111 protein-coding genes, 1 tRNA gene and 1 pseudogene (1 of these 113 only partly in view) are annotated in these 114,147 nt (G+C 55.1%); 62 read left to right on the top strand and 51 right to left on the bottom strand.

All coding sequences use genetic code 11. The annotated features are described in order from the left end of the window. Positions 1-85: 85 nt before the first annotated feature. From GOW31_RS08670 to GOW31_RS08725, 13 genes are all read right to left on the bottom strand, one after another. On the bottom strand, positions 86-700 hold the full coding sequence (locus GOW31_RS08670) for a hypothetical protein (RefSeq protein ID WP_171169339.1): 615 nt from the start codon (positions 698-700) through the stop codon (positions 86-88). Further along, positions 690-2,387, bottom strand: a complete 1,698-nt coding sequence (locus GOW31_RS08675) for an amidohydrolase (RefSeq protein WP_171169341.1) — start codon at positions 2,385-2,387, stop codon at positions 690-692. The genes GOW31_RS08670 and GOW31_RS08675 overlap by 11 nt, the downstream gene beginning before the upstream one ends. Before the next feature lie 498 nt (positions 2,388-2,885). After that, positions 2,886-3,350 carry a glutathione S-transferase family protein gene (locus GOW31_RS21990; RefSeq protein ID WP_371813734.1) on the bottom strand — a complete coding sequence of 155 codons (465 nt, stop codon included), beginning with the start codon at positions 3,348-3,350 and terminating at the stop codon, positions 2,886-2,888. A 143-nt stretch (positions 3,351-3,493) separates the two neighbouring features. Continuing rightward, positions 3,494-3,901, bottom strand: a complete 408-nt coding sequence (locus GOW31_RS21995; RefSeq protein ID WP_254441674.1) for a hypothetical protein — start codon at positions 3,899-3,901, stop codon at positions 3,494-3,496. Positions 3,902-3,911: 10 nt separating this feature from the next. Continuing rightward, positions 3,912-4,478, bottom strand: a complete 567-nt coding sequence (locus GOW31_RS08685) for a hemerythrin domain-containing protein (RefSeq protein ID WP_171169343.1) — start codon at positions 4,476-4,478, stop codon at positions 3,912-3,914. 258 nt (positions 4,479-4,736) lie between these two features. Further along, positions 4,737-5,789 (bottom strand): glycosyltransferase family 4 protein, encoded by a 1,053-nt coding sequence (locus tag GOW31_RS08690; protein ID WP_171116962.1) that lies wholly within the window; start codon positions 5,787-5,789, stop codon positions 4,737-4,739. Continuing rightward, positions 5,786-7,300, bottom strand: coding sequence for an ABC transporter permease (locus tag GOW31_RS08695; RefSeq protein ID WP_171169344.1), 1,515 nt, complete (start codon positions 7,298-7,300; stop codon positions 5,786-5,788). Before GOW31_RS08695 ends, GOW31_RS08690 begins: the two co-directional genes overlap by 4 nt. Before the next feature lie 18 nt (positions 7,301-7,318). After that, a complete protein-coding gene (locus tag GOW31_RS08700; protein ID WP_171169346.1) occupies positions 7,319-8,065 on the bottom strand; it encodes an ABC transporter ATP-binding protein in 747 nt (248 codons plus the stop codon). A 15-nt stretch (positions 8,066-8,080) separates the two neighbouring features. Further along, on the bottom strand, positions 8,081-9,076 hold the full coding sequence (locus GOW31_RS08705) for an ABC transporter substrate-binding protein (protein WP_171169348.1): 996 nt from the start codon (positions 9,074-9,076) through the stop codon (positions 8,081-8,083). Further along, positions 9,073-9,978 (bottom strand): lysylphosphatidylglycerol synthase transmembrane domain-containing protein, encoded by a 906-nt coding sequence (locus GOW31_RS08710; RefSeq protein ID WP_171169350.1) that lies wholly within the window; start codon positions 9,976-9,978, stop codon positions 9,073-9,075. Before GOW31_RS08710 ends, GOW31_RS08705 begins: the two co-directional genes overlap by 4 nt. Beyond that, positions 9,975-10,994, bottom strand: coding sequence for a sulfatase-like hydrolase/transferase (locus GOW31_RS22000; RefSeq protein ID WP_253285426.1), 1,020 nt, complete (start codon positions 10,992-10,994; stop codon positions 9,975-9,977). Before GOW31_RS22000 ends, GOW31_RS08710 begins: the two co-directional genes overlap by 4 nt. A gap of 590 nt (positions 10,995-11,584) precedes the next feature. Further along, entirely contained in the window at positions 11,585-12,307 is a 723-nt protein-coding gene (locus GOW31_RS08720) for a CDP-alcohol phosphatidyltransferase family protein (RefSeq protein ID WP_171169817.1), read from the bottom strand. A 76-nt stretch (positions 12,308-12,383) separates the two neighbouring features. Continuing rightward, the gene (locus GOW31_RS08725; RefSeq protein ID WP_253284218.1) at positions 12,384-13,154 is read right to left on the bottom strand and encodes an endonuclease/exonuclease/phosphatase family protein; all 771 of its coding nucleotides are present in this window, start codon (positions 13,152-13,154) and stop codon (positions 12,384-12,386) included. A 46-nt stretch (positions 13,155-13,200) separates the two neighbouring features. Here GOW31_RS08725 and GOW31_RS08730 point away from each other — a divergent pair, with 46 nt between their 5' ends. From GOW31_RS08730 to GOW31_RS08765, 8 genes are all read left to right on the top strand, one after another. Continuing rightward, positions 13,201-13,833, top strand: coding sequence for a YceI family protein (locus GOW31_RS08730; protein WP_171169355.1), 633 nt, complete (start codon positions 13,201-13,203; stop codon positions 13,831-13,833). 680 nt (positions 13,834-14,513) lie between these two features. After that, positions 14,514-15,881, top strand: coding sequence for an alpha/beta fold hydrolase (locus tag GOW31_RS08735; RefSeq protein WP_171169356.1), 1,368 nt, complete (start codon positions 14,514-14,516; stop codon positions 15,879-15,881). Between the two features lie 335 nt (positions 15,882-16,216). Further along, positions 16,217-17,104, top strand: coding sequence for a LysR family transcriptional regulator (locus GOW31_RS08740; RefSeq protein WP_171117706.1), 888 nt, complete (start codon positions 16,217-16,219; stop codon positions 17,102-17,104). A 107-nt stretch (positions 17,105-17,211) separates the two neighbouring features. Beyond that, complete coding sequence (wrbA, locus tag GOW31_RS08745; RefSeq protein ID WP_171169357.1) at positions 17,212-17,835, top strand: NAD(P)H:quinone oxidoreductase; 624 nt, start codon at positions 17,212-17,214, stop codon at positions 17,833-17,835. After that, positions 17,835-18,473, top strand: coding sequence for a DsbA family protein (locus GOW31_RS08750; RefSeq protein WP_171169358.1), 639 nt, complete (start codon positions 17,835-17,837; stop codon positions 18,471-18,473). Before wrbA ends, GOW31_RS08750 begins: the two co-directional genes overlap by 1 nt. A 12-nt stretch (positions 18,474-18,485) precedes the next feature. Next, positions 18,486-18,635 (top strand): hypothetical protein, encoded by a 150-nt coding sequence (locus GOW31_RS08755; RefSeq protein WP_171117713.1) that lies wholly within the window; start codon positions 18,486-18,488, stop codon positions 18,633-18,635. A gap of 24 nt (positions 18,636-18,659) precedes the next feature. Then, the gene (locus tag GOW31_RS08760) at positions 18,660-19,559 is read left to right on the top strand and encodes an EamA family transporter (RefSeq protein WP_171117715.1); all 900 of its coding nucleotides are present in this window, start codon (positions 18,660-18,662) and stop codon (positions 19,557-19,559) included. Between the two features lie 53 nt (positions 19,560-19,612). After that, entirely contained in the window at positions 19,613-20,278 is a 666-nt protein-coding gene (locus GOW31_RS08765; RefSeq protein ID WP_171169359.1) for an EamA family transporter, read from the top strand. 171 nt (positions 20,279-20,449) lie between these two features. Here GOW31_RS08765 and GOW31_RS08770 read toward each other — a convergent pair whose 3' ends face one another. Then, positions 20,450-22,948 (bottom strand): hypothetical protein, encoded by a 2,499-nt coding sequence (locus tag GOW31_RS08770; protein ID WP_171169360.1) that lies wholly within the window; start codon positions 22,946-22,948, stop codon positions 20,450-20,452. A gap of 409 nt (positions 22,949-23,357) precedes the next feature. On the opposite strand from GOW31_RS08770, the gene GOW31_RS08775 reads away from it, so the two are divergent. Then, positions 23,358-23,597, top strand: a complete 240-nt coding sequence (locus tag GOW31_RS08775; protein WP_171169361.1) for a hypothetical protein — start codon at positions 23,358-23,360, stop codon at positions 23,595-23,597. 1,147 nt (positions 23,598-24,744) lie between these two features. On the opposite strand, the gene GOW31_RS08780 is transcribed toward GOW31_RS08775, so the two are convergent. From GOW31_RS08780 to GOW31_RS08790, 4 genes are all read right to left on the bottom strand, one after another. Next, positions 24,745-26,076: an MFS transporter gene (locus tag GOW31_RS08780; RefSeq protein ID WP_171169362.1), complete on the bottom strand. Its 1,332-nt coding sequence runs from the start codon at positions 26,074-26,076 to the stop codon at positions 24,745-24,747. Positions 26,077-26,197: 121 nt separating this feature from the next. After that, positions 26,198-26,506 (bottom strand): CorA family divalent cation transporter, encoded by a 309-nt coding sequence (locus GOW31_RS22005; RefSeq protein ID WP_254441675.1) that lies wholly within the window; start codon positions 26,504-26,506, stop codon positions 26,198-26,200. A 20-nt stretch (positions 26,507-26,526) separates the two neighbouring features. Then, positions 26,527-27,165, bottom strand: a complete 639-nt coding sequence (locus GOW31_RS08785; RefSeq protein WP_254441676.1) for a CorA family divalent cation transporter — start codon at positions 27,163-27,165, stop codon at positions 26,527-26,529. A gap of 568 nt (positions 27,166-27,733) precedes the next feature. Beyond that, positions 27,734-28,585, bottom strand: a complete 852-nt coding sequence (locus GOW31_RS08790) for a LysR family transcriptional regulator (RefSeq protein ID WP_171169364.1) — start codon at positions 28,583-28,585, stop codon at positions 27,734-27,736. 257 nt (positions 28,586-28,842) lie between these two features. Here GOW31_RS08790 and GOW31_RS08795 point away from each other — a divergent pair, with 257 nt between their 5' ends. Together GOW31_RS08795 and GOW31_RS08800 are read left to right on the top strand one after the other, a co-directional pair. After that, positions 28,843-29,091 (top strand): hypothetical protein, encoded by a 249-nt coding sequence (locus GOW31_RS08795; RefSeq protein WP_171169366.1) that lies wholly within the window; start codon positions 28,843-28,845, stop codon positions 29,089-29,091. 18 nt (positions 29,092-29,109) lie between these two features. Next, complete coding sequence (locus GOW31_RS08800; protein WP_171169368.1) at positions 29,110-29,475, top strand: hypothetical protein; 366 nt, start codon at positions 29,110-29,112, stop codon at positions 29,473-29,475. Positions 29,476-29,522: 47 nt separating this feature from the next. On the opposite strand, the gene GOW31_RS08805 is transcribed toward GOW31_RS08800, so the two are convergent. From GOW31_RS08805 to GOW31_RS08820, 4 genes are read right to left on the bottom strand one after another with little or no spacing between them, the layout of a single operon-like run. Beyond that, positions 29,523-30,557 carry a succinylglutamate desuccinylase/aspartoacylase family protein gene (locus GOW31_RS08805; RefSeq protein ID WP_171117733.1) on the bottom strand — a complete coding sequence of 345 codons (1,035 nt, stop codon included), beginning with the start codon at positions 30,555-30,557 and terminating at the stop codon, positions 29,523-29,525. Between the two features lie 5 nt (positions 30,558-30,562). Then, complete coding sequence (gene rimK, locus GOW31_RS08810; RefSeq protein WP_171169370.1) at positions 30,563-31,468, bottom strand: 30S ribosomal protein S6--L-glutamate ligase; 906 nt, start codon at positions 31,466-31,468, stop codon at positions 30,563-30,565. Positions 31,469-31,481: 13 nt separating this feature from the next. Further along, positions 31,482-31,964 carry a RimK/LysX family protein gene (locus GOW31_RS08815; RefSeq protein ID WP_171169372.1) on the bottom strand — a complete coding sequence of 161 codons (483 nt, stop codon included), beginning with the start codon at positions 31,962-31,964 and terminating at the stop codon, positions 31,482-31,484. 5 nt (positions 31,965-31,969) lie between these two features. Continuing rightward, positions 31,970-32,248, bottom strand: a complete 279-nt coding sequence (locus GOW31_RS08820) for a hypothetical protein (protein ID WP_171169374.1) — start codon at positions 32,246-32,248, stop codon at positions 31,970-31,972. A gap of 94 nt (positions 32,249-32,342) precedes the next feature. Here GOW31_RS08820 and mgtE point away from each other — a divergent pair, with 94 nt between their 5' ends. From mgtE to GOW31_RS08835, 3 genes are read left to right on the top strand one after another with little or no spacing between them, the layout of a single operon-like run. Next, positions 32,343-33,707: a magnesium transporter gene (mgtE, locus tag GOW31_RS08825; RefSeq protein ID WP_171169376.1), complete on the top strand. Its 1,365-nt coding sequence runs from the start codon at positions 32,343-32,345 to the stop codon at positions 33,705-33,707. Positions 33,708-33,765: 58 nt separating this feature from the next. Then, positions 33,766-34,215, top strand: a complete 450-nt coding sequence (locus GOW31_RS08830) for a CBS domain-containing protein (protein WP_171117742.1) — start codon at positions 33,766-33,768, stop codon at positions 34,213-34,215. 21 nt (positions 34,216-34,236) lie between these two features. After that, positions 34,237-34,725 (top strand): NUDIX hydrolase, encoded by a 489-nt coding sequence (locus GOW31_RS08835; protein ID WP_171117744.1) that lies wholly within the window; start codon positions 34,237-34,239, stop codon positions 34,723-34,725. A gap of 103 nt (positions 34,726-34,828) precedes the next feature. Here the strand turns inward: GOW31_RS08835 and GOW31_RS08840 are convergent, their stop codons facing one another. Together GOW31_RS08840 and GOW31_RS08845 are read right to left on the bottom strand one after the other, a co-directional pair. Continuing rightward, positions 34,829-35,608 carry a methyltransferase domain-containing protein gene (locus GOW31_RS08840; RefSeq protein WP_171169378.1) on the bottom strand — a complete coding sequence of 260 codons (780 nt, stop codon included), beginning with the start codon at positions 35,606-35,608 and terminating at the stop codon, positions 34,829-34,831. A 220-nt stretch (positions 35,609-35,828) separates the two neighbouring features. Beyond that, positions 35,829-36,401 (bottom strand): carboxymuconolactone decarboxylase family protein, encoded by a 573-nt coding sequence (locus GOW31_RS08845; protein WP_171169380.1) that lies wholly within the window; start codon positions 36,399-36,401, stop codon positions 35,829-35,831. A gap of 230 nt (positions 36,402-36,631) precedes the next feature. On the opposite strand from GOW31_RS08845, the gene GOW31_RS08850 reads away from it, so the two are divergent. After that, positions 36,632-37,315: an IS6 family transposase gene (locus GOW31_RS08850; RefSeq protein ID WP_171169382.1), complete on the top strand. Its 684-nt coding sequence runs from the start codon at positions 36,632-36,634 to the stop codon at positions 37,313-37,315. A 180-nt stretch (positions 37,316-37,495) separates the two neighbouring features. On the opposite strand, the gene GOW31_RS22255 is transcribed toward GOW31_RS08850, so the two are convergent. Continuing rightward, complete coding sequence (locus GOW31_RS22255) at positions 37,496-38,164, bottom strand: GntR family transcriptional regulator (protein WP_171169384.1); 669 nt, start codon at positions 38,162-38,164, stop codon at positions 37,496-37,498. Between the two features lie 322 nt (positions 38,165-38,486). Between GOW31_RS22255 and GOW31_RS08860 the strand changes: the two genes are divergently transcribed. From GOW31_RS08860 to GOW31_RS08890, 7 genes are all read left to right on the top strand, one after another. Continuing rightward, positions 38,487-39,461, top strand: a complete 975-nt coding sequence (locus GOW31_RS08860; protein ID WP_171169386.1) for a TRAP transporter substrate-binding protein — start codon at positions 38,487-38,489, stop codon at positions 39,459-39,461. 76 nt (positions 39,462-39,537) lie between these two features. After that, positions 39,538-40,071, top strand: coding sequence for a TRAP transporter small permease (locus tag GOW31_RS08865; protein ID WP_171117756.1), 534 nt, complete (start codon positions 39,538-39,540; stop codon positions 40,069-40,071). Between the two features lie 2 nt (positions 40,072-40,073). Then, complete coding sequence (locus GOW31_RS08870; protein ID WP_058272447.1) at positions 40,074-41,360, top strand: TRAP transporter large permease; 1,287 nt, start codon at positions 40,074-40,076, stop codon at positions 41,358-41,360. A gap of 19 nt (positions 41,361-41,379) precedes the next feature. Continuing rightward, complete coding sequence (locus GOW31_RS08875; protein ID WP_171117758.1) at positions 41,380-41,799, top strand: heme-binding protein; 420 nt, start codon at positions 41,380-41,382, stop codon at positions 41,797-41,799. 25 nt (positions 41,800-41,824) lie between these two features. Continuing rightward, positions 41,825-42,697, top strand: coding sequence for an NAD(P)-dependent oxidoreductase (locus GOW31_RS08880; protein ID WP_171117760.1), 873 nt, complete (start codon positions 41,825-41,827; stop codon positions 42,695-42,697). Between the two features lie 54 nt (positions 42,698-42,751). Beyond that, positions 42,752-43,495, top strand: coding sequence for an SDR family NAD(P)-dependent oxidoreductase (locus GOW31_RS08885; RefSeq protein WP_171169388.1), 744 nt, complete (start codon positions 42,752-42,754; stop codon positions 43,493-43,495). A 72-nt stretch (positions 43,496-43,567) separates the two neighbouring features. After that, the gene (locus tag GOW31_RS08890; protein WP_171169390.1) at positions 43,568-44,044 is read left to right on the top strand and encodes a PfkB family carbohydrate kinase; all 477 of its coding nucleotides are present in this window, start codon (positions 43,568-43,570) and stop codon (positions 44,042-44,044) included. Between the two features lie 112 nt (positions 44,045-44,156). Here the strand turns inward: GOW31_RS08890 and GOW31_RS08895 are convergent, their stop codons facing one another. The 4 genes from GOW31_RS08895 to GOW31_RS08910 are packed head-to-tail and all read right to left on the bottom strand — an operon-like array spanning position 44,157 to position 47,201. Further along, positions 44,157-44,396: a YciI family protein gene (locus tag GOW31_RS08895; RefSeq protein ID WP_171169392.1), complete on the bottom strand. Its 240-nt coding sequence runs from the start codon at positions 44,394-44,396 to the stop codon at positions 44,157-44,159. Positions 44,397-44,449: 53 nt separating this feature from the next. After that, positions 44,450-45,298 carry an MBL fold metallo-hydrolase gene (locus GOW31_RS08900; RefSeq protein ID WP_171169394.1) on the bottom strand — a complete coding sequence of 283 codons (849 nt, stop codon included), beginning with the start codon at positions 45,296-45,298 and terminating at the stop codon, positions 44,450-44,452. Further along, positions 45,298-46,722, bottom strand: coding sequence for a sulfatase-like hydrolase/transferase (locus GOW31_RS08905; RefSeq protein ID WP_171169396.1), 1,425 nt, complete (start codon positions 46,720-46,722; stop codon positions 45,298-45,300). Before GOW31_RS08905 ends, GOW31_RS08900 begins: the two co-directional genes overlap by 1 nt. Then, complete coding sequence (locus GOW31_RS08910; protein ID WP_171169398.1) at positions 46,719-47,201, bottom strand: MarR family winged helix-turn-helix transcriptional regulator; 483 nt, start codon at positions 47,199-47,201, stop codon at positions 46,719-46,721. The genes GOW31_RS08905 and GOW31_RS08910 overlap by 4 nt, the downstream gene beginning before the upstream one ends. A 119-nt stretch (positions 47,202-47,320) precedes the next feature. Between GOW31_RS08910 and GOW31_RS08915 the strand changes: the two genes are divergently transcribed. The 4 genes from GOW31_RS08915 (at position 47,321) to GOW31_RS08930 (ending at position 52,004) form a co-directional block, all read left to right on the top strand. Then, positions 47,321-48,271, top strand: coding sequence for a tripartite tricarboxylate transporter substrate binding protein (locus GOW31_RS08915; protein WP_171169400.1), 951 nt, complete (start codon positions 47,321-47,323; stop codon positions 48,269-48,271). 72 nt (positions 48,272-48,343) lie between these two features. Continuing rightward, complete coding sequence (locus GOW31_RS08920) at positions 48,344-48,895, top strand: hypothetical protein (protein ID WP_171169402.1); 552 nt, start codon at positions 48,344-48,346, stop codon at positions 48,893-48,895. Then, the gene (locus GOW31_RS08925) at positions 48,895-50,478 is read left to right on the top strand and encodes a tripartite tricarboxylate transporter permease (RefSeq protein ID WP_171169404.1); all 1,584 of its coding nucleotides are present in this window, start codon (positions 48,895-48,897) and stop codon (positions 50,476-50,478) included. Before GOW31_RS08920 ends, GOW31_RS08925 begins: the two co-directional genes overlap by 1 nt. 2 nt (positions 50,479-50,480) lie before the next feature. Beyond that, positions 50,481-52,004, top strand: coding sequence for a sulfatase-like hydrolase/transferase (locus GOW31_RS08930; protein ID WP_171169406.1), 1,524 nt, complete (start codon positions 50,481-50,483; stop codon positions 52,002-52,004). 201 nt (positions 52,005-52,205) lie between these two features. Here GOW31_RS08930 and GOW31_RS08935 read toward each other — a convergent pair whose 3' ends face one another. Continuing rightward, entirely contained in the window at positions 52,206-53,072 is an 867-nt protein-coding gene (locus tag GOW31_RS08935) for an NAD(P)-dependent oxidoreductase (RefSeq protein ID WP_171169408.1), read from the bottom strand. 102 nt (positions 53,073-53,174) lie between these two features. On the opposite strand from GOW31_RS08935, the gene GOW31_RS08940 reads away from it, so the two are divergent. Further along, on the top strand, positions 53,175-54,092 hold the full coding sequence (locus tag GOW31_RS08940) for a LysR family transcriptional regulator (RefSeq protein ID WP_171169410.1): 918 nt from the start codon (positions 53,175-53,177) through the stop codon (positions 54,090-54,092). Positions 54,093-54,320: 228 nt separating this feature from the next. Next, on the top strand, positions 54,321-56,063 hold the full coding sequence (locus GOW31_RS08945) for an adenylate/guanylate cyclase domain-containing protein (RefSeq protein WP_171169412.1): 1,743 nt from the start codon (positions 54,321-54,323) through the stop codon (positions 56,061-56,063). A gap of 149 nt (positions 56,064-56,212) precedes the next feature. Here the strand turns inward: GOW31_RS08945 and GOW31_RS08950 are convergent, their stop codons facing one another. Then, positions 56,213-56,998: a hypothetical protein gene (locus tag GOW31_RS08950; RefSeq protein ID WP_171169414.1), complete on the bottom strand. Its 786-nt coding sequence runs from the start codon at positions 56,996-56,998 to the stop codon at positions 56,213-56,215. A gap of 289 nt (positions 56,999-57,287) precedes the next feature. On the opposite strand from GOW31_RS08950, the gene GOW31_RS08955 reads away from it, so the two are divergent. Beyond that, positions 57,288-58,232: an aminotransferase class IV gene (locus GOW31_RS08955; RefSeq protein ID WP_171169416.1), complete on the top strand. Its 945-nt coding sequence runs from the start codon at positions 57,288-57,290 to the stop codon at positions 58,230-58,232. Positions 58,233-58,504: 272 nt separating this feature from the next. On the opposite strand, the gene GOW31_RS08960 is transcribed toward GOW31_RS08955, so the two are convergent. Further along, a complete protein-coding gene (locus GOW31_RS08960) occupies positions 58,505-60,421 on the bottom strand; it encodes an adenylate/guanylate cyclase domain-containing protein (RefSeq protein WP_171169418.1) in 1,917 nt (638 codons plus the stop codon). A gap of 352 nt (positions 60,422-60,773) precedes the next feature. Between GOW31_RS08960 and GOW31_RS08965 the strand changes: the two genes are divergently transcribed. The 3 genes from GOW31_RS08965 to GOW31_RS08975 all read left to right on the top strand — a co-directional run bounded on the left by GOW31_RS08965 (position 60,774) and on the right by GOW31_RS08975 (position 64,778). After that, complete coding sequence (locus tag GOW31_RS08965; RefSeq protein WP_171169420.1) at positions 60,774-61,700, top strand: adenylate/guanylate cyclase domain-containing protein; 927 nt, start codon at positions 60,774-60,776, stop codon at positions 61,698-61,700. A 530-nt stretch (positions 61,701-62,230) separates the two neighbouring features. Next, positions 62,231-62,941, top strand: a complete 711-nt coding sequence (locus GOW31_RS08970) for a TniB family NTP-binding protein (protein ID WP_371813740.1) — start codon at positions 62,231-62,233, stop codon at positions 62,939-62,941. A 7-nt stretch (positions 62,942-62,948) separates the two neighbouring features. Then, the gene (locus tag GOW31_RS08975) at positions 62,949-64,778 is read left to right on the top strand and encodes a TniQ family protein (RefSeq protein WP_171169422.1); all 1,830 of its coding nucleotides are present in this window, start codon (positions 62,949-62,951) and stop codon (positions 64,776-64,778) included. Positions 64,779-65,459: 681 nt separating this feature from the next. On the opposite strand, the gene GOW31_RS08980 is transcribed toward GOW31_RS08975, so the two are convergent. Then, complete coding sequence (locus GOW31_RS08980) at positions 65,460-66,743, bottom strand: cytochrome-c peroxidase (protein ID WP_171169424.1); 1,284 nt, start codon at positions 66,741-66,743, stop codon at positions 65,460-65,462. 3 nt (positions 66,744-66,746) lie between these two features. Here GOW31_RS08980 and GOW31_RS08985 point away from each other — a divergent pair, with 3 nt between their 5' ends. Then, the gene (locus GOW31_RS08985) at positions 66,747-67,217 is read left to right on the top strand and encodes a tetratricopeptide repeat protein (RefSeq protein ID WP_171169427.1); all 471 of its coding nucleotides are present in this window, start codon (positions 66,747-66,749) and stop codon (positions 67,215-67,217) included. A gap of 30 nt (positions 67,218-67,247) precedes the next feature. Here the strand turns inward: GOW31_RS08985 and dctP are convergent, their stop codons facing one another. The 6 genes from dctP to GOW31_RS09015 are packed head-to-tail and all read right to left on the bottom strand — an operon-like array spanning position 67,248 to position 72,824. After that, positions 67,248-68,309, bottom strand: coding sequence for a TRAP transporter substrate-binding protein DctP (dctP, locus tag GOW31_RS08990; RefSeq protein WP_171169429.1), 1,062 nt, complete (start codon positions 68,307-68,309; stop codon positions 67,248-67,250). Between the two features lie 24 nt (positions 68,310-68,333). Further along, the gene (locus GOW31_RS08995; protein ID WP_152460165.1) at positions 68,334-69,623 is read right to left on the bottom strand and encodes a TRAP transporter large permease; all 1,290 of its coding nucleotides are present in this window, start codon (positions 69,621-69,623) and stop codon (positions 68,334-68,336) included. Then, complete coding sequence (locus GOW31_RS09000) at positions 69,624-70,211, bottom strand: TRAP transporter small permease subunit (RefSeq protein WP_171119101.1); 588 nt, start codon at positions 70,209-70,211, stop codon at positions 69,624-69,626. 53 nt (positions 70,212-70,264) lie between these two features. Continuing rightward, entirely contained in the window at positions 70,265-70,780 is a 516-nt protein-coding gene (locus tag GOW31_RS09005) for a flavin reductase family protein (RefSeq protein WP_371813737.1), read from the bottom strand. Continuing rightward, complete coding sequence (locus tag GOW31_RS09010; RefSeq protein ID WP_171169433.1) at positions 70,780-71,670, bottom strand: aldo/keto reductase family oxidoreductase; 891 nt, start codon at positions 71,668-71,670, stop codon at positions 70,780-70,782. The genes GOW31_RS09005 and GOW31_RS09010 overlap by 1 nt, the downstream gene beginning before the upstream one ends. Beyond that, the gene (locus GOW31_RS09015; protein WP_171169435.1) at positions 71,670-72,824 is read right to left on the bottom strand and encodes an LLM class flavin-dependent oxidoreductase; all 1,155 of its coding nucleotides are present in this window, start codon (positions 72,822-72,824) and stop codon (positions 71,670-71,672) included. Before GOW31_RS09015 ends, GOW31_RS09010 begins: the two co-directional genes overlap by 1 nt. A 105-nt stretch (positions 72,825-72,929) precedes the next feature. Between GOW31_RS09015 and GOW31_RS09020 the strand changes: the two genes are divergently transcribed. The 3 genes from GOW31_RS09020 (at position 72,930) to GOW31_RS09030 (ending at position 76,176) form a co-directional block, all read left to right on the top strand. Next, positions 72,930-73,640: a GntR family transcriptional regulator gene (locus GOW31_RS09020; protein ID WP_171169437.1), complete on the top strand. Its 711-nt coding sequence runs from the start codon at positions 72,930-72,932 to the stop codon at positions 73,638-73,640. A 12-nt stretch (positions 73,641-73,652) separates the two neighbouring features. Next, positions 73,653-74,750, top strand: a complete 1,098-nt coding sequence (locus tag GOW31_RS09025; protein ID WP_171169439.1) for a Gfo/Idh/MocA family protein — start codon at positions 73,653-73,655, stop codon at positions 74,748-74,750. 355 nt (positions 74,751-75,105) lie between these two features. Then, on the top strand, positions 75,106-76,176 hold the full coding sequence (locus GOW31_RS09030; RefSeq protein WP_171169441.1) for a hypothetical protein: 1,071 nt from the start codon (positions 75,106-75,108) through the stop codon (positions 76,174-76,176). Between the two features lie 117 nt (positions 76,177-76,293). On the opposite strand, the pseudogene GOW31_RS22260 reads toward GOW31_RS09030, so the two are convergent. After that, a pseudogene (locus tag GOW31_RS22260) lies at positions 76,294-76,910 on the bottom strand (hypothetical protein). 224 nt (positions 76,911-77,134) lie between these two features. Between GOW31_RS22260 and GOW31_RS09035 the strand changes: the two are divergent. From GOW31_RS09035 to GOW31_RS09075, 9 genes are all read left to right on the top strand, one after another. After that, entirely contained in the window at positions 77,135-78,244 is a 1,110-nt protein-coding gene (locus GOW31_RS09035; RefSeq protein ID WP_254441677.1) for a GlxA family transcriptional regulator, read from the top strand. Positions 78,245-78,326: 82 nt separating this feature from the next. Further along, a complete protein-coding gene (locus tag GOW31_RS09040; RefSeq protein ID WP_171169443.1) occupies positions 78,327-79,466 on the top strand; it encodes an SRPBCC family protein in 1,140 nt (379 codons plus the stop codon). Further along, a complete protein-coding gene (gene betC, locus GOW31_RS09045; protein WP_171169445.1) occupies positions 79,463-80,992 on the top strand; it encodes a choline-sulfatase in 1,530 nt (509 codons plus the stop codon). The genes GOW31_RS09040 and betC overlap by 4 nt, the downstream gene beginning before the upstream one ends. Beyond that, positions 80,992-81,789: an SDR family NAD(P)-dependent oxidoreductase gene (locus GOW31_RS09050; protein WP_152460175.1), complete on the top strand. Its 798-nt coding sequence runs from the start codon at positions 80,992-80,994 to the stop codon at positions 81,787-81,789. The genes betC and GOW31_RS09050 overlap by 1 nt, the downstream gene beginning before the upstream one ends. A gap of 148 nt (positions 81,790-81,937) precedes the next feature. Then, the gene (locus tag GOW31_RS09055) at positions 81,938-82,870 is read left to right on the top strand and encodes a 3-keto-5-aminohexanoate cleavage protein (RefSeq protein WP_171169447.1); all 933 of its coding nucleotides are present in this window, start codon (positions 81,938-81,940) and stop codon (positions 82,868-82,870) included. Between the two features lie 15 nt (positions 82,871-82,885). Further along, the gene (locus GOW31_RS09060) at positions 82,886-84,304 is read left to right on the top strand and encodes an aminobutyraldehyde dehydrogenase (RefSeq protein WP_171169449.1); all 1,419 of its coding nucleotides are present in this window, start codon (positions 82,886-82,888) and stop codon (positions 84,302-84,304) included. Beyond that, positions 84,304-85,038, top strand: coding sequence for an SDR family NAD(P)-dependent oxidoreductase (locus tag GOW31_RS09065; RefSeq protein WP_171169450.1), 735 nt, complete (start codon positions 84,304-84,306; stop codon positions 85,036-85,038). Before GOW31_RS09060 ends, GOW31_RS09065 begins: the two co-directional genes overlap by 1 nt. Further along, positions 85,038-85,982, top strand: a complete 945-nt coding sequence (locus GOW31_RS09070) for a 3-hydroxyacyl-CoA dehydrogenase NAD-binding domain-containing protein (protein WP_152460179.1) — start codon at positions 85,038-85,040, stop codon at positions 85,980-85,982. Before GOW31_RS09065 ends, GOW31_RS09070 begins: the two co-directional genes overlap by 1 nt. Before the next feature lie 165 nt (positions 85,983-86,147). Then, positions 86,148-86,312 (top strand): hypothetical protein, encoded by a 165-nt coding sequence (locus GOW31_RS09075; RefSeq protein ID WP_171169452.1) that lies wholly within the window; start codon positions 86,148-86,150, stop codon positions 86,310-86,312. Positions 86,313-86,654: 342 nt separating this feature from the next. On the opposite strand, the gene GOW31_RS09080 is transcribed toward GOW31_RS09075, so the two are convergent. The 6 genes from GOW31_RS09080 to GOW31_RS09105 form a co-directional block, all read right to left on the bottom strand. Further along, a complete protein-coding gene (locus tag GOW31_RS09080; RefSeq protein ID WP_171169823.1) occupies positions 86,655-87,710 on the bottom strand; it encodes a GSU2403 family nucleotidyltransferase fold protein in 1,056 nt (351 codons plus the stop codon). 87 nt (positions 87,711-87,797) lie between these two features. Beyond that, positions 87,798-88,046: an ATP-binding protein gene (locus tag GOW31_RS09085; protein ID WP_253282614.1), complete on the bottom strand. Its 249-nt coding sequence runs from the start codon at positions 88,044-88,046 to the stop codon at positions 87,798-87,800. Then, positions 88,016-88,279 carry an N-6 DNA methylase gene (locus GOW31_RS09090; protein ID WP_253282603.1) on the bottom strand — a complete coding sequence of 88 codons (264 nt, stop codon included), beginning with the start codon at positions 88,277-88,279 and terminating at the stop codon, positions 88,016-88,018. The genes GOW31_RS09085 and GOW31_RS09090 overlap by 31 nt, the downstream gene beginning before the upstream one ends. A gap of 158 nt (positions 88,280-88,437) precedes the next feature. Next, positions 88,438-88,514, bottom strand: a tRNA-Pro gene (locus GOW31_RS09095). Between the two features lie 139 nt (positions 88,515-88,653). Continuing rightward, complete coding sequence (locus tag GOW31_RS09100) at positions 88,654-88,878, bottom strand: hypothetical protein (RefSeq protein WP_171169453.1); 225 nt, start codon at positions 88,876-88,878, stop codon at positions 88,654-88,656. A 27-nt stretch (positions 88,879-88,905) separates the two neighbouring features. Next, positions 88,906-90,021: a class I SAM-dependent RNA methyltransferase gene (locus GOW31_RS09105; protein ID WP_171169454.1), complete on the bottom strand. Its 1,116-nt coding sequence runs from the start codon at positions 90,019-90,021 to the stop codon at positions 88,906-88,908. A 297-nt stretch (positions 90,022-90,318) separates the two neighbouring features. Here GOW31_RS09105 and GOW31_RS09110 point away from each other — a divergent pair, with 297 nt between their 5' ends. The 6 genes from GOW31_RS09110 to nqrF are packed head-to-tail and all read left to right on the top strand — an operon-like array spanning position 90,319 to position 96,191. Next, complete coding sequence (locus tag GOW31_RS09110; RefSeq protein ID WP_171169455.1) at positions 90,319-91,662, top strand: Na(+)-translocating NADH-quinone reductase subunit A; 1,344 nt, start codon at positions 90,319-90,321, stop codon at positions 91,660-91,662. Positions 91,663-91,667: 5 nt separating this feature from the next. Beyond that, positions 91,668-92,876, top strand: coding sequence for an NADH:ubiquinone reductase (Na(+)-transporting) subunit B (locus tag GOW31_RS09115; protein ID WP_171169456.1), 1,209 nt, complete (start codon positions 91,668-91,670; stop codon positions 92,874-92,876). Then, entirely contained in the window at positions 92,869-93,696 is an 828-nt protein-coding gene (locus GOW31_RS09120; RefSeq protein ID WP_171169457.1) for a Na(+)-translocating NADH-quinone reductase subunit C, read from the top strand. Before GOW31_RS09115 ends, GOW31_RS09120 begins: the two co-directional genes overlap by 8 nt. After that, positions 93,696-94,349, top strand: a complete 654-nt coding sequence (locus GOW31_RS09125) for an NADH:ubiquinone reductase (Na(+)-transporting) subunit D (RefSeq protein ID WP_152460184.1) — start codon at positions 93,696-93,698, stop codon at positions 94,347-94,349. The genes GOW31_RS09120 and GOW31_RS09125 overlap by 1 nt, the downstream gene beginning before the upstream one ends. Continuing rightward, complete coding sequence (gene nqrE / locus GOW31_RS09130) at positions 94,349-94,957, top strand: NADH:ubiquinone reductase (Na(+)-transporting) subunit E (protein ID WP_152460185.1); 609 nt, start codon at positions 94,349-94,351, stop codon at positions 94,955-94,957. Before GOW31_RS09125 ends, nqrE begins: the two co-directional genes overlap by 1 nt. Before the next feature lie 10 nt (positions 94,958-94,967). Further along, positions 94,968-96,191, top strand: a complete 1,224-nt coding sequence (gene nqrF / locus GOW31_RS09135) for an NADH:ubiquinone reductase (Na(+)-transporting) subunit F (RefSeq protein WP_171169459.1) — start codon at positions 94,968-94,970, stop codon at positions 96,189-96,191. Between the two features lie 59 nt (positions 96,192-96,250). On the opposite strand, the gene GOW31_RS09140 is transcribed toward nqrF, so the two are convergent. Then, on the bottom strand, positions 96,251-97,264 hold the full coding sequence (locus GOW31_RS09140) for an NAD-dependent epimerase/dehydratase family protein (RefSeq protein WP_171169461.1): 1,014 nt from the start codon (positions 97,262-97,264) through the stop codon (positions 96,251-96,253). Positions 97,265-97,499: 235 nt separating this feature from the next. Here GOW31_RS09140 and GOW31_RS09145 point away from each other — a divergent pair, with 235 nt between their 5' ends. Then, a complete protein-coding gene (locus tag GOW31_RS09145) occupies positions 97,500-98,213 on the top strand; it encodes a metallophosphoesterase family protein (protein WP_253283826.1) in 714 nt (237 codons plus the stop codon). 11 nt (positions 98,214-98,224) lie between these two features. Here GOW31_RS09145 and GOW31_RS09150 read toward each other — a convergent pair whose 3' ends face one another. Beyond that, positions 98,225-98,749 carry a CBS domain-containing protein gene (locus GOW31_RS09150; protein ID WP_171169465.1) on the bottom strand — a complete coding sequence of 175 codons (525 nt, stop codon included), beginning with the start codon at positions 98,747-98,749 and terminating at the stop codon, positions 98,225-98,227. A 123-nt stretch (positions 98,750-98,872) separates the two neighbouring features. Here GOW31_RS09150 and GOW31_RS09155 point away from each other — a divergent pair, with 123 nt between their 5' ends. The 7 genes from GOW31_RS09155 (at position 98,873) to GOW31_RS09185 (ending at position 106,326) form a co-directional block, all read left to right on the top strand. Beyond that, complete coding sequence (locus GOW31_RS09155; protein ID WP_152460190.1) at positions 98,873-99,058, top strand: hypothetical protein; 186 nt, start codon at positions 98,873-98,875, stop codon at positions 99,056-99,058. A 66-nt stretch (positions 99,059-99,124) separates the two neighbouring features. Next, positions 99,125-100,150 (top strand): FAD:protein FMN transferase, encoded by a 1,026-nt coding sequence (locus tag GOW31_RS09160; RefSeq protein ID WP_253283539.1) that lies wholly within the window; start codon positions 99,125-99,127, stop codon positions 100,148-100,150. A gap of 15 nt (positions 100,151-100,165) precedes the next feature. Next, positions 100,166-100,402 carry a (Na+)-NQR maturation NqrM gene (gene nqrM / locus GOW31_RS09165; protein WP_152460192.1) on the top strand — a complete coding sequence of 79 codons (237 nt, stop codon included), beginning with the start codon at positions 100,166-100,168 and terminating at the stop codon, positions 100,400-100,402. A gap of 71 nt (positions 100,403-100,473) precedes the next feature. After that, positions 100,474-102,144 (top strand): sulfatase-like hydrolase/transferase, encoded by a 1,671-nt coding sequence (locus tag GOW31_RS09170; RefSeq protein ID WP_171169469.1) that lies wholly within the window; start codon positions 100,474-100,476, stop codon positions 102,142-102,144. Positions 102,145-102,334: 190 nt separating this feature from the next. Next, on the top strand, positions 102,335-103,852 hold the full coding sequence (gene gpmI, locus GOW31_RS09175; protein WP_171169471.1) for a 2,3-bisphosphoglycerate-independent phosphoglycerate mutase: 1,518 nt from the start codon (positions 102,335-102,337) through the stop codon (positions 103,850-103,852). Next, on the top strand, positions 103,849-104,979 hold the full coding sequence (locus tag GOW31_RS09180; RefSeq protein WP_171169473.1) for a murein hydrolase activator EnvC: 1,131 nt from the start codon (positions 103,849-103,851) through the stop codon (positions 104,977-104,979). Before gpmI ends, GOW31_RS09180 begins: the two co-directional genes overlap by 4 nt. Before the next feature lie 6 nt (positions 104,980-104,985). Then, the gene (locus GOW31_RS09185) at positions 104,986-106,326 is read left to right on the top strand and encodes a S41 family peptidase (RefSeq protein ID WP_171169475.1); all 1,341 of its coding nucleotides are present in this window, start codon (positions 104,986-104,988) and stop codon (positions 106,324-106,326) included. Between the two features lie 42 nt (positions 106,327-106,368). Here the strand turns inward: GOW31_RS09185 and GOW31_RS09190 are convergent, their stop codons facing one another. From GOW31_RS09190 to GOW31_RS09200, 3 genes are all read right to left on the bottom strand, one after another. After that, on the bottom strand, positions 106,369-107,895 hold the full coding sequence (locus tag GOW31_RS09190) for an MFS transporter (RefSeq protein WP_171169477.1): 1,527 nt from the start codon (positions 107,893-107,895) through the stop codon (positions 106,369-106,371). A gap of 78 nt (positions 107,896-107,973) precedes the next feature. Beyond that, positions 107,974-108,333, bottom strand: a complete 360-nt coding sequence (locus GOW31_RS09195) for a hypothetical protein (RefSeq protein WP_171169480.1) — start codon at positions 108,331-108,333, stop codon at positions 107,974-107,976. An 11-nt stretch (positions 108,334-108,344) separates the two neighbouring features. Further along, positions 108,345-109,106, bottom strand: a complete 762-nt coding sequence (locus GOW31_RS09200) for a DUF6478 family protein (RefSeq protein ID WP_171169482.1) — start codon at positions 109,104-109,106, stop codon at positions 108,345-108,347. Between the two features lie 252 nt (positions 109,107-109,358). Between GOW31_RS09200 and GOW31_RS09205 the strand changes: the two genes are divergently transcribed. The 3 genes in view from GOW31_RS09205 to accD are tightly spaced (at most 60 nt apart) and all read left to right on the top strand, a layout consistent with a single transcriptional unit that may run on beyond the window. After that, positions 109,359-112,466 (top strand): ABC transporter transmembrane domain-containing protein, encoded by a 3,108-nt coding sequence (locus GOW31_RS09205; protein WP_171169484.1) that lies wholly within the window; start codon positions 109,359-109,361, stop codon positions 112,464-112,466. Continuing rightward, positions 112,459-113,343, top strand: a complete 885-nt coding sequence (locus tag GOW31_RS09210; RefSeq protein WP_171169486.1) for a CPBP family intramembrane glutamic endopeptidase — start codon at positions 112,459-112,461, stop codon at positions 113,341-113,343. The genes GOW31_RS09205 and GOW31_RS09210 overlap by 8 nt, the downstream gene beginning before the upstream one ends. Positions 113,344-113,403: 60 nt before the next feature. Next, a protein-coding gene (gene accD, locus GOW31_RS09215; protein WP_152460202.1) for an acetyl-CoA carboxylase, carboxyltransferase subunit beta crosses the window boundary here: on the top strand, positions 113,404-114,147 show its 5' portion. Its footprint extends 186 nt past the window's final position; only the first 744 of its 930 coding nucleotides appear in the window; the start codon lies at positions 113,404-113,406; its stop codon lies beyond the right edge, outside the window.

Genomic DNA, 114,147 nt, shown 5'->3' on the forward strand with positions numbered 1-114,147 from the left:
TCAGCCAATAAAGGTCGCTCATGTCATCGCTCCGTTTTTGGAGCCGTGAATCACGCCGCTCAGCGAAAATCAATGCATCCTGACCCTAGTCCAAGCCGAGCTCTGCCTTCTGCTGCGGTTCTGCCATCGCTACGGCCAATGCACCAAAGGGGTCGCCGGGGCATTGGCTCCCGCAGTTTGACGTAATCAGGCCTTTCTCAATGGCTACGTCCAGCGTCATCTCGCCCGCAAGAAGAGTGTCAAGCACTCGGCGCGTCGTATAAATGAGGAGGGCGTCGCCAACTGCGCCAGTGGACATTCGTGCAGTTTCTCGCGGCGGTGTGCGCGACACTGTCATTCCGTCGCCACCGGATTTGAGATCAAGCCATGTGAACTCTCTCATCAGGAAGAGATGTGCGTTACTCATGTCTCTGGTCGAGTTCGACGCGGCTTTCATTCGGTGCTGCAACGCCCGGATAGTAAACTCAGTCTTTTGTGCACGCCAGGCATGCAATGAAAGGCCCACAGACTTTTCCCACTGCTCTCCCACAAGTATCCCGTTTTCGTCGGCCTCCAAGATGGCCGTGTTGGCTTTCTGAGCTTCGGGGTTCTTGTGGAGAAAAAAGGTGAACATTAAATCGCTGGCACACGCCTGCGCAGAGACGCTGCTTGCGAGCAGCAACCCAAGTGCGGATACGCAGCGAACCAACTTATCCTTCATAGACCTTGTTCCCATCCATCCAAGTTTCACTGACCTTGATGTCGGAAATGGTCGTCGGGTCGACCGCGCGAGGATCCTCCTCAAGTATGATCATATCCGCGAGCTTGCCTTCTTCCAGGCTACCGATCACATCCTCCGAATTGCATTGCCAGGCAGCATTGGCCGTAACTGCCCGGATGGCCGATTCCACCGACACCCGTTCTTGCGGAGCCAGGATCGTCTCGGGTTCCTTCCACAGGTCGCGGGCGACTGCGACTCGGATCTTGTGCAAGGTCCCGAGCGGCGAGACCGGCGCGTCGGTATGGATCGTATAGGTGAGACCTGCGTTTTCCGCTGCCGCACAACGGTCCAGCAACTCGACCTTGCGGGGGCCGAAAACATTGTCACGCATGGCGTGGCCCCAGTAGTGGACGTGGTTGATCAGGAAACTGGGATGAACGCCCAGTTCGGCCATGCGCGCAAACTGGTCGTCGTGGATGATCGAAGCATGCTCTATTCGAGTCCGCTTGTTCTTCATGTCGAGACCGTTGCGGGTCGTGTACTCTACCGAGTTTAGTATGGAATCGATGGCGGCATCGCCATTTCCGTGAATGGCAAGCTGCCAGCCCGCTCTCGCGACCTCGTTGACGCGCAGCATCAGATCCTCCGGTTCCACATAGTGAAGACCGAGAGAAAGTTCGGAAAAATACGGAGCCCGCTGGCGGCCGGTCAGGCCTTGATTGGAGCCATCGGAAACGATCTTCCATCCTGAAGCCCGGACGAAATCGTTCCCCCAGTTGGGATCGATGTCGCCGAGCTTGATCGCCCCCAGATCAAAAATGAAGGACCGGACCCGCGCTTTCATTGCGCCACCGTCATATTGGCCGCGAATGGCCTCCAACTCCGAGAGACCAGTCACTACCCCCGCCGCCATATCCGTCATGGTTGAAATACCGTGGGGTGCAACCATTTCACCGACACGCGACACAGCCGGTCCAAAACCCGTGCCCATGGTGTTTGCGATGTCCTCGTTCATGAACAGGATCGGCAGGAAGGCTGCTTGGCCGAAAAGAACACCGTTGAGCGAGCCGTCGTCATACCGGCCGAACTCGGTTCCGGCTGGCGGTTCGGAGTCGTTGGTGTAACCGACCAGATTCATGGCAATGGAGTTTACATATGCGATGTGACCCGATGCGTTTAGGATAAAGACCGGTCTGTCCGGCGCGAGTTCATCCAACTCCCGCGTTGTCAGGTCACGGCTGGGTTCCAGGAGACTCGGGTCGAACTGTCGACCGACCAGCCAGGCTTCAGGCCCCGGTAAATCCGAGATCGCTTGCCTCAATCCGGCAACGGCTTCATCGAATGTCGCGAAAACAAATGGGCCGATGTCGACGGCGTCGGAGAGCGCGGCAAGCAGCGTCAGATGCAGGTGAGGCTCTATGAAGCCGGGCAGTAGCGTGCGGCCATCAAGATCAATGGTTTCGGCCCCACTGCCTGCAAGCGCTGCCATGTCGTCGTTCGAGCCGACACCGAGCACGCGATTGCCGCGAACGGCAAGCGCCGTGTGCTGCGAAAAGGCTGCATCTACAGGAAGCACTATGCCGCCACGATACACGATTGTACGCTCCGTCTGTGCTCGTACATAAGCCGGCATGGACAGCGCCACAGAACTGACAGCACTTAACTTGATGAAATTGCGGCGTTTCATGGGCTTTCTCCTGGGATCAATGCCGTACCGGCCAAAGGAATTTTGTCCTTTGCTACGACTTAATGTTGATCTGCCCTTTGGTTGAGTCAGGCAATGCAGAACAAGATGTTCGTCGTAGACACGTGCAATTCTAATCATGATGCGCTTTCGACAATTCGGCAAACGAAACGTTCCGCACTCGCAAAAAAATAGGCATCATTCGAACTACTGCTGCTGCAAACAAGCTCGCAGTCTTTCGAGCCGCGTGACGAAGACATGAATGATGCGGCCGCGGCGATTTTGATGTTGCGAGTGCACTCAACGAGAATTTCGAATTCACAAGTTGAGCTCAGAGCACACGTCTTCTGCGGCGAGCATGATTGGCCGGTGGCAGCCCAAACCGGACATTTGCAACTAAACATTTACAGGTTACGAAATGCGGAGGAAAAATGCTCCCGTCGTCCAAAACAGAAACGTTTGGTTTCGAAGTTAGGCCTCCCAAATACAATTTGACGAGGCCTACAGTGTTGCGAGGTCAGGGTGGCGATAGGCCTCTGGGTACGACATTGGCTTGAAAGGCCCATTGGGCACAACATTCCAACTGCGTCCGAAATAGCCCTGGCGGCAGTGTAAAAGAGAACCTGCCTCGGCAATTCCAGGCAACGCGTATACACGGCACAGCCACCGCCACAAGTACGGGTAATCTAGGATTCTCGCACCATTAAGCTTCATTCGCACATAGTAGACGGGATCGTGACGATAGAGAGTTGGGAACAGGCGAAGATCTACTTCTGAAAAGTGGTTGCCTGTCAAATAGGGCCTGCCATCTGGGAGATGTTCCTCCAAATATTCGAGTGTCTCAAAATAGGCGTCAAAGGCTGTTTTAAAGAACGTTTGATCAGAGGAAAACCCGGCCTTGTAGGCACCATTGTTAATCGCTGTATAAATCCGTTCGTTCAGGTCGTGAATTTGGTGAATCGGCACTTCGTCTGGGTAAAGCCTAACGCGTTCAGCTGCCGGGATTGTGCTGCAAGAGAATCCTCTGATGCGTCCAGCATTCGGACAATTTCAGCGCTTTCGTTGTTAACTATGCGCCCTACAATTTTGTCATACAGGATTGGAAGGGATTACTCTTCAGAGCCTTCGGCACGATAGATCTCTTTGGCAAGGCGCAGTCCTTTGCCGGTGCCGGTCTCACTCGTGCATTCTGGCAAAGTCTCACTTGTGAGCGATGCAATCCGATCAGGCGCAAACTCCCATAGGTTTGGCGCCTCTGGATCGTCGTCGCCGGTGCGGTTTGGAAATGCAACGTCCATCGTGATGCTGTTTCGAAGGCCCAACACATTTCGCGCTAGCGTCACTCTGTGACACCACGGACAATTCAGTGCTACGAATAGGTGATAGCGAACAGGTTCTGCTGGAAACACTGGATCGCCAATAGCGTGGCGAAAGCCGCTGATACCGCGCACGAATTCACCCCGTGCACGGCGCTTGTTGATATCAGTTTGGTCTACTTCGGTAGACGTGTCGGCCATAACTTCAGCATCACCCTCTGAGCCGGTGATGCAAGATGATTGGCACGGCCAATTCTTCTTCATCGCTGAGATGCCGTTTAAGGAACGCTTCAATCGTGTTGCTCGTCGCATGGAGCTGTCCGGCTTCGTCGTAAGCTTGCTCCTCATCAAGTGCGGATAGCTTGATCACACGGTTCGCAGTGCCGGTGAAGTCACTCAGCACCTTATCCAGATCGAAGTGATCCTGTTCTAGCAACTCAAGCCCCGCATCAAAACGAGGGTCCGCAGCAGATAGTGCAGGGAAATAGCTGCGATCTTCCCAGCCGTGATGGCCATGCAGGTTTCCAACCAGGTTGCCGCCATAGTACGACAGCCGCCCAACGTAGTCGTCCAACCCTATCTCGTTGCTCAAAACCCCTTCTGTATCCAAGCGAATACGTTCCGCAACACGGCGGAACATCTCATGCGCGCCGAGCCAATGCTCGGTTTTCTCTTTGAAACCTGGATGGGCTTCCCAACTGTCGCGGGGGTATTGGTCCAAGAGAAACCGCATTTCTTGAGGCATGTCGTCTTGGCGAATGGTATATGTATCGAGCATCGGTTGTCTCCTTTCAGGCCAAAGATGGGAGGTCGGGCAAGTGCTCGCCACTAGCGAGAACGCACAGTCACTATGCGTCAGCGAACCCCTGCGAAGTCGGTCCAACACAAACCAGCGATCTTGCGCTTCTAGGCTTCGATGCCTTGCTGGATGAAATCTTTCAGGTCGTTACGGCTAAGCACGTCTTTTGCCGTTGATCTGACCGCTAAGACTGTGTGGCCAAAAAACAAATCTTGGTGAAGCCCTTGCTAAAAAGCTCTATGATTTGGTTTTCTCGGCGAGTGATTTGATTACGCAGGCGAATGTTCCCGCGGTTTCACGCCACGTTGGTAGAGACTGTGACTTCAAGTCTGACAGTCTTCCCAAGCGTGCTCGCGTTCCTTGGTCTTTGAGAAGCAAACGCAGAGTAGCTCCAAAGGCCAGAGCGTCCTCGGGTGGCAACAGAATCCCCGCGTCACCGACTGTTTCAGGGACAGCACCCACGTCGCAGGAAACGATTGGAAGTCCGAACATCATTGCTTCGCTAAGAACCATTCCGTAGCCTTCGTACCGGGTCGCAAGCGCGAAAAGTGTCGCCGAGTTGAACAAGTCGTTCAACGGGGCTCGGTCCAACTCTCCCGTGAAGGTCACGCGCTCAGTTAGACCGAGGGCCTTGGCCTGACAGTAAAGCTCAACCGCAGTGTTATCGTCGTGCTCCTTGCCAACGATAACAGCCTGCCATTCCAAGTCCCTGATTGTCTCAAGCGCACCTAGAAGAGTGTCATGCCCTTTGCGGCGGGCCAACAGGCCAACTGACAAAATCAAAGGCGGACGCTTCGGCTGTTTACAGACAACCGGACGATCAAAACCTGGGGGTGCGACAGTTATTAGATCCGGTTTTGCAGCCAATTGGTTGACCAGCACGCGCGCAGTTTCTGGACTTGGAACGACAATATGTGCTGCGTGCTGAAGAGCTGCGGCTTCGTTTTTGAGCAGAAAATTAGCCCGTTCCGTCGGCAACCCAGTTTCTAGTCCAAGGGGGTGGTGTATCATTGCTATTATAGGGGCGCTCACCTGCGCCAAACCCTCTGGATCGATGGAGCCAAAAACCAATCCATCAAGGATAATCGGGCGTTTTCCGGGTACGGCGCGCAGGGCGTTCAGTGCCACTGCCATATCGTCCTGCGTTGGGTCGGGAAATCGACCCGGTAGTTTCAGGTGTTCGGTCTTGCAACCGATCTCGTTAAGAACCCGCAATACGGTGGCTTCGTAGATGAATCCGCCGGTGCGCCGGTCTTTGTCACCAGGGATTGCAAAAACAGCTTCTGTCATACCACTTGCTCGCTCGCATAAACGCGCAGAACCCGCTTTTCGCACCATGCAACTCCAGCGTATGCTGTGACTGCCGCAAGACACAAAAGGACAACGCAGGACCACAGCATATTGTAGTTTGATGTACTCGCGGTCAGTGCCATTAACACGCCTATGCCGCGCCCGGTTGCCAGCCACTCAGCTGTAGTGACAGCCAATAGCGCGGCTGGCACTGCCATGCGGGCAGACGCGAATAAAGCGGGCAACATGGCCGGGATTTGGGCGCATCGGAGTAGTTTCAAACGACCGGCACCATAGCTTTCAAAAAGATCCACGATTTGCTTCGGAGCCTGCCGCAATCCCTGCAGGCAGGCAACAAGAGTTGGGAAGAAAACCATCACAGCGACAATTGCAACGGTCCCGGTAAAGCCGCGCCCAAATGCCAGAACCAGCAAGGGCGCAGTTGTGATGATCGGCACGGCGCGTAATGTAATGGCGGTCGGCATAATCGCCCGCTCCACTGGTGGCCAAAGCGTTAAAATCACGGCCAGTCCCGCACCAAGCGCCAAACCGGCGAGATATCCGGGTATCGCATAAGCCAGGGTTTCGCCAAGCGCAGTTAGTAATGTGTTCAGGTTCGTTGTGTTGGAAACGAAGGTCCAAATATCTGCTGGTCGCTTCGCGAAGAACGAATTCAGGTTAAATAAATCCATGAGTCCCTGCCACAGAACCAAAACCATGGCAGACAGAAAAACGATACCAAGTATTTGAGTAGAGAGCGCGCGCTTTTGACCAACTCTGGGCGTCGATTGCAGGATTGTCGGTGCATGTGGTGTCAGTTTGTTTTTGAGCAGGCCAACGCATGCATACCCGAGCATAGCCAGTGATGCGGAAATAGCCGCCAGCGCCCAGGTCGCATCCGTTTGAAGACCGCGCATGGCCCTCAAGGTCAAAACACCTAATCCTCGCTCGGCGCCCGTGAATTCTCCAATCATCGCACCCAGAAAGGCAGCTGGCGCCGCGATCTGCAATCCCACAAACAGGTAAGGCAAACTGGCTCTGAATCGCACAACGAATAGGGTCGACATGCGGCCCCGACCGTAAACGGCCATCAAATCTGTCCAGCTTTTCGAGATCGCCCGAAGACCCACAACCAAGGCCAGGAATGTGGTGTAGTAAACAGCCAGTGCCGCCAAAGCGATCTGTGGGCCAGCTCCGGGCCCGAACAGGACCCGTAAAATCGGGCCGCTCGCGATCAGCGGAATGCAGAACACTAGAAGCGCGAGCGCCGATACTACCCATTCTGACTTCGGGACCAAGATCACGAAACAGGCCAGGGCCACCGCCGCAAGGTTTCCCCAAAAGAACCCGAGCGCGGCATTCCTTAAGGTTTCGGTCGCTGCCCTGAAAAGTAGCCCAGAATGATCATTGATATACTCCGCGATATCAAATGGTCCACTGATCAACACGCTGTTTGGCTGAACGTGCGCCAAGCCTTCCCAGATTAGAAGCATAAGCAAGACGCCCAGCATGATACGTCCCGGTTCCACCTACTCAGCCTCCTCCAACGCGGTCAGTACTTGCGTCACAAAAGCGCGAAAGTCTGGTGAAGTTGCAGTGGAAACTGTGCAGTCCCGGTTAATTTCGACCTGTATATCGGCCAAGATACGCGCAGGCCGAGGTGACAGCACGATCACGCGATCCGATAGCAAAACCGCCTCTTCCACGGAATGCGTAACGAGAAGTGTTGTCGTTTGGCGCTCACGCCACAACGGCGGGAGTTCTTGATTCAATCGACGTCGCGTGATCGCATCGACGGCCCCAAAAGGTTCGTCCAACAGCAGGACCTCTGGCTCTGAAATAAGGCTGCGCGCGATTGCGGCGCGTTGGCGCATACCACCTGACAGTTCTGCAGGCCGATGCTCGGCAAACCCGTCCAGCCCGACAAGATTTATCAGGTCATCTACGCGATCCACCGGTTTGCGAGCGAGTTCCGCACCCAATGCGATGTTGGATCTTACGGTTCGCCATGGCAGCAGCGATGCGTCTTGAAACGCCATGGCAAGCCCCCCGCGACGGGCGACCTGTTTTGGTGTTTCACTGCCAATCGTGATGTGCCCCGTGTCGGGTGTTTCCAACCCGGCTATCATTCGCAGAACGGTTGATTTCCCGCAGCCGGATGGTCCAACCAACGCCGTCGTCTTACCGGATCGAAAGTCAACCGAAAGCTCTGACACCGCCTCTGTGCGATCAAAACTCTTCCGGATGTTGGTGCAGGAGATTCCGGGCGTGGTCACGCGTCAGCCCTCGGGTCAGCCATACACCTCTTCCAGCAGCGACCTGTCCCAAAGGTCAGGAGTAACGTTTCGACCCAACAGCGCGAGCGTTTCGACATTGGCCGCCACAGTCTCGTCGGTGAACCAACCGAACCCGAACTCGGCCGTCAGGTTTGAGAACATCAGCGGCACTTGGCGCGCGGCCTGCAGCTTTTGCGCGGCGAGATCCAGACCTGCATCAGGGAACATCTCCAGCGTCAACTGGGCGGCGGCGTCGGTGTCTTTGTGATAATCATTCCACCCCATGACTTCGCCTTTCAGTAAAGACACAAGCTCTGCGCGCCTTTGAGCAAGAGAGTCTTCGGTGGCGATATAGGTTTGAGAATGAACGGCATACCCGTAGTCAGCCATGAGCATTGTGGTGTTGTCGACGCCCCGCACAGTCATGGCGACGGGCAAATCTGTTTCCCAGCAAAGCAGGCAATCCACCTGGCCACTGACTAACGGTGCCGGGTCATATTGAGTGGGGATAATTTCAATTTGGTCGATGTCTATCCCGTTCAACGTGCATAAGGCTTGCAAGACGGGCGTATTCGCGACGGCCATACCGATCTTTTTGCCGACCAGATCCGCGGGTTCGTTTACCGGGTTGGCCGCAAGCGATGCAATCGCGAACGGATTCTTTTGCATTGCAACAGCGATAATTTTGAACGGCGCGCCCTGCGCCACAGCGGCGGCGGTATAGTCCGCAGCTGATATCCCAACCAAAGCAGTTCCTGAAACCACGGGCGGCTCGACAGGCGCGTTTGGACCGCCTTGGGCGAGTGAGACATCCAAACCCAGATCGGACCAATACCCTTTGTTTTTCGCAATGTAACTTCCGCCAAACTGCACTGAATGCAGCCACGACAGCTGGAAATTCAAAGGTTGTAAGTTAGCTGCTAGTGCCGGCAACCCATATCCAGAAGCGGCAAAACCGGCTGCTCCGGTTTGAAGAAAAAAACGGCGTGTAAGGTGGGCGGGCTGTTTCATAGCGAATTTCTTCTCCCTGTCGTTAGTTGCAGTTCAAGCGATCTTGGCCACAGCAGAATTGCAACTGCTGGCAGCGCGGCGATCAGGATAACGGCGCCATAAGTGACACCCGAAGCAATGCCCGCACTGGATGACTGCCCGATTATTGGAAATAAGGCGGCAGCGGCTCCTTCCCTCCAACCCCAACCACCAATCGACATAGGGATCAGCATGGCGGTCAACACCAGAGGAATAATGATAAGCAAGCCGCCTGATGGTATGACAACCCCTACAGCCCTTGCTGACGCGTAGAATCCCAGTATCAGACATGCGGAGCTGACTAAGCCGAGCAAAACAAAGGCCGTTCGACGTTGTAACCTGATCAAAAAAACAACGAACCTCCCAATTGATGGAAGGGCAAGTGATATAAGGCTCACCACGACTAGAGCGGATAGCAACACAGCAAGAACTGTCATGCTCAGTTCAGGATGATCGAAGCCTGCGGGCCACATTAGCGCAGCACAGACGCCCAGAAAAAAGACTGCCATGATCGCGATTTGCCCCAACAGCCGTTCCGCGAACACAGATTGAGCTGAGCGTTTGAGGTCTGCTTTCTTCCCCGCCCGAACCGCACGGGTCAGATCCCCCGGAACGCCGCCGGGCAGAACCATATTCACCAGCTGCGCGATATAGTATTCGCGCAGGGCGAAAGAGTAATCAAACCGAATATCCAACGTGCGCGCTGTAAGTTGCCATCGGAATGCCATCGAGAAGGTTGCGGCAGTTGTTGCAAGGATCGAAAGCCCTACCCATTCCAGGCTAAGCATCCGCAGATGATCAGCGACACGCGCCAAATCCGTCCACCAAAGCAACGCGATAATCAACGTGATCGATACGACCAACCTGACCCAATACCGGTTCATTGCGTCACCATTGCGGTTGAGGTCTTGTCAGAAAAGGCCGCGATAAAGTTGTCCCTAAAACTGTCCATTCGGCGAACAGGGACGTCGGATGCGGGGACAAGCCCTTCGGTCCAACGCCAATGCTCGATGTGATCCAAGACTTGCGGGGGTCCGATTATATGAACAGCTACATCCTTGCTGTCACTGCCTGATACAAATCCAGCGGCTTGATGGTCCCCTGCGACAATGACCAGTGGTGCATCGTCGGCCAGTTGAAGAACATGAGAAAAGACGACTTGCAAAACGTAGTCTACCGATCTGCGATACGCGTCCCGCACGGCATCCCGGTCTTTCCACAACACTTCAGGTGTCGGTCCCCGTAAGGCCATCTCATTGAAGACGGTGCCGTCGCCTACGTCCTTCCACGGGATTACATCTGCGATTGGCGTCCAAGGGGCATGTGAAGAGATCAGGGCGATCTGGACAAAATCAGGTCTCGGGTCCGGCGGCAAGAGATCGGGATACGCAGCCAAGGTGAATTGGTCGGGCATCGTGACCCAGCGAAAACTCTCGCCCGCATAGGGGATTGTGGCCTTGTCAAAAACAAGCTCAAACCCCATCGCTCGGCTCTCGGGCCAGTCCTTTGTGATTGCAGGCATGACAGCGGCTGTCCGATACCCCGCCGCTTGCGCGATATGAGATAGCCATTTGCGCCCACTGTCGATCATCGCTTGATAGCGCCCGTTATCGGCGGTCCACAAGCCGGACCCCAGGGTCCCATGTGCCAACCAGCTTTGTCCGCCTGCCGTTGGCGAGGTCAGCCAACCGCTTTTCATGGCAAGGCCCGAACCCGCGATTTCCGCCTGAGCAGACCGCAGCGTTGCAAGATGCGTTGGCGCGTACAGCGGGTTGTCGAAGCTCGCGCGACCGTAGCTTTCAATCCAGATCAAAAGCACATCCCGCCCATCAAGCTTGTTCAACAATCCGGTCTGATTGGCATAGGTATCTGAACCTGCGGCCTTACGAAACTCAGCCAAATCTCTGGTTGTTCTCTGTATTTCCTCTACGCGATTTACTGCTAAGCGAGCGGTCCAGGTGGTCCCCGGCGGGCTGTTTCCCAATTTCCAGAAACTGAGGTGATGACCCGCATCCGCGACAGCCCATCCAGTGCAGCCGACGCCGATCAAAGCTGCTGCCAATCCTGTTTTTGCATTTTGTCCAAGTGACGCCCAAGCGGCAAAGCCCTGGACTATAAAAACGTAAAGCAGGGCCAGCAACAAAATGGTCGATGACACTGCAAAAACAAATACAACCAAACCAAGGCTATCGTGGGCGAATGAGAACCCTGCAGCGATCAAGGGCATATCAACGACCGGATTAAAAGGCCTGTCAAAAGCGCTAAACATTGCATAGTCGGCGAGCTTCAAAACAGCGACAGCCAACAAAGCCAGCGCGACCGCGTGTACGATGATCAAGCGCCGACCCAGCACCATCATCAGAAATAGTATGACAGGCAGCTCGAGAGGCCAGCGCAACACCGCACCCCACCCAAAAGCGCTTGGATGGTTTGGCAGCGCGAGAACAGAAAAAACAGCCAACGCACCCAAAGCTAAGAAAAGTGCTTGCCTCATTCAGCACGCCCAAGAAGCCAATTGATGTCCACAAAGAAGGACCATGCGAGCAGTATCGCAGCCATAAAAGATATCGGCAAATACGCTGTTGTTGGCGTCAAGGGAAACAGGAGCGTGACCAACGCACCGATTTGTATAACGCAAATTGCTTTTCGACGGAACGACTCGGGGAGTTCAGCCTGCAATGCGGGCAAAAATAGACTTGCTGCGCAGAAGGTGTATCGCATGAAACCAAGAACCAGAATTTCCAGGCCTGTTGTCCCTGATACCAAAAGCCACACAGAGAGGACCGCGCCCAACAACGCGTCCGTTTCCATATCAAACCTCGCGCCAAATCGGGATGTCAGTTTTGATCGCCGCGCCAACCAGCCGTCTACGCCATCCAATGCGAATGCTACTGTTGCCACCACAAATACCAGCCAAGGGTTCACGGTTGGCGCGACCACAGTGCCAGCCAAAAACGCGACCATTGCAGCGCGGATTAGGGTTACAAGGTTACACAGACCCAACACTTCATAAGGATAGGTTCGACGCAACCCCGGGATCAGCAATCCGACGACTACCCCAAAGACGACCAAAGGGGGCAATGCGGAACCAAACGCCAGTAATGAGCATACTGCCATTGCAAGAGCAATGACCGCGCTGGCTATGCACAGGTTGGCAACAGGTGGTTCCACCTCCACAGGCCTTGTCGCGTTGTAAAAATCACCGCCAAACATAAACGTCACCCAATTGATCCTAAGAACAATTTAGCCCGCCAACGAACTTCGGGTAGCCTTGTGGGCAACCAACCGCTCACGTCCTTTTCCCAAGCTTAACAACGCCCGTCAAAGGCAAGTGATCCGAAGCCTGCACCAGAACCTCTGATTTTAGTGCGTGAACCTCTGAAATCGCGTCTGGAAAATCCGTCAAGATCCTGTCCAGGGGTAAAAAAGGCGCTCGGCTCGGGAAACTGGCTCGAGCAGGCCCTTGAAAGGCCGTTCCAGTAATCCGTTGATGGAACATCAAACCGCCCCAAGGCCGCCATTCATTGAAGTCGCCTAGCATGAGTGTTTGCATAGTTGGGCGACGATGTAAGTACTGCCCAATGGTACGCATTTGGATGATGCGCAACGGTTGCGACAAAGAGAGATGCATCGTCATTATGCGCAACGGATAACCGTCAACCAGCGTTTCGAACACTATGGCGCCCCGGTGGCAATGACCTGGTAGATCAATCACATCTGCATGGGTGCGCTGAAACCTCTCGCCCAGAAACAGGATGCTTCCCAGAAATCCATCGCTCTGACTTCCCCAACGCAATGCGGGGGCGTCTTGTGTGTATCTGAGCCCCGTAAGCTCGGAGATGTTCTGCACGTCTACGATCCGAGCGTGCGGTCGACATTCCTCATCCGCTTCTTGCAACGCCAGAATGTCCAAACCCAAAGGCGTCAGTTCCGTCCCGATTGCGTTGGCCACACGGTTTGGATCGACCTGTCCATCTGGTCCCTTTGCGCGATGAATGTTCCATGTTGCGCAGCGAATTGTGGAGTTGCTCATGTTTTTACGGCCTTTGTCCGTTTGCAACCTATATTATTAATAACCTTGGCTACCACTCGGAGGTCTTCGTACTATGGCTTTTACGCGTTTAAAAACCGATCTCGGCCGCTTTGGCACTACAACGCGAACGATTGTAACCTCGGCTGCACTAAGTGCATATGCAATGGCGGCCAACGCCGATATGGCGCGGTATGAACTCGATCCAATGCACACGGCCATCTATTTCACAATTGATCACATCGGCTACGCAAAAACACTTGGTGTGTTCACAGAAGTGTCGGGCAACTTCTTTTACGACACTGAAACGCAAGAGTTGCGCGACGTAGAGGTTATAATCCAAGCGGCGTCCGTGAACACGTTCAACGACGCGCGTGACGGTCATGTTCGAAACCGAGACTTCCTGGATGTCTCGACGTATCCCGAAATCAAGTTTGTTGCGAACGGTGGCACAGCTTCGGACGACACCAGCGGAACTGTGACCGGAGAATTGACGATCTTGGATCAAACTCTTCCCGTAACGCTGAATGTTACGCTAAACAAAGTCGCAGAATATCCGTTTGGCCATAAACGCGAGGTTTTAGGACTGTCGCTCGACACCGCCATTTTGCGCAGTGAGTTTGGGATGGACTACGGAGTCGCGAATGGGCTTGTTGGCGATGAAGTGACGATTAACATTGAGACGGAAGCAATCAAAAGCGACAAATGATTTTGGTAAACGAATGTGTTGCCAGCCAACAAATCGATCTTGCGGGCAGTAAACTGCCTGGCTTCGAAGGGCAGTCCACGTATTTTTTTTGATTTTTCCTTCGAATCCTAGTCACTAAACGACTGCCGCCCATTTTCAGTTTTGAGTCTGAATTTACCTCATGTTGATAGCGGTGAACCATAAATGACGTATTACATAGCTGAAAGCATGCGGACTAAACGCGCCCTACAGTGGTGAAGATTTCTGAGCAAATCGCAACAATAGTGCTTGGTGGTTGCGCAAGCATTGACGCTGATCAGGTTTTGTAGGGCCACGACAGCGATGAGTGCGGGATAGGCTGGGTGTAGACACGGTATTGGGACAAACCGGTTGATGTAAGAAAGGGACGTGCACCTATCTGCGCAAAGTCAAGTTTCTGCTCGAAGCCGTCATTGGTGCAATCCCGATAAGTGTCTGCTTTGCGGACAAACCCGCAGTTCTCCACGAAAACGGATAGGCATACCTTTTGAATAATCGCCTCCACACGTCTTCCGACAATTCGAGACCTTAGCTACCGATCTTTCCACCGCACGTTCACAGGTATTAGGCAAGTTGCCGGTTCTAACAATCTATGAAAGTGGTAGTGTCTTCGAGCCAACTTGCGAGAAGTAACTATGAGCCAACGTCGACTTGCTGCAATCATGTCTCTGGATGTCGTCGGCTTCAGTCGGATGATGCAGGGCGGCTCCAAGCTACTTCTCAAAACACTGAACACCTTGTACCGCGATTTGGTTACGCCGATCGTTGAACAAAAATCTGGCAGGGTGGTCAAGCTGTTGGGCGATGGAGCATTGATTGAATTTCCGTCAGCAGGGAACGCTTTAGAAGCGGCAATTGCGATTCAAACCGAGTTAAGAGAGCCAGACCATCCCTATCTGGTTCCGGAACGTATTCAGCTTAGAGCGGGTTTGCATGTCGGCGACGTTACCGTCGATGGCGAAGATATCTTCGGAGACGGCGTTAACATCGCTGCGCGGCTCCAATCGGCAGCTGAACCCGGGGGCATTCTGGCCTCAAAGGTACTTTGTGATCTTGCCGGAGCGGATTACGCCAAACGATTACGCCGAGAAGGGCTGCATACGTTCAAAGGCATTGAACAGCCGATCGAAGTGCTGTCGTTCAACTTCACCGATGAACATGTGTCCAAATCGCGCGCTAACTTCGCCAAAACACAGGAAATTCGTTACTGCAAAACTGACGACAACATTAGTCTGGCCTGGAGCTCAGTTGGAGACGGTCCTCCGGTCGTAAAGGCGCCAAGTTGGATTGGACACTTGGAACTTGACTGGCGCAATCCCGGGAAAGCTCCAATTTACACTTCCATCGCTCAAAGACATCGCTTGGTCCGTTTTGACGCCAGGCTCAACGGTCTATCCGACTGGGACGCCGAAACTTGTACGTTCGAACGGTTCGTTGATGACTTGGAAACTGTTTTCGACGCAGCGGATATAAGGCGCGCGCCGATCCTTGCGATATCGCAGGGGTCCGCAGTGGCAGCCGCCTTCGCAGCGCGCCGACCTGACCGCGTGTCTGCGATCGTAATGATAGGTGGGTTCCCTGTTGGTCGGGCAAAAAGAACATCGCAAAAAGATGTGGAACGCGCCAACGCAATTAAGCAAATGATGACTGCCGGGTGGGACGATGATTATCCGTCTCTGCGTGATTTGATGGCGCAAATCATCGTGCCGGGCGCGAGCCAAGAAGAACGGCGGCAATATGCCGAAGACATGCGTAAGATGATTTCACCCGAAAACATGGGGCGGTATCGCGGCGTGATTGATAACATCGATATCTCACCGATATTGTCCAAGGTCGAGGTGCCGTGCCTTGTTTGTCACGGGAACAGTGACAGGATGCAACCGGTCGAACAAGGACGATTGTTTGCAAAGGGATTACCCAACGCGAAATTCATCGCCTACGAAAGCTCGAACCATACCATCCCGGACAACGACCCGGAATGGCCACGTTTTGAGAGGGATGCCCTGGCTTTCTTGGCTGAACACAGCTGAATTATTGCTCCAAGTGCCTTCGGGTTTGGCGCTATATCTCTCAAAACAAATGCTACAAGAGTACCTCGCCAGAGTAATGGAACACAGAGTTGCGATAAGTGCAGTCAGGCTATCCTACGCACAATACGCCGAAGGTGAGCCGGTGGTCTTTGTTCATGGTTCGAATGCGGATCATCGGTTTGGCGGGTTTTGCAGATATGGTATCCTCTAAGAGGGAGGCGAATTGACAGCCGAGCAGTCTTGCGGCCTGTTCGCACGAGATCCGCATTCATGGTATTCCTCGACTTGATCGCTCGCACAAGGCAGCGTTTCAGTTGGACTGGTCGAAAGCAACAATGGACAAGCTCTCTGTCATGAACGCCTTCCGCCGCATTGTCGAGCGAGGCAGCTTTGCGCGTGCAGCGGAGGATCTCGGGGTTTCTCCCGCTCTTCTAAGCCGCGAGATAAAGCTTTTGGAGGAGAGCCTTGGCACGGTATTGCTCACCCGCACAACGCGTTCAATGTCACTCACCGATGCTGGCCAACTCTTCTACGAGGAAGCATCAGGTATCCTTGATGCCGTGTCCCAGGTCGAGACGCGCATCCGTGACGGCGCCGGGGCGATACGCGGCCATCTCAAGGTGAACGCCTCCAGTTCCTTCGGTCAGACCGTCATTGCGCCGATCCTGCCGGGGTTTTTCGACGCCTATCCCGATCTGCGCCTAACGCTTTCGATGGATGACCGGGTGATCGACATGGTGGAGGGAGGCTTCGATGTGTCGATCCGGATCCGGGCGGCGATGCCGGATTCCGCGCTTGTGGCCCGCAAGCTGGGGACGATGCGGCAACAGGTCTTTGCCGCGCCGTCCTATTTGGACAGCGTCGGTGCTCCAGAAACGCCGCTGGACGTTGCCGATCACCGTGTCATCGGCTTTTTGCTGGCCGATCACCTCATCGCCTGGACCCTTCACGGTCCATCCGAAACGGTGACCGTGGACCTTGATCCGCCCATCCGCGTCGGCAACAGCCTTGTCCTGCGCGATCTGCTGATTGCCGGCCAGGGAATCGGCACCTTGCCGGATTTCGTGTCAAAGGATGCGGTCGCGCGCGGCGAGCTGGTCCGCGTACTGCCCGATTGGGAACTGCCAGCGCCTGAAATCTACGCATTGACGGCCTCGCGCCTCGGCATGGATGCGAAAGTGACGGCGTTTCTCGATCACTTGCGCGCCGCGCTGCACCCCTGACATTCTTCAATCCACGTAAAGAGTGAATTGAGAGCGGTCCGGTTATTCCGGGCCGCCTCATCGCCGATCTTCTCAGGTGACGAAACCCGAAACACTGAGAGGATCCCATGACCCGTGTTCTTGTTCTCTACTATTCCAGCTATGGCCATGTCCGCGCGCTTGCCGAGGCCGAGGCCGAAGGCGCGCGCTCGGTGCCCGGCACCCATGTCGATCTGCGGCGCGTGCCCGAAACCGTCCCCGAGGAGATCCGGCAGAAGGCCGGGTTCGCGGCCGACGAGACCCCGGTTGCGTCTCCCGCCGATCTGGAAAGCTACGACGCCATCATCTTCGGCACCCCAACGCTGTTCGGGATGATGGCCGGGCAGATGAAGTCTTTTCTCGACCAAGCGGGCGGCCTCTGGGCGCGGAACGCGCTGGTCGGCAAGGTCGCGGCCGTCTTTGCCTCTACCGGCTCGCAGCATGGCGGGCACGAGGCGACGCTGCTCTCGACCCAGATCCCGTTGCAGCATTTCGGAATGCTGATCGCGGGCATGCCCTATACCTTTGCTGGTCAGAAGGCGGGCGAGGAAATCGTGGGCGGCGCGCCCTATGGCGCGGGCACCATCGCCGGAGCCGACGGGTCGCGTGCACCATCCGGGACCGATCTTGCCGGGGCGCGCTTCCAGGGCGCGCATGTCGCCCGGATCGCCGTGCGCCTTGCCGGGGCGGATTGGCAAGAGGAGGCCGCGTGATGCCGTCCCTTACAATAGATTTCTTTCACGACGTCGTCTGCTGCTGGTGCTTCAACATCTCGTCGCGGATGCGCGGGCTTGCGGAGGAGTTCGATCTCGATATCCGGCACCGGACCTTCGTCCTGCAGGCCAGCCGCGCCGAGATGGCCGCACGCTGGGGCGCACCCGAAGACGCCCGCGAGACCATCCTTGGCCACTGGGACGCCTGCCGCCAGGTCGGCGACCGGCCGGAGCTTGTCGATATCGACGCCATGCGGGCAGCGCCCTTCGACTATCCCCACGGTATGATCGCCGCCCTCGGCTGCAAGGCCGCCGAACGCATTGGCGGGCAAGCCGCACATTGGGACATGTTCGACTGCCTGCAACGAGCTCATCTGGGCGAAGCCCGCGATATTGCCGACCCCGAAACCGTTCTGGCAGTGGCACGGGATCTCGGGTTCGAGGCGACTGTCTTTGGCGATGCGTTCGACGATCCACACACGGCCCGGGTCGTCGAAGCCGATAGGCAACTGGCCCGCGCTCTTCAGGTCCACTCCATTCCCACGCTCATCGTGCGCGAAACAGGCGCGCGCCTCGTCAACGGACCGCGGGAAGACCTTGCCACACAGCTCCGCGCCGCCCTCCGCCTTGTCGCCTGAAAGGAGACCCTCATGACCTCTTTCGCCCGTCTTTCGCGCAGCCGGATCCACCGCCGCAGGTTGTGCGAATTGGCACAGGATCTCTCGCCGCACATGCGGCGCGATATCGGCCTTGATGCCTGCGCCAGACCACCCCGGCTGCCCCATCACCTGCTCTGGTGAGCCCCGAACAAGGAGATACGATCCATGTCACGCACCAGCGACATTCTTCTCACGGCGCTCGCCCCGGCGATCTGGGGCAGCACCTATATTGTCACCACCGAGGCGCTGCCGGTGGGCTATCCCGTGACCCTTGCCGCGCTGCGCGCGCTGCCCGCTGGCCTGCTCCTGCTTGCCCTCACGCGCTGCCTGCCGCCACGCGCATGGCTTGGCCGCGCCTTCCTGCTCGGCAGCTTCAACTTCGCCCTGTTCTGGGTGCTTCTGTTCGTGGCCGCCTATCGGCTGCCGGGCGGAGTCGCGGCGACGCTCGGATCGCTGCAGGCGATGATGGTCATTCTCATGGCGCGCGGCTGGCTCGGCACACCGATCCGGGCTGGCGCGGTCGCCGCGGCGGCAACCGGCATATTGGGCGTCGCACTGCTGTTGATCGGACCCGAGGCCGCACTCGATCCCATCGGTGTCGCCGCGGGTCTGGGCGGTGCCGCCTCCATGGCGGCGGGTACCGTGCTCAGCCGCAAGTGGCAGCCGCCCGTCTCGGCGCTGAGCTTCACCGCGTGGCAGCTGACCGCCGGGGGGCTTGTCCTTTTGCCGTTCGCACTGATCATCGAACCGCCCTTGCCGCCGCTGACGGCGACGAACCTGGCCGGGCTGGTCTGGCTTGGCCTCATCGGCGCGGCAGCCACCTATGCGCTCTGGTTCCGGGGTGTCGCCCGGATCGAGCCCGGTGCCGTCGCCATGTTGGGCATGATGAGCCCCGTTACTGCGGTTTTCCTGGGCTGGGTGGTGCTTGGGCAGTCGCTCTTACCCCTGCAGGGCTTGGGCGCGGTCATCGTCCTTGCCTCCGTCTGGGCGGGGCAGCGCGCGAACCGGACCAGCGCCCGTGCTACATTCGCGCGGCACAGGCCGGTGCTTGCAAGAAATGTCTGACCAGGTGTCAATAAGGACGGTCCCAATGCCCAAGCTTACCCTCACCCCCGATCTTGCGTGCGAGATATGGCTCGCCGGGGCTGTTTTACCTCGCGATCATCATGACGGGCTTTGGTGCCGAACTTGGCCTGCGCGCGCCCCTGATCGATCTCAGCGATGCCGCTCTGGCCATTCTGCTCTACCGGATCTTTCGCGCCATAGCGCCGGGCCTGGCGCTTTCGGCCATGGTCTTCCGGCTGATCCAGACCGTGTTGATCGTTGTCAGTCTCATGGGGCTCATGACCGGGTGGCTGGTTTTGGTCCGCGCGGATATTCTGGCCGATGCGCCCGCGCTCGCCTTTCTTTTGATGATAGCCTCCAATGCCTGCCGCGGGCTGTATTTGGTTCTTCTGAAGAAATGGCGCATGCACCCTAAGCCAGATGAAGGTTTATTCGTGATATTCGTTGTTGGCATTGTCGTCCTGCTGCCGTTCATTGTGATACATGAAGCTGGTACATCTCAGCCATTGGACCACTCTTGGCAGGTCTGGGGATCGATCCTGTTCATTGGTGTTGGCATGGGTGCTATCTACCTCCACCTGATAAATTTTGGTACAAACGAAGTCGGTGTTTCGACAGCTTCTCTATTTGCCTATCTCGTGCCGATATTTGTTGCGGTCGAAGCCGTGGCTGCAAAGGGCATGGACATTCAGACCTATCAAGGCGTTGGTGGTGCGTAGATTGTCAGTGGTGTTTTGATCGCAACCCGTTTGCACCATCGGCAAACGGCTGCGGACCATCCGCCTCATTGATACATGCGTTGCCAGAGGCACGGGGCCTGGCTTCTTATCTGGCTTAACGATTCGAAAGAAGTGCTTTTGCGGCACCTGGCAGACCGAAAAGGGCCAAGCTCAATCCGGCAACCCAGCTTCCCGAAGATCTTCAACGAACCTGTCAATATCGCGTTGTTGCAGGTTTTCGAATGCCAGACGGACGCGGGAACAGGTCATGTCGGGGCGTTTTTCTTGGCTCTGACGAATCATTCGTCTCGCGGCGCCTATGGCTTTCTGCCGAATCAGTATTGCCGCCAGTACATAGCGACCGAACGGATCAACCGATTTTCCCTCCAATGCTGTTCTCGCACAACTTTCGGCCTGGCCAAAACTGTCGAGAACATAAAGGCAAAAGGCTTTAGCCAACAATTTCACCTTGAAATAAGGACCCGATGGCCCAAACCGGGTAGCGGTCTCGAAATGCGATAACGCGAGCTTTGCCTGCCCGTTTGCGAGATGCGCATACCCAAGAACCAAATGAGCGTTTGCCGCGCTTGGATTAAGACTGACCGCGAGCTGAGCCTCTGCAATCGCGGTATCGTGTTTGTTGAACTGAGTGTAGGCACGGGCAAGACTTGCGTGCGCAAAACTACTTTGTTCATCCAATGCCACGGCCCGCTCTGCGTGATATAGCGCGCGTTCCTTCGCCTCTTCCCGATCATCGACCTGGACGAAGAACAGTTTCCGAAGCTCGGCGTTCGCAATCACCGCGTGCGCAAGTGCATAGTCTGGTGCGATGTCGATAGTTCTGGTTAGAATATCCTTTGCCTTCTGTGTATCTTCATCTGTGAATTTGAAGAGATGCCATAGCGCTTTTTGAACCCTGTCCCAAACGTTGACCTCACCACGTTTCAACCGGGCTTGTTCGCGCAAGTCGAACCGTAACTCCCAATCTATGTGCCCGACAACGGCTGACGCGATCTCCTCCTGCAAGGAAAAGACATCTTCTGTCTTGTGATCCAGGCGATCAGCCCAAAGATCATGCCCGGTCGATGTATCTACCAGATGGGCAGTCACGCGAACGCGCTGATCGTCATAACGCACGGAACCCTCTACCAAATAGTGGGCCCCGAGACGTTGTGCGATCTCTTCTCCAACCAAAGAAGCATCCTTGAGGAGCTGGGTGGAGGTTGGTGAGACGACTGACAGCCAATCCACTTTGGCAAGTTCGGTTACAAGTTCATGGTTGATGCCAGCCACAAACCCGTTGGTGTCGCTTTGCCCACTAAGGCAGTCGAAAGGTAGCACTGCGATTACTGGTTTTTGCGGCGCTGGAAGCTGAGTGATCATCTGATCAAACAGACGGTCTTTTTCGGGTGGAGGCTCGGTTCTTGGTGCAAGCGTTTCGGCCTTAGATTGAGAATCAGACATAGCTCCCCGTGTCGCTGGAAAACGGAACACTGGACCGTGTCTGGGCCATTCAACATTGTTGAGTGTCATGTAGTCTTTGAGATTGTGAGCTGCATACAAGAATGCGTGGCTGCGTGCGCCGACGTTGAGGTTCTTGTGTGCAAAATTCAGGCCCACGGCGACACGGGCCAGCAAGTATTGGCTTTCCATAAAGCTTAGCCGATGGCTTTCGTGGCGCTCGACCCAACTCATAGCGCCTCGCCGAAGAGTTCTGACGAACTCGACGAGGCCGACGTCATCCTGCCAAAGCCCCAATGTGTGGTGTTTCGAATGAAAGAGGCCTAAGTCATCTAGGATGGCATCCCATTGGGCAGGTATGCAGTTTCCGCGCCGCGCCAGAAGGTACGCCATCTCGAAATACGCATGATCGTAAAACAAGAATTGCTTGTCTTCATACATGGCCAAATCGATCAGAAAATAATCAGGATCGCGGGACTGGTGCGATCGAACCAGTACATTGTAGCCATGGAGGTCCCCATGCACCCGTCCCTTTGCCGCTCTTACGCTCAACCGGCCCGGCAGGTTCTTTTCAAAGGCAAAGGCCAGCGGGTTTGGGTACCAATGCCCTTCAAACATAAGACAACGCTCGTGCGGGTCATGTCCGCAAACATCCAAAAGAAAGTGATGTAGCCGGCCTGGCTCAGGATCCAACCTGTAGCCGAGCCATCCAGCAAGCAGATCCTGAGGCGAGTGCAAGCCAGGCGCCATCTTGTAATCGATATTCCAGTCATCAAGCAGGCTTCTCGACAGCCGCTCTAGAACGTTCAAGGCCGGCTCATAGCCGCAATCGTTCCAGGGAAGTGAGTATTCAAGTCCTTGCGCCACAACGGTGGACAGGATCGCAATCTTACCCTCGTGTTCCAAAGAGTGGACGACGCGCGCCAGGTGCTTTGATCCAAACGCGGGAACCGCTTCAAACGCTTCCAGATGCCTTTGGTTTTCGGCCTTTTCATTCCATTCCGGATCGGGCAGGGCGTCGAACTTAAGTATGGCCTGGCCGCTGAACGTGTCGCATGTAATGTCGACAATATAAACTAGGGCTCCGGACTTACCGGCACTTAGCTGCCGGTGAAAATAAATCTCATCCTTTACCAACCAGCGGTCAGTTATCAGCGGCAGAAGCTCAATGTACGCTTCAGGCCATCCGAGATCATCGATGGCGTGCATTAACGACACTCCGCAGAAGTTCGGCTAAGGACTGTGCAAATCTGTAAGGCGGCAACGTTTGGTGACATGATACACAAACAATTGCGTGAACCAAGGCGTTTAAGTTGACCGGTCAGAGTATTCCGCGCGGCGGCTTGATCTGCCTAAAGAAGACCCAACGGCCTGCAACATGCATGAAGGACAGCTTTACGAGTGGAAACATGAATCAGCTGTTGAACGCGATTATTAACTGCATCGGGCCGCGAGAGTAGGCTTTGCAAAAAGTAGGGCTTTAGTACGCTTTCCTTCCTTTGAGCCGCGCCGCGAACTCAAACCCAAAGCGTTTTGGGTATAATGCTCGAAAACGGTGTTCTGTATAGTTAACCAGATAACTCTGATAATCGAAGCCGACCTTCGAAACGCCAACTGGGTGGAAGCTCTGTGGCAAACTTTGTTCCCACCGATCAGACCACGCGCCGTTTTGGTGGTGCATCTGCCGATCATCATGTATCTGGTTGTAGAGACAGACGGATACCTAGCGGACGGAACCAAACTTGTGGACGGAATTGATAAGATCGACGGGGCTACCGAGGCGGTAGCGCTGTTTTTATTGTCAATTGCGTTCATCCGGCTCATTTCGCCGGAGCGCTTGGCAACCACCCCCGACTGAAAGACGTGGTGGCTAACGCTTCGAGTTGCTCGCATGCGGAACTTGGCGAAGCAGATGAATTGGACCAAGGCGATCCAATTGAGCTTGGAAAGCAGACTGCCGCGATTGCACGGAAGAATCCGTAGGTTCAAGTAGTTGGAGGGTGTTACGGAACCGATATACGCCAGCTGAAACCGATGGTCAGCGAATTGGCGCAACCAACTTGGTTCAAATTGCTCGTTTATGCTGAAATCTGAGGCAATACTATGATTTCTTCCTACAACCTGTCAAATGGCGGTCCAAAGTTGCTGTCCGCGCGGATGTTTATTGCTGCATTGCGGATTCCCAGGAGCGGACTGTGATAGGCGGCTGTTGATAGTATTACTGCTCGAAACGAAGCAAAGACTCGATTTCACATCCAGAATGGTTTTCAGGGGGCCGGGTCAATGAATTGTCCTAGTCATCTTGGATTCAGAAACCAAATTCCGTTGCGCGGCTACCTACGGGTGGCCGATTGACGGTTTGTTGGGGTTATCTTTCCATTCTTTGATCTTGAGAGCTCTTCCTAAGCCTTTCGCCAACGCATCGAGGTACGGACCTGAAAACATAACTTGAACTTTCTGTTCTGTGTCCTGGTTGATACTTCCGCCTGTGTCGTCAACGAGCGGGTTCGTATCGGTAAGGCCGTTGTCTCAAGCCGCGCGGACAGACTGGAAATGCGCCTCGCCATCTAGGAAGAAGCCATCGCTGGCTTTTGTGAAGGAAACAGTTTTCCACTCGTCTCGCCGGCCCCGGCGCCCTAATCCTTCATGGTCTCGAGCGGAGAAGAGTTTGTGATATACTTGATAACTTCGTTGCTGACAGTCGGCAATTTATTGGAGCTCCTCCCATGTTGCGCCGTGTCCAATAGTAAGAGGTTAGCAATGAGGTTGAATGAAGGTCGAAACTCCGGCGATCCCGTGAAAATAGCGTCACAATTCAACTCGTCTTTGATAGAGGCCGGTGTCCCACTCTGGCGCGCAAATATCCGTCATCCACGCCGTGGTTCGGGCAAATTCGCTCTTGTCGCTCCGGCGCTTCCAGCGGTTATTGAGCGTCTTGGGCGGACGGAATTACTCTCACGCTGGCAGTGGACCAGCATCGCGCGTGGCGAAAAAATTTGCAACGATCAGGGCAGACTGTTTTCGGAACTTGAATTTGGAGCCAATTTACCTTTCACATCGGGATGGGCGCCCAGCTCGCTCTCAGCGTCAGCAAGCGAAATTGCTTCATCTTCACCGGCAGCAAGGACGGCAGTTTCAGGCGTAACCACCCTTGCGGGAGCGCTGACTCTAAATGCAGTCTTCTCGCCCTCGGGAACTGCGGACTTAGTGAGAATTCGCCAAATCGTAAATAGTATCATCAGGCAATGCGCTGCGACGGTTGTAAGAAACAAACCCCGCGGCCCGAGTGCTGTCATGGCGAAACCAGCGATCAACGGCCCTACAATTGAACCTAAGCCGAAGACCATCAAAAGGCCGCCTGAGACTTGGATGGACGTTCCAGGTGGTGCATGGTCGTTCGCGTGCGCAACAATGATTGGATACATCGCAAAAATTGCAGCGCCGAACATCCCGACCAAAGCAAGGTTCATGACGCGCGACTCCGGCGCAAGAAGGACAAAAGCCAGATCCGAAGCAAGAGCTACGACCGCTGTAAAAAGTAAGACTTTACGCCGGTCCATTCGATCACTTGCAAATCCAATTGGAATTTGTGCAAAAGCTCCGGCCAAAACCGGAATACTCGCGAACAAAGCTATTGCAGTAAGTGATAGCCCAACGCGATCCGCATACACCGCAGCAAGAGTCCCAAATGCTGCATTTGAAATGCCAACAAGAAAGACCGCAGCGACCGCAACTGGTGAGTTTCGCCACAACGCCGGTAGATCGAGACGCACAGATGTCAGGGGTGCTGGCGATGCCGAGGTTGACAGGGCAGTTGGTATAAGCGCCAAACAATAGACCATCGCGCCTACGGCAAAGAAAATGAAACCCGTTGCATCTCCCAGTGAGATAGCCATCTGACCGGCTGTCACCGCACCCAGGTTAACCATCGTGTAGACACCAAAGACTGTACCACGCGTATTGGGTTCAACCTTGTCGTTGAGCCAAGATTCGACGATCATTGCTGCGCCAGCAAAACAAAATCCTGATACTGCGCGCGACGGTATCCAAGCCCACGTTTCCACTACAACGGCCTGGAAAAGGATCGTTACGGCAGCGAGAGCACACATTACGCCGAAGGTTCGAATATGCCCTACTGCCCCAACAAGCCTTGGTGCAACAAGGCATCCTGCTACATAGCCAACTGCCCACCCCGTTCCTAAAAGGCCGAGAGAGCTGGCGGAAAAACCTTCGAAGGATCCACGAACGGGAAGTATCAGACCGTGGACACCACCTGCAAATAGAAGAAGCCCTGATCCAAGAAGTAGCGCTGATATCGGTAAGAGCTGTCGGAACATCGGCTCCAGCCTAATGTCAAATTGGGAAATGAGAAGCTATTTTGCTCGCAAACGCGATTTGGCGAAGGTGATCAAGGCTTTCTGTCCAGCAGTTTGGTCAACCTTTGGCAATCTGCTTTCGCTACAACCACTTCGAGAGTTTGAATACGACGTAAAGTGCAATTCCGATGGCAACCGACGCCAGTGTCAGCGCCCAAAACGCAAAGGGCGCACTCAAGCCGGGCATTCCAGCAATATTCACGCCAAACAGTCCAGTCAGAAATCCGAGTGGCAGAAAGATCGCGGCCACGACAGACAAGAGATAGCCGTTTCGAGCAAGCGCATTCGCGTGTTCGGCGTCCATTTGCTCCTGAAGGGCTGTCAAGCGGTCCCGGCTTGCATCCAGTTCCTCAAGCGTACGGCGAGTGCGGTTCGCGGTTTCATTGACCAATACGGATGCGTCGCTGTGAATTAGCTACTTTTCAATGAGGACAAAGCATCGAGCGCATCGCGTTGCGGGTTGATATAGCGCCGAAGTTTGATCACCGTTTGCCGCAAACGCGCAATGCTCTCTGGTTTGATTTCATTTCCTGAAAGCCCAACCTCTTCGAGAGAGTCTGTCTCGTCTTCAAGTTCAAGGGAAACAGCCTCAATCCGCTTTGTGAGCCCCGAAGCAAGTTCTGCCAAAAATGCACCAACACTTTCCGGCCCCGTACCGCTTTCGGCTTTTAGGCGAAGACTATCTGCTACCCAGACTTTGCGCACACGGGCAGATACGATGGTTCTTTCCGTGGCCCAGAGCCTTAGAGAAACCATATCCTCCGGAGACGCGTCAGGGTTCAGGTTAACGCCGCGCAGGTTCAGGATGATGCCATCCTCGTGCAGATCACATCGTGGTCGCGTTTCGGATTGAAGCAATGCTTGCGCGGCTATGTTTGGCAGTTGTTCGGATGCCCATTGCCTTAAGCCGCTGTCGGCGAGGTCGAAATGACTCCAGCGGTAACCGTTTTGCTGCCTTGCAAAGGGTTCTAGCCACTCTGAAGAGACGGGGACTGCTTGGCCAGCTACTATATCAAACGCGCAGATGGGAGTGACTGTTTGGGTGTTCATTGGCAATCCTTCTTTATGTGGGTTGGAAAGTTAAGACCACTGATGCTGGCCGCAACACGGATTGCCTTTTTAGAGTGTGCAGCTTTACTCCTATGCAATACCTTTCCGCACTAGGGTCTGGGCAATCAATCCAGACCATCCCGGCTTCGCCGCGCAGAAATGTGGCAAGGGTCATGCTGTTGCTGCGCATCTAAATGATTGGCTTTGTGGTAGGAAAGGCAAAGCGCAATGGCGACCTCGATACTCTCGCCGGTCTCATAGTCAAAACAGTGTTCCGGTCCGCAGAGTTCCAGAATCTCCCCGAGTTGGATCAGTTTCGATACCGTGGCGCCGCAGTGATCACAGAACCCGTTTGCAAGAGCAGCCTTGAGTTCCGGTAGTTCCACAGTTTTTTGAAAGTTGCACTTTCACTTACTCACATGCTTCCAAAACCCCACGTAACGCAATCAGCGATATCTCGGCGATGTCAGACTTCAAGGCTCGGCGATGAGATTAAGGGGGCTTGTGGTCTGGGTTCAGCCCTTCCTTTGAGCTGAGATTTTGGTTTCGGAATTAATCTAACTCGTATTCAACAAACGGAGGCCGCAAGGCTGCGAAGCTGTTTTGCGGCTTGACCCGGCAACCCATCAACGTCGCTCTCATCAAACACCGCATAGGCTGCGTATGCGAAGCGCGGCGCAGCCTCTATCAATGCGAGCCAGCCTTCTTCAAGCTCTGGCATAATCACACGCTTGGGAAAGTACCCGGCTGCAGGAACTGACTTCAGATACTGAAGGCCCAGGGTTCCGATGCCAAGCTGAAGGCGCGGCGTGTCAAGCTCAGGAAAGTTCAACAAATGGTCTGCTCGGAACTCAGGGCCCCAATCAATAAAGACATAGTTGACGCTGTGAACGGTTGGAAGGGCCAACGGGCCGCTGGTGACAAGAACAAACTCATCTTCAAAGAGTTGTAATGCAGAGAGGCTCGACACGCTTCGCGGCCGATACATGATTGCAAGGTCCAGTTGTCCTTCTTCAATCTCGCGCGTCAGTGTTTCGGAAGAAGCGGCTGATGCTCTGATTGCAACATCGGGTAGCGATGTCATTAGATCTGGCAAGGCATTTATGAGATATCCGTCCCAAAGGCTCGGCGCCGCGCCGATTTCCAACGCTGCTGCCATGGTGGCGGGAAGACCAGCGTCCAGCTTTGCCTGTGTCCAGGTGCGCACCAGAACCTGAGCGTGTTTGAGGAAATGCCGCCCTGCAATGGTCAGTGTTGCGCCTGACTTACCACGTTGGAACACCGGCTGACCAAGCTGTTGCTCAAGCGTTCGAATTCGCATGCTGACTGTTGATTGCGTGACATGAACTTTGTTCGCAGCATCGAAAAAGGTGCCCGATTCAACAACCGCGAGGAAAGTTCGAGCAAGTTCAATATCCATAGCCAACCTATTTGAATATCCGATATTATCGGCGAGAAAAATTCGTTATTCAACAAGATACGTGTGTGCCATACTCTCTATGTAGCGCGAAAGTGCCCCCACCAGATCGGAACGCCAATCAACAATTCTCGTTTGTAGTGGAGATCCCGAGCTGAGGAACCGTTGCAATCTGAATCCTGTGAATTTGCCACCCACACCGGAGCGCTGCACCTACCCCACAATGGGCAAGAAGCCCATTTTCTCATGGAGAAAACAAAATGAGTCGAGTTTCTGTTGTTGCTCTTCTCTCTTCGCTGTTTGCTGTTCCGGCATTCGCTATGCCCGCTGATCTTGACATGGACGGTGATGGCCTGGCGTCTCTGGCAGAGCTTCAGACCAAGTATCCTGAAGTCTCGGATGATCTCTTCCTGGAGATCGATGCGAATGCAGATGGTTTCATCAATGACGACGAATTGGTTGCCGCCGTTGACGCAGAACTTCTCCCTGGTCCCACAGGTGATCAGTAAGCAAAGGTTGTCACGGCTATGAGGAAGCCAATCCCGCCCCACAAATGGCTGCTTGCCGCGATGGGTATTTGGTTGGTTTTGTCCCCCTTTGTCCTGTTTCGGGAGGAAACACTGTTGCAGGGCATGGCTGAACTTGAAGCAGTCGCCTTCATGGCAACTGGCATTGTTGTTCTGGTCATGTCCGGCGCTGACGGCCGGAGCCACCTTCTCGCACGGGTGGCTCCGGTTTCAGCTCTGGGGTTCCTATTGATCGCGGCTCCAACGTCGCTGAACTTCACCGGCCATATTGTGGCGACGGCCAATGCATGGCTAACGGGATCAGCGCTGATCGCGCTCGTCGTATGGGAGGTAATGGCGAGCCGCGGATTGCTTGCAATCTCGTAACCTGGCGCGGGGCGGGCAACTGCCCCGCGTTTTTACATTCAGACTATCTAAATGATCTCGTCTTCATCGAACATTGGATCGCCGTCGAGCTGATTGGCGATCATGTCGATCCGCATTTCAACATCCGCGCTCGTCGTTTTGGCGATATGAAACAAGGCGTCGCCCTCGTGCACAAATGGCAAATTAGTGCGTCCTACAATGATGCCGTCCGCTTCTCCAAGAACGTCCATTCTGATTTCCCCAAACGGGTCCGAAATCCGGCCGAGCAAGTCGCCAACCTCTACATATTCGCCCGCCGCCTTGAATGTTCTTAGCAATCCACCGGCCGGAGCGCGTACCCAGGAACTCATTCTTGCATGAACGGGCGCCTCACGCACAGACGCGATCCCGCGCTTGGCAACCATGCCCATCGCGTTCATTACCCGAAGAATACCGGCGAGCCCCGCCCGCGCCGAAAGCTCGTCAAATCGAAGCCCTTCGCCACCTTCAAACAGCAATACATCGACGCCGCGCTCTTGGGCTGCCTTTCGCAGCGACCCGTCGCGCAGCTTTGAAATCATGACGACCGGTGCACCGAACGCATCGGCGTATCTGATCGTTGCATCCGAGGCCGGAGAAACTCGTATTTGAGGCAGGTTGGTGCGATGAATAGCGGCAGAATGAAGATCGATACCGAGATCGGAACGCTCAACAATTTCGGTCATGAAGATATGTGCGAGGCGGCCCGCCAATGATCCGCCCTCGCTACCGGGAAAAGACCGGTTCAGGTCGCGCCTGTCCGGAAGGTATCTCGATTGGGTCATGAAGCCGAACGCGTTCACTATAGGCACAACCAGCAACGTGCCCGCGATCTTGTCGAGTTGAGGGGCCCGTAGCAATCGCCGTGCGATTTCGACGCCAATCACTTCATCGCCATGAACCGCCGCGCTGACAAACAGGACCGGCCCTGGGCGGCGGCCATGAACCACATGCACTGACATGCTGACCGGCGTATGATCGGACATCACGCTCACCGGCAGGTCCAGCGTAGTCCGCGTGCCTGCCGGGACGGTGAAACCGCCGATTTCAAATGGCTCGCGCATGGCTGTTATCCGCGCCCTCTGGTCTTAGTGTTTCCCTTGGCGGCGTTCTTTTCCAGAAACTCGATGATCTTGCCTGCAACATCAATGCCAGTTGCCTTTTCCACCCCCTCAAGTCCGGGTGAGGAATTCACCTCCATGACAACCGCCCCATGATTGGCGCGCAGCATATCTACGCCACAGACATTCAGCCCCATCGTCTTAGCTGCACGCACAGCGACAGAGCGTTCCTCGGGTGAGATCTTGATAGGCTGGGCGCTCCCGCCCCGGTGCAGGTTGGATCGGAACTCTCCTTCGGCCCCCTTCCGCTGCATCGCCGCGATAACGCGGCCACCAACCACAAGCGCACGAATATCTGTACCGCCCGCTTCCTTGATGAACTCCTGTACCATGATGTTAACTTTCGCGCCGCGAAATGCCTCGACCACGGATTTTGCCGAGCGGTTTGAGTCGGCAAGAACCACCCCGATGCCCTGCGTACCTTCCAGAAGCTTGACCACCAGAGGAGCGTCCCCCGCGAGTTTGAGAACTTCGTCGGTTTGCTTTGGATCATGAGCGAACGTGGTGACAGGCAGGCCAATGCCGTCCCGCGCCATGAGTTGCATGGAGCGCAGCTTGTCGCGCGATCTGCCAATCGCCACTGACTCGTTGAGTGGAAAGACCCCCATGATCTCGAACTGTCGCAGCACGGCCAATCCATAGAATGTGACCGATGCTCCGATCCGGGGGATCACCGCGTCGTAGTGTCCGAGGTTTTTGCCGTCACAGTAAACCTCCGGTCGACGCGACGCTATGTTCATGTAGCAGCGCAGCGTGTTCACGACATCAAGTTCATGCCCCCGCTGTTCGGCGGCTTCCTTGAGGCGCTTGTGCGAGTAAAGATCAGGGTTCCGGGCCAGCATCACAATTTTCATTCTCGGCTTCCCTCTATGTCTTTGATGTTAGCTTTTTTCTTGGTATTGCTAGGTGTTTTGGTGCTTTCAGTAGATATGAATGACCCGGATCGACAAGGATACCGCGCCTGCGAATGGCTGTGCGGCCGAGAATCAAGTCAAATTCCATCTTCGCGCGGTTGGCCAGAGAGACGTCGATCTGCCAGCGATGCCGTCCAAGTAAAAGCTGCGTTCTCACGATCAGTCGACGTTCGGGGACACCACCTGTGTTCTTGATCTCGCGTTCGTCGACAACCCTAGTTCGAACCCGGTTTGGTGAACGGCGGTTTTGGACTGGTATCATGAACTCGACCCATCGCTCGCCGTCAATTTCAAACACTGTCTGGTCCACAGCATGGAGTGCTGCGGTTCTTGCACCGGTGTCTATCTTGGCCGGGATATTCTCTATTCCGAATTCGGGCAGGCTTATGCGTTCACGCCAACCTATGATTTCCGGGTTTGCTGCACGCTTTGCCATGGCGTCTAAGTCACGCAATCATCATTGGCGCGCCGGTAGTTCACAAATGAATTCGCGCTCATGACGACGTAAAATGTGTCCATATCGATTAACACGTATCCAAGTTCAAATAGCGCTGCCGACAGTGCGTGGATGTCAGATTCATATAAACGTCTTCGCCCAGCAATCCGGCGCAGGAGCTTATCCGCGATTCGATAACGTCCATTTGGCTTACCGCCGAAGTCCTGATCGTACAGTTCGGCCAAGCGTTTTGCGGTGAATGATATCCAGTCACTTTCATTCATAGCTGTATCTAATATGGCAAATTTTATTTGTCTATAGGTAAAATTTTTCTGCTATAACGCTTGCACTGGCAAAACCTCCAACGATGGAGCGAAAATGAGCGACACAGAAATTATCCCGAAGGAACTGGAAGCGCAGTTGCAGCAAGCCCTGGCAGAGCGTGACGGGGCTGAGCTCGCAAAACTGCTTGATCCGCTTCCGTTGAGCGATGCCCTGCGTGAACTGCTCAATCTGCCAGTAGAGCAGCGGAGTGCCGCACTATCTTTGCTGCCACCGGAACTGGCTGCCGAACTTGTCGAAGAGGCTCCGAACGCGATGGCGGTCGACCTTGTCGAGCGCATGGAGTCTGAGCAGGCCGCAGAGGTCATCGAAGAGCTGGATTCCGATGTTCAGGCTGATGTCATAGGAGAGCTTGAAGACGCAGATGCGGAAGCGATCCTTACCCGGATGGATCCTGAGGACGCCGCAGATGTTCGTCGGCTGGTGGAATATGAGGATGATGTTGCAGGAGGCCTCATGGTTGCCGAAGCCTTCACGTTTTCCGAGACCGATACAGTGGGAAGAGTGCTCAGGCGCTTCGCCAATGAAGAGTATGACCTTGAACGCTATCGGGGTCAGCATCCCTATGTGCTGGATTCAAATGGTGCCCCAATTGGAGTGGTCTCATTACGCAGTCTCGTGTCCACTCGTCGAAGCGCGCGTTTGACCGATATCATGGCGCCTCCAATTGCCGTCCCGGCCAACATGCCGCTGGAGAAATTAGAAGACTTGTTCGATGAACACCCGTTTCTTGGATTACCGGTCGTGGAGGCGGACGGGCATCTGGTGGGCGTCGTCTCGCGGTCTGCCGTCGATGAAGCCCTTCTGGAACGTGCGGAATCGGCCAGCTTGAAACGCCAGGGTGTTTTCGGTGATGAACTTCGGTCGATGCCACTGCCGCTTCGGGCGAGGCGACGGCTTCAATGGCTCTCGGCCAACATTGTTCTCAATGTGATCGCCGCCAGTGTGATAGCCGCCTATGAACAAACCCTCGCGGCCGTTATCGCGCTGGCTGTGTTTCTGCCGATGGTGTCCGACATGAGCGGCTGCTCGGGCAATCAGGCCGTCGCCGTCAGCATGCGCGAGTTGTCCCTCGGCCTTGTCCGGCCCATCGACGCCATGCGTGTCTGGTTCAAAGAAGTGTCGGTCGGGTTGATCAATGGGTTCGTTCTGGGGCTTCTAATTGGCGTCGTTGCCTGGATGTGGAAAGGCAATCCGTTTCTGGGGCTGGTGATTGGTGGAGCACTTGGGCTCAACACCGTCGTCGCCGTGTCCATTGGCGGTGTTCTACCATTGCTGTTGAAGCGCATCGGTCAGGACCCCGCCGTCGCCAGCGGCCCTTTATTGACGACTATAACCGACATGGCGGGGTTCTTCCTCGTATTGAGCCTTGCAACCGCAATGATGCCACTTCTGGTTTGACGTTTTCCCGCACCCGAACCATCAGTTCGGCCGGGTGCCTTCTCACGAGGAAAAAAGAATGACGATCTCAAGCATTGTCGAAACACAGAATCTGAAAAGACGCCCGTTCTGCGACGCCGACACAACGGTGTTCGAAGCGGCTGTGACCATTGCGCTATTGGAGGTGAACGCGCTTGCGGTCCTTGAGGATGGGAAGTTGGTCGGGATCATCACGGATCACGACGTGCTGCTGTGCCTCGCGGATTCAGGCTCGGCCTTCTACGAACAAACAGTGGATGACTGGATGACAGAGAAACCAATTACATGTGCAACTGGCTCGAAGCTTTCAACCGCTCTCAATCTGATGGCGAAACACGACATTCGAAACTTAGTCGTCACCCAACGCGGCGAGCCTTATTCCGTCGTGAGCAGCAAAGAGATACTGGCAAGGATTCATGAGGAAGACGAATTGGAACTGAAAGTATTGCGCGACAGAGAACGCAATAAACCCGGTCGATTTGTTGTTTGAGACGTAATGGCAACTGCATAAATGAGCAAAACCAGAAGGGCCGCCGATACGACAGGTAAGCTGTATGCGCAGGCTGCAGCGCTGCCTTTGAGACTGTCAAACGCTTCTAAGGTAGAGGTGTTGATGGTGACGTCCCGAGATACAGGACGTTGGGTTCCACCAAAGGGATGGACGAACAAGAGAAAAAGTCCTTGGTCATCCGCGAAGATCGAAGCCTGGGAGGAAGCAGGCGCAATAGGCGCTATTTCCAAAACACCGGTCGGGACATACGACTACAACAAAATCCTCAATGACGGCACCGCAATAACTTGCCGCGTGACACTCTACCCGATGGTTGTGCAGAAACTCAGCAAGAAGTGGAAGGAAAAACACGAGCGAACAAGGTGCTGGTTCTCACCCGAGCAAGCGGCAAAGAGTGTGTGTGAACCGGAGTTGGGAGCAATGATTTCGAGCATTGATGCTCGGCCAGACTGGTTGCGAAAAATGTTGAAGAAATACCCCAGTGTCTAGTGTGCACATATCTGCTCGCCCCAGAACTGTTACACCGTGTTGGACCAATCTGGAAAAGACTGACAATGGTATCATCGAAATGCCGGGCAATGGGGCCAGACGGTCAACCCTTTTTGTGCACCACGACGATAAATTGGGTCATCGAAAAGAAGAAGCGTCCGACTTTTGCAAGGCTATGCTGTTCGTCAAACCACGATTGCGCAACAGCGGGTTCAACATGGTCATTTGCGACAGCGTATTGCTTCATGAGGTGCATCATCATGATTGCGAGGCCATCAGGCTTTAGCTGGTAATCTGTCATTGTGAACGGCAAGACATCTTCCACAAAGTTGCCGCGAGCCTTTATCAGTGCGGGCAGTCTTTCCGGGAGGGAACCACTCACAAAGTGTTGGTTCCAAGAAGTCAGCATTTTTTGCATTCTGCGGGGCTCATCGCTGAACCAGATTAAGCTACCAAAGTGCAGATCACTGATGACAAGGCGCCCGCCGGGTTTGACGCACCGCAGCGTGTCATCCAGTGCACCGTCTATATCGTCGATGTACTCAAAGACCTGTACCGAGACGGCCTTGTCAGCACTCTCATCCTCAATGGGCAAGCTATTTGCGGCACCAGCACGAAACTCCAGGTTTGCGTAGTCACTGCATCGTTCTCTTGCGGCTGCTGTCATATCCTCGCTTGGGTCGATCCCGATGACATAGCCATCCGAGCCAACTGCGCGAGCCAACTCCGCTGTTAACATCCCGTTGCCACAACCGACATCCAAAATAGTCTCACCGGGAGCCGGGCGCAGCGCATCAAATGAAGCCTGTCTTCGCCGTGTCAATTCGGCTCCCTGATAGGTGATTTCAAGTAATCTCGTTGTTTCAGCGTCAAATTTAAGCAACTCGCTCCCCTTACAAAGACCACAAGTCTCCAAACCTTATCAGAAAATGGGCTACCTACGAAAAGCAGACGGATCATTGAGGCTTGAACATGGATCTACCAAAATAACTGAAGGTGCCGACTGGTATCGACGAATGATTTAACCCCGAGAGCGAAGGACGCATCTGCCGATTTATCGGACCAGCTTTTTGTCGTCGTTTGAAAGTTCGAACAACATCAATTCAAGGGATGTCGAGGCCGTTCTCGCGTCCAAAATCGGTATAGAAGCTGTCACTGCGGCATCGGTTTAAAGTGGCCTCGTCCGCATCTCTTGGATCGGCGCCAGGGCTTTGAACACCTGTTCCTTCTATGAAGCGGTTCACGAGATTAAAGACACCGCAGACCTGGATAGCATCAAACAATGCACTCTCCGACCAGCCTGCGGCGTAGACCGCTTTTGCATCGGCTTCCGTCATTCGTGATGGCGAGACGGTGAGCTTTTCAATGTATGCTAGTAACGGTTTAAGATGATCCTCGATGGGCGCCGTATCGCGGTCTTCCATCAGTGCCTCGATTGTCTCGACTTCAACGCCATAGGCTTTGGCGAAAACGATGTGTGCGCCATGGCAATAGGCACAAGCATTCAAGCCCGAGACATAGGCTGCAATCAATTCACGTTGGGCGACCGATAGGTCGCTCTCTCCCCTCATCACCAAGCTTTCGTACGCACAAAGCGGGGAAAGTTTGTCTGGAAAGGCTTGATAGACACTTCCGAGTGTCGCGTCCTCCGGCAGAGATGGAAAAAGACGTTTCATTCAGTTTTCTTTCAATCTTGCTATGGATAGGTTTGCCTCAAAGTGAGGAAGCAACGATGTGTACGCTACCTTAAAGCAATTCCGGGTTCCGCACAGAGATTCTGCTGGAATACTGCCAACGGCAGGTTTGCCTGACGACACCCCAGGGGCTCTGTCGCAAACTTTGAGCGAACCTGTTAGGCCGACGGAAGTTTTGGTAGACGCGTGCTCAAAACAGACAGGGGCAGGTCGTGACAATCTCATTCAAAGGCGCTCACTTCCCAAGGGACGTGATACTACACGCAGTGTTCTTCTATCTTCGTTATTCTGTATCCTACCGGGATCTGGAAGAAATTCTGGCTGAGCGAAGCACTTCGGTTGATCACGCGACACTGAACCGTTGGATCGTTAAATACGCCCCTCTGGTCGCCGACCGGGCGCGTCGTAAGAAGCAATGCTGCGATCGATCCTGGCGAATGGACGAAACATACGTGCGCGTCAAAGGTGAATGGGTCTACTTGTACCGCGCTGTCGACAAACACGGTAAGACCCTTGATTTCATGCTGTCAAAACGGCGGAACAAAGCTGCAGCGACTAAATTTTTCGCTCGTGCGCTCGAAGTAAACCGATTGCCCAGCAAGACTGTTATCGACAAAAGCGGCGCCAACACGGCCGGTATCAAAGCCGTCAACAAGATGTTGAAGGGCTTTGGTTGCCCGATCCCGATCCAGATGGTGAGACGGAAATTCCTAAACAACATAATTGAACAAGACCACCGATTTATTAAACGCCGGATCCGACCAATGCTCGGCTTCAAATCTTTTGAATCTGCTTCCGCTACGCTTGATGGGATTGAAGTTTCGCAGATGATCCGAAAGGGTCAGTTCGGACTCGGATTCTGTCCGTTCAAGCAGTTTGCGGAACTAGCCATCTAAAGACAGCAAATTTCAAGCGGCACTCAGACTTCAGAAAAAAGTGCGACAAAGCCCCTTCAGGCTTCTATCATTATTAGAAACTAGATATTTTGAGCCAAGCGAGAAGTCGATCGGTGAAGATGACAAATCAGAGATTCTCACCGCAAACTTGTTGCTCCCGTAGCTGCGACACACCCTAGGTTACTCAAAGTAGCCTGGGTGCGTCTTGTGAATGAACTCGATGGTTTCGTCGAGGCGGGACAGGTGTTTTCTAACAGCGGCTTGTGCTTGGTCATGGTCTCCTGCCGCCATGGCCTGTGCAATCTCTCGGTGATCGGCGAGGATGGCGTCTGCGGCACTGCCCTTTTCAAGACTGAGCATACAAAGCCGGTCAACCTTTTGCTTGGATTCTAGCATTACTTCAAATGCCATCGGATTGCCGCTGAGCACGTAGATCAGTTTGTGAAAATCATAGTCCAGAGAGTGAAACGCCGATAGATCACCATCACTGATTGCCTGCTCTTGTAAGGCGAGATTCTCTGCAAGTTTTGCTTCACGTGTTGCGTCCCAAACTTCCATTGCCCGATGGACGATCTCTAGCTCCACCGCCATTCTAACCAACCGCGCGAGAGCCACACGCTCCATAGAAAATCCTCGAACTACGGTCGCCTTTTGTGGTCGTATTAAGAGCAGATCTTCGTTGCCGAGCCTTGTGAATGCGTTGCGAACAGGTTGGCGTGATACGCCGAATCGGCTGGCTACCTCTGTTTCGGATAGCTTTGTACCGGGAAGAATTTTTAGCGAAACGATCTCGTCGTGTAGCGCTTCATAGACCGCATCGGTTGTGGTTCGTCTGACAATTTCTTCCACGGTATGTTGCTTGCGCCCTCTGTCTTAGTCACGTTTCAAATTACAGATTCACTGTTATAACATTGAAATAAAAAGAATATTCTATTTCACTTTGCTTGAGTGAACCAATATATGCCCGTCACCTATCAAATGCCCTGCGCTTTCGACTGTCAAGCAATCTGACATACTAGATGCCTACTGTTGACATAACTTGGATACTAGTGTCCCTTTAAGGGCAGCAGCGATTCTGGTTCTTGGGGGAAATCGAAAGCTACGTGGCTTACGATCTCTGAAATTCCATGAAAGCCAAATCCTGTCCAAAATTAACCGGGGAGGAGAACCCATGACTTTCACGAAATCGTTCTTTGCAACTGCGACCGCTGTGGCATTCATTGCAACGTCAGCTTCAGCCGAAAACTGGCGGGCCTGGAATATCCACAACGACGGCCATCCCAACACGGCTGCAATGGACAAGTTCGCCGAACTGGTTAACGCTGCTACAGAAGGCGAAGTTACCGTCGATGTGTTCCACGGAGGTGTTCTTGGCTCCCAACCGGATGCCCTAGAACAAGTTCGTATCGGCGCAATCGAGGTTGGTAACTTCAACCTCGGTCCCATTGGCCCAATGGTGAAAGAAGCTAACCTTGTATCGCTTCCATTCATCTTCAAAGATGTGCCGCACATGTTCCGCGTGCTGGACGGCGACGCCGGTGAGGTTGTTTCATCTGCGATGGGTGAAGCAGGCATTCTGCCACTGGCATGGTTTGATGCCGGTGCGCGTTCTTTCTACAGTCAAAAGCCGATCAACACGCCCGCAGATGTCGAAGGTCTGAAAATCCGTGTGATGAACAACGATCTTTATACATCTATGATTTCAGCTATGGGTGGTAACCCGTCGCCAATGGCCTTCTCCGAAGTTCAGCAAGCGCTGAAAACCGGCGTTGTTGATGGTGCGGAGAACAACTTCCCGTCGTTCAAGAATGTCGGTCACTATGAAGTGACCACAAATTATTCTTTGTCCGAGCACCTGATTATCCCCGAGTGCATCTGCGTGAACACGGCCAAATTCAATGCTCTGTCTCCTGAATTGCAAACCGCTGTGCGCGGTGCAGCAGAAGAAGCCGCATTGGTCCAGCGTGAGCTTTGGGCAATTGGCTCTGAACAAGCGCGTAAAGATGTTGAAGCGGCCGGCATCACCGTCAATGAAATCGCCGACAAAGGCCCATTCCAGTCTGCAATGGAATCGGTTTATGCAGACTACTTGGCTGCAAATCCTGACATGAAAGCGTTGGTAGAAATGGCGCAAGCCACTGAATAAGTTGTCTTAACAGTTCAACTTTGAGCGCCCGGCTCCGCCAATTGGATGCCGGGCGGTTTGTCTCAGAGGAAATCCAATGCAAGAGCCCGATACCCCCCCTGCCGCCATGCGCAACATGGACAGGATTCTTGATCTACTCGCACGAGTTTGCATGTTGCTGTCTGGCGTCGCCATTGTCGTTATGACAGCGATCTTTGCCTGGCTGGTGTTCGGGCGCTACGTTCTGAACAACACACCCACTTGGGTCGAGCAGGTTTCACTGCTTTTGGTCATGGTCATCGCGTTTCTCGGTGCGGCTGCGGGTGTGCACAATCACACGCACCTCTCTGTTGTCGTGTTCCGCAATATAGTCCCACCCTCTGTGCGAACGGGTTTCGTCGTGCTCACTGACGTCCTGATGGCAGGTTTCGGTGGCTTGATGTTTTGGTACGGGATCGAGCTGACAATATTCAAATGGAACACCCTGATCCCGCTCATCCAATGGTCAGAAGGCTTGCGATCCTTGCCTCTGACAATCAGCGGCGCTTTAGTGTTTCTTTTTTCCACTGGCCATTTGATCCGCCTGTTTCTGGGCCGAGACGAACGCCAAGACAACATAGATCAGGGATAGTCATGGGACTCATGATTCTGTTGGGGGTTTTTGCCCTATGTGTCATCATAGGCGCGCCAGTGGCATACGCCCTTGGTATTGCTGCATTGGCTTCCTTTTGGTTTGAAGGATTGCCGCTGTTTGTTGGATTCCAGCGTATCGTGTCGGGGATCAACGTCTTTTCCCTAATGGCGATCCCGTTCTTCATCTTTGCGGGCGAGCTTATGTTTCACGGTGGTATCGCGATCCGGTTGGTTCGGTTTGCGCAGGCCGCCGTAGGCGCTGTGCGCGGTGGACTTGGCATCGTCAATGTCTTCTCGTCCATGTTGTTTGGTGGCATTTCCGGATCGGCAATTGCCGATATCTCGGCGCTTGGGTCGATCCTGATCCCGGTGATGAAAGACAAAGGTTATGATGCCGACTATGCGGTGAACGTCACAGTGACGTCATCAATTGCCGGGATCATCATTCCGCCCAGCCACAACATGATCATCTTTGCCCTTGCAACGGGCGGTGCGGTTTCTATCTCAAAACTGTTTCTGGCTGGCGTTGTGCCCGGCGTCCTTATGTGTTGCTGCCTTGCAATTGCAGCATACGTCGTAGCGGTCAAGCGCGGCTATCAGGCCGAGCAGTTTCCAGGTTGGACCGCACTTGCCATTGCTTTTGTGGGTTCGATTCCGGGTCTATTGACGGCCGTGATCATTGTCGGAGGGGTCTTGTCAGGCGTCTTTACGGTGACTGAATCCGGCGCGTTCGGGGCAATGTATGCCTTTGTGGTGACGCTTGTAGTCTATCGCAGCCTGTCCTGGGAAAACTTCAAAACCGCCGTTATCTCTTCGGTGCGCACAACGTCTATGGTGATGATCCTGATCGCCTGCGCCGGTGCCTTTGCCTATATGCTGACGTTCAACCGGGTGCCGACAAAAACAGTCGAATTCCTGTTGGGTATCACAGAAAACCCGATCCTGATCTTGTTGATGATCAACGCTGTGCTGTTGCTCTTGGGGATGATCATGGACATGGCCGCGTTGATCCTGATCTGCACGCCGATTTTCCTGCCGGTGATGAACATGCTGGGTATCGACCCGCTGCAGTTCGGTATGATCCTTTTGGTGAACCTCGGTCTTGGTCTTTGCACGCCACCTGTCGGGACCTGTCTCTTTGTGGGGTGTGCTGTAGGAAAACTACCGATGGAGAAAGCGGTCAAAACTATTTGGCCTTTCTACCTCGCCATCTTTGCCGCGCTCATGCTGATCACTTTTGTACCGGCAATATCGCTGACGCTGCCGAACCTGATCATTGGCCCCTAAATCAAAGGAGAATGTGGTGATGCTGACAATAAGACGCCTGGACATCGATGACGCGGGCAAGTTGATCGCAGGAGCGCGAGCCAAAGCGCAGGAAATCGGCGTGCCAATGTGTATTGCCGTCACCGACGAAAGCGGCAACCTCATCGCGTTTGAGCGGATGGACGGCGGCAAGATCACCAGCATCAACCTAGCCATCGACAAGAGCTTCACCGCGGCTGGCATCCAAAAAGGTACGGACGCTCTTGGTGAAGCTAATCAGCCGGGTATGGCCGCACATGGAATATCTTCATCGTTGGGAGGGCGCATGGTGACCGTTGCAGGTGGCCTCCCTGTGACGGTTGACGGACATGTTGTCGGCGGGATCGGAGTGAGCTCGGGCTCACCAGCGCAAGATCTCGAAGTCGCGCATGCAGCGGTCACAGCGCTCTGCGAAGTCTAATTAGAAAGAGTTTAAGGAGTCAGATATGACAAAACCCGTCATCGGTTTCATCGGCCTCGGTCTCATGGGCGGCAACATGGCAGAATGCCTGCAAAACAACGGTTTCGATTTGGTTGTCATGGGCCGCAACAGGGAAGCGGTGGCCGCCACAGTCAACCGCGGCGCTGTGGAGGTTGCGACCCCACGAGAGCTTGCTGCGAACAGCGACATCGTGATGCTTTGTGTAACGACATCGGAAGTTGTCGAAAGCCTGATCTATGGCGATGACGGCATCCTGGCAGGCATAAAAAAAGGTGCTGTGGTCATTGACTTTGGGACTTCCATCCCAGCGTCCACACGAAAAATTGGCGCTGATTTGGCCGCCAAAGGTGCTGGTATGGTTGACGCACCGCTCGGACGCACGCCCATGCACGCCAAGGATGGTTTGCTGAATATCATGGCCGCGGGGGATATGGCCACCTTTGAGAAGGTGAAACCTGTCCTGGATGTACTGGGGGAAAATGTCTTTCACCTCGGCGAACTGGGTGCGGGCCATGTGACCAAGCTCATCAACAACTTTATGGGTATGACGACAGCTTGCACCATGAGCCAAGCCTTTGCTGTGGCTGAACGCTCAGGTGTAAACAAGCAGCAGCTTTTTGACATCATGTCAGCTGGGCCGTCCAATTCCCCCTTTATGCAGTTTTGTAAGAACTACGCGGTGGATGGTGTCAGCGATTTGGGGTTTTCGATTAACAACGCCAACAAGGATCTTGGTTACTTCTTGAAGCTGGCCGAGGACGTGGGCACTCGTGCCGAGATCGCTGAAGGAACCGCGAACAACCTTCAGGCAGCTGCGGACGCAGGCATGGGCGACGGCAACGTGCCGGAAATCTTCGACTATTTTGCCAAGCTTTAGCGTCAGATCCATCAGTCACGCATAGCAGCACCAATTGAACGGGAAAGAACAACCATGAGACTTCAGGGAAAGACCGCAATTGTCACGGGTGGTGGCCGCGATATCGGACGCGCCTGCGCTGTCAAACTCGCCTCCGAAGGGGTGAATGTCGCGGTGAACTACTTCGCCAGTAGTGCCGGCGCCGAGGAAACCGTAGCCGAGATCAAAAAGATCGGTGGACAGGCGTTTGCAATGCAAGGCGACCTGAACAGACCCGAAGAGGTCGATGCGTTGATCGCCAAGACGGTCGATACCTATGGCAGCCTAGACATTCTGGTGAACAATGCCGGAGGTTTGATCGCGCGCAAGAAAATCAACGAGATGTCGCTTGAACACTGGCAGGCTGTCATGGATCTCAACCTGACCAGCACGTTTCTTATGGTCAAAGCGGCACTGCTGCATATGAAATCCGGGGCCATTGTAAACATCGCCAGTCAGGCGGGCCGCGACGGTGGTGGCCCTGGTGCATCGGCTTATGCAACGTCAAAAGGCGGGGTCATGACGCTCACCCGTAGTCTTGCAAAAGAACTCGGCCCCGATATCCGTGTCAATGCAATCTGCCCAGGCATGATCGACACGGATTTCCATAATATCCATACTCCCGATGCAGGCCGTCGCGGGCTAGAAGCTGCTGCGCCGCTCAAGCGGCAAGGCCAATCTCAAGATGTTGCGAACCTCGTGGCGTTTCTGGCAAGCGAGGACTCGGCTTATCTGACCGGGACCAATGTCGATATCAATGGTGGGATGCTGTTCTCGTGACCACTGCAAAACAGGTTACCTAATTGTCGAACGCTACCGTTTGTCAAACTTCGAAGTAATGGAAACCGGAGTATGCGAATTCTAGCGATAGGTGAATGCATGGCCGAAATGGCCCCAACTGACGCGCCAAGCACGTATCAAATGGGGTTCGCCGGAGACACGTTCAATACAGCTTGGTATCTGGCCCAACTCACACCCGAAACGCCCTTGTCCTATTTTACCGCCGTCGGAGATGATGCCATATCGTCCCGGATGCTGGGTGCGATACGCGAAAGCGGAGTCAACACCCAGCAGGTGCGGATCGTGCCAAACCGTTCAGTGGAGTTGTATCTTATCACGCTAAATAACGGGGAACGTAGTTTTACCTATTGGCGCGGCCAGTCGGCCGCACGCCTATTGGCCCAAGACAAGCAAGCACTTGCCCATGCCATGACGCAATCAGATCTCATCTATTTCTCGGGCGTCACTCTGGCAATCTTGAACCCTGAGCCGCCCTTTCTTCGGTTGTTTCACTGGCACGTTCAGCCCGAAGCGGACCTTCAAAATTGAGCTTCCCAAACTCGGCAACGCGGATTTTGAAACAAGTCGCCTCAAGCCGCCCGTTAAGCTGCGCCCGTCAGCTGACAGACAATTGCTTTCCAGTAGAAAACATCCGGAAAGTTCAATGGCCGGATCGGAAAAGCGGGTCGCCTTCGATCAGCCGGACAATGCTGTCTCTATCGACGGCATTAACAATCCACAGGCCACCGACGGGCTTGGCGGTCCCGTTTGGTGCAAGTGATGCACCGTCAACAAGGATGTGAGGTTGAGCTGTAAGGTAGGTGAGGTGGTCCACAAATAATTGCTCTCGAACCGCCGACATCTCCGGTGCGTCTTCAAAAAGAACAATCAAGTGATTCATATCACTAACCTGTTTCTACATTTGTGACTTGGACCTTGTTGAATCCAATCATTTTAGAGCGTGTACTCCTGCAAGTCTTCGACAATTCCGAACGCCCCTTGAAAGACACTCTTTATGTTGTTCAAAGCAGCAGTGTGTGAGGGCTCGCTGTCCATATGCACGCGGAAATGAGTAAGCAGGAGTTGTTTGACGCCATTGCTGTGCGCGTTTGAAGCAATCTCAAATGGGGAGGGCGTCAGGTTAGCCATCATGGGATGAGCGGGCTCGCCATCCAAGCGGTAGCACCAGTGAAGCAAAAGGTCGGCGTTTTTTGCTAGAGCGGACAAGTCGTCACACAATCCAGCATCTCCCGAGTAGACAAATTTCTTGCCTTCACTTTGCACAGAGAATGCAAGGCAGGACAGAAAGGGTTGCGCGTGAGGTACTTCGCAAGACGTCAACAACCAGTCTTTGCGTTCGTACGAAAAACCCGGTTCAATCTCTTGCACCTGCGGCGTTGGCCAAGGCCGTGGCAAACTGCCTCCGCGTGCTTTCCAGACTTCTTGGCTCGGCACGAATTCTGTGCGTGCACGGAGGTCGTGCGATAAGACGCCGCCTGGGCCGAAGTACCCTTCGGTGACTTGCGCGATAGGCGGCGGACCAAACACTTTGAGGGGCGCGGCACCTTCGTCCCAAGCGGCATGTACCAGGCGCGCATAGTCCATCATGTGGTCGGTATGCAGATGCGTGAAGAAAAGGTGAGTGATGTCTGAAGGCGAGCAACCCGAGCGCAAAAGGTTGTCAAACACGCCACCCCCGCAATCAAACAGGATCACGTCATTCCCGACTTCTAGAAGGTAGCCGCTGGAGGCACGGCGAACGTAGGCTTCAGGAGAGCCAGAACCTAGAATAGTGAGCTTCATTACGTGACCCTCGGCGGCGGTGTTGCGCCGGGTGCACCGAGCTTCAAGGCAGCTTCGCGCCCCCCATATTGTGCGATCAAATCGGCCTGATCGTTAAATGCCAATGCGTCGACAGCTTCGATATCCACGTGGTGCGACATGGCCTCCTGCATTCGCAGCAGCTTATCTTTGTAACGAGGATCTGGGGCAAGATTTGTCAATTCTTCCGGATCTTCCAAAAGGTCAAACAGCTCTGGTTCGAAGCCGATATACTGGTTCAACTTCCAGCCTCCTTGGCGCAGCATGAATGCTCCGGACACGGCCCCGGCGGCGTGATATTGGCTTAGAATTGCACGGTGTAAGTGCGGGGGGGCAGCAGCGATTTCAAATAGTGACTGCCCTGCACAAGCAAAGTCCAAACAAAAGTGTGCAGGTATAGTGGCAGAAAGGTCCAGAAGGCTGACTGGCGTTTCACAAATACCGATGGGCACATTCGGCCCGGCCATGATCATCGGGATTGCAACGCTCTCTTCATAGAGATTGGATTTTCCCCAAAGCCCACGTGCGCCAACATTGTCGCCATGGTCGGACGTATATACAACTACTGTGTCATCAGCCATGCCGCTTGCTTGCAAAACATTCAAGATTCGACCCACATTGCTGTCCAGCCAGCTCGTAAGACCGAAATAGGCCGACATGGCTGCAAGCCGTTCTTCTTCGCTGTCGAAGCGGTTTTCGCTATCCATCATAGCATTTTGTTTTTCTACCCATGGGTGACGGACGTGGCCTTGATTTGGGTGGAGTTTCGCTGGAGGAAGGATATCGGACGGGTACATTTCGAAGAACTCTTGAGGACAGACCAAGGGGAAATGCGGTGCGACAAGACCAACGTATAGACACCATGGTTGGTCGTCGTCTTCTTCCGCTCGGTTCAAAAGCCATTCTTCGCTTCGCTTTGTGACCGCTGCATCATACTCTGTATACTTACTTTGACCTGGACCAATATACTCGCCAAGCATACGAGGTTTCGCACTCACGCGCTCATCCTCGCGCCTGATCGAAGCCCAAACCATGCCAACGCCGTCTGCCACCATCATAGGCAAATGCTCAGTGTCGAAACCCGCTGGGTCCTCCGGCGCACGGTAGTGTAGCTTGCCAATACTTTCGACAGGAATGCCTCCTCTTTGTAAGGCATGACCCCAGCCCTTTATCTGACCGGTATAAGGCATTGCATTGTCCCAGAGCCGTGTGACATGGACAGGTTGGCCAGTCGCAAAACTCGCGCGCGCAGGGACACAGATCGGGCACGGGGTATAGGCGTTACTAAAGCGGGTTCCTCGAGCCGCCAGTGCATCCAGATTTGGGGTTTGCACAAATGGGTGTTCGGCACATCCCATGGCACGCGCTTGATGTTCGTCCGACATGATCACCAGAAAATTTGTCATGACGTTTCCTTTTCGAAGTCCTGCGTCGCAGCTTCGATACGTTTGAGCACTTCTATGAAGTTTCTACGTTCTTTAGCCGTAAACTGTGCATTCAAGGCGGATTGGCGGCTCCGCATTCTCGGCAGTGCTTTTTCGTAAAGTTGGCGTCCTTTCGGGGTGATATGTAGGACGGACGATCTGCTATCCGATTCGCTTTCCCGCACGGATAGCAGGCCTTCCTTTTCCATGATTTTTATTGTGCGGCTGAGTTGGCTTTTATCCATAAGAAGGCGGCGAACGATCTGATGTGGCGCCAGCGGACCAACGCTTATAAGCATTACCAATACCCGCCATTGCACCTGAGAGAGCCCCGCAGTTTCCTTAAGGATTTTGGAAGCTTGGGCATTCAATTGAGCATAAACCCGCGACAGACGCAGAGTGATCATCTGCTCTAAAGGTTCCTCATAGGGACCTAGATGGTGGTCATTGTCCATTTTCATAAATCACCCTTCACTTGCCTGATGGTAGGGGGAGTTTGGTTGACACGTCAACCGATTTTAGTTGACAGGTCAACTTATTTCCGGCGATGCTTGGTGGATCGCGTTAGGGAGGAAACGCTATGAATAAAGCACTTAAGACCATCGCTGTTACTGCTCTTGGTTTGGCGCTGGCCGTATCCGCGCAGGCCGAGGACTGGGTACCACCCGGACCCATTAAGCTGATGATCGCATTTGCGGCAGGGGGTGGAGCTGACACCCAGGCCAGATTAATCGCGGAAGATCTTGAAGCGGCTACCGGATGGGAATTCATTCCCGAGCAAGTGACTGGCAAGGGCGGGATGAACCTTGCGATGGCAATTAAGGATATGCCGAACGACGGATCCGTGATTGGCATGGTCGTGACGGAAACACTTGGGTACAACATGCGGGCGGCAGACGCGGGCGTTGGCCCATCGGATTTCACCGGCATCACCACCACGGCCGGGTTCCAAATGGGGGTTGTGTCACTTTCGTCTAAAGGCTGGAATAGTTTTGAGGACGTAGTAGCCGCGGCTAATGCCGGTGAAGAACTCCGTTTTGGTGTTATGAGCCCACGTCTAGCCGATCTGGCGTATCTGCTAGGCAAAGCGCAAGGCGTAGACTTCAACATTGTTTCGGTCAAAGGCGGTCGCGCAGTTATGAATGGCGTCAACGCGGGCGACATGGATCTAGGTTTCATGGCAGGTATCCAGGGCAAGGGTGTGGCGGCCGGTGACCTAGTCAATCTGGCATCGGCGCTGTCCGAACCGCTGAAACAGACGCCAGATGCACCGACCTTTGCGGATCTTGGCGTTGAGTTCGACTCTGACGGTGCCTTTGTTTTTGTAGGTCCAGCCGGTATGGACACAACGGTACGTGATGCATTGGCTACCGCTATTGGAACCGCGATTTCGACCGAAGGAACAAAGTCGAACGCGATGATCACTAAGGCATTTGGTGGGCCATTGATCCAGAATGGCGACGAATTGCAACAGCGTTTGCAAGCCGAATATGACAAGGCGGGTGAGTTGCTGGAAGCTGCATCTGAATAATCAATCTGCCCCGCTTTTGGGTGGGGCAGTCATACTTCGCCACCAGTCATCGTGGATCAAAGAGACAGGCGAATGTCCCCTGAGAAAGCAACAAATCGCGCCTTGGCATTTGGTGCCATTGTGGTCGCGCTGTTTATCGCCCTTGTGTGGGTTCCCATGGATACGGATACCGGGCTGATTGAAAAAGTGCGCCGTCAAGTATCCATCGGAGACGCCTTCGCGCCTACGTTGGCAGCGGTTTTTATCGGTGTTGGGGGGATGCTTTTGGCTATTCAGCGGCTATCGGAAATGGACGGACGCTTGCGCATTGCCAACTTAAGGTTTCTTGCCACGTTACTAGTGCTGCTTTTGGTGTGTTTTGCCATCATGCGCTGGACAGGTCCAGCAGCAGTAGCTCTGACTGGTGCAGGTGAAAACTATGCATCTTTGCGCACAACCGCTCCTTGGAACATAGTCGGATATTTTTTCGGTGGAACCGTGATGATTGCTGCGCTCATCGCAATGATTGAGGGGCATTCCTCCTTTCGCGCGTTTTTGATTGGTGTGGTCTCGACCACTCTTTTGATCCTACTCTATGACGTGCCATTTGACGATCTTTTACTGCCGCCCAACGGGGACGTTTGATGGAGGTTTGGACCTACATCCAACTTGGTGTCGCGGCGGTGTTTCACGGGCCAGACCTCTTTTCGATTGCTGGATTTGGTGTTCCGGTGACCCCGATGATGGTGCTGTTCGGCTTCTTATTGGGCATTGCAGTGGGAGCAACTCCGGGTTTGGCAGGGCCGATGGCGATGGCAATTTCACTGCCTATTTTGATTTCAATCTTCGGCTTTTCTCCTGATGCGCTATTGCCCGTAATGGGCTTTTTGATAGGGATCATGAAAGGGGCCACGATTGGCGGCGCAGTGCCAGCGATTCTGTTCAATACACCCGGCACACCAGATGCATTCATGACCACACTTGACGGTTATCCGATGACGCAGGCTGGCAAGGCACGCAAGGCCTTAAAAATCGCGCACGTGAGTTCGGCATCAGGGGACACTTTCTCGGATATTGTGTTGATCCTGTGCGCGCCGTTTTTAGCTGTGCTTGTAGAAGCTTATCTGGATTTGCCTGAGAAAACCGCGCTGTTGGTCTTGTCGCTTGCCTTCATTGCTTCGGTAATAGGGGACTCCGTCGGCAAAGGGCTGATTTCAATGGGGCTCGGACTGTTGGCGGTTTACATCGGCACGGGTGAAGACTTCTATCCGCGCCTTACAATGGGGACGCAGACGCTGGCGCAAGGATTTCCAGTTGCGACCGCAATTCTTGGCGTATTAATCCTTGGCGAGGTCTTTAAGTCTATTGAGGACCTTTGGTATGACCACCGCCACACCCAAAAGCGGCTGACTTACAATGAAATCGGTGACCAGCATTTGCGTCGCTCTGATCTTCGCCGCATCACACCTTATATCGCTCGTTCTGCCGTCATCGGCACAGCCATTGGGGCATTGCCCGGCGTTGGGAGCACTTTGGCCGCGACGCTCGGTTTTACAACTGGAAGTCGGCGTCACGCCAAAAAGTCACCCGACGAAACGCAGTTTGGTAAAGGCGCGCCAGAGGGCATTGCATCGACTGAGGCAGCTAACAGTTCGGTTTCCGGGGCAAACCTTATTCCGGTTCTCAGCCTCGGCATTCCTGGAAATGCCGCAGCAGTTTTTTTGATACTCGCCGCTGACAGTATTGGCGGCTTTAACCCCGGCCCTTCGGTTTTCAAGTTTACCACAGGCGGAATTAACCCAGAACTGGTCATGGCCTTTGGTCTTTTCACGATCATGATGCTCGCAAACCTCTTCAATTGGACAATCGGAGGCGGGTTTATGCGGGTCGTGGGGTACATGATCCGCATCCCAAAACACATGCTGCTGCCCGTTGTGCTGTTGCTGACGTTTACAGCGATCTATGTCCAAGAGGCACGCATGTCGGCGATCTGGTTCGCGGTTGGATTTGGAGTGCTGGGGTATCTAATGCGCCGTGTGGGTATGTCGCCCTTACCTTTCGTGATTGCTTTTATTCTTGGCGGCAACCTCGAAGAAACTGCGCGCCAGGCCTTTGCCGCAACCGGCGGTGATGCATGGTTCCTGTTCAATAATCCCATAGCCGCAGCATTTATGGCGCTGGCTGTTGTCGTTGTTTTTTTCTCTAGTCTTTCCCGCAAGGAGGCCTAACGATGAGCCGTCCCAACATCCTTTTGATTTCGGCAGACCAGCACCGTGCGGATTGTTTTGGCTTCATGGGGCGAAAGGTGAAGACGCCTCATCTGGATCAACTGGCCGCAGACGGCACACATTTCACATCTTGCATCACGCCTTCTGTGGTCTGTCAGCCAGCGCGGGCCTCAATCCTAACAGGGCAGCTCTGCCGCACACATGGGGTGCACGACAACGGTATCGACCTCGATCCTGAAGTTGGCGGGAAGGGCTGGGCTGGAGCTATGGCTGCGGCTGGTTATCAGACCAGTTTTTTCGGAAAAGCGCACTTTTCTACTTACCACACTTACGAGCCCACCGGCACGCCCGAATGCCTTCAATCTGGCGCTGATTATGGTGCGGATTGGAACGGACCCTATATGGGATTTCAGCATCTTGAGTTGATGTTGGTCGGGCACAATTGGTGGGCACCAGTGAAGCCACCATTGGGTCAGCATTATGAGCGATTTTACCACGCCGATGGGCGCGGGGATGAACGCACAAATTTGATGTGGGAAAACGCTGGTGACACCAAGGATGCCGCGCAGACGTGGCATTCCAAGCTGCCCACCGCGTTTCACAATACGAGCTGGACGTCGGATCGGTTTATCGAGTGGCTGAAACATGGGCGCGATGAAGAAAAGCCATTCTGCACATGGGTGAGTTTTCCCGATCCGCACCACCCTTTTGATTGTCCCGAACCTTGGTCGTGGCTGCACAAACCGGAAGATGTGGACCTACCACCCAACCGCACCCGTAGTTTTCAGGGTAAGCCGTGGTGGCATAACGCGGCGATGGAGAATGAACCGGCAGACCCTAAATTTGCAGATGTGCGCAAGGCTTACAGCCGGATTGCGCCCCAAACAGATGAGCAACTACGCGAGATTATTGCTAATACCTATGGCCAGATCGCCTATATTGACCATGAAGTCGGACGCATGCTTATTGCCCTCCAACAAGCGGGTTTGGGTGAGAATACAATAGTGATTTACATCTCTGATCATGGTGATTGGCTAGGTGATCATGGGCTTATCCTTAAGGGCCCGATGCACTATGAGGGTTTGCTAAGAGTGCCAATGATTGTGCGCGGCCCAGGTATCCCTGCTGGTAAAGCCGTGGATGAGCCAGTCTCAACACTCGATCTGGGGCCGACCTTTTTGGACTATGGGCAGGCGAAACCGTTGCAAACACAGCATGGCACGAGTCTACGTGAGGTCTGGGAGACCGACGGTGGTCGCGACTTTGCACTTAACGAGTGGGGCCTACTGCCTGGGCGCGTAGGTGTCGCTTTGGAATTGCGTACGGTTCGTACGAAAACACACAAGATGACTTTGGAACTAAACTCTGGCGCGGGCGAAATGTACGACCTGGTTGCGGATCCGTTTGAACAAACTAATCTGTTTGACGATCCGGCGTGTCGTGAAATCAAAGATAAGCTCAAAGGCTATATTGCAACGCGGCCAAATGACACCGTCTCGGATCGACAACCAGTGGGAACCGCATAAACTGGCATAATATTCTGAATCGAGAGGTACTAGTCGAACCACTTCTCTAGGCTCAATTTTGCCGTTCTATGCGGTTAACATTGTAGGCCGTTCGCAGCCCAAACCGGACATTGGCGACGAAACTTCGCAGTCCCATGTACGCAACTTTGCAGCCGATTGTTTGTCAAGTCGAATGGCCATTTTGACAGTAAGCGTTCGATATCAACAGGCTTCCGTCATGTGCTTGACCAAAGAGGTTAATTGTTTGTCTCCATATCCATCCTCCCACGCCGCTTTTGTGCGGTCATGCATAATTCGGATAAAGTCAGCCGGTGCATTCAGAGAAACGCACGTCTTTAGAGCGTCCTCCTGGGCCAATGCGTAGACTTTCAACGAGGCTTCAGCGTCGTCATAGTCCTCGGTCGGAACAGTTCGGGCAAAGAGATCGTAATAGTCATTTACCAATTTGATCGTGGCAGGGAGTTGATCGGCATAGACCTGCATCGGAACACCTGCTTTCTGGCAAACCAGTGCGCCGTATATCATCCCAAACATGAACCCCTGCCGGACAGTGAAGAGACCGGCAAAAAGTGCTGCAAGAGCTGCGGGTTTCTCACCGATCTGAGCGGATTTTCCCCCCAGAGACCTTATCACTTCGCCGTAGCGATCCCAGGTTCCGGCACTGCCCACGGTGAGGATAGTGGTGTCGCTGCTACCGATGCCTGAAGGGTAGGCATTGATCATGCCCAACATGTAGTCTGCGTTTTTTTCGCTGAGAAATGAGACCAGTGAATCAGCATCGGACGTATCGCCGGTGCTCATGTCGCAAATTGTTTTTCCTTCCAAAGACACACTTAGCCCACGGACCAAATCGATAGCTTCCTTGTGACTTTTGATGCAGACGATGACGAATTCGGACGCTGCAACAGCATCTTCTGGCGAAGCGCAAATAACTGCACCTACCTTTGCAAACGACTTTGTCTTTTCAGGTGTCCGATTCCAGACGCAGACGCTGTAACCTGCTTTGAGCAGGCAATGCGCCAACGCCGAACCCATGTTGCCCAATCCGAGTACCGCAAGCGTTGCCATGGTTTTCTCCTGTTCTGGTCATTGGTGTTCCACGTCAGCATGCGTAAGAATTGAGAAAACGCGTAGTTGTAAATATTTCTGTATTGTTAGATTTTCTGACTTATGGATTGGCACACTTTACCCTCGCTGACGTCTCTCAGAGCCTTTGCCGCCGCCGCAGAGTTTAGAAACTTGACCCGCGCGGCAGCGGCACTGAATGTGACCCACTCCGCGGTCAGCCAACAAATCCGAGGACTGGAGCAGTATCTAGGAACCCAACTCGTTTCTCGGACGCGACACGGTATTGCTCTGACCGCACAGGGGGAATTCTTAGCGGCAGGTTTACATGAAGCATTCGCCTCAATGGCGTCCCTGACTGAGAGCATATCAAGTGCAGAGGCGGTTCGCCCGCTGGTGGTCAGTGCGACACCGATGTTTTCAAGCGCATTTCTTATGCCGCGTCTATCGACGTTTGTTCAGGAGTTTCCGGATATTGAGCTTCGGATCGACTCAACAATCCAAGCTGTCGACCTCAAACCAGGGGGCATTGACATAGCCATTCGATACGGCACCGGGCGCTGGTCGGGACTGGTCTCGCAAATGTTGCTACCTGGCTGTCTGACTGTGGTCGCTGCAAAAGAATTGATTGGGGAGCGAGTGCTCAAAGACCCAATTGAATTGCTCGACTTTACTCTTCTTCAGGAACAGGCTTCGGTCGAATTTGACTTGTGGTTGGAAAAGGTTGGAGTAGCACCCGATGACGATAGGAGAGTTGTTCGCCTGCCGGGCAACATGCTGCTTGATGGAATCCGCCGGGGTGATGGTGTCGGGGCGACCGTTCCGGCATTCATCTCTGATGAATTGAAGTCTGGAGATCTCGTGGCGCTATTCGATGATCCAATCCCGCAGATCGGATATCACCTCGTCACGCTGCCTGGACCAGTTCGCCCAGCGGCAAAAGTGTTTCAGAAGTGGCTTTCGAACTCAATTACCGAATATGAGAAAAGCCTTTTCAGATGGACGCCGGCTCACTTGACATAACCGTTGTTGGTGTTCAACTCGAATGGATAGCAACAACCCAAAGCGGCCATGAAGTTTCGCAAGATGAGGACAAAAAAGGCCGTTTGCCCACTGAGCTGATAAAGCAGACGTATCGCAGCACTTTCTAAAGCTGAAACAGCTTTCAGACAAGATCAGACACCGCCCCTGTTCACTTTCGCATAGTCTAAACACTTAGCGACCAGTATGAAACAGAAAGGAGGACAATACGTGGAGCGAAAGCTGGCGGCCATCCTGATTGCTGACCTTGTCGGCTTTACCGCCCGGATGGAGCGGGACGAAAAAGGCACGCTCGAAGTCCTTTCAGCGTACATTGACGAAACCGCTGTTCCGCTTGTCGGTCGACATCACGGTCGCATCGTCAAACAGATGGGTGACGGTCTGCTCGCCAGTTTCGACAGCGCTGTCGATGCCGTTTCCTGCGCGGTTGAATGGCAAAATTCGCCGGCGGTGGGCTCCGACCCGCTTCGCTTTCGCATCGGCGTCACTCTTGGCGACATTATCATGCGCGGCGGAGATGTTTTTGGGTCCGGTGTGAACCTTGCGTCGAGGTTGGAGCAGCTTGCCCCACCCGGCGGTGTGTTGGTGTCTGACGCTGTATATCGTGTGGTCGGGAACCGTATACCGGTCGCCTGGGAGGATGCTGGTCAGCACTCGGTAAAGAACGTTGCCGAACCGGTACATGCTTGGCGCATTGGCGGGTTAAGCGCAGTATGTGCTGAACCGCCTTGGTCTGAATCATCAGGAAAAGCCACTATTGCGGTCTTGCCTCTACACAACATGAGCGATGACCCCGAGCAGGCCTTTTTTAGCGACGGGATTGCGGAAGACATTATTGTGGGCTTATCGCGTTTTCGGACGCTTAAGGTTGTTTCCAGAAATGCGTCTTTCAGGTTCCGGACACAGGACACAGATCCAGCTAAAATCGCGGAGGCTCTCGGCGCAGATTATCTGGTTGAAGGCAGCGTGCGGAAGGCCGGCAGTCGCGTCAGAATCTCGGTACAACTCGCTGACGCCCGAACGGGCACCCAACTCTGGTCGGATCGATATGACCACGAACTGGAGGACGTTCTGGCGGTTCAAGACGAAGTGGCCCGAAATATCGTCGCAGTGTTACCTGGCAGGGTCCAGCACGATGTCGTCGACCGTTCGACACAGAAACCAACAGATCAGATGAAGGCCTATGAACTGATGCTCAAGGGCAAGGCATTGCGCGACGGCCTGAACGCACGAGATACGGCCAAGGCGAGAGTGTTGTTGGAACGAGCGGTCGCGCTCGATCCGACCATCGCGCGATCTTACATGTATCTTTCAGATACATATGTCATAGATTTGTGGCTTGGTCTGGCAGACGCTGACGCACCGGCCCACACGTTGAAAATCGCCCGAAAGGGCGTGGCACTGGATAACCGGGACGTCTACATTCAGGACCAGCTTGGGTTTGCTTTTCTCTGCGCCGGACTATGGAGCGAGGCCGAAGCGCAATTCAACAAGACACTTTCCATGATAGAAAGCGAGGCGGAGTCGATGGCTTGGTGCGGCTATGCTTTCCTACTGCTCGGCCAGCACGAAAAGGCGCGCGACGTAGTTTCGGAAGCTATGGCGCTGGACCCGCTACATCCGCCTGCCATCGACTGGATTATGGGGCAGGTCGAATTTTTCAACGGTAACTATGAAGCAGTGCTTGGTTTTCTGATGGGAGCAGCGCGGCTTAACTCGTTGGCCACTGCCTTTGTCGCAGCGTCTTACGCGCAGCTCGAACGAGAGCGAGACGCCTCTGACGCATTGCGAGAATTCGTCACCGAACGTCACGATGAGTTCACAAGTCGAGGTATCGTGGTTGAGGATGAGACGGTCGACAGCCTTGCCCGCGGGTTTCGGTCTATGTGGCGGCGACCAGATGATTTCGAACGTCTTGTGGATGGGCTACGAGCGGCAGGATTGTCTGGCTGACGCCGACATTAACTCTTTTGTCCTACCGGCGCAGCCTCAATTACGCGGTTCTCTGCGCCCTGTTTTTTCGGCAGCGCGAACCTGAAGCAGACATGCAAAATTAGACTTTGCAGTTTTAAAGATGCCAAAGAGCGAACTTTTGCACGAGGCTACACCCGATACCAGTTTTCAACGTCTCGGGTAGCTTCGTCGACTGTAAAAGCAGCCTCTACCTCCGCGATAACACGGCGTACTTCGTCCGGGCTTGCAATAAGTTCCAAAATGCTCGCCCCTAGATCATGGGCTGACCCGGCATTTGAAAAAATCCTATCGACCCCAATTCTAATGGCGTTTCGGTGTTGCAGTAGGTGCTCAAAAAACCGCACATAAATCATCTCCTCGTACGGAGAATGACCAGCTGCTTCAGAGATCAGGCCCAATTCTGCGGCCTTGGCACACGTCAAACGCCAAGCCAGTTCCATTGTGGATGGTGGCGCGTCCCTGGCCTCATCAGGATGTCTGGGGTTCGCAAACGTAGACCTTCGGATGGCTTCGAGATTGGCACGTAAGCCCTTTGTAGGAACAGGATAGATGAATGTGGTTTCCTCGGATGCTAAGGCTGGTTCAACCTGATCCGGCTGCGCCTGGATGAACTCGGAAAACCTGTTTCCGATGATAGGGACTTCACCGACAATCATGTCTGTGGGATCGGTAGTCTCTGTCAGCCATCGCGCCAGGGCTCTCCGGCCCCACAATCCGGCTGCCTTGCGGATCAACGGATGAGTTCCATCTGAAACATCTGGATACTTTGCGAGTATGTCTTCGGTCTGAAACGCCGCCAGTCCTGTATCCCACCGCAAGATATGTACGCGACGTCCCGAGGAGACCGAAATGGATATTTGCTGGCGCAACAGAAATGACTTTCCAGACGCCGGTAATCCAGTGAAGAAAACCATGCGGCAACGACGTGCAGCGTCGGCGAGGTGTGTTCCAATCTCGGTTTCCGCAAAACTGTCGATAGAAATTGCGTATCTCCTAATTTGGTGTCAGTCGCAGACCGGAGCGGCGAGCGTTCACCACCTCCAAGATTGTTGCCCAAGAAATCCGGCGATTTCACAGATGAATTGTCAACCTAAATTGCCCTAACGCCCAGTTTGAGAGCTTTCCATTGCAGATAGATGCTTCAGCGCTCGCAGCCCAAAACGGACATTGCGATTTCTGTCCGCACTCCGGTAGCTTCTATTCATGACTGTTTTACCCAATCTCTCCGAGCATTACTCTGACCCAAAAACATATCCTCCTGGCGTGGCTTTCATGGACGGGCAGTATTTGCCGATTTCGGAAGCCAAGATTTCGGTGCTGGACTATGGGCTACTTCATTCCGACGCGACGTATGATGTCGTCCATGTTTGGAACGGAGCCTTCTTTCGACTCGAAAATCACCTTGATCGGTTCTTTGCAGGTTTGGAAAAGCTGCATATGTCAATTGAGTATGACCGAGAACAGGTCATCGAGATACTGCACAACTGCGTCGCACTGTCAGGGTTAAAGAACTCCTACGTCGAGTTCATTTGTACACGCGGCATGTCCCCAACGTTCAGCCGGGATCCACGTGATGCCGTCAACCAGTTCATCGCCTTCGCAATCCCGTTTGGATCGGTGGCTAATCCAGAGCAGATGAAGCATGGGCTACATGCAGCAATATCATCCTTTGTCCGCATTCCGCCTAATTCAGTCGATCCAACTGTGAAGAACTATCACTGGTTGGATCTGGTGAGAGGCCTCTATGAGGCTTACGACCGAGGCGCCGACACGGCGATCCTTGTCGATACAAATGGTAACGTGTCTGAAGGGCCCGGATTCAATATTTTTGCCGTCATCGACGGAAGAGTCCTAACACCAAAGCTCGGTGTGCTTCTCGGGGTCACTCGTCAGACGGTCTTCGACATTTGCACGAACTTAGATATCGACTGCTCAGCCGTCGACATACCCCAAGACCAACTCCTAGGTGCCGACGAGGTTTTCATATCTTCAACTGCCGGTGGAATCATGCCAGTGACCAAAGTGAATGGACAATATATCGGTGATGGATCTCCCGGCCAAATCACAAGCCAGATCACCGAGAGTTATTGGGACATGCACAACGAAAAGAACAACAAGTTTGTGATAAAATACTTGGATGAAAAATAGCTGTCAGTCGGTGTCGGGTTTACCCAGTGGTGGAATGTAGTTTTGGGAGCCATGACTCTGCTGGATGCGTCTTGCACAATTAGCTGATCGCAGCCCAAAGCGGACTTCCAAAATCAAGTTTTGCATTTTCTAGATATGGTGGAACCAAACCACTCGCCTTTCCGAGATGCGAAACAAGCGGCCACAGGAATAAGGCCGTTTTAGTTCTACTTTTTCTAGCCAAGAGAATATCATATGTGCGAAAACAATCTGCTTCCGGAGAATACACAGGTTTAGCCTCGATCATTCATATCCAGTGCTTGGTACTTGCCTTCTGGCAATCCTGCTTTCCGGAAGGCATCAACGTAGGGTGCTATAAGAGCGTCCGGACGCTGGTAACGGCGATACACCCATACAATGTCGGCGATTTTCACGCCGGGACGCGCGGATTCAAGCCGGTTGCGGGCGCGCTCAAGTTCGTCCGCGCGTCCGAGTTGGGCGAGAGCGGTAACTTCGGGAATCATCGACCACCAATAATCCAGAAGCACGCCCTTTCGCGCTTCGGCAAGCGCAAGTTCGTACTCGCCCTTGTGAAAGTGGTATTCCGAGAGCGCTTGATGCCAGTCCTTGATGGTCGATCCTGGGTCGAGGTCGATAGCCCGCCTCAGGAGCGGCGCACCCAAATCAAATCGCCCGGTCCAGATCAGCCAATAACCGATTTCCGCCTCCACACTGCGATCACCACCGACCGCGAGAGCGTCTTCAGCCTCGGCAAAAAAACCGTCGCGATCACCGTTCATGAGCAGAAGAATACCCAAGATAAGTCGGACACGTGCCGAGTTTGAGTTCAGTGCCTTGGCCTTGTTGGCGGCAGCCAATGCCCGGTTGAGTTTTTCCTCATAGGTGCCAGCGTAGCGATTCCCGAAAAAGCTTAGGTCTACGCGCAACGCCTCGGCCAGCTGCGCCCAGGCGCGCCAGTAGTCCGGCTCTTCTTTGACGACCCTTTCGACGCAACCGTGGACCCGTTTCTGCACATCCGGTCTATCGTACAGATCGTCATAGAACATAGTGCATTCATAGGACGACAGCCTTTCCGGCGGTTTCGCCCTTGCCCGCCTTTCGTCTGTTCGCCTGATGGCACCGCGCGTGTCTCCAATCGCAACTGCAACACGCTCGGTGATCCGAGATTGCACATCGAAGAGATTGGCGGTCGTAAGCTTCTCATCGAATGCCTCCGACCAAACCTGCGCTCTGCTATCGGTGTCAATCAGGCGCGCCGTTACGCGCAGACGTTCACCCGCTTGCCGTACCGTACCTTCAAGCACGAAATCGGCGCCCAAGGATTCACCGATACTGCGCACATCCTGGTGCTGCCCGCGGTAGGAGAAGGTGGTGTGTCGCGACAACACGTTGAGGTCGCGGTATCGCCCGAGCTCAATAATCACATCCTCGCTGATGCCGTCGGACAAGTACTCCTTCGATGGGTCACCACTCAGATTCTCGAAAGCCAAAACCGCAATCGTCGGTCCTGTAGGACGGGTCAGAGCCGTCGCTTCGTCCAAAGGAAAGGCATCATTGGCACCCCAGCGATGAATTCCTTGCCAAACCACAAATGCCGCAACGATCAGAAGCGCTGCACTTATTGCCGCCTGAACGCCGCGACTCCAATTCCAGCTCCGGCGGCTGATCGCTCGGCTCTGAGGGTTCACATGATAAATTCGCACCGGCTCAGAAATGTTCTTCAAGCGGGTTTCACCCAAGTATTCGAAACCAACGTTTGCCTTGCCGGCCGCTTGAGTTGCAACAACTTCAGACACGCAAACGCTGCCCGGCTCTGCCAACTCCTCAAGCCGTGCTGCGACATTGACACCGTCACCGTAAAGATCAGCGCCGTCGATCATCACGTCGCCAAGGTTTATGCCGATCCTTAGTTCAAGCCGCTGTTCAGGAGGCAGGTCACCGTTTCGCTTCGCCAGCTTCGCTTGGATATCAGTCGCGCAGTTCACTGCATCAACAATCGAAGCAAACTCGACGAGCGTTCCGTCACCCATTAGTTTTACGATGCGACCATGATGTTTCTCGACCTGAGGATCGAACAGCTCCGAACGAAGTGCTTTCAGAGCGTTCAAGACGCCAATCTCGTCTGCGCCCATCAAGCGTGAGTAGCCAACCACATCGGCGGCCATGATCGCGGCAAGTCGACGTTCCATTGGTGGAGTGTACGCCAGAAAGCTTCGCCACTCCAAGAAGCGCCGAAATTCAATCTGGTATGTTTGCTTGTTCGGCGGACGATCTGATCACAATCAAAAAGCCACTGACCGTTGAAACACTAAACCTGAACGAATGCTACCTGCCCAATCCGGGCATACATCAAGTGGTTTAGCAGTTTCCACTGAACGCAGATACGTGAGGATCTGGACCGGCACGATCAACAGGATCGACAGTATGCGTCCATAAGAACCAAAACGAATTTAGTCTCTGTTGAGCGCAGGTGAGACTGCCCATATTTTTGCGAATCGCCAAAAATGGTAGGCTGCCGGACATCTACAAATAGGATTGATGATGAGAAACGCCCGACTCATCGAAGCAGGTGTTTTAACCTTTCAGATCGCGTTTTTGGCAGCGGCGATCTACGTGGCGCTCAAGTTTTCGATACTCGCAGGAGCCCTTTTGTTTCTCGGCCTTGCTATTGGTTTTACCGTATTAATTTACAATTATGACGCTTGGTTGATCAAAAAGCTGACGTCGGACGAACAGCCACTTGCGTTCAGTCTTTGTCAGAGCGGTTTCGTGGGGCGCGTACGGAGATTCACTCGATTGCTCCCTGCATCTCCCAGATGTCGCCTATGCCTTGTGCCATTTCGAGGTTTTGGCAAAGTTTTGGGCATTAAACCCTCCTCAGAAAACCCGAACTTTTGTAGAAGCTGTTTTGAAGGCTTGCCGACGAAAACACTTGATGCCGAGGTAGGTTTGCTATTTGCCGACATGAGAGGTTTTACGCCATGGTCCGAGGAGCATTCGCCGGCTGAAGCCGCCGACATGTTGACTCGGTTCTATTGTATTGCTGAAAAAGAAATTGCCCGTGACGATGCTTTGATCGAGTTTATCGGTGATCAGGTCATGGCAATTTATCCAGTTCAGATGGCATCGCTCAGGGAACGAACGGCAGATGTAATGCTTCGGGCTGCTCAACGCCTATTGGATAGCATCAAGTCTGAACCAAGCATGCTGAGCGTAGGAATCGGAATAAACATGGGCGTTGCGCAAGTTGGGGAAATGGCTACCGGCTCATCCAGAAGTTTTACTGCCGTTGGCGATGTTGTGAACACGGCTGCCCGGCTCCAAAGCCAAGCTTCGGAAAATGAAATCCTCCTTTCAGAAGGTGTATACAACAAACTAAGTTCTCGAACACTCGACTTCGAAACAAGCGAGATCTTACTAAAGGGCAAGTCCGAAGCGATGCGGACCTATCTACTGAAAATGGTTTGATTGCTCCCCTGAACCCGAGTTCGATCAACTATGAGTAAGCAAGTAGCCGCTGGTCAACTTTGCGCTCAAGGTAGACTTCAACGCGACTACATCAGACGCATACTTCAGAACGAACGCTAGGCCCTTCGTAACGCAGCACGATGGTCAGGTCTGCGCGGCTGTGACTATTTCTGCAAGAGCAGCATCGGCCAAGTTGGATCCAAGTTGTCGAATGCATCATTACGCCTCGACGACCGGAGGCAGCCCAAAGCGGACATGCCCGACCAGCGGAACGGTCGGAACGGGTCATTTGTTATTACAGGTGTGTGCGGCATCACCGAACCACATTTAAGTTCGTTCATGAAGAAGCTTAAAATACGCCTGCTGAGCGAGATTAAATCCGCTGCGGAATGCTTGCCCCCGATCCTGCATTAAGCGCTTTCGATAGTCATCGCTAGGTCCATGAACAATCGCCGATCTGACATCGTAGAATTGCTTGGTCCAATCATTCTGCGCTGAAACCGCGATCAGGTGAGGATTGGCCTCGCTATATTCGTATCCAGGTACCAAGCCCGGCCACTCTAAAAAGCCTTGGACGTGAGGTTTTAACTGCAACGGGTTTAACAGAAGTCTCCATGCGGCTGACAGCATGGGAGCTGTGGAGGCTTGTTCGGCACCGTCTAGCACTGCTTGGGATTGTTGTTCCGTGGTTTGACGAGGCGCATGACATGTTTCTGTCTGGCTCTGCACGTGAAATTGACGACATGTTGAAGATGTTGAAGTCGCTGATGCAAAACGACTCCGCGATCATCCCGATCCTCAGTGGCACAGAACGCTTGTCCGAAATCACAAGCTACGACCCTCAAGTTAATCGGCGTTTCACGAAGGTCGTACCTTCACCTCTTGTGGCGGGAAAAGATAATTCGGACTTGCTGGGCTTAATTGAGAGCTTTTGTGATGTTGCTGAGTTGAAACTGTCGAGGGAAAGAGACCTCACTGACCGCCTGATTTTTGCAAGCCGTCAGCGATTTGGGCGAGCAGTGGAGACGATTCTTGATGCAATTGAATGCGCGAAAGAGGAGGGCTCTAGCGTTCTTTTGCAAATGCACTTTGCCGAGGCTTGGGGAATGCGGGAAGGCTGCGATTGGAACAAGAACGTTTTCGTGACTGAAGATTGGGCTTCTTTGGATTTGGACGCGGGTGCTGAAGAATTCGAAGCGCGGCGTTCGGAACGTCAAGCCCGCCAGGTTAGCAAACGGTGAGTCGTCCATGAAACCGCTATTTCCTCCCCTGAGAGATGAGAGCCTTTTGTCTTGGGTCAATCGATTTGCTTTGTTTCACTGTGGGGTTTCCGCAGAAGAGTTTTGCAGGGTGATCGGCTTGCCGCAGCAGGAACTGATTATTGGCCGGCAGCACGCGTTTTCCAAACTTGCGGTAGTTTTTGGTGTTCCTGTGGAACAGCTAAGAGCGCGATCTCATTATCCAGTGTCCAGTCGCGTCTACGGTTATCGCAGCGAGAACTTCTTTCAGGAATTTCTCTTAAGAAACAGGCAAACTTTCTGCCCGGCTTGCTTACTTTCGGACATTGAGACCAACCGAGACGGATTGAGAGTTGGCGCAGCGCGCATCAATTGGACATTTAGCCCGGTTCGAACCTGTCGATATCACAACGTGCCGTTGGTTCGAGCGCGTAAGGCAACAAGCAATGGTTCGAAGATCGACACTTCGTACTTGAAACCTGACATTCCGAAGCTTGAGGACATCCTAGCGCACTCAAAAACTCGAAGACCCTCTGAACTTCAAGGTTATGTGGAGAAACGGTTGGATGGTCATAAGGTATCGAGCTGGATGGATAGCCAGCCGATTGACCTAGCAAGCCGTTCTACCGAGATGCTTGGGGCATGCTTAGAGTTTGGGGCTCATGCCGCGCTTTCGAAGCTAAACGAAGACAATTGGGATCAGGCCGCTAAGGTAGGTTATGAGTTCACATCGAAGGGCGAGGAGGGAATTCGAGAAGCCCTGAGATATCTATTGAGTAACTCGGAAAGAAGCCAATCACAGTCCGGGCCGCAGGGAACATTCGGAGGGCTTTTTCACTGGGCCCAGGCCGACCGTGGTGTAAAACACATCGGACCCTTCAAAGAGGTTTTTCGGGAGTTCATTTTGGACAACGTCCGAGTAGAGCCGGGTACCTTGCTATTTGGCTCAGTGGTAGATCAAGCGAGGGTTCACTCAGTAGCGTCGCTAGCCAGAAAGTATGCTTTGCATCCGAAAACGGTTAGGAGTGCTTTGACAAAATCCGGACTACTTCGCGGCTCAAACGACCACGATTCAATGCGTCAAACCGCTCGCGTCCAGCAATCTGAGAAATTGATCAAAAAATTGGTCCGAGCTGTGCCTGTATCTAAGATTCCAGATTACATCGAGTGCACGAGGGCGCAGGCGCAGCACCTGTTAAAAGCAGGGATTCTTAAGCCGGTTGTAGATGATGAAAAGAAATTCAGCGGCCGCCACAAAGGTGTGGATTCCGATGATCTCGACCGCCTATTGAAACAGATGCGTCAAAATGGAAAGCCTGTCGTGAATGCTGGTTTGGGAATGGCGAATGTTGGAGACGCCGCCAACGCTCTTCATGTTCCAACAACAGACATCGTCTCGTTGCTTTTGAAGGGTGGGCTCGAAAACGTCGAGCTTCTTCCTGAACTTTTCAAGTTTCGTTCGGTTCTCGTTGACTTGACTGAGGTATCGTTCAAGCTTGGTATGCAAGATGGCAAGACTGGGGTGACGATTTCCGATTCCGCCCGAGAACTTGGCGTTCACTTGGATGTTGTCCGGTTTTTATTGAGCGCCAACGCTGATTCTGGCTGCCGTGCGCTAGAAAGCTGTGGTCGGTACCGTCACATGGGCAAGATGTGCGATCTGGTAGATCCGCGCAGTCTCGACAAATTTAAGAGCCGCTTTCGAAAGCTGTCGCAGATCGAAGGATATTGGGTGAGAGATCCGGAACGACTCAGATCAAAGTTGGCTGAAAGAGGAATCAGACCAGCGTGGGATCCGGCTATCGCTGGCGCAGAGTTTTACCGGGTCTCCGACCTCTAGGTAGAACAAAACTTCAAAAAAAGCCGCTCAAACGAGCGGCTTTTTTTGTGTCTGGCGACTTTTTGCTGGGTGCCAATGACCTTGTTTTTTGGGTAAACATGCCGCCGTTCTTGACGTTGGCTTCAAGATGGGCGTTGAAAACTAGGATGAATTTATTCGACTTTGGGTCTCAATTGCTTGGTGCATCAGCTGTGAAAACCAGAAACAGCCTGCAATTTAACCTGCTAAAACTGCAACTTTGAACACCAGAACTTTGCCATCGCGTTTCGAGGCGCTGGCTTTTCTTGATTTGGATTGTGTAGAGAGAGTTGTCAGCGCTTTAGCACGCTCCCGATAAAGTTGGGGGGTGCCAAACCGCATTGGTCCGCTTGGACCAATCAAAGCTTCGTTTGCCTGATTGTGGTCTTCTGGCCAAGAAGTGAAATAAAGCAGTTGCCAAATTGAGAATACCCACGAAGATTGCAGAGAGTATGTGTTTGCAGGCGATTGATAAGTTTCAGAGATGGGCGGGGCCAGATGAGGCTATCCAGCCGAGAAATGCTTCTACAAGTTGAAGAATGCCAGCTGAGTTGCAACACGCTGCGACGTGCCCGCCGAAAGCTCTTCTGCTTCGTCGATTTCGCATCAACCCGTCTCTGGCTCAGCCATTAGTCAACATGACCTAATTGATGTGAGGGATGGCTAAGGAGTAAACCCTTTCGGCACACCGAATATCGGCGAGTCCACGCTGCGACCTGTCAACGAATTCAGAAAAGCAATCAGGTTTTCTATTTCTAATTCCGTGAGTTGGATCGGATCGATATCAATTTTCTTGCGTTGACGTGCCATTTCATATTGGTCCTGCCAAACTAGGAAATCCGTTTTTTGCAACCATGGCACCTCGGGTAAGGCAGCCATTTGAGGGGTCCATTTGTTCAGGCTGGTCTGCGGATCCAAATGATGGCGAATGACGCTTTCAAGATCAGGGAAGGCGCCATTGTGACCGTACGGTGCGGTCAGGGCAACGTTACGGAGCATCGGGGTGCGGAACCTGTAGGCATCCTCAAGGCGGTCGCTTTCACCCATGCGGCCCACATCCCGGACGAAGGGATCCCACTGCCGGGTGCGACCCGGCCCAAAGGGTGGCAAACCCAATGCATGGAACGTCTGATCTGACATGAGCGGACCGGTGTGGCAGGCGGAGCAGCGAGCTTTGCCGTAGAACAGCCTCATCCCCTCGATTTGCGCCGGTGAAAGGGCATTCATGTCGCCCGCAAGATAGTGGTCAAACGGGCTGTCGGTGCTGCGCCACTCGATCGCCATGAAAGCGGCCAGAGCGTTGGCGACTTGCGTGATCGTGATGTCCTCGGTCGTCTCGACCTCATCAAAGGCGGCGACCATGGCCGGACCATAGCGCAGATCGGTGCGGACGCGTTTCGCCAGAATGGGCCAGCCCTTGTCGATACGATCATGCACCGCGCCTGTGACTTCATTTTCAGCCACATTGCCCGCCATCTCGAATTGTGAGGTCAGGGGGAACAGAGCCTGTGCCGCCAGCAGGGAGTTCAGGCCTTCGGGCAGCCACTCCTGCGCCGGGGAATTGAAGCCGTTGCCGTAGACGTCGGAAATGCTCAGCCTGCCGTCGTGAAAGACGGTGTGTATGTCCTTGGCCCCAAGATTCCACAGGCCCGGAGAGTTGCGAGGGATGCGTTTGAGTATTCTGTCGGCCCCGGTGCCGGGTGTGCGGTCCGGCCCCAACCCCTTCCCCCCTTCTCCTATGCCCAGAGACAACCCGTCCGAAGTGCCGAAATCCGGGTGGTGACAATGGGCGCAGGCGATGTTGCGGTTGCCTGACAGGATCGGGTCGTAAAACAGTTGATGACCGATGGCGGCCTGTTCCATATCAAAGGGGATAAAGTCATCATCGGTCAGCGGGCGCGGCAAATCCTGTGCCACAGCGGCCCCGACCCAGAAGAAGGCAACCATCCCATGCGCCAGCTTGTTCTTGCCCTTTGCGTATTTGCGTCTCCGGCTCTGGCTGAACTGGAACAAGCCCGCGATTTGATGGAAGCCGGTCAGTTTGCTGCCGCGCGCGAGGAACTTCTTCCAGCCGCGCGCTCGGGCAACGCCGAGGCTGAAGAGTTGATCGGCGTGATGTACGGGCTGGGTTTGGGAGTCGAGCAGGATTACGAACGGGCTTTTGAATGGTATCTGCGGGCCTCGATGAAGGGGCATCCGGGGGCGCAGTCGGGCGTTGGCTGGTATTACGAATTGGGTCTGGGCATGCCCGCGCCCGATCTGGTGCGTGCGTATATGTGGTACACTCTCAGCGCCATTGGCGGCGACCCCGACGCGGCGATCAGCCTTGAGGAAGTGGTCAAGAAAATGTCGCCGGAGCAGATCGAAAAGGCGCATGTTCTGGTCAACGACTACAAAGGGTGGATGTACCCGTTTCGGTGAGGGCCAGGCCGCAAAGCCCGGCCCAACCGTTCACTTCAGATCCGCATCGCGAGCGGCGTTGACGTCCGCCTCAGCCGCCGCGACCGCCTCGGTCAGTGCAGCAAATATCTCATCGCCACGCGCAACGTTGGACTGGAACCAATCATAGACTGGCGTTGCGGCCTCTTTGAACGCAGCCTTCTGATCGGGTGTCAGCACATAGAGGTCTCCGCCACCGGCCACGAAATCCTCATAGGCTTGGATCGACTTGCGCTTGGGGGAGGCGAAAGTGGCCTGTTGCAGGGCATAGAACCCGTCGACCACGACGCGGCGCAGATCCTCGGGCATCTCCTGGAACTTGGCGTTGTTCATCCACCACAATGCGCCCATGTAGGCGTGTCCGTCCAGCGTTACGTATTGCAGGCCCGCATCCGGGAATTTCATGCCCATGATGTCGGTGATGCCGTTCTTGGATCCTTCAACGACACCGGTCTGGAAGCTGGTGAACAGTTCCGGCCACGGGATCGGGGTGGGCGACGCACCCAGCGCCTTGACCAGTTCCTGCGGCAGGTCGGCGACGACGGTGCGGATTTTCAGGCCCTCCATATCCGCAGGCTCGGCAATGCGGCGCTGTGTGTTGGCAAAGTTGCGCCAGCCGCCAGTGTTGCCGATCGTCATCAGACGGATCGCACCGCCGGAATCCTCGAGTGCCATTTCGCGCATTGTGCGGGTGAAATCACCAGACAAAACACGCTCGGCCACGCGGTCATCGGCCATCAGGTATGGCAGGTCGAGAACCTGAACGTAAGGGAAGATGCCAGATGCACCGCCCGAGGTAGAGATGTAGATGTCGATGGTGCCATCAGCAACGCCCTGCAGGCATTCCGCACCGTTTGAACACAGCTGTGTCCCGATAAACAGTTCGACCTCGATCGCGCCGTTCGAGGCAGATTCGACATAGTTCTTGAAGACGATCAGCCCGTCATAATCCTCATCGTTTTCGTTCGAATTTGCGGTTGCGCGCAGCGTATAATCGGCGGCTGTCGCGGCCATGGTGGACGCCGCCACCAGCGATGTGGCCACCGTTGCGGTTTTGATGAATTCTCTGAGCATGCGTTTCCTCCCTGTGGAACTCAGTTAGTTGGCAAATCCCGTTATCCTCGGGATCGTCATGGATAGTGCGGGTATGTAGGTGATCAGGAAAATCACGATGATTTCGACCGCCAGGAACGGCAGGATCGCTTTGGCGATGGTTTCAACCCGTTCGCGCGATACGGCGGCGGCCACGAACAGCACCAAACCCATTGGCGGGGTTGCGAGGCCTACTGTCAGGTTGACGCTCATGATGATGGCAAAATGGATCGGGTCGACGCCGAGGCTGGTGAAGATCGGGCCAAGGATTGGTCCAAGGATGATGATCGCAGGGCCTGCGTCCAGGAACATGCCAACGATGAACAGCAGCAGGTTGATCAGGAACAAAAGGATCAGCGGGTTTTCCGACAGGCTGAGGATCAGCGAGGCCAGTTGTTCCGGCGCATGGCTGAGGCTGACGACCGTCTTGAACGCCATCGCAGCACCAACCAGCAGCAGAACAACGGCTGAAGTCATGCCTGCATTGCTGAGCACCTCGGGGACCTCTTTCCATGTCAATGTCCGCAGGATGAAGAACCCGATGATGAAGGCATAGCCCACGGCGACTGCCGCAGCCTCGGTCGGTGTGAAGATACCACCCAGAATACCGCCCAGAATGATGACCGGTGTCATCAATGGGAAAAAGGCCTTCAAACTGGCCTGACGCCGCTCGGGCCATGTGTATTTGCGGCTGGCGACGGGGAAGTCATAGCGGTCGGCCATCAGTTTGATCATCAGCATCAGACCGACACCGACCATCACGCCCGGAACGATCCCCGCCAGAAACAACGCGGCCACGCTTTCGCCCATCACATAGGCATAGATGATCATGATGCCCGAGGGCGGAATGATCGGCCCGATCACCGAACTCGCCGCCGTGATCGCGGCGGCGAATTTGCGGGTATAGCCCTGTTTCTCCATCGCCGGGATCAGCATCGACCCAAGCGCCGAGGTGTCCGCCACTGCGGACCCCGAGAGGCCCGCGAACAGAATCGAACTCAGCACGTTCACATGCGCCAGACCACCGCGCAGATGACCCATCAGGGCCTGCGAAAACTCGACAAGGCGGATGGTGATGCCGCCTCGGTTCATGAGCTCTCCGGCCAGCATGAAGAAGGGGATCGCCATCAGAGGGAAGCTGTCCATACCGTTATAGACATTGCGATACAGCAACGTGATGTCGTTCGTCTGGCCGTTCAGCCACAGCAGGATTCCGGGCGCCGCCAGCAAAGCGAAAAAGACCGGCAGGCCGATCAGCAGGAAAATCAGGAAGGTGGGCAGGAACCAGATCAGCATTTATTCGGCCCCCACTGCCGCATCAGGAATTTCAGGCAACAGGTGGCCGCCGCCCAGCAGAGTGATGAAGGATCGCAGGATCAGCTCGATATTCACCGAGATCAGCAGGATGATCCCCACCAGCAGCGATGTCATCATCCAACTGCGCGGAATGCGATACCATTCGTCGAACCCGAATGAGGTGGGCAGATACAGCGCGGCAGTGGCGAATTTTCCGCCAAAGCCGGTGACCTCGGACCAGCCGATATTGACCGCGACCAGCAGGACGGCGAGCGCGATCAAAAGCAGGAACAGATTCAGCGTCTGGCCGATGATGCGGGGAAGGAGGCGTTCCAGCATGTCAATGGCTACAAAACCGCCGCGCCGAAACGCGGTGGGCGCCATAAGACCGGTCATCCACAGCATGCAGAACCGCGCGGCCTCGTCCGGCCAAGGCAGCGCATTGCCCAGAACGTATCGGAAAAACACCTGGATCAGAATTGCGATCACCATGAGCGCAATCGCAACAACACCAACCGCGCGGCCCAGACGCAGCACGGTTTCGTTCACGAATGCAATCGGTGCAAGCACCGATGCCAGTCCGCCCATGCGGATCCTCCCTTGGTCAGCCGCGGGTGTCCCCCACGGTCATCAAATCGCGCTTAGACTTTCGCGAATTGGCCGAGTTTCCCGGCATAAAAGGTCAGCGCGTCTCCATCCGACATGCTGGCCTTGAGAACCTTTCCAACCACAATAACGTGATCGCCTGCATCGTGATACGCGTGCTGTTCGCATTCGAACCGCGCAAGGCAGTCCTCCAACACCGGCGTCCCATTCTCACAGCGCTCGTGGCTGATGTCCCGCAGTGCAAAGGCGTCTTTCGAGCAGCCGAAGCACAGCTCGGCCTGGTCCGACGACAGCACATGCACGCTGAAATGGCGGGCCTTGTGGAAATAGGGGAAGCGACGCGAGTTGCGGTCTCCGGCCCACATGATCAGCGGTGGGTCAAGCGACAGGGACGAAAAGCTGTTGGCGGTGATGCAGACCGGACCGTCCGCGCTGTCGCAGGTCACGATGGTGACACCTGTTGCAAAGCGGCCGAAGGCGTCGCGCAGGGTACGTGTGTCGTCCTTATGTGGAATGAAGGTGCGAGTCATGTCCTTTGAGATTGCGTTCATCATGGTACCTCATGCCCCAGTGCCGCCTCGTACAGGCGGAACCAGCTTTCGCGATCCAGTTTGACTTTCAATGCGTCCGAGGCGCGTTTGATCCGGTCCAGATTGTTGGTGCCCAGAACCGGCAGGATGTTGGCCGGGTGGGCCAGCAGGAACGCCACTGCGACGGCGGCGCGATCCACGCCAAACCCGGCTGCGATTTCATCGGCGACGACCCCAACCGGCGGGTTTCCGGCCATCAACAGGCCTCCACCCAGCGGCGACCATGCCATCAACGGATGGCCATGCTGTTGGTGAAACGCCAGATCACCGTTGGTGAAAGGGCTGATCTGACCCAGAGAAATTTCGATCTGGTTGGTGACCAACTGCGTTTTCATCGCCGATTGCAGCAACGACCAATCCCACGGGCGGAAGTTTGACACACCCACCGCACCGACCTTTCCACTGGCGACGACCTCATCCAGGGCGGCTCCGGTTTCATGGTGGTCCATCATGGGGTCCGGGCGGTGGATCAACAGCAGATCGATGTGGTCAATCGCCATTTCCGACAGCGACGTCTCGACCGATTTCAGAATGTGGGCGCGCGAGGTGTCGTAGTATTTTACCTTCGCATCCGCGTAACGGCCAACCGGCGCGACGATGTCGCATTTGGTGACGATCTCCATCTTCTGACGCAGGTTTGGATTGGCGCGCAGGGCGGCACCCAGCACGGCCTCGGCCTGGTAGCCGCCATAGATGTCGGCCTGATCGAAGGTGGTGATACCCTGATCCAGACAGGTCTGAATCTTGGCCTCGACATGGGCCGCGGACGTGTCACTGTCATCGCCCAACCGCCACATGCCATAGACAAGGCGGCTCATCTCCAGCGAGTCAGATAGTTTCACACGTTGCATCAGCGGCGTTCTCCGTTGCCCAGCGGTGTGGCCGGGGTCGTTTTGGGAACCCTTCCGTAAGCTTCGGGAAGGGAACAGGTTTTCAGATTCGGCAACACGCGGGCGCCGAAATGGCGGGCTTCGTCCAGATGCGGGTAGCCCGAGAAGATGAAGGCGCGGATGCCCATCTTCTGGTATTCCTCGATCTTCGACATAACCTGATCGGTCGACCCGACCAGCGCCGCCCCACAGCCCGAACGCGCGCGGCCAACACCGGTCCAGAGACCGGGTTCGACATAGCCGTATTCATCCGCCAGATCGCGGTTCCTGGCCTGATGCGCCACCCCCAGCGAGGTCGAATCCAGCGCCCGTTCGCGAATGGCGCGACCGTATTCGTCGTCCAGCTTCGAGACGATGTAGTCCGCGTATTCCTGTGCCTCAGCCTCGGTATCGCGAACGATCATATGGACACGCAACCCGTAATCCAGCGTGCGGTCGTAGTTTTCAGCGACGGCGTGAACGGCCTTCATCCGTTCGGCCAGTTGATCCTTGGTTTCAGGCCACATCAGGTAGACGTCACAATGTTCGCCGCACAGATCCAAAGCAGAGGGAGAATAGCCGCCGAAATAAAGCAGCGGCCCGCCGGTCTGATATGGCTTGGCCGGGTCGGTGGTCAGGCCCGAGAAGTTATAGACCTCGCCTGCATGATTGATCTCATCCTGCGTCCAGGCTTGTTTCAGAATCTCCACCACTTCGCGCGAGCGCTGATAGCGGAACGCGCTGTCGGCCTTCTCACCGGGAAAGTCGGATGAGATGATGTTGACCGTCAACCGCCCCTTCAGCATGTGATCCAGCGTTGCGATGGTGCGGGCCAGCATGATCGGTTGCATCTCGCCACAGCGTACGGCGGCCAGCAGGTTGATCCGGTCGGTGATCGGAGCGCAGCCAGCGACAAAGCTCAGCGTGTCTTGACCGACCTGATAGGAGGACGGGCAGAGGATGTTGCGAAAACCCTGCGCTTCGGCCTCTTTCACAATATTCGAGCAATGCTCCCAACTCGACCGCAGGGCACCGTCGGGAACGCCAAGGAACTGGTAATCATCGGAACACAGCGCAGCGAACCACGAAACTTCGGCCGCATCCAGATCGGGGGATGTGATGGGGACGATGCTCATTTGATTCACGCTCCGTACATCTTTGACTTTCCTCTTGCGTAGCAATCGCTTTGATGTAGATCAATAGTGTATCAATTTTTCCTGCGACCGAGTGAAGCGTCTGCCGTGCCTGCATCCAACCGAAACCCCAATGCCCTGCCGGTATATATTCAGATCGCGGAACTTCTGATCCGTGACATCGCGGCTGGTCGTCTTATTGACGGTGAACGATTGCCGCCCGAGCGCGAGATGGCCGCAGAGCTGAATGTCTCGGTTGGAACGCTGCGAAAATCGCTCTCAGAGCTAGAAAAAAAGGGGATGTTGGAGCGTATCCAGGGCTCGGGCAACTACATACGCGAGACCGGTACGCAAAACAGCGTCTATGCAATGTTCAGGCTGGAACTGCCGAAAGGGGGCGGCCTGCCCCGTGCGGATATCCTGTCGGTTGACCATCTGAAAAAGCCGGTCGATCTGCCGAAATTCGGTGCTTCTGACGCCGGTTCGCGTGTCCGGCGGATGCGCTACCTGAATGATACAATCATCGCTGTCGAAGAAATCTGGCTGGACGAATCAGCGGGCCTAATCGACCAGAGCCTGCTGTCCGACTCGCTCTATCGCTACTATCAGCGCCAGTTGGGCTTTTGGATCGCAAGAGCCGAAGACAGGGTTTCGGTCCGGCCTCTACCGGACTGGACGCCTTCTGACTTCACCAAGCCAGCCGGCCAAGCAGTCGGTTATATCGAGCGGTTCAGCTGGTCGGAAAGCGCCGAACCCGTCGAATTCTCAAAAACTTGGTTCGACCCGGATCGGGCCAACTACGTACAACGTCTGAAGTAAAAGGAATCGCACATGACCCGGACCATCAATTACGGGCTGATTGGATGCGGAATGATGGGGCAAGAGCACCTGCACAATATCGGATTGCTGGAAGGTACCAGTGTGTCTGCGATCTTTGAACCCAATCAGGAGATGGCAAAAGCCGCCAAGGCAATTGCGCCAACTGCAACCATGGTAGGTTCCGTGCAAGAGCTACTGGCGGTAGAGGAACTGGACTGCGTCGTCATTGTCAGCCCGAACCATCTTCATGTGGACCAGATCTGCGAAATCGCTGAGACACGTCCTCTGCCGCTTCTGGTAGAAAAACCATTGTTCACCGACCCGCAAGACGTGCCCCGGCTCGAGCAGTTGCAGCGCGACTACCCCTGCCCGATTTGGGTCGCGATGGAATACCGGTACATGCCCCCTATCGCTGCTTTGATCGGTAAGGCCGAGGCGACAGGTGGGGTGAAAATGCTGTCGATCCGCGAGCATCGTTTTCCCTTCCTCGACAAGGTCGGCCACTGGAACCGGTTCAACCGAAATACTGGCGGTACTTTCGTCGAGAAATGCTGCCACTTCTTCGACCTGATGCGTCTGATATTGCAATCCGATCCGATGCGCATCACGGCAAGCGGCGGGCAGGCGGTGAACCATCTGCACGAAAGTTACGACGGTCAAACCCCGGATATTCTGGATCATGGCTTTGTTCTGGTCGACTTTGCTTCGGGTGCGCGCGCGATGTTGGAACTTTGCATGTTTGCCGAAGGCTCACGCTATCAAGAAGAAATATCGGCCGTCGGACCGGACGCCAAGATCGAGGCGTTTGTTCCTGGACCCGGACGATTCTGGCCCGATCACTTGGGAACTCCGCCGCTGCCGCAGGTGATCCTGAGCCCGCGCAATCCCAAAGGTCCGGTATCAATGGACGTTCCGGTGGACGCCACCCTTTTGGCGGCTGGGGATCACAATGGGTCGACCTACTATCAGCACAAAGGGTTCCTGTCCGTACTTCGTGGCGAAAAGGCGAAGCCGGATGTGAGTTTGAAGGACGGCCTCTGGGCTGTCAGGATGGGGCAAGCGGCGCAACAGGCAATTGAAACCGGTGAAACGGTTTACTTGGCCGACTGATCGAGGCCGGAGTCCCAGGTGCGTTTTGCGATCGCTAAAAGACCCCTTAGACTGTTGCTGGCAATGTCTTTCATCGTATGACTAGGACCACGATCGCTTGATTGGTTTAAGAGGGTAAAGCTCGCTGAAACTTCAATCTGCAGCGCGCTGTGTTTATGCAGAACGCGGCGGTTCTGGAATGTCTGGTCTTTGCTTTTCTGTCTGGTCAAGCGCGTCACGGGGTTCTGAGCTTAGTCACTGTCGAAGATTCGCATTCTAAACTAAGTTGAGTTACAGATTATTGTGCCAACTCAAGTGCCGACAGGTAAAAAGGAACACATAAACTAAATAACATCAGTATCTTATGCGTTTTCTAATGAAACTTCTCTTACTGCTTTGTATTCTGGCCACCTTTTTGGTGACCTTTAGACCTTTGCAAGCTTGCTCAGTCTGCGTGACTTTGCCTGAGGCTTCGTCGGCTGATCACATTATTTCCGCGGACATTATCGTTCTGGCTGGTCCCACACCGGACAACCCGTTCCGGTTTTCTCCGGTTCACATTCTGAGAGGGACAGAACAGAAAATCTCAACGCTGCCGGAAATACCGTTTCTGATCGACAGCAAGACCCGCGCAGCTTTCCGGTCCAATCCAGAAAAGACGGTTCTCTTCACCTATGGCGCAACCGACAAGGATGGTGCAGGGCGTAGCATTTCACGAAGCTGGAAGCGCCTATTCATGATGACGCCAGACAGATCTCGGTTTGTTGAGGATTTAATAGCTGTTGGAGGATCGTGGGCGTACGGCGACAATGACGGCTCGGAGCGTGTTATGTTCTTTGCGGGCTATCTAAGCCACGAAGATCATGTGCTGAGAAACATCGCTATGGTTGAAATCTACCGTGCCCCATATGAATTTGTTCATCCACTTCGGAACACGATGCCTACTGAGCAGCTCCTGCAAGAATTTCGTAGTCTAAACAGGATCAGTTACATACCCGTCGCGGTGCGTCTGCTTGGCTTGCAATCTGATGAACAGGCAGCCTCTGTTGTGCGTTCGCGATTTGAACAGGTTTTGAAAAGCAATGGTCAAAACCTTTATGAATGGGCTCTCGCAGGTATCGAAATCGACGGCGCCCTTGCAGTTACTGCGATTGAGCGAGCACTGCAGCGCCCCGGCTGGCAACCGCCCGAAAAGCAATCCCTGATCCGGGCTTTGACCGAAGGCGGCACGGTTTTGCCTGAACTTCGCGCTCAGATTATTGGCATTTTCGCGAGTGAACTCGAAAAGGACCGTAATCTAGCGCCGCGGATCGCAGTTGCCATGCGGAACTGGGGCGAGACCGCCCTGAATCACCAATTTCAAGCGCTTATCGTGAGGGGCGAAATTGATCCCGCGACACAATTTGTTCTCGGAACAATAATCGGCGCGGGGCAGGTCACCGATTGAAAGTGAGCTGTGCGCTGTTCTTTGGCACAAGTAATGCGAAATGGATCTCGATCGCCCGTTTTCAGAGTTTTTTTGGCGTTGGTCTCTTTGTAACGCAGGCTCTGGTTCGGTTTACGTTTAAGTAAAAGTGGCAGCGGCTTTGTTCTGAAACCTACGGTTTCTGATTGTTTGCTTCTTGATCTCCACTCTTATGTTCAGGATTTTGGCGTCTCGGCCATGATAGACGTCGGCGGGTGTCAAGTTGGCCGGGCTCTCCGGGTAACAGTAGTTGTTGTTGTGATCGACAAAGGTGCCGATCTGTCGCTCAAAACCTTTGGGTAAGAAGTAAATTTCCAAGAGAACCCAGTTCTTCAAGGTTTGGTACCAACGCTCGAACTGGAGTGGGGTTTGTGGGTGGTGTGGCGCATCGCCAACGTGATCCGAGACAGTTCGCCAGATCACCCGCGGCGTATGTCGAGCCGTTTTCGCTGAGCAGCCTTGGCTCGTGTGCGACCATGACGTGATCTCAGCCCGAGGTCTCAGGGGAGGTCACCTGCCGAGCGGTGTCGCCCGCAAGACGGGCTCTCCCGGCTTCCGGGAACTCCTTCGACCAGAATAAAAAAGCTTTCGGTTATGCCCTCGCGGAGACACAGCGCCGCAATGCTATCCTCATCGCGCAGACCGACCGGGACATTGCCGACATTCTATTCGGCCCAGTAATGTTTGCGGGTCTTGCGTTTGATGTTCCTGACCAGCTTTTAAATTTGCGTCTTTCTAAGTTCCGGATTTCTTGTTCGTCTTAGCTTGCTAATAGGTTCAATGAACTCGAACTCCTCCGTTACACAGATACCCAAATCTACCAGGTGGGTGCTGAAGTCAGACAGCCGAAAATGGAAGATCCTTCGTCGCAGTTCGAGGCGAAAGATAAGCTTGTGTCGCTGCAATGCACGTTGCGCTTCGCGCCTGATTCAGCCTTGAGTTGGTCGTCAATTTTACTTGTCTGGCCGCACTGTCTACCGTTGAGAATGAACAGAAGGGAGTTGGCGACATGGTCGAGGGCGGCGGGCCGGACAGAACAACCGAACTGAGAATCGCTGTAACACCATTTTTCAACCTGGCGGCCACGATGTCATTTATCGATCCCTTTCGTGCCGCCAACTATCTCGAGGGAACAACACTGTTCCGATGGCAACTTGTGTCCGAGGCGGGCGGAATGGTGACGGCCAGCAATGGCGTTGAAGTCAACACTGCCAGGTTCTCGGAGGCGGGAATGAACAAAGCGGACATGCTTTTCGTCTCGTCAAGTTGGGAGCCGGAGCGCCATGTTTCTGCAGCATTGCGCGCGAACCTCAGAAATGCCGCGAAACGTCAGGCAATCTTGGGCGGGCTAGATACAGGTGCCTTTATTCTGGCCCATGCCGGGTTGCTGGAAAACTATACGGCAACAGTTCATTACGAACATATAGATGCGTTTCAAGAATTGTTCCCCAAGACGGGCATCAGTGAAGCGCTTTGGGTTATTGATCGCCGTCGTGTGACTTGCAGTGGGGGTGCGGCTTCGCTCGATCTTGCCCTGCATCTGATCCAGCAGTCTCATGGTAGCGCTCTTGCAAATGCCGCTGCACGCTATGTGTTTGCCCCCCCGATACGCGCCCACGGGGCATTGCAGTACCCCGAGAATACCGAGCCTTTGGGCAACTCCGTTCCAACAAATGTGCGTGCCGCAATTCGTGTCATGGAGGCAAACCTTGAAACGCCACTCTCCATTGCGGATGTTTGCAGGCATGTCGGGTTATCACATAGGCAACTTGATCGGCTCTTTGCGCAATGCGTGCGAAAAACACCAGCACTTTACTACCGCGATATCCGCCTCGACCGGGCCCGCGGCCTGGTGACTCAAACTGACCTGACCATGTCGGAGATTGCCTTTGCGAGCGGATTTTCAAGCCAGGTCCACTTTAGTCGGGCCTACAAGGACCGCTTCGGTCTCCCGCCGAGCAAGGATCGTGTGCAGGGACGCATTCCATTCGAGTTCCGAGCATGGCCAATGCACCGCGCACCAAAGCCTAAGGCGAAAAAAGTTAAGTAGTCGGCGATTCATGGTAAGTCTTGTGGTTTGATCCGCGAAATGCTGGTGCAGTGAGTTCCTGATTCCAGTCGTGAGGACAGCCATGACGCAGTTTCCAGATCAAAACGCGTTCGAAGCAATAAAGTCTGGCTTCGACCCAGATCCAAATCGTGCGCTTTCGTTGCGCAAAGAGGCTTACATTGACGCAAACTGGTTTGAGGTCGACCGTACGGAGATCCTTGCCAAGTCTTGGCAATGGGTTTGTCACGTCGAAAAGCTGCGTACGCCGGGGTCATACGTCGCCACACATATCGCGGGGCACCCAATCGCTGTCGTCAGGGATAGGGAAGGGGTCTTGCACGCCTTCTACAACGTCTGCAAACACCGCGCCCATGAGCTGTTGAGTGGCGAAGGCGAGACGACCCGTATCATGTGTCCCTACCATGCTTGGGTCTACAAGCTTGACGGTAAACTTGTCCGCGCACCTGAAACAGACCACCTGGAGGCCTTCACGCCACGCGATATCTGCCTGGATGCTGTTCAAGTGGAAGAATTTGCCGGTTTCGTTTTCGTCAACCTCGACACGCAAGCTGCCTCGCTGTCGGATCAATCCGGCAATCTGGAGACCGAAATCCGCCACTGGGCCCCTGATATCGAACAACTTACCTTCGGGAAAAGACTGACATACGATATCAAGTCGAACTGGAAGAATGTCGTCGACAATTTCCTTGAATGCTACCATTGCCCGACCGCCCACAAGGACTTTTGTGATCTTGTGGACATGGACACGTACAAGGTCACGACCTACGGTATTTATTCCAGCCACATGGCAGAGGCGGGGCAGAACGCCAATTCCGCCTACGACGTCTCCAACGCGACTGTAAAGACCCATGCGGTCTGGTGGCTTTGGCCCACAACTTGTCTGATGCGATACCCGGGCCGGTCCAGCATGATCGTGTTAAATGTCATTCCGGTCGGACCAGATCGCACGTTGGAGACCTATGACTTTTTTCTTGAGACGCCCGAGCCTGATCCGATGGAAATCGACGCGATGCGCTATCTGGATGAAGTGCTTCAGGTTGAAGACATCAATCTGGTCGAAAGTGTACAGCGAGGAATGAAAACGCCGGCCTTTACGCAAGGTCGAATCGTGTCGGACCCTTCAGGATCCGGCAAATCCGAACATGCCGTTCATCACTTCCACGGTCTGGTACTTGATGCTTACGCAAAGGCCGCTCCATGACGCAGCCGAATATTGTTGTGGTGATGGCCGATCAGTTGGCACCACATTTCATTGGTGCTTATGGGCACAAGGGCGCCAAAACCCCGCACATGGACAAACTCGCGGCACGTGGGATGCGATTTGACGCCGCTTATTGCAACTCGCCGCTCTGTGCGCCGTCGCGATTTGCTTTCATGTCCGGGCAATATGTCAGCCGAATTGCGGCTTATGACAACGCGTCGGAATTCCGTGCAAGCGTGCCTACCTTTGCACACTACCTCAAGGCTCTGGGATATCGCACGTGCCTGTCAGGCAAGATGCACTTCGTCGGACCTGACCAGATGCATGGGTTTCAAGATCGGATTACGACCGATATCTATCCCGCCGATTTCGCTTGGACGCCGGACTGGGAAGCCCATGATGAGCGGATCGACAAGTGGTACCACAACATACAGACCGTCAAGGAAAGCGGTGTGGCAATCGCGACATTCCAAACGGATTACGATGACGAGGTCGAGTTCGCAGCGCGCCGGTGGCTGATCGAGCGCGGACGGGATCACGCAGCCGGCGACGTCTCTCCGTTCTGCTTGGTGGCGAGTTTCATCCATCCTCACGATCCATATGTGGCGAAGCCTGAATTCTGGGACCTCTACGCCGATTATGAAATCGACTTGCCGCAAGGCCTCTCTCTGGAAGAGCACGACCCGTTCTCACGCCGTGTGATGGATGGGATCGAAGCCTCCACTGTGCCGCTTTCGGTTGAAGAAATCCGCCGCGCACGTCGCGCCTATCTGGCAAATGTGAGCTATTTCGACAGTAAAGTCGGCGCAATCGTCAAGGCGCTGGAAAATACGGGTCAGATTGACAACACATTGATCATTGTGACCGCGGATCATGGAGACATGCTGGGTGAACGGGGTCTTTGGTACAAGATGACGTTCTTCGAACACTCTGCCCGTGTGCCCTTAATCTTCGCAGGCCCGGATGTGGCCGAAGGCGCGGCGCCTCACGCGTGCTCTCTCGTAGACCTGCTTCCGACCTTCCTGGAGGTCGCCGGAGGGACACCCGACATGCTGGGCGAGCCTGTTGACGGTCGGTCCCTGATGCCTTTGGCGCGTGGGGAGGATGCACCAGAGGACATTGCCATCGGCGAATACTGCGCAGAGATGACACCTTGGCCTGTCTTCATGATCCGGCGCGGGACACTGAAGTATATTCACTGCGATGTGGATCCACCGCAGCTCTATGACCTGTCTCGGGACCCGGATGAGCGTGTCAACTTGGCGGATGACCCGGCCTACAGTCATGCAGCCGCTGCCTTTGCATGCGAAGTCGCTGAGAGATGGGACAGCGAAAGGCTCCGGGCTGATGTTATGCGCACCCAGAAATCGAGGCGCGCGCTTCATGCCGCGATGGAGGCCGGGGCAAGCGAGCCATGGGATTACAACCCGCCGCGCGACGCCAGTCAGGAATATGTTCGCAATCACATGGATTGGACTGCGGCAGCCGCGCGCTACCGCTTTCCACCGATGGGGGAAACAAACTGATGGATATTCAAGACGGCAAGGTGGCCCTTGTGACGGGCGGACGGGGCGGCATCGGCCGTGCGATCGTGGATCGGCTGACCCGAGAAGGGGCCGTTGTCTACGCAGCCGATCTCAGTGAAAGCGGATCCGTGTCCAACCCAGCAGGGGCCGATAGCCATTTTCTCCGACTTGATGTCACCTCAGAACCCGAGGCCATTGCAGCTATGGAGAGGATAAAGACTGAGCACGGCAAACTCGATATTCTCGTGAACGCTGCGGGCATCGAGATCGAAAAAACAATTGAGGATACAAGCCTTGAAGAATGGAACCGCTCGTTTGCGGTGAACGTGACAGGCACATTCCTGACGTCCAAATATGCGCTACCTTTGATGCGCAAGGCGGCAAAGAGCGGCAGTTCTGCCTCTGTCATTAACTTCGGATCATATGACGGTTTCATCGCAGATCCGGGACTGGCGGCATATTGTGCAACGAAAGGTGCGGTTCATGCCCTGACCCGCGCGATGGCCTGCGATCACGGGCCCGAAGGCATCCGGGTCAACGCGATTTGCCCTGGCTACATCGACACACCAATGCTTCAAAGCTTTTTCACCGGCGACGGCTCGGGTGGCGGCGGCAAGACGATTGACCAGCTTCAGCAAGCTGTGCGCGATGTGCACCCTATGCGCACTTATGGAACGCCAGACGATATCGCAAACCTTGTGAACTGGCTCGCCAGCGATGAGGCCCGATATGCAAGCGGACAGCTTTGGGTGCTGGATGGAGGCCTTAGCGCTCAAGTCCAGCAGATGCGGCTATGAAATGCGCCGTCAACCCCAGGAAGGTCGCCGACAAGGGTGCTTTACTGCCACGCTATGCGCTTGGTGAAACCCCCGAGGTTCACCTGATCTACCGACCCAAAGAGGTGCGTTACCATTTGCGCCGTGTTGTTTCGCAGGAGGCCCCGGAATGCCAAAATCCGTAATCATCACATGCGCACCGACCGGGGGCATCCACACCCCGACAATGAGCCCTCATCTGCCCATTACGCCAACCGAAATCGCAACGGCCAGTATAGAAGCCGCCGAGGCCGGTGCCTCCATTATCCATTTGCATGCCCGCCATCCCGAGACCGGCAAACCCGATCCCAGGCCAGAATTGTTCCAGCAATTTATGCCTGTCATCAAACAATCCACAGATGCCGTGATCAACGTTTCAACCGGCGGTGGGCTTGGCATGTCCATGGACGAACGCATGTTGGCGGCCACGACAACAAGCCCCGAAATGGCATCCCTCAATGTGGGGTCGCTGAATTTCGGAATCTTCCCGATGCTTCAGAAATACACCGAGTTTCAGCATGATTGGGAACGCCCTTTCCTCGAAATGACCGAGGATTTCATCTTTCCCAACACGTTCGGGACAATTCGCTACGCCATCGAAAAGCTTGGGGGTGAACATGGCACACGGTTCGAATTCGAGTGCTACGATCTTGGTCATCTCTACAATGTAAAATGGTTCGTTGATCAGGGTCTGATCAAGCCACCGTTTTTTATTCAGATGGTGTTCGGAATCCTGGGCGGTGTGGGCGCTGATCTCGACAACCTGATGCATATGCACACCATAGCCGACCGGCTGTTCGGGCCGGAGAATTACGAATGGTCGGTGCTGGCTGCGGGGCGCCATCAGATGCCATTTGCGACTCAGGCGACCCTGTTGGGGGGCAACCTTCGAGTGGGGCTCGAAGACAGCCTGTTCATCGGCAAGGGCGAACTGGCGACATCCAATGCCCAGCAGGTCCGGAAAATTCGAGACATCGTGGAAAACCTCGGGCTTGAGGTTGCAACACCTGCCGAAGCCAGAGAGCGGCTCGCGCTCAAGGGCGCGGACCGGGTGAATTTCTGATAGAAGGGAACGGGCATGCAAGGCAAATTGCTTATCGATGGGGAGATGGTGGAAGGGGAGGGTGAGGCCCTGGCCATTTTGAATCCTGCGACTGGAGAGAAGATTGGTCAGGTCGCAGAGGCAAGTTCGGACCAGGTAGAGGCCGCAGTAAGGTCATCTGAAGAGGCGTTCGAAACCTTCCGACATGTCCCGCCGGCCGAACGGGCCGCGCTGCTGATGCAAATCGCCGATATTATCGAAGCCAATCAGGATGAGTTGGCGGAGCTTGAAAGCCTTGATGTCGGCAAACCCTGGCCATCGGCACGCGATGATGAGTTCCCTCTTACCATCGACACATTCCGCTTCTTTGCAGGGGCGGCCCGGACCATGACGGGATCGGCCGCGGGCGAGTATGTCGCAGGCCACACAAGCATGATCCGCCGCGACCCTGTTGGCCCCGTGGCGGCGATTGCCCCTTGGAATTATCCGTTGATGATGGCCGCCTGGAAACTTGCAGCCCCTCTTGCAGCCGGTTGTACAGTTGTTCTGAAGCCTTCCGAGATCACACCTTTGTCCACGCTGCGCCTTGCTGAACTTTTGCAGGACGTCTTGCCCAAAGGGGTGCTGAATGTGATTCACGGGCGTGGTCCCACGATTGGGGATCAATTGATCAACAGCCCTCAAATGGAAGCAATCACTGTCACGGGGTCCCCGGCCACTGGCATGGCCGCTATGCGCGCCGCCAGCGAGCAAATCCGCCATGTGCATCTGGAACTGGGTGGCAAGGCCCCCGTCATTGTTTTTGATGATGCCGACCTGGACGCTGTGGCTGAAACGATCCGCTATGGGAGCTTTTTCAATGCCGGGCAGGATTGTGCGCAACCGTGCCGGATCCTGGTCCAGGACAGTGTGTATGAAAAATTCGCGGCCATGGTCGAAGCGCAAGTAAAAGAAATAAAAGTTGGCGCGCCCAAGGCTGAAGGCACCGAAATGGGTCCGATGGTTTCCGCAGCTCAGCGCGACCGCGTTTCCGCCTTTGTCGACCGCGCACGTCCTGGATGCGAGATCGTCACAGGTGGCGCAAGCGGAGATGGAAACGGGTTCTTCTACCAACCGACGGTGTTAGCAAACGTCGATAATTCAGCAGAGATCGCAACGGATGAGGTCTTTGGGCCCGTTGTGACGCTTTCCCGTTTCTCGGACGCGGATCATGCCGTAAAGGTGGCGAATGCAGGTCGATACGGACTGGCATCCTCGGTCTGGACGACCGACGTGGGACGGGCAATGTCGATTACATCTCGCCTGCGCTACGGGTTCACATGGGTCAATACGCATGGTGTCGGCACACCTGAAATGCCTTGGGCCGCGATGAAAGGCTCCGGCACGGGCTGTGATATGAGCATCTATGCGCTCGACGCATATACGTCGATCCGTCATGTGATGGTGGCGCACTGATGCGGCTTGCAGGAAAAAAAGCGTTTGTTACTGGCGGGCGCCAGGGAATTGGACGCGCCATCGTCGGTGCTTTCCTGAAGGAAGGCGCCGAGGTGGTGACCTGCGGGCGGGGTGGAGCCCCTGACGGCCTGCCCTGTGAATGGCACGATCTGGACGTCAGTGATCCGGTGAACGTCCAAATGGTAGCCGGGGCTGTGGGTGCGTTGGACATTCTCGTCAACAATGCCGGGGTCCAGGTGGAAAAGTCAGTGACGGAAAGCACCGACGCGGATTGGGATCTAGTGATCGGCGCCAACTGTCGAGGGGTGTTCAACTGCTGCCGTGCCTTTATTCCGACTATGAAATCCGGCGGGAGCATCATCAATATCGGCTCAATCTCTGGCAAGGTCGCGGACCCTTCGATGGCTCTCTACAATGCTTCCAAAGCTTTCGTGCATGGGCTCACGCGATCTATCGCCGTGGATCATGGCCCAAGCCTGCGGTGCAATGCGATTTGTCCGGGATGGATCAATACCGGCATGCTTGAGGCCGCGTTCGAACTTGCAAAGGATCCTGTCGCGGCAAGGCAAGACGCACTGGCCCGTCATCCCGTTCGTCGGTTTGGCGAGCCGGATGACATTGCATCCATGGCTGTCTGGCTCGCCTCTGACGAGGCAAGCTTCGCAACGGGTCAGTTCTTTACCGTCGACGGCGGCATGACGGCCGCGTCGCCACTCAACCCCGGAGTGTTCTGATGTCGGATATCTCACATACTGCAATTCTTGGTGCCGGCGTTATTGGTGCAAGCTGGGCTGCGCTGTTTCTCGCGGCTGGTCGATCAGTTACTGTTTACGACCCGGCACCAAACTCTGAAGAGCAAACCCGCGCTTTCATTGAAACAGCTTGGCCCACGCTTGAAGAACTCGGCCTGACCGACAGAGCCACTCCGAACGCATTGGCGTTTGCAGAAACAGCAGCATCTGCGGTCGATGGTGCAGACTTCGTGCAGGAGAATGTTCCAGAAAGAGAAGCGATCAAACACGCACTCTATTCTGAAGTCGAACCAGCCCTGAGCGAGGATGCGATCGTTTCCAGTTCCACATCAGGCATGACGCTGGAGGCTTTACAAGCTGGCTGGCAAGATCCTGCGCCTTTCATCCTCGGACACCCGTTCAACCCGCCACATCTTATCCCGTTGGTGGAGCTCACTGCAAACGCGCAAACAGGTGATGGCGTTCTCGAACGAGCCGAAGCGTTTTATCACGACATAGGCAAGGTCACGATCCGCATCAGGAAAGGCTTGCCTGGCCATGTGGCGAACCGCCTTCAGGCAGCCGTCTGGCGCGAAGCGGTCCATATGGCTGTCGAGGGCGTTGCTTCGGTCGAAGACATTGACAAGGCCATGTGGGCGGGCCCCGGTCTGCGATGGGCGGCCATGGGGCCGACGATGTTGTTCAATCTAGGCGCGGGAGAGGGCGGTCTGCGCGCCTTTTGCGAACACTTCCGGGATACGTTTAACGGATGGTGGGACGGGTTGGGTCAGCCACACTTGAACGACGACGTTATCGAAACTTTGGTTCAGGGCATAAACGAAGAAGCAAACGGTCGATCCCCGCAGACACTCGCGGCCGAGCGAGATGCGCTTATTGTTGCCATGCAAAAATCCCTCAAAAGCATTCGACTAGAATCGAACACTTGAACGCTGAGCGTTCGTGATAACGCATTGAGGAGGCACCACCGGCCGAATTTCGGAGCTCTGGCTGCGCAGTGTGTCGACAATCCGTTCCGCCGTGGCCGCGCCAAAGCCCTGTTGTAGCTTCGTGATGAGGTTGCCTTCGTGGACGGCAAAGGGTTGGAACACTGAATGTACGACAAAGTTGGTGTTTTTTATTGTCTGGGTCTCTTCCTCGATCCAAACCTGCTGGATCTTCCGTCCGTCGCCTTCGGCGATTTTTTTAGCTTGGGCATGCGCGGCATGACCCTGGAAAACGCCACTGCCTTTTCTGCGATCTTGCGCGAGACCCCGTAGAATTTCTACCGTTCCTAAAGCCTGGTTGCGCCCAAGAAAGCTGCGGTTACTAAGGGCTAGAAGATATCAGGGTCCCCTGCTGTGGTAGATTTCTGCCGGTTGGGATGAACTGAGCAAAAACAACCCGCGAAACGTTGCGGAAATCGTTGCGTGAAATACGCTGAAAGCAAAAAAGCGCCCTTGGGCGCCTTGTTTTATTGGTCGGAGTGAGAGGATTCGAACCTCCGCCCCCTGCCTCCCGAAGATCGGTGCAGGTGGCCAAGTTATTGATTTTTAGTCAAAGGAGCCCTGTTTTCCAGGCGTTGTCGCCAATCAAACCAGCCAAGTTCAGGTTCGGCAGGTTCATTGAACCTGAGAGCACTGTCTACATGCGCGTTTATCCTGCAGTTCCTGTAACAGCCGCTGCGTTTTCGGCATGCGGTCTAGGCTGGCCTCAATCCTAGAACGCCACTTGGGGCCACGAGAGAGTGCATCTTCGTAGGCGTCATTCAATTCATCCGGCCGATCCTGAGCAAGCACCTCGACTAGAAACGCGGCCTGTCGTCTGTCCTTTTCTGCTTTGAGGGCATTTTCACCGGGACGGCGACGGTCCGCGACGATCAACTTGTGGATGGCATAGCGTTCTGGCTGCGGGATTTGCACCAAAACGCCACTCCGGTAGGTTACAGCAGCGTTGATTGGCTCCGCGATGAGGTAGTTCAGATGGTGCAATCCTTGCGCATCCACTCCCAAAGCGGGCAGTTCGCGCACATCCTCATCCTCACCAAATGATGGAGTGAGGAATTCTATCAGCGTGTCGCCTCGTGTCTGTTTCCAACGCCAGGTGCGTCCGGCCGTGAGACTGGGCTGCGCCATGAAGTCGAAATCGCGGAACACATCTTCCAGCGATGGTGATGCAGTGTCCTCCAGCACCAGCGACAACCTGGAAAAGCTGGCGATGTCGATGTCATCCGTGTGAGCGGTCATATCCATGTCGAAACGCACACCCAATTCACCTTCGTAAAGGCGGAAGGCGTGCGTCCCCACTATGGTGCCGCCTAGACGAAATACGCCGGACGTTGCCATCGCAGAGAGCAGGCTGCCCGTGGCAGCGTCCAGACCCAGAAAACCTTCTGCTCTTAGGAGCCGCACGAGGCGCGCCCGGTTGCGGCGGCGGTCTTCCTGTTGGGCTTTCAAAGTTTTGTGCTGTTCCAGCCTACCGCGCAGTTCCTCACAATCCTCTCCCAAGTAGTGCTTTTTGACATCGGAACCGACCCGGTAGGTGTCATACCAGTAAGTCCTGTTGTTGCGTTCGACTCGTGTGGGGGTGCCTCGGATGTCCGAAACAGCATCGTCCCGCAGTGAACGCAGGAGATCGTGATAAGCGGCATGTGCTATGGATGAATGGCGCGTGAACATCTTGGCTTCCACTGTGCTCAACGGATTTTAATTTTGTTGAACATAGCGTATGTTCAACAAAAAGTAAAGATGTTGAACACCACGCTTTTAGCTCTGTAATTCGTGAATAAACACAGATGGGCATGAATTTTTCGCGATGTCGCAAAGATGCGCGTGATGAGTCAGGTAGATCACCTGGCCGCTTTTGCTCATCTCAGCTAGCAGGCCGAAGGCCTCGGCGGTGCGGTCGTCGTCGAAGCTTTCCATGATGTCATCGGCAATGAACGGCACTGGGCCGTTGTTGCGAGCAAACTCGTGGTAGCCTGCTATGCGTAGCGCAAGGTGGTGTCGCCCCATTCGACCTGGTGGTTCACTTCCCCGTGCAGGAAGAGGTTCATTTTGGCCAGCGCCCAAGTAGAGCCGATGGCCTCTTGTCCAAACAGCGCATAGCCCTTGCCACCCTTGTCACGGATCAGCTTGCCACATTTCATCAGCAGCGAAGCCGAGCCACAGGTGGGATCGCAGATGTGGTCCCCGGGTTGGCTGAGGCAGGTATCTCGATGGAGGAGATTGCACAGTTTTTCGGTCATTGAGACTCACGGATCACCGCATCCGTCTACGCGCGATACAGTCCAGAGCACCTACGTAAAGCGGCCAACGCGCTGGAATTCGACTAGCGCTCAGGTTCAATGAACCTCGGGTCACTGTCTCAAAAACAACAAAGGCGCCCTTGGATGCCTTGTTTTATTGGTCGGAGTGAGAGGATTCGAACCTCCGACCCCTGCCTCCCGAAGACAGTGCTCTACCAGGCTGAGCTACACTCCGACCGTGGCGGGTGATCTATACGCGGCGTGTCTGATGCGCAAGAGGATTCTGTATTTCGATCACCCGAATCTTTCGAACGCAACAACCAAAAAAGGGCGGCGCACCGATAAGGTCGGAACCCGGTAATTTGAGCAGGTCATCACGACTCGAAAAAATCGAGCGGTTGCTTGTCTGCGTTCTTCTGGTTGACCAGCGCGCAAGGGTGTCCGCCAACCTGTTCGCCCCTGCCGGACAGGTCACGATTGCACTGGTGCCAAGATGTCGAGAGGTTCACAGGCACGTTGAGAAACAAGGGAATCGCCCCCCTTTGCGGCGGAAACCCTGTGGTTTTCTTGTCCGCTCTCGCCCGCGCAGCCATCGTCATGAATTGGTTGTGAAGCGTCCCAGGCAATCACGGCAAGGGATCTGTTTTGTACAGACGAATTTTGGTTCCACCATGGTCGACGACCGGTCCTGGCGACAGCAAAGGCAGACGTGTGGCCCGGGCAAGCCCCGGAGCGCTGGTGATCACGCCGACCCGCCATCCCCGGAACCGGTTCATCAAGGTCTTGCCCATCGCACCATAGACTGAACGCAAGCGTCTTTCGTCACCAATCCGCGCCCCGTAGGGCGGGTTCACAATGACCAGCCCCGCAGGACCTTCGGGGGGTTTTATGTCACTGACGGAACGCTGTTGAAACTGCGTCACAGCAGCGACTTGCGCCCTTTCGGCATTGGCAGTCGCCGCGTCGACCGCGCCCGAGTTGCGATCCGAGCCGTAGAAAGTAAGCGCGCATTCCGCCGTCTTCGTTTCCTGCCGCATTTCCTGCCACTGATCAGGGTCAAAGCCCGCCAGGTCCTCGAATGCAAAACTGCGGGAGCGGCCAGGGCGCAGACCTAGAGCGATCTCGGCGGCCTCGATCACGAAGGTACCGGATCCGCACATCGGGTCCAGTACGGGTTCATCGCCCGAGTAGCCACACTCTCTCAGGAACATGGCGGCCATTGTTTCGCGCATTGGGGCCTTGGCAATGGCTTCCTTGTGACCGCGTTTGTGCAACAGCTCGCCGGAACTGTCGACCGAGATCGTGCAGATGTCTTTCTCGATTCGAAGCAAGACCCGAAGGTTTGCCTCGGATGAAATCGAGGTGCCCAATGTCTCGGATATTGCCCGCTCGATCCTCTGACGCGCTGCACCGGCGTGATAAATTCTGGATTTGCGGCTGATGGCTTCCACCTTGACCGGCACGTCAGGACGCAAAACGGTGCCCCAAGGAAATTTCCGAGCACGTTTGTCCAATTGGGCAAGGTGCACGGCGGGGAAACTGCCCAGTCGCACCAGAACCTTGTTGGCGCCGCGCAGTGTCAGGTTGGCGCGCCAGACCTCGGGCCATGAACCCCGGCATGTCACCCCGCCGGGTACAGTTCTGACCTGCGCGAATCCGTTGAATTGCGCCTCGTCACCAAGAGGCGCCTCGAGGCCAGGCGTGGCAACCAGAAAGATTTCCAAATCTGTGTCTTTTTCCATTCCGGTTGCTTACACTGGAACCTTGTTGGGCGCGATATGCAATTATACGCCATGGAATCAGAAGAAATGACCGATCAATCGCAGGATTGTGTGGTTCATCCTCAAGTTTTGGCGGTAACAGGTTTGCGTTTGTGACCTTCCCCGCGTAAAGGGTCCTTGATCGGAAATACGCCTGCGGATTTTGGACCGTTTTCGACGCTTTTGCGACGGAGGCTCGAAAAAACCGCGCTATTGCATGACCCCGAAAGGGCGTTGGCAGAGCTGGCGCAGAAAAGAGGCTTGGAAGAACGTAGCAACATGCAAACTTTCAAACTGAAAAAGGGGCTGGATCTGCCGGTGGAAGGCGCTCCTGACCAGACCATTCACCCGGGCCCGGAATACTCGACCGTTGGCGTCCTGGGCGGTGACTACATCGGCCTGAAACCCAAGATGCTGGTGCAGGAAGGCGACAGCGTCGTACGTGGCGCGCCGCTGTTCTGTCACAAGGATGCGCCCGACGCGATGATGGTCGCACCGGTAAGTGGCAGGGTCGTCGCGATCAACCGTGGTGCCCGTCGGGTGCTGCAAAGCGTCGTGATCGAAGTGACAGATGTCAATGACGCCGGTGTTGATTTCTCGGGCATAGGGGATGCCGACAGCTCCGAAGGCGTGACGGCCAAACTGTGCGCCGCCGGCCTGTGGACGTCGTTCCGCACACGTCCGTATTCGAAAATGCCGAACCCCGGCGCCAAACCGGATGCGATCTTTGTCACGGCCATGGACAGTGACCCCCTGGCCGCTGACGCTGCCACAATCATTGCCGAGGCGGCCGAAGAATTTACCGCCGGTTTGGCGGCAGTCAGCACATTGACCGAGGGCAAAACCTATCTTTGCCAAAAAGAGGGTGACACGATACCCGGCGCAGATGTCGCCGGTGTCGAAGCTGTATCTTTCGCAGGCCCGCACCCATCGGGGCTGGCCGGAACGCATATTCACTTCCTCGAACCCCTTGCAGGCGACAAGCAGGTCTGGACCATCGGGTATCAGGATGTCATCGCCATTGGCCGCCTGATGCTGACCGGCCATCTGGATCCGAATGTCGTGATTGCCCTGACGGGGCCGGGTGCGCGTCAACCGCGTTTGATCCGTACCGTGATGGGCGCATCAACTGACGATCTGACCCGCGACGAAGTCGATGTGGACGGCACGCCCCGTGTCATTTCGGGTTCGATCCTGTCGGGCCGGCGCGCAGACGGCCCGACCGCCTATCTGGGCCGGTTCGCGCGCCAGATCAGCATCATCCGTGAAGATCCCGATCAAATCCCGTTGGGCTGGATTCGTCCGATGCCGTCGAAATACGCGGTCCAGCCTGTATTGGGTTCGGCATTCGCCAAGAAGCTGTATGCCTTCACGTCCAACCTGAACGGCGGGCGTCGGGCCATGGTGCCCACAGGTGTTTTCGAAGACCTGATGCCGCAGGACTATCTGCCCACTCAGTTGCTGCGGGCGCTGCTGGTAATGGATACGGACACTGCCCAAGCCCTGGGTGCGCTGGAGCTGGACGAAGAGGATCTGGGCCTTGTGGGCTTTGCCTGTCCGGCAAAATATGAATACGGGCTGGCGCTTCGCGACTGCCTGAGCAAAATTGAAAAGGAGGGCTGAGCCGAATGGGTTTGCGCAGCTTCTTTGACAGGATCGAGCCGAACTTTACCAAGGGCGGCAAGTACGAAAAGTACTTCCCCATCTACGAGATGGTGGAAAGCTTCATCTACACTCCAAAAACCGTGACCACAGTGGCGCCGCACGCGCGGTCCTATGTGGATATGAAGCGGATCATGACCTATGTCGTGATCGCGACGATCCCCTGCATCCTGTGGGGGATGTGGAACACCGGCTATCAGGCGAACTCGGCGATTGCGTTGCTGGGGCCGGAATCGGCCACCGGCTGGCGGATTGCTTTGTTGCAGATGTTCGGGATTTCGCTGGACCCGTCCAGCATCTTTGCCAACGTCATGCATGGTCTGATGTATTTCCTTCCGATCTACATCGTCACGCTTGTCGCGGGCGGTATCTTCGAGGTCATCTTTGCCACCGTGCGCGGCCATGAGGTGAACGAAGGCTTCCTTGTTACATCAATGCTTTACACGCTGATCATGCCTGCTTCGACGCCCCTGTGGCAGGTGGCATTGGGCATCATCTTCGGCGTCGTGATCGGTAAGGAAGTGTTCGGGGGCACCGGCAAGAACTTTCTCAACCCCGCGCTTGTGGGGCGGGCGTTTTTGTATTTCGCCTATCCGGCGCAGATGTCGGGGGATGCAGTCTGGACACCCGTTGACGGGTTCTCGGGCGCAACTGCATTGGGCGTGTCTGCGGCCGAAGGTGTGCAGGCACTGGCCGCTGAAGGCATCACTTGGTCGAGCGCGTTTTTCGGCACCATTCAGGGCAGCTTTGGCGAAACATCGACACTGGCCTGCATGATCGGTCTGGCTTTCCTTCTGATGACCAGGATCGCCAACTACCGCCTGATTGTGGGCTGTCTGGCGGGCACCATCGGCTTTACCCTGCTGCTGAACCTGATCGGATCGGATACCAACCCGATGTTCGCGATGCCGTGGTACTGGCATATCGTATTGGGCGGTTATGCTTTCGGGCTGGCCTTTATGGTGACGGAACCGGTTTCGGCCAGCCACACCAATGTAGGGCGTTATATCTACGGCGCTCTGATCGGTGTCATGGTCGTGATGATCCGCGTGATCAACCCGGCTTTCCCCGAAGGCATGATGCTGGCAATCCTGTTCGGCAACGTCTTTGCACCGCTGATCGATTATTTCGTCGTGCAAGCCAACATCAAACGGAGGGCGCGTCGCCATGTCTGATACGCAATCCCCAGATCAAAACGAGGCACCCAAGGGCGCATTGGCCAAATTCCTGGCGGCCTCGCCGGATTCTGTTGGCAAGACGATCTTCATCGCCGTTGCCGTCTGTCTGGTCGCCTCTATGGTTGTGTCCGCGGCCGCAGTCAGCCTGCGCCCGGTGCAAGAGGCCAACCGCCTGAAGGACAAACAGGTAAACGTTCTGCAAGTTGCGGGCGTGTTTGAGCCGGGCATCGACGTAACAGAGGCTTTTGCTGCCTTCGAACCACATGTGCTGGAGCTGTCCACAGGCACCTTCGTCGATGATCAGTTTGATCCGACCACGTTTGACGACATCGCCGCCGCCAGCGATCCAGAGCTGAGCGTCGCGCTGGACAATGACCCAGCCGGTATCGGACGCAAATCCAAGTACCGTGTTGTCTATCTGCTGCGCGATGATGCGGGTGATCTGGACAAGGTGATCCTGCCTCTGCACGGATATGGCCTGTGGTCGACGCTCTATGGATTTATCGCGCTTGAAAACAACGGCAACGATATCTACGGCCTGCAATTCTATCAGCATGGTGAAACTCCGGGTCTCGGGGCCGAGGTGGACAACCAACGCTGGAAAGCCCTGTGGAACGGGAAAAAGCTGCGCGACGAAGCAGGGGATCTGCAAATCACCGTTGCCAAATCGCAGCCCGCAGCCGGGCCAGATTTCTACGTGGATGCGTTGGCGGGGGCCACGCTGACCTCGGTCGGCGTCGATAACCTTGTGAAATTCTGGATGGGCGATGCGGGCTACGGTCCCTTCCTGGCCAAACTTCAAGCAGGAGAGATTTGATGTCCCAGACCAAGAAAGAGATGCTGGTCGACCCGCTTGTCGACAACAATCCGATCACATTGCAGGTGCTGGGCATCTGTTCGGCGCTTGCGGTGACATCATCGCTGCAAGTGTCGATGGTGATGGCGCTGGCGGTGATCTTCGTGACCTCGTTTTCGTCGTTCTTCATTTCATGCCTGCGAAACCAGATCCCCGGTTCGATCCGGATCATCGTTCAGATGGTGATCATCGCGTCGTTGGTGATCCTGGTGGACCAGATCCTTAAAGCCTATGCTTTCGAGATTTCGAAAACCCTGTCGGTTTTCGTCGGCCTGATCATCACCAACTGCATCGTGATGGGCCGCGCCGAGGCATTTGCGATGAAGAACCCTCCGGTTGCGTCCTTCATCGACGGAATGGGCAACGGCATGGGCTATGGTCTGATCCTGCTGCTGGTCGGCTTCATTCGCGAGCTGTTTGGCGCGGGGTCGCTGTTCGGCGTCACGATTCTGGAAACCGTCAACAACGGCGGCTGGTACGTGCCCAACGGCATGCTGCTGTTGCCGCCCTCGGCGTTCTTCATCATCGGTCTGATCATCTGGGCCTTCCGCACATGGAAGCCGAACCAGGTGGAAGAGCGTGAATACAAAATTCAGCAGGTAGAGGCCCACTGATGGAAGGTCTGATCTCACTGGCCGTAAAGGCCATCTTTGTCGAAAACCTTGCGCTCAGCTTTTTTCTTGGCATGTGCACTTTCATCGCCGTGTCCAAGAAGATTTCGACAGCGCTGGGGCTGGGGATTTCGGTCATGGTCGTGCAGGCCATCACCGTGCCTGCCAACAACCTGCTGCTGAACTACCTGCTGAAACCGGGCGCGCTGGCCTGGGCCGGGTTCCCGGATGTGGACCTGACCTTCCTTGGCCTGATTTCCTATATCGGCGTGATCGCGGCGATGGTGCAGATCCTCGAGATGGTTTTGGACAAGTATTTCCCACCGCTTTACAACGCGCTGGGGATCTTTCTGCCACTGATCACGGTGAACTGCGCCATCCTTGGCGGGTCGCTGTTCATGGTGGAGCGTGACTATAACTTTACCGAGGCGGCAACTTATGGCTTGTCTTCCGGTTTTGGCTGGGCGCTGGCAATCACGGCAATGGCCGGAGTGCGGGAAAAGCTGAAATATTCGGACATTCCCGATGGTCTGCAAGGTCTGGGCATTACTTTCATTACCGCAGGTCTGATGGCTATGGCCTTCATGTCCTTCTCGGGCGTGAAACTGTAAGGGGGCGTTGATGGAAACCTTTACCTTAGGCGTAGCTCTTTTCACCGTAATCGTTCTGGCATTGGTGGCCATCATCATGGCCGCCCGATCCAAGCTGGTATCGACTGGAAACGTCAACATTACGATCAACGGCGAAAAGACGATTTCCGTTCCGGCAGGTGGCAAGCTGCTACAGACACTGGCTGCCGAGAAGCTGTTTGTCCCTTCGGCCTGCGGTGGCGGCGGCACCTGTGCGCAGTGCCGGGTGCGGGTGCATTCGGGGGGCGGGTCGATCCTGCCGACCGAAGAAAGCCATATCACGAAACGTGAAGCGTCATGTGGTGATCGCCTGTCTTGCCAGGTGGCGGTCAAGCAGGACATGGATATCGAAGTTCCGGAGGAAGTCTTCGGCGTCAAGAAATGGGAATGTACCGTTCGGTCGAACGAAAACGTAGCGACCTTCATCAAGGCGTTGATCCTGGACCTGCCCGAGGGCGAGGATGTGAACTTCCGCGCCGGTGGCTACATCCAGATCGAAGCACCAGCACACCAGTTGAAATACACGGATTTCGACATTGAAGAGGAATATCGCGAGGATTGGGATCGCTTCAATCTGTGGCAATATGAATCGGTGGTGACCGAACCCATCGAGCGCGCCTATTCGATGGCCAACTACCCGGACGAAAAAGGCATGATCATGCTGAACGTCCGCGTGGCCTCGCCGCCGCCGGGGTCCGAAGGCATTCCGCCGGGTCAAATGTCGTCCTACATCTTCAACCTGAAGCCGGGTGACAAGGTCACCATTTCAGGCCCATTCGGCGAGTTCTTTGCCCGTGAAACTGACAAAGAGATGGTCTTTATTGGCGGCGGCGCCGGAATGGCACCCATGCGCAGCCATATCTTTGATCAGCTCAAGCGTCTTCAGAACCGCAACCGCAAGATCAGCTTCTGGTATGGTGCGCGGTCGAAGAAAGAGATGTTCTTTGTCGAAGACTTCGACAGTCTGGCTGAAGAATTCGACAATTTCGAATGGCACGTGGCCTTGTCGGACGCGCAGCCCGAGGACAATTGGAAAGGCTATACCGGCTTCATCCACAACGTATTGTTCGAAGAATACCTCAAGAACCACCCCGCGCCTGAGGATTGCGAATACTACATGTGTGGTCCGCCAATCATGAACCAGTCGGTCATCAACATGCTGCTGGATTTGGGCGTGGACCGCGAAGACATCATGCTCGACGATTTCGGCGGGTAAGGAACAAAAAAGAACCGGCGTTGAAGACGCCGGTTCTTTCATTTGGCGACAGGCCTGCGTTATTTTCCGTAATAATCTCGGTACCACGCAACGAACTGGGTGATGCCGTCTTTCAGGTCTGTCCGGGGACGATAGTTCGTCAGTCTTTGTAGCAGCCGATTGTCCGCCCAGGTGGCATGAACATCACCCATCTGTATCGGCATGAAGTTCTTGATCGCCTTCTGCCCCACGGCCTGTTCGATGGCTTCGATGAAATCCATCAGGCCCACTTTTTCTCCGTTGCCGATATTCACGATGCGGTAGGGCGCGACGGGGGACAGGCTGTCTCCGTCCTCGATATCCTCACGGCTGGCAGGCCGCACCGGAGGCACATCGATCAGCAATCTGATGCCGCGTACAAGGTCTTGGACATGGGTGAAATCCCGGTACATGTCGCCGTGATTGTAAATGTCGATCGGGCGGCCATCCAGGATGGCGGCGACAAATTTGAAATACGCCAGATCCGGTCGTCCCCAAGTGCCGTAGACGGTAAAGAAGCGGAACATGGTCGTCGGCAAATCCCAAAGATGCGCATAGGAATGCCCCATCGCCTCATTCGCCTTCTTTGTCGCGGAATAGATGGTCAGTTGGGTGTCGGCTTTTTCCGTCTCGGTAAACGGCATGTCTTCGTTGGCACCGTAAATGGAAGAGGTCGATGCCATCAAAAGATGATCCACCTTATGTTGCCGTGCAATTTCCATCACGTTGAATGTTCCAACGACATTCGATTCAACATAGCTGCGGGGATGTTCCAAACTGTGTCTCACACCGGCCTGAGCCGCCAGATGAACGATGACTTCCGGCTGAAATTCTTCGGCGACCTGCATCAACCGATCAAAATTTTCCAACCGATCCTCGGTTGCCGTGAACCCGGGTGTCTGAAGCAGAATTTGATGGCGACGCTGTTTCAGGACCACATCATAGTAATCCGTCATCCCGTCGTATCCATGCACGCGGAACCCTTCCTCTAACAGCAGCTTCGCCAGATGGAACCCGATGAACCCCGCAGAGCCCGTAATCAAAACCCGTTTCATAGAACCCTCAAAACGCCCTGCACGATCATCGCCGAACAAAAGGTTCTGCCCCTGATGCCGGGTCAAACATTTTGAACTGCGCTGAAGGTCATATCGAACATCCAGACGTCATTGGTCAACTCTTTGCTGATTCAATCAGATGCTCATTGCCGCCAATGGGCGAGAAGGATAGGGATCAACATGTATGATTACGAACTGGATCAGACGGTGGTTCGACCGCAGGGCGGGGCGGACAATGAATGCAGTGTCTTGCGACATCGCTCCGGCCGAGAAAGTGACGGCCGTGGGCGATATTCACGGTCGTCTGGACTTGTTGCAGGCGTTGTTGCCCCGACTGGACGATCAGAGCTTGCTGGTCTTTGTCGGAGATTACATTGATCGGGGGCCATACAGCGCGCAGGTGCTGCGCCACCTGTTTCACCTGAGCGAGACGTCAGGAGGACGCGTTCAATGTCTTCTTGGAAACCACGAAGAGTTTCTGTTGCAATTCCTGGAGGCGCCGGAACGCAACGCCCGGCTTTGGTTTCAAAATGGGGGTGTACATACACTGGCGTCTTTCGGGTTGAAACCGCCCGGGGATATCGACAACAACCAGCAGATTCGAAAACTGGCGGATGATCTTCGCCTTAAGATGGGGGAAAGCCTGATCAACTGGCTTGCCGACCGGCCTTTGACCTGGACCACTGGCAACGTCACTTTCGTTCATGCGGCGCTGGACCCCCGACATCCGGCTGAGGCCCAGGATCGCCAGATTTGCCTCTGGGGACATCCCATGTTTCCCAGGCTGGCCCGCAGCGATGGTCAATGGGTGGTGCATGGCCACACCATCGTGGACCTCCCCCGGGTCAGGAACCGGGTGGTGTCGCTTGACACGGGCGCTTTCGCTTCGGGTCGGTTGACAGCCGCCGAGATCAACGCCGGAAGTGTTCGGTTCACCTCGACCGTGTGAACAGTGGGCCGTTAACCGACGATCATTTGCTTCATGCGAAGCGCTTCATATTCCAGCTCTTTAAGGCGGAAGTGGACAACGTCTCCGATCGTGATGACGCCGCACAAGTGACCGTCGCGCAGCACCGGCATATGGCGAAAACGGCCCTCGGTCATCGTTTTCAGAACTTCATTCAGCAGATCTTCCGGTGTGCAGGTCTTAACATCCCTGGTCATGAGATCTTCGACCGATTGCGGAAGGGTCTGGCCGGGTGTGTCTGCCATGCGCCGAACGATGTCGCGTTCTGACAAAATCCCCTGCAATGCCCCGTTCTGATCCGTCACTAGAACTGCACCGATCCGCTTTTCCTTCAGCGTGTTGACCACAGAATGGATGGTGTCATTTGGCCGCACCGAAAACACCGCGTCCCCTTTACCTTCAAGCAGCTTGGCCACGGTTGTCTGCGAATGCGACAGGTTCGATTCCGCAGACTGGCTGTACGTCGTCTTGTCAGCCTTGTCGCCGCGCGAAGGCGACTGGTAAGAGGTTGGAGCCATGGGCAATCTCCTTGTGGTTCTTGCAAAGTCTTTCCCTTTCACCTTAGCGCAGCTAAACGACCTGTATAGGGTGCAATTGCGCCGATCGGCAAAAACGCGGGCCCGGAAAGGACGTTCAAGCCATTGAGTGAACTCTATCTTACGCCACCCATAGCGGCATTGATCTTCTTTGCCGTTGTTGTTTGTGGCCACAATTTCCGCATGGCGTGGAAGCAACAGCCGCCGGGTTGGCAAAAACGTGCGTGGTTGTTCGGCGTGCCGGCGGGGGTCGGCCTTTTGATGCTGGGTTTCCTGCCGCTGAAGATGTGATCGCAGTTTGACTCTGGCCGGGGCCACTGGCATATGCCGGGCACAGAATTTCCCGGAGATCGCCCGATGCGTCTTATGCCTTTACTGGCCGTTGCCACCCTTCTTTCCGGCTGTTTGTTCGACAAAGAACCCGAGGTGGTTCGTCTGTCGGGCGAAACGATGGGCACGACCTTCAACATAACCGCGATCGGCGAAGATCTTGATGAGGCCGCATTGGCCGCGGCCGTCGAAGAGACGCTGGCCGAGGTGAACGCCAAAATGTCCAACTGGGATCCAGAATCCGAGGTGTCCGTCTTTTCGGCGTCAACCAGCACAGCCCCCGTTCCGGTCTCGGACGAACTCGCATTGGTCCTTTCGGCAGCCAATGACGTGCACGAAAAAACCGGTGGGACTTTTGATGTAACTCTGGGCCCGCTGATCGAACTTTGGGGCTTTGGCCCACGCAAGCCCGAGGATCCGGTGCCATCGGATACCGAAATCGAGGCCGCGTTGAGCGGCGTCGGGCAGGCCCGTTTGCTGACGCTCGACACCGAAGCCGGCACGCTGTCGAAGGCTGATCCAAAGGTGGGCATCAACCTGTCGGCGATTGCAAAGGGCTATGGCATCGATACGGTTGCCGGTGCTTTGCAGGATGCCGGTATCGACGATTACCTTGTCGAGATCGGCGGTGATCTTGTTGCCAAAGGCAAGAATGAGCAGGGCGAAGCCTGGCGCATTGGCATCGAAAAGCCTGAAACGGGCGCTCAGAGCATTCAACTGATCGTTTCTCTGGATGATCGCGGCATGGCCAGCTCGGGCGATTACAAGAATTTCTTCGAACAGGACGGTGTGCGTTATTCGCATATCATCGATCCGACCACGGGACGCCCGATCACACATCGCACGGCCTCTGTCACGGTTCTGGCGGAAAACGCAATGTTGGCGGATGCTTGGGCAACGGCCATGCTGGCTTTGGGTCACGAGAAGGGAATGGACATTGCGGAAAAGCATAAACTTGCCGTGTACTTCATCTCGCGGGATGTGACAGGCGGCGAAGATGCCTATATTACTTCGCACAGCACCGAGTTCAAAAACGCTTTGGGAACCAACTGACAGTCAGGAACCGAGATGAGCACTTTTATTCTGGCCTTTATTCTTTTGGCGCTTGTCATGGTCGGTATGTCATTGGGTGTCATGCTGATGGGCAAGACCATCAAAGGCAGCTGCGGTGGCCTGAATGCGATCTCGGGCGCCGATAAATGCGTTGTGTGCCAAAAGGATGTCGACCCGGACAGCCCGCTGCGCGACCAATTGCAATGCAAACGTGCCAGGAAGATGCTGGAACAGATGGAACATCAGGCCTGAAGCAAGTTTTGCTTCGCTCTGCGAACGGAAGTGGCTAACTAGGTCCTCATGACTTTCGGGGAGGCACCGCGTTGGCCAAGGCAAAGAATATCCTGTTCATCATGTTCGACCAGCTGCGCTGGGATTATCTGAGCTGTTACGGGCACCCACATCTGCATACTCCGAATATCGATCGTCTGGCCGCGCGCGGTGTCCGCTTTGACCGGGCCTATATCCAATCGCCGATTTGCGGCAGTTCCCGCATGTCGACCTATACCGGGCGCTATGTGCATTCCCATGGGGCCTCATGGAACAACATTCCCCTCAAAGTGGGTGAGATCACGTTGGGCGACCACCTGCGCAAGGCGGGAATGGATTGCTGGCTGGTCGGCAAGACACATATGGCCGCCGATGCCGAGGGGATGGCCCGTCTTGGGCTGGAGCCCGACAGCATCATCGGCGCCCGCGTCGCGGAATGCGGGTTTGACGTGTTCGAACGCGATGACGGGTTGCGCGCAGAGGGTCCGGACGGATTTTATGACCCGGAGGGGGCAAAGAAATACAACCATTACCTTGCAGACAAGGGATACGAGAGCGACAATCCGTGGCATGATTTTGCCAATTCCGGTCTGGATGCCGATGGCAACGTGCTGTCGGGGTGGTTCCTGAAGAATTCATCCGAACCGGCAAATATCGCGGAAGAGGACAGTGAAACACCATATCTGACCACCCGTGGAATCGAGTTCATGGACAGCCATGACGGACCATGGTGCTGTCACCTCAGCTACATCAAGCCTCACTGGCCTTACATCGTGCCGGAACCTTACGCTTCGATGTACGGGCCCGAACATGTCGTGCCCGTGGTCCGCTCGGAAGCTGAGCGAAAGAATGCCCACCCCGTCCTGAAGGCCTTCATGGACACCAAGGTCGGGCAGGCATTTTCGCGCGAGGATGTCCGCGAGGCGGTGATCCCGGCTTACATGGGGCTGATCAAACAAGCGGATGACCAGATGGGTCGTCTGTTCGACTGGATGGAGAAAACCGGGCGGATGGACGACACGATGATCGTGCTGACCTCGGATCACGGTGATTTTCTGGGCGACCACTGGATGGGTGAGAAGACTTTCTTCCACGATGCCTCAACCAAAATGCCGCTGATCATTTATGACCCATCACCCGAAGCGGACGTCACGCGCGGCACCACCTGCGACGCGCTGGTCGAGTCGATCGATCTGGCGCCAACGTTTCTGGAACTGGCAGGCGGCGAAAAAGCCGGGCATATTCTCGAGGGGCATTCTCTGCTGCCGATCCTGCATGGTCAGTCCGACAAAACGCCCCGACAGGTCGCGATTTGCGAGTATGACTATTCCGCGTCCCCCATCGCGCAGCGACTGAATGCATCGGTTCGAGATGCGGTGATGTTCATGGTCGCGAATGAAAAGTGGAAGCTCATCCATTGCGAGGGTGGGTACAGGCCGATCCTGTTCGATCTGGAAAACGACCCCGATGAACTGGTGGATCTGGGTGACAGCGCAAATCATTCGGATGTCATCGCGCAAATGTACGATCACCTGTTTGCCTGGGCGCGGCGCCCTTCACAGCGCACCACCCGGTCCGAACAGCAGTTGATCGATATGCGGACCCGAAGCGGGGGCACGGGCATCATGATCGGCATCTACGACGAAAACGACACGCCGCTGGAACTGACGGTCAAGTATCGCAACCGCAAGGCGAAGCCATACACGCGTTACCTCAAAGACTAGTCTCGTCCGGGTTTTCCCCGATAAAACCATGTTGGCTTTGCGTCGAAAAATGCAGCGGCTCATTGTCCTCCAGCGATGGACCGAAGCCGCAAGGCCATTTGATTAATTCTGCGTAAATTGCCGCAAAGATGGTTCACCCCTTGCCGGCCAGACGCTAGAAGAAGACCCAAGCAGTAATCGGAGATTTTCAATGCCAACCCCCAAACCCGTTGTTCTGTGCATTCTTGATGGGTGGGGCGTGTCAGACGACACACAGGCGAATGCGCCCTATCTGGCGAACACGCCGACCTTTGACGCGATCATGGCCAAATGCCCGCACGCCACGCTGACAACGCATGGCCCGGACGTAGGTCTGCCCAGTGGGCAGATGGGTAATTCCGAAGTCGGTCATACAAACATAGGTGCGGGCCGCGTTGTGGCCATGGATCTGGGTCAGATCGACCTGGCCATCGAAGACGGTTCGTTCTTTGACAATAAGGCATTGCAGGCATTCATTTCCAAGGTCAAATCCTCAGGGGGTACGGCTCATCTCATGGGGTTGGTCTCGGATGGTGGTGTTCACGGGCACCTGAATCACATCATCGCGGCAACCAAGGCCATTACGGATGCCGGAGTTCCGGTCGCCCTTCATGCGGTCACGGATGGGCGCGACGTGGCCCCAAAATCTGCGCTGACCTATTTTTCCCAGTTGGAAGAACGGCTGCCCGAGGGGGCACGTGTCGTCACGGTAAGCGGTCGCTATTTCGCCATGGATCGCGACAATCGCTGGGAACGGATCGCAGAAGCTTATGACGCGATGATCAACGGCAAGGGCAGGGCGGCCGACACCGCACATGGCGCTGTGGACCATGCCTACAACCAGTCTGAGTCTGACGAATTCATTACGCCGACCGTGTTGCAAGGTTACAAGGGCGTATCCGACGGCGATGGCTTTTTCTGTCTAAATTTCCGTGCAGATCGTGCTCGCGAAATCCTGCGCGCGATTGGTGAACCGGGCTTTGCCGAGTTCGAAACCGGGCCGCGGCCGAAACTGTCGGCGCTGCTGGGCATGGTAGAGTATTCGGACGGTCACAACGCATATATGACCGCGGTTTTTCCGAAACGGGCGATTGTGAACACGCTCGGGGAATGGGTCGCCAAGCAGGGGTTGCGTCAGTTCCGGCTGGCTGAAACCGAAAAATACCCCCATGTCACTTTTTTCCTGAACGGGGGCAAGGAGACACCTGAAAAAGGTGAAGATCGCTATATGCCCAAATCACCCAAGGTTGCGACCTATGATTTGCAACCCGAGATGTCCTCGGCCGAGGTCACAGCCAAGTTTGTTGAGGCGATCGAACAAGGTTACGACCTGATCGTAACCAATTACGCCAACCCTGATATGGTCGGGCATACCGGCGACCTTCAAGCTGCGATCAAGGCATGTGAGGCCGTTGATGCAGGATTGGCTCAGGTCGTTGCTGCCTTGGAAAAAGCAGGCGGCGCAATGATCGTCACCGCCGATCACGGTAACTGTGAAGTGATGGTTGATCCGGAAACTGGCGGTCCGCATACGGCGCACACGCTGAACCCGGTGCCCATAGCTTTGGTCGGAGGGCCAGAGGGCGCGCAGGTGCGTCAGGGGCGGTTATCTGATCTGGCGCCGACCCTGCTTGATTTGATGAACCTGCCCAAACCGCCGGAAATGACCGGAGAAAGCCTGCTGTCATGAGGCTGACCGCCCTAGCGATTGTGCTGCTTTCAGCTTGTCAGGCCTTTGCCCAGACCGACGCTTCTCGGGCGGCGCTGGATGCGGCAAGGATGCTGGAACAGGCGTCGATCTCGCTGAGCGAAGCAGACGGCGCAAGGGATCGGGTGCGGGCGCTGACCGAAACGATACAAGCCTATGAGGCCGGGCTGAGCGCGATGCGGACCGGTCTGCGCAAGGCTGCAACACGCGAAGCGCAACTGAGCGCGCAATTGAGCGCGCGTGAAAAGGACGTCAGGCAGTTGCTTGGTATTTTGCAGACCATCGAAACGACCGCGCCGCCAGTGCTGATGCTGCACCCGTCAGGCCCATTGGGCGCGGCGCGGGCCGGAATGATGCTGTCCGAGGTGACGCCTGGGCTCAATGCAAAAGCGCAAGCGCTGGCACAGGACCTGCAAGAGGTTCAGACCCTGCGTCTGCTGCAACAAAGCGCCTCGGAAACTTTGACCGAAGGGCTGCGCGGTGTGCAGGATGCCCGTACGCGATTGAGCGAAGCGATTGCCGACCGCACTGATTTGCCGCGTCGGTTTGTCGAAGACCCGGTGCGCACGGCCATTCTGATTTCTTCGACCGAGACTCTGGATGGTTTTGCAAGCGGTCTGTCAGAGATTTCAGAAGGCGAGATCATTGAAACCGACGCAAGCATCCTGGATCAGAAAGGACAGATTCCTTTGCCGGTGCAGGGCGTTTTGCTGCACAAGGCCGGTGAACCGGACGCCGCAGGGGTCGCCCGCGCTGGTCTGGTCATCGGCACCCGTTCCCGTGCGCTTGTAACATCCCCCACTGCGGCCACGATCCGCTATCGCGGGCCATTGCTGGATTTGGGAAACCTTGTCATTCTGGAGCCGCAACCGGGCCTGTTGTTCGTGTTTTCGGGCTTGCAAGAGGTCTATGGTCAACCCGGGCAGGTGATCCCCAAAGGCACTCCGGTTGGCCTGATGCCGGGTGAAATGCCGGAAATCGGCGCAATATTGTCAACAAGCGGTGATGGCACTGGAACTGATCGCCCAGAAACGCTCTATATAGAGGTAAGAGAAGACAACACCCCGGTGGACCCGGAAACTTGGTTTCGGACCGACAAGGATGGATAAACGAGTATGAAGAAATTTGTGATGGCCGGTTTGGCCGGAACTGTGGCAGGCATTCTTGCGACAACACAGATCGCAGGTCCCCTGCTGGCGCAGGAGGCTGTGAACAAGGCCAGCGTCTATGAACAGCTTGACCTGTTCGGTGACATTTTCGAACGCATCCGTGCGCAATATGTCGAAGAGGTCGAGCCCGAAGAACTTATCGAGGCGGCAATCGATGGAATGCTGACCTCTCTTGATCCGCATTCCAGTTATCTTTCACCCGATGATGCCGAACAGATGCGCGTTCAGACTCGGGGCGAGTTCGGTGGACTGGGTATTGAGGTCACGCAGGAAGACGGTTTTGTCAAAGTCGTGTCTCCCATCGACGACACACCCGCTGACGAGGCCGGGATCGAAGCCGGAGATTTCATCACACATGTGGATGGCGAAAGCATTCTGGGCCTGACGCTGGACAAGGCGGTGGATTTGATGCGGGGTCCGGTCGGCTCCGAGATCGTTATTACCGTCGTGCGCGAAGGCGAACCTGATCCCTTCGATGTCACCATTATCCGTGACACGATCAAGCTGACCGCCGTTCGCGCCCGCACCGAGGGCACAAGTGTCGTGCTGCGGGTAACGACCTTTAATGATCAGACTTTCCCCAACCTACAGGAAGGGTTGAAGGAACAGATCGAAGAAGCTGGTGGCATCGACAAGGTCAATGGTGTCGTACTGGACCTGCGCAACAACCCGGGCGGTCTGTTAACACAGGCCATCAAAGTTTCGGATGCGTTCCTGAACGAAGGGGAAATCGTCTCGACCCGTGGACGGGACCCGGAAGAGGGTGAGCGTTTCAACGCCACCCCCGGCGATCTGGCGGAAGGCAAACCCATTGTCGTGTTGATCAATGGTGGTTCGGCCTCGGCATCTGAAATCGTCGCGGGCGCGCTTCAGGATCATCGCCGGGCCATCGTCGTCGGCACCAAAAGCTTCGGCAAAGGGTCGGTTCAGACGGTGATGCCGCTGCGGGGTGATGGTGCGATGCGCCTGACCACGTCCCGGTATTACACCCCATCAGGGCGGTCGATTCAGGCTCTGGGTGTCAGCCCTGATATCATCGTGGAACAACCCCGTCCGGCGCCAGAACCGGAAGAGGAAGAAGCCAACGCCCGTTCGCGGTCCGAGGCCGATCTGCGCGGCAGCCTCAACAATGACAGCCTCAGCGAAGATGAGATCCGCCAGATCGAAGAAGATCGCGCCAAGGCCGAGGCAACCGCAGAGCTGAGGGAAGAGGATTACCAGCTGGCCTATGCCATCGATATCCTGAAGGGGCTGTCGGCCTTCAACCCCAACGGGCCGTCACAGTAAAATGGTTAGGGCTGCGGATGTCGCAGCCCTTGGCTCCCGGCTTTAGCTTTCGATCCGGTGCAGTTTCTTTTCGTCGAGAAGCAGCGCCAGAACGAGACCGACCGAGACGGACAAGGCCGAAAAGACGAAAGCCATACTCATTCCGCTGTCAAAGGCCGCCGACAATGCCCGTTGAACCGTCTCTGCTTCGCTGGATGACAACCGGCTGATTACCGCATGGGCGGACGGCGTTTCAAGTGTTCCGCCGTTGATCGTGCGAAGCTCTGCTTCGGTCAACTTGATGCCCGAAGCGGCCACATACTGGCGAAGCTCAGACAGGCTGACGACGTACATAATGGCCGTGGCACAGGCGACAGAGATTGCGCCGTAAACCAGGTGGGTCATGAAGCTCAGGCCGCCAACCAGCCCAGCCCGTTCCGGCTTTACGGCACACATTGCAGCAGTGCCGGACGGCCCAACCGTCAATGTTGCGCCCAGCCCGATCATCGCCATGCCGGGCAGGATGCGAAAGTACCCCAGATCACCGGGCAGCACGACAATGGTCGCAGCGCCGATCGTTGCGATCAGATATCCCCAAAACAGCAGCCGCTTGGGGCCGAAATCATTGTAAAGCGTGCCCGAAACAATTGATCCCACGGCAAGCAACACGGTCAGCGGCGCCAAGCCCAGTGCCGATTCAAACGTCGACCAGCCCAGCACCTTTTGCATGTATTGGGGAAAATACAGCAGCCCCACAAATGCCGCGGACACGTTGAACATGTTCAGGCCAAGGGTGATGCGAAACTCGCGGTTTTGCATCATCTGCGGCAAAAGCAGCGGCTCTGTCACGCGTTTCTCGACTTTGGGGAACAGAATGAAAAGCGCAGCACTGATGAAAAACAGCATCAACAACGGAACGGATGTCCACCCCCAGTCCGCGCCCACATCCAAACCGTAAAGCAGCAGCAAAACGGCAAAGGACAATACACCCATTCCGGCGAGGTCGAGGTGTTCATCCGGTTTGTGCTGTGTTTCGCGCTCCATCAGGATCAGCGCGGTGGCCATCGAAATGCAGGAAAAGACTACATTGGCGAGGAAAAAGTAGCGCCACTCTCCCAAGTTCACGGCCAATCCGCTGAGCATCGGACCAAACACGTTTCCGGTGGTCACACCTGCCAGAATCAGCCCCATCACCAAGGCTCGATGTTCTGGCTTTGATACTTTGGTTGCCCCGAAGGCCAGCGTGCAGGGCCATACACAACCCGCGCCGATGCCTTGCAGCGCACGCGAAATGACAAGAAAATCAAGACTGGGCGAAACAAAGCACATGACCGAGGAAAACAGAAAGATCGACAGGCCAAAAAGCATCATTCTGCGGTGGCCGTACATGTCGCCAAGCCGCCCGCCTGCGACCATGGTCATGGCGAAAAACAAGGCATAAATGTTCAGAACCCATTGGGTGCTGGTGATATCGGCGTCAAAGCTGCTTTCGATCGCAGGCACCAGCATCAGGGCGCCGGTAAAATCAATACCGATGCCAAATCCGGTAACCATCAAAGCGATGACTTTGACTATGCTGCTGCGATCCATGATAAGGCGCGATCCGTTCTGAAAACGCCAATGATGCACGAATCTGGCAAGATTGACAGGAAAACCAGCCGGAACGGATCAGGGGTCGTCTCGGCAAATCCGGCGGAAAGCGCGTTTCAGCATATCCAGTTCAGCCCGCAGCAAATCAATTTCGGCCCTTAGATCATCTGCGGCGGGCTCACCGGCAATCACTGTGAAGCTTCCCAGTTTTTCGGTTGTGGCTGCATCTGCAACGACGAACGTGTGCACGCCTTCGGACAGGGCTGCAACAGGCACCTGTATGCGCAAGTCCCATCCGTCTTCTGCGGGCGACAGGTCAACATCGCTCAGGGTTTCGCCCTGATAGCTTACCTCGGGGTTAGGCGTACTGCCGGCTTGAATGTGGCCTTGCCAGATTCCGTTTTCGAACCGGATGAAGGTTAGCTTGGTCTGCGTCATGACTGATCTTCTCACAAATCGGCACGATGAAAACGGCAAAACGTAAGATCCCGCACCACCATGCGGTTCATCTCGGGCGTTTCAAAAATCAAATCCAGCCAGATTTTTTCGATCCTGCGCTCATTCAGGGGGAGATGCGCCAGATCAAAATCCACGGCCTTTGATACCTCGCTGGGATAAAGGCTTCGCAACACCTGTTCCATATTGGGCCCGTGCTGAATGTTGAGGCGCGCGAAAACGCCCGATGGCTTTTCACACTCGATCAGGGTTTCCAGCCTCACAAGATGCTCGCGCGTTAGATGAATTGCAGCATCCACAGGCAATTCAACCGAAACGGACAGGAAGGACCCCCCAAAGCTGAAAACCTCGATCACGAGACTGAACGGAGCCAGATCTCTGTCCCCTCTGTTCCGGACTTGCCGAACGGCAATTTCAGAAAGCGGGCAGTCGTGGAACACGCTGACCTGACTGTCCAGAACGGTCTTTCGCGGGGCCGAAGCCACACCCGGTTGCGTCAGGGGCGCACGCCACAGGTCGGGGCGGCAGCTCCAGTCTGTTCCGACGGGTTTGGGAAACTGCGTTGACCCAATCGTTGGCCGGATCAGGCGACTGTCCGCCTGCTGAATCAGATGATCAAGATGCCTGCGCAAGCCGCGGGCCTGATCCCGTTGCAAGCGCAAATCTGCCTGGCTGGCATACGGCGCCTGATGCGCGGCTCGACGCCAGCGCCCCAGAATCTTGCGATGAAAATAGCGATCCAGAATCCTGCCCATGGCCACGTCGTCCGATAATGCCCGGCCTTAGTCAAGGACAACAGCATGAACAAAGCCGCAATAACGGAATTGCTATCGAAGCCTTGTGTTTTCCTGTTGGGGTCCCTCCATAATTTGGTTAGGCGCAACATGCTGAAACTGAACCGGTCTATTCTTGCAATGTACCGGGTCAGTGCTTACCGTTTGGCTCCTGCAAAGTGGGTCATCCCAAGAACAGCCACACAACAGTTTAGCGCATGACAAGGCCAGGTTATGGAGTCCACTTTATTTGCCTTCATTTGGAAATATTCGAAGAAACAGCAACTTGTTCTTCTTCTGCTGACGGTCCTGTCGTTCCCGTTTCTTTACGCCTCGCTGGAACTGCCCAAACAAATCATCAACGACGCAATCGGCGCGCCGGGTGACACGGTAACCATCTGGAACTTCACCGTGACGCAGGTTCAGTATCTGATGATACTGTGCGTTGCATTTCTGGCGACGGTGATCGCGAGCGGTGTCATGAAGATGCGCATCAACACGATGAAGGGCGTCCTAGCCGAGCGCATGCTGCGGCGCCTGCGCTATACGTTGATTCAACGGTCGATGCGGTTTCCGAAATCCTATTTTGCGACCACCAGCCAGGGTGAGCTGGTATCGATGATCACGTCCGAGGCCGAACCGATGGGTGGCCTGATGGGGGATGCCATCGCGCAGCCGGTTTTCCAGTTCGGCCAGATGATGACGATCGTCACCTTCCTGTTCATGCAAAGCGTTTGGTTCGGGCTTGCCAGTATCGCGCTGATCCCGCTTCAGGCCTGGCTGATCCCCAAGCTTCAGCGGCAAATCAACCTTCTGAACAAGGACCGCATTCAGGAAGTTCGACGTCTGAGCTCGGAGATCGGCGAAACTGCGGCGGGTATCAGCGATCTGCGTACCAACGGAGGGTGGCGCTATCGCCTTGCGCAATTCAGCCATCGGCTGGGGAAACTGTTCGAGATCCGTTTCAAGATCTACAACAAAAAATTCTTCATGAAGTTCCTCAACAACCTGATAACTCAGATGACACCCTTCCTGTTTTATTCAGTGGGTGGATATCTGGCGATCACTGGCGAGGTGACCGTCGGTGCGCTGGTTGCCGCGTTGGGCGCCTACAAGGATCTGAGCGGCCCATGGAAGGATCTGCTGACCTATTACAATCAGGTACAGGACATGTCTTTGCGGTGGGAAATCGTCACCGAGAGATTTGCGCCGGACAACATGATACCGGAAGAACTTTTCGAGGGTGAGCCTGAAACCATCCCGCGTCTGACTGGCGACATAGAGCTGCAAAATGTGACAGTTCGCGATAGCGATGGTAAAACCGTTCTCGAAGATCTTGATCTGACCATTCCGCGCGGCGCGCGCGTCGCAATTCAGTCTGGACAGGCGTCGGAACGCAGCGCGTTGGGTCAGCTTTTGACTCGTGAGGTGTTGCCGGCTCAGGGTGAGGTGATCATAGCCGGGCATAATCTGCGGGGTCTGCATCAGGCCGTCATCGCGGCCCGGATCGGCTATGCCTATTCGCGCCCTTACCTGTTTGACGGGACATTGGGCGACAACCTCATGATGCCTTTGCGCACGCATCCACGACATCAAGCAGATACGCTCAAGGCCCCGACGCGGTGGCAAATCGAAGCTGTTCGTGCAGGCAATTCACCGGATTCTCTGGACGATGAATGGATTGACCCGGGCCTCGCCGGTCTTGACGATATCGACGACATACGTGACTGGTGGTTCCAGCTGGTGGAAGCGATGGGTATCGACGAGTTCATGTTCCGCCGCACGTTGCGTACGCAGTTCGACCCGGAAATTCACCCGGTTCTGGCACAGGAAGTTGTCAATTTACGAGGGACCATCGCTGAGCGCCTGGCAGAAAAGGGGCTTGATCGATATGTGTACCGGTTCGACCCTGATCGCTTTAACCCGGCAGTTCCGCTGGGCGGAAACCTGTTGTTCGCGGCACCATCCAAGGACATTTCTCCGGATATTTTGGCGGGTGACGAACGGTTCGTTCAGATGCTCAGGGCCCATGATATGGTTGACGACGTGATCAGCATCTCTCAGGCCGTCATGGACACGCTCAGCAAGACCTTCGGGCGGGACGGGGCGGATCACCCGCTGTTCCTAAGGCTTGGCATGTCCAAGGATATGTATCACAAATTGCTGGATATCGAAGAACGGCGCAAAGCCAAGGGTGACATGGCCGTGAGCGACCAGGAGCGCGCATTGCTATTGACGGTGCCGTTCCTGTTGACGGCCGAGCAGATCGGCCCAAACTTCCCGGAAGAATACAAGGAAAAGATTCTTGCCATCCGCAAAAGTCAGGCCAAGCGGCTGCGGGATGCGATGGGCGGCATGTTCATGTCAGTTGCGCCGGACATCTATGTGCCACGTCTGACCGTGATGGAAAATGCGATCTACGGCCGGGTTTCGTTGATGGCCGGTGCACACGCGGACGAAATAGAAGACGTTGTGGCCGAAGCCATGAACGAAGCCGGCCTGCGACGCCGTGCAGCTGCCATCATCTACGATCTGCCAGCAGGCCTGGGCGGGAACAATCTGCCGACCGTCTTTCAGGAGCGTGCCGCATTCTCGCGCGCAGGTATCAAACGGCCTGACGTCCTGATTCTGGACAGGGCCCTGGCAAGTCACGATTCCGAAAGCCGGTTGCGCACCCGCCTGAAACTGCGGGAATTGTTGCCGGATTCCATTATGATCTTTATGGAAGATCACTTTGCACATCCCGAAGCGTATGATCTGTTTGTGGAAATCAAGGATGGCCGTATCGATGGTGTGTCACGATCCAAATCCCCGCAAGAAGTCAGCACGTCGGACGATCTGAGCCGCAAGCTCGAGATCATTTCGGCGACCGAGTTGTTTTCCGGCGTGGATGGCCGCAACCAGCGGTTGTTGGCGTTCTCAGCGCAATGGTACGAAGCAGCAGCGGGGCAAGTCATTTTCTCGCGTGGTCAGGCGCCGGACGCGGCGTATCTGTGCGTCTCAGGGCGGGCCAGGCTGGACTGGCCCACGGATGATGGAAAAAAACGCCCGATCTCGATCATCGAACCCGGGCGGCTGATCGGTGATCTCTCGATCATAACAGGAGAGCCCAGACAACTGGATCTGGTCGCCACCGAAGATTGCAGGTTCCTGCGAATCGGCGCCGAGGAACTGCGTGCCGTGGTCGAAAGCGACGCTTCGGTTGCTACGCAATTGCTGCAGACTGTTGCGGGATATCTGACTACGTTGTCCACAAGAATCAATGCGGCGCAGAACCCCGAGGAGCTGCTCCCGACGATTACGGATCAGGCGATTCAGGAAAGCACGGATTATAATGCCTAAAGCATATTCCGCTCATGACCATCTGGTCGAAACCGCGCGCGGCAAACCGGAAATCTGGCGCCTGTTGCTGGGGCTCTTGCTGGTTGCCGTGCTGGTCAGCGTTCTGAACATGGTGTTTTTTACCGTGGTTGCCGGGATGGGTCCGGAAAGCTGGGCGCAGACGCTTCTGATGGGCGGTTCACCCCTCGCGCTGCTGTTGCTGTTGGCCAGTTTCGGTTTCATCATTCTGGGCGTGGCAGTCGCCGCCCGGCAGGTTCAGCACAGGTCTTTGGTGTCCATCGTGGGCGGGTACCGATTGGCTGCGGGCCAATTCCTCAAAGTGTTGAAAGCACTGCTTATTTTGGGCGCTGTCGGGTTCCTGCTGCCGCCTTATGGCTTTGGCGGATCTCTGTCGCAGAACCTGCCATTGTCAACCTGGCTTCTTCTGTTGCCGGTTTCGGCCTTGGTTGTTCTGGTGCAGACCAGCGCCGAAGAGCTGTTGTTCAGAGGCTATATTCAGCAAACCCTGGCAGCCAGATTTCGATCGCCTGTCATCTGGATGGGGGTGCCATCCATCCTGTTTGCAATTGGACATTACACACCGGACATGGCCGGCGACAACGCGTTGCTGATTGCGCTGTGGGCTTGCGTTTTCGGTCTGCTGACATCGGACCTGACGGCACGGGCCGGAACATTGGGGCCAGCTATCGCCTTGCATTTTTTCAACAACATCATAGCGTTGCTGTTCATCTCGTTGCCTGACAACCTGAACGGGCTGGCGCTGTTCACCCTTCCGTTCGATGCATCCGACGCCGAACAGCTTCGCCCCTGGCTTCTGGTGGACCTTGCCGTGATGTTCGTTTGCTGGCTGGCCGCGCGACTTGCGCTCAGGCGTTGATTGCAATTCCTTCCGTGGCGTCCTATTTGACGTCAACACCGCACAAGCCAAGGTTCCGACATGAACTGGATCACAAACTACGTCCGCCCCCGGATCAACTCGATCTTCTCACGCCGCGAAGTGCCTGAAAACCTCTGGCACAAATGCGACGAATGCGGAACGATGCTGTTCCATCGCGAGTTGGCGGAAAACCAGAATGTCTGCACACAGTGCGACCACCACATGGCGATCAAACCGCGAGAGCGGTTCAAGCACTTGTTTGACGGCGGCATCTTTACCGAACTTGAAGTACCCGCGCCAAAAGACGACCCGTTGCAATTCCGCGATCAGAAGAAATACCCCGATCGCATGAAAGCAGCGCAGAAGAAGACCGGCGAAAAGGAAGCCATGCTGGTCGCCTTGGGTGAAATTGGCCGCACCCCCATTGTGGCCGCCGCGCAGGATTTTTCGTTCATGGGCGGATCGATGGGCATGTATGTCGGCAACGCGATCATCGCCGCCGCGCAGGAGGCGGTGAAACTCAAACGGCCGCTGATCCTGTTCTCGGCAGCCGGTGGCGCCCGTATGCAGGAAGGTATCCTCAGCCTGATGCAGATGCCGCGCACCACTGTGGCAGTCGAGATGCTGAAAGAAGCCAACCTGCCATATATCGTGGTACTGACTCATCCGACAACCGGTGGCGTTACTGCGTCTTATGCGATGCTGGGCGATGTCCATATCTCGGAACCCAACGCGCTGATCTGCTTTGCTGGGCCTCGCGTGATCGAGCAGACGATCCGCGAAAAACTGCCCGAAGGCTTTCAA

Source organism: Ruegeria sp. HKCCA0370, from assembly GCF_013033705.1.
Classification (GTDB): Bacteria; Pseudomonadota; Alphaproteobacteria; order Rhodobacterales; family Rhodobacteraceae; genus Ruegeria.

Excerpts from the sequence above, each read along its gene's own strand:
- nqrF (WP_171169459.1), top strand. The coding sequence starts at position 94,968 with ATGGAAACCTTTACCTTAGGCGTAGCTCTTTTCACCGTAATCGTTCTG.
- GOW31_RS09065 (WP_171169450.1), top strand. The coding sequence starts at position 84,304 with ATGCGGCTTGCAGGAAAAAAAGCGTTTGTTACTGGCGGGCGCCAGGGA.
- GOW31_RS08985 (WP_171169427.1), top strand. The coding sequence starts at position 66,747 with ATGCGCCAGCTTGTTCTTGCCCTTTGCGTATTTGCGTCTCCGGCTCTG.
- GOW31_RS08930 (WP_171169406.1), top strand. The coding sequence starts at position 50,481 with ATGAGCCGTCCCAACATCCTTTTGATTTCGGCAGACCAGCACCGTGCG.
- GOW31_RS08695 (WP_171169344.1), bottom strand. The coding sequence starts at position 7,300 with ATGCTGGGCGTCTTGCTTATGCTTCTAATCTGGGAAGGCTTGGCGCAC.
- GOW31_RS09110 (WP_171169455.1), top strand. The coding sequence starts at position 90,319 with ATGCAAACTTTCAAACTGAAAAAGGGGCTGGATCTGCCGGTGGAAGGC.
- GOW31_RS08900 (WP_171169394.1), bottom strand. The coding sequence starts at position 45,298 with ATGAAGCTCACTATTCTAGGTTCTGGCTCTCCTGAAGCCTACGTTCGC.
- GOW31_RS09195 (WP_171169480.1), bottom strand. The coding sequence starts at position 108,333 with ATGACGCAGACCAAGCTAACCTTCATCCGGTTCGAAAACGGAATCTGG.
- GOW31_RS09030 (WP_171169441.1), top strand. The coding sequence starts at position 75,106 with ATGAAACTTCTCTTACTGCTTTGTATTCTGGCCACCTTTTTGGTGACC.
- GOW31_RS09070 (WP_152460179.1), top strand. The coding sequence starts at position 85,038 with ATGTCGGATATCTCACATACTGCAATTCTTGGTGCCGGCGTTATTGGT.
- GOW31_RS08770 (WP_171169360.1), bottom strand. The coding sequence starts at position 22,948 with ATGCACGCCATCGATGATCTCGGATGGCCTGAAGCGTACATTGAGCTT.
- GOW31_RS09015 (WP_171169435.1), bottom strand. The coding sequence starts at position 72,824 with ATGAGCATCGTCCCCATCACATCCCCCGATCTGGATGCGGCCGAAGTT.
- GOW31_RS08910 (WP_171169398.1), bottom strand. The coding sequence starts at position 47,201 with ATGAAAATGGACAATGACCACCATCTAGGTCCCTATGAGGAACCTTTA.
- GOW31_RS08920 (WP_171169402.1), top strand. The coding sequence starts at position 48,344 with ATGTCCCCTGAGAAAGCAACAAATCGCGCCTTGGCATTTGGTGCCATT.
- GOW31_RS09125 (WP_152460184.1), top strand. The coding sequence starts at position 93,696 with ATGTCCCAGACCAAGAAAGAGATGCTGGTCGACCCGCTTGTCGACAAC.
- GOW31_RS09185 (WP_171169475.1), top strand. The coding sequence starts at position 104,986 with ATGAAGAAATTTGTGATGGCCGGTTTGGCCGGAACTGTGGCAGGCATT.
- GOW31_RS08735 (WP_171169356.1), top strand. The coding sequence starts at position 14,514 with ATGTCTCTGGATGTCGTCGGCTTCAGTCGGATGATGCAGGGCGGCTCC.
- GOW31_RS09085 (WP_253282614.1), bottom strand. The coding sequence starts at position 88,046 with ATGGGGCGACACCACCTTGCGCTACGCATAGCAGGCTACCACGAGTTT.
- GOW31_RS09100 (WP_171169453.1), bottom strand. The coding sequence starts at position 88,878 with ATGACGATGGCTGCGCGGGCGAGAGCGGACAAGAAAACCACAGGGTTT.
- GOW31_RS08865 (WP_171117756.1), top strand. The coding sequence starts at position 39,538 with ATGCAAGAGCCCGATACCCCCCCTGCCGCCATGCGCAACATGGACAGG.
- GOW31_RS09105 (WP_171169454.1), bottom strand. The coding sequence starts at position 90,021 with ATGGAAAAAGACACAGATTTGGAAATCTTTCTGGTTGCCACGCCTGGC.
- GOW31_RS08885 (WP_171169388.1), top strand. The coding sequence starts at position 42,752 with ATGAGACTTCAGGGAAAGACCGCAATTGTCACGGGTGGTGGCCGCGAT.
- GOW31_RS08815 (WP_171169372.1), bottom strand. The coding sequence starts at position 31,964 with ATGGCAAAGCGTGCAGCAAACCCGGAAATCATAGGTTGGCGTGAACGC.
- GOW31_RS08860 (WP_171169386.1), top strand. The coding sequence starts at position 38,487 with ATGACTTTCACGAAATCGTTCTTTGCAACTGCGACCGCTGTGGCATTC.
- betC (WP_171169445.1), top strand. The coding sequence starts at position 79,463 with ATGACGCAGCCGAATATTGTTGTGGTGATGGCCGATCAGTTGGCACCA.
- dctP (WP_171169429.1), bottom strand. The coding sequence starts at position 68,309 with ATGCTCAGAGAATTCATCAAAACCGCAACGGTGGCCACATCGCTGGTG.
- GOW31_RS08905 (WP_171169396.1), bottom strand. The coding sequence starts at position 46,722 with ATGACAAATTTTCTGGTGATCATGTCGGACGAACATCAAGCGCGTGCC.
- GOW31_RS08675 (WP_171169341.1), bottom strand. The coding sequence starts at position 2,387 with ATGAAACGCCGCAATTTCATCAAGTTAAGTGCTGTCAGTTCTGTGGCG.
- GOW31_RS08720 (WP_171169817.1), bottom strand. The coding sequence starts at position 12,307 with ATGTTTGGCGGTGATTTTTACAACGCGACAAGGCCTGTGGAGGTGGAA.
- GOW31_RS08975 (WP_171169422.1), top strand. The coding sequence starts at position 62,949 with ATGAAACCGCTATTTCCTCCCCTGAGAGATGAGAGCCTTTTGTCTTGG.
- GOW31_RS08880 (WP_171117760.1), top strand. The coding sequence starts at position 41,825 with ATGACAAAACCCGTCATCGGTTTCATCGGCCTCGGTCTCATGGGCGGC.
- GOW31_RS09005 (WP_371813737.1), bottom strand. The coding sequence starts at position 70,780 with ATGAACGCAATCTCAAAGGACATGACTCGCACCTTCATTCCACATAAG.
- GOW31_RS09115 (WP_171169456.1), top strand. The coding sequence starts at position 91,668 with ATGGGTTTGCGCAGCTTCTTTGACAGGATCGAGCCGAACTTTACCAAG.
- GOW31_RS08890 (WP_171169390.1), top strand. The coding sequence starts at position 43,568 with ATGCGAATTCTAGCGATAGGTGAATGCATGGCCGAAATGGCCCCAACT.
- GOW31_RS09080 (WP_171169823.1), bottom strand. The coding sequence starts at position 87,710 with ATGTTCACGCGCCATTCATCCATAGCACATGCCGCTTATCACGATCTC.
- GOW31_RS08690 (WP_171116962.1), bottom strand. The coding sequence starts at position 5,789 with ATGACAGAAGCTGTTTTTGCAATCCCTGGTGACAAAGACCGGCGCACC.
- GOW31_RS08965 (WP_171169420.1), top strand. The coding sequence starts at position 60,774 with ATGAGAAACGCCCGACTCATCGAAGCAGGTGTTTTAACCTTTCAGATC.
- GOW31_RS08935 (WP_171169408.1), bottom strand. The coding sequence starts at position 53,072 with ATGGCAACGCTTGCGGTACTCGGATTGGGCAACATGGGTTCGGCGTTG.
- GOW31_RS08925 (WP_171169404.1), top strand. The coding sequence starts at position 48,895 with ATGGAGGTTTGGACCTACATCCAACTTGGTGTCGCGGCGGTGTTTCAC.
- wrbA (WP_171169357.1), top strand. The coding sequence starts at position 17,212 with ATGACCCGTGTTCTTGTTCTCTACTATTCCAGCTATGGCCATGTCCGC.
- GOW31_RS08830 (WP_171117742.1), top strand. The coding sequence starts at position 33,766 with ATGACGATCTCAAGCATTGTCGAAACACAGAATCTGAAAAGACGCCCG.
- gpmI (WP_171169471.1), top strand. The coding sequence starts at position 102,335 with ATGCCAACCCCCAAACCCGTTGTTCTGTGCATTCTTGATGGGTGGGGC.
- GOW31_RS09040 (WP_171169443.1), top strand. The coding sequence starts at position 78,327 with ATGACGCAGTTTCCAGATCAAAACGCGTTCGAAGCAATAAAGTCTGGC.
- GOW31_RS08940 (WP_171169410.1), top strand. The coding sequence starts at position 53,175 with ATGGATTGGCACACTTTACCCTCGCTGACGTCTCTCAGAGCCTTTGCC.
- GOW31_RS08980 (WP_171169424.1), bottom strand. The coding sequence starts at position 66,743 with ATGGTTGCCTTCTTCTGGGTCGGGGCCGCTGTGGCACAGGATTTGCCG.
- GOW31_RS08780 (WP_171169362.1), bottom strand. The coding sequence starts at position 26,076 with ATGTTCCGACAGCTCTTACCGATATCAGCGCTACTTCTTGGATCAGGG.
- GOW31_RS08805 (WP_171117733.1), bottom strand. The coding sequence starts at position 30,557 with ATGCGCGAGCCATTTGAAATCGGCGGTTTCACCGTCCCGGCAGGCACG.
- GOW31_RS08875 (WP_171117758.1), top strand. The coding sequence starts at position 41,380 with ATGCTGACAATAAGACGCCTGGACATCGATGACGCGGGCAAGTTGATC.
- GOW31_RS08955 (WP_171169416.1), top strand. The coding sequence starts at position 57,288 with ATGACTGTTTTACCCAATCTCTCCGAGCATTACTCTGACCCAAAAACA.
- GOW31_RS08950 (WP_171169414.1), bottom strand. The coding sequence starts at position 56,998 with ATGGTTTTCTTCACTGGATTACCGGCGTCTGGAAAGTCATTTCTGTTG.
- GOW31_RS08730 (WP_171169355.1), top strand. The coding sequence starts at position 13,201 with ATGGCTTTTACGCGTTTAAAAACCGATCTCGGCCGCTTTGGCACTACA.
- GOW31_RS08710 (WP_171169350.1), bottom strand. The coding sequence starts at position 9,978 with ATGAACCGGTATTGGGTCAGGTTGGTCGTATCGATCACGTTGATTATC.
- GOW31_RS21995 (WP_254441674.1), bottom strand. The coding sequence starts at position 3,901 with ATGGCCGACACGTCTACCGAAGTAGACCAAACTGATATCAACAAGCGC.
- GOW31_RS09210 (WP_171169486.1), top strand. The coding sequence starts at position 112,459 with ATGCCTAAAGCATATTCCGCTCATGACCATCTGGTCGAAACCGCGCGC.
- GOW31_RS08705 (WP_171169348.1), bottom strand. The coding sequence starts at position 9,076 with ATGAAACAGCCCGCCCACCTTACACGCCGTTTTTTTCTTCAAACCGGA.
- GOW31_RS08750 (WP_171169358.1), top strand. The coding sequence starts at position 17,835 with ATGCCGTCCCTTACAATAGATTTCTTTCACGACGTCGTCTGCTGCTGG.
- GOW31_RS08785 (WP_254441676.1), bottom strand. The coding sequence starts at position 27,165 with ATGAACACCCAAACAGTCACTCCCATCTGCGCGTTTGATATAGTAGCT.
- GOW31_RS09050 (WP_152460175.1), top strand. The coding sequence starts at position 80,992 with ATGGATATTCAAGACGGCAAGGTGGCCCTTGTGACGGGCGGACGGGGC.
- GOW31_RS08820 (WP_171169374.1), bottom strand. The coding sequence starts at position 32,248 with ATGAATGAAAGTGACTGGATATCATTCACCGCAAAACGCTTGGCCGAA.
- GOW31_RS08670 (WP_171169339.1), bottom strand. The coding sequence starts at position 700 with ATGAAGGATAAGTTGGTTCGCTGCGTATCCGCACTTGGGTTGCTGCTC.
- GOW31_RS09200 (WP_171169482.1), bottom strand. The coding sequence starts at position 109,106 with ATGGGCAGGATTCTGGATCGCTATTTTCATCGCAAGATTCTGGGGCGC.
- GOW31_RS09090 (WP_253282603.1), bottom strand. The coding sequence starts at position 88,279 with ATGACCGAAAAACTGTGCAATCTCCTCCATCGAGATACCTGCCTCAGC.
- GOW31_RS08835 (WP_171117744.1), top strand. The coding sequence starts at position 34,237 with ATGAGCAAAACCAGAAGGGCCGCCGATACGACAGGTAAGCTGTATGCG.
- GOW31_RS08795 (WP_171169366.1), top strand. The coding sequence starts at position 28,843 with ATGAGTCGAGTTTCTGTTGTTGCTCTTCTCTCTTCGCTGTTTGCTGTT.
- GOW31_RS09060 (WP_171169449.1), top strand. The coding sequence starts at position 82,886 with ATGCAAGGCAAATTGCTTATCGATGGGGAGATGGTGGAAGGGGAGGGT.
- GOW31_RS09190 (WP_171169477.1), bottom strand. The coding sequence starts at position 107,895 with ATGGATCGCAGCAGCATAGTCAAAGTCATCGCTTTGATGGTTACCGGA.
- GOW31_RS09120 (WP_171169457.1), top strand. The coding sequence starts at position 92,869 with ATGTCTGATACGCAATCCCCAGATCAAAACGAGGCACCCAAGGGCGCA.
- GOW31_RS08740 (WP_171117706.1), top strand. The coding sequence starts at position 16,217 with ATGGACAAGCTCTCTGTCATGAACGCCTTCCGCCGCATTGTCGAGCGA.
- GOW31_RS08870 (WP_058272447.1), top strand. The coding sequence starts at position 40,074 with ATGGGACTCATGATTCTGTTGGGGGTTTTTGCCCTATGTGTCATCATA.
- GOW31_RS08755 (WP_171117713.1), top strand. The coding sequence starts at position 18,486 with ATGACCTCTTTCGCCCGTCTTTCGCGCAGCCGGATCCACCGCCGCAGG.
- GOW31_RS08845 (WP_171169380.1), bottom strand. The coding sequence starts at position 36,401 with ATGAAACGTCTTTTTCCATCTCTGCCGGAGGACGCGACACTCGGAAGT.
- GOW31_RS09010 (WP_171169433.1), bottom strand. The coding sequence starts at position 71,670 with ATGCAACGTGTGAAACTATCTGACTCGCTGGAGATGAGCCGCCTTGTC.
- GOW31_RS08760 (WP_171117715.1), top strand. The coding sequence starts at position 18,660 with ATGTCACGCACCAGCGACATTCTTCTCACGGCGCTCGCCCCGGCGATC.
- GOW31_RS08800 (WP_171169368.1), top strand. The coding sequence starts at position 29,110 with ATGAGGAAGCCAATCCCGCCCCACAAATGGCTGCTTGCCGCGATGGGT.
- GOW31_RS08685 (WP_171169343.1), bottom strand. The coding sequence starts at position 4,478 with ATGCTCGATACATATACCATTCGCCAAGACGACATGCCTCAAGAAATG.
- GOW31_RS08915 (WP_171169400.1), top strand. The coding sequence starts at position 47,321 with ATGAATAAAGCACTTAAGACCATCGCTGTTACTGCTCTTGGTTTGGCG.
- GOW31_RS09000 (WP_171119101.1), bottom strand. The coding sequence starts at position 70,211 with ATGGGCGGACTGGCATCGGTGCTTGCACCGATTGCATTCGTGAACGAA.
- mgtE (WP_171169376.1), top strand. The coding sequence starts at position 32,343 with ATGAGCGACACAGAAATTATCCCGAAGGAACTGGAAGCGCAGTTGCAG.
- rimK (WP_171169370.1), bottom strand. The coding sequence starts at position 31,468 with ATGAAAATTGTGATGCTGGCCCGGAACCCTGATCTTTACTCGCACAAG.
- GOW31_RS08995 (WP_152460165.1), bottom strand. The coding sequence starts at position 69,623 with ATGCTGATCTGGTTCCTGCCCACCTTCCTGATTTTCCTGCTGATCGGC.
- GOW31_RS09160 (WP_253283539.1), top strand. The coding sequence starts at position 99,125 with ATGCGTCTTATGCCTTTACTGGCCGTTGCCACCCTTCTTTCCGGCTGT.
- GOW31_RS09025 (WP_171169439.1), top strand. The coding sequence starts at position 73,653 with ATGACCCGGACCATCAATTACGGGCTGATTGGATGCGGAATGATGGGG.
- GOW31_RS09145 (WP_253283826.1), top strand. The coding sequence starts at position 97,500 with ATGAATGCAGTGTCTTGCGACATCGCTCCGGCCGAGAAAGTGACGGCC.
- nqrM (WP_152460192.1), top strand. The coding sequence starts at position 100,166 with ATGAGCACTTTTATTCTGGCCTTTATTCTTTTGGCGCTTGTCATGGTC.
- GOW31_RS09055 (WP_171169447.1), top strand. The coding sequence starts at position 81,938 with ATGCCAAAATCCGTAATCATCACATGCGCACCGACCGGGGGCATCCAC.
- GOW31_RS09075 (WP_171169452.1), top strand. The coding sequence starts at position 86,148 with ATGTACGACAAAGTTGGTGTTTTTTATTGTCTGGGTCTCTTCCTCGAT.
- GOW31_RS09150 (WP_171169465.1), bottom strand. The coding sequence starts at position 98,749 with ATGGCTCCAACCTCTTACCAGTCGCCTTCGCGCGGCGACAAGGCTGAC.
- GOW31_RS08960 (WP_171169418.1), bottom strand. The coding sequence starts at position 60,421 with ATGGAACGTCGACTTGCCGCGATCATGGCCGCCGATGTGGTTGGCTAC.
- GOW31_RS09140 (WP_171169461.1), bottom strand. The coding sequence starts at position 97,264 with ATGAAACGGGTTTTGATTACGGGCTCTGCGGGGTTCATCGGGTTCCAT.
- GOW31_RS08790 (WP_171169364.1), bottom strand. The coding sequence starts at position 28,585 with ATGGATATTGAACTTGCTCGAACTTTCCTCGCGGTTGTTGAATCGGGC.
- nqrE (WP_152460185.1), top strand. The coding sequence starts at position 94,349 with ATGGAAGGTCTGATCTCACTGGCCGTAAAGGCCATCTTTGTCGAAAAC.
- GOW31_RS08895 (WP_171169392.1), bottom strand. The coding sequence starts at position 44,396 with ATGAATCACTTGATTGTTCTTTTTGAAGACGCACCGGAGATGTCGGCG.
- GOW31_RS09205 (WP_171169484.1), top strand. The coding sequence starts at position 109,359 with ATGGAGTCCACTTTATTTGCCTTCATTTGGAAATATTCGAAGAAACAG.
- GOW31_RS09180 (WP_171169473.1), top strand. The coding sequence starts at position 103,849 with ATGAGGCTGACCGCCCTAGCGATTGTGCTGCTTTCAGCTTGTCAGGCC.